This is a genomic window from Helicobacter labacensis (assembly GCF_003660285.1).
Taxonomy (GTDB): Bacteria; Campylobacterota; Campylobacteria; order Campylobacterales; family Helicobacteraceae; genus Helicobacter; species Helicobacter labacensis.
On the sequence record NZ_QXQQ01000001.1, the window covers coordinates 57,048 to 172,390 of the forward strand.

Sequence of the window (115,343 nt, forward strand, 5' to 3'; positions counted from 1 at the left end):
TGGGGTTGCTTAGCGTAACCACAAAACGCGCTCCCATCATAAGCGATCACCATTTTAAAGCGGCGCATCAATAAAAACGCACCACCACGCGCCTATAGAGCGCATACGCCCCGACAAACCACACAATGGGCAAGGTGATTGTGCCCACCAAAGGCGCATCTTGACTCACCACATGCATGCTTAAAAAATACAACCCTACAGCCACCAACACATAGACATAAGAGAGATTTTTAGCATAACGCGGGTTAGCAACCCCAAACAAGGGGATGAGAAATAAGCTAGCTAAAGGAAAGAGCGCGACTAAGATGGCTTGGGTGAAACGCCTTTGTTGGTTTTGATCCGGATGCGCCCCAAAGGCTTTTTTCCAATAGCCTATGTAATCATGCCCATGCAAGTAAGCCGAGTTGGAACGGCTAGAAAATACCGGCCTGTTCTTTAAGATGAGCTCTTTAAAATGCACTTTGCGCACTTGATCTTTAGTGGCAAAATAGGCGTTACCATGGTCTAATTCCAATTCAAATAGCCCCTGTTGGTTACGGATTCGCCCCTCTTTAGCGATGATAAAACTCTCCGTTACCAAACTCTTGTGCGAAAAAAGCACCAAATCGCTAAAGACTCCATTGTGGCTTTTACCCACATACACTAGCCAATCTCCTAGCTTTTGCCCAAATTCCCCCGCTTGGATATTCACATCCACGCGCTCTTTTTTATCCCGCAAGAAAGAGTAATAAGCGCTCTTGGAAGCCGGGACCAAAATGAGAGAAAACACCAATAAGATCGCGCTCACCACCACGCACAGGGGCAATAAGGCTTTCACCAACTCCTTAGGGGCGATTCCTAGGGAAAAGAACACCAGCAATTCGTGATCGTAAGAGAGTCTAGCCAGCCCGATCACGCATGCGCTAAAAAAAAGTGATGGGGATGATGAAAAAGATCGTCCCGGGCAAGAGATACAAATAGAGTTGCAAGAGATCCAACGCGCTGAGTTTCACCACCAAAGTTACCGTGGCGATACTAATGAGCATCACAATTGAAGCGATGAAAAAGAGCACCAGAAAGAAAGAAAAGAAAACTTGGGCTATGGCGTTGAGCATATAGCCTTTAGCAACGCGCACCGCTCACACCCCTCGCTTAACCCCATTGACAATAGGGACAAACAGACAGCTATCTAACACACTTTGCACTTCCAAACGCCCCTTTTGTTTGACAAAACGCGTGATTCTTTGGCTTTGCTCCTCCCCTATGGGCGCGATCAAAATCCCACCCTCCTCTAGTTGATCCACCAACGCGCTAGGGATACTAGACGCGCACGCTGAAAGGAGAATGCGATCATAGGGGGCATAATCCTGCCAACCTGCCTGCCCGTCTCCTAATTTGGTGTGGATATTGGTTACCTTGAGTTTTCTAAAACGCTCTTTTGCCTCAAGCAAGAGTTTTTCAATGCGCTCAATGGTAAATACCCGCCTAAACAGTTTGGAGAGCACCATAGCCTGATACCCACTCCCACAGCCAATCTCTAGCACGCTATCCACTTGGTAGGGCTGTAAAAATTGCGTCATCTTAGCCACGGTTAAAGGAGAGCTGATGAACTGATCTGCGCCCATGGGCAAGGCATCTAGGCTATAGGCAAGTTGTTTAGAGGGCACGAACTCCTCGCGCGGGATCGCACAAATAGCCTGCTTGATCCTCTCCTCTAGGGGGAAGTGTTTGGCAATGGCCGCACACATGTGGGCGTTTTGGATGCGGTGCATCAAAACCCTTCAAAATTCAACGCGCCTTTAGCGTAATTACTCACCCGCCCCTCAAAGAAGTTCGATCTCTGATCGTTGAAGCTGGCAAACTGATCCACCCATCTAATGGGGTGTTTGGTATGGTAAAGTTTGGGTAAACCCACGGCGTGCAAACGCGTGTCCGCCAAATACTCTATATAGGCGCGCAAATTGGTGGGGTTTAAGTCTAAAATCTCATCTTGGGTGATGATGCGCCCCCATGCACTTTCTAATTCCACGGCTTGCGCGAACATGGCGCGCACTTCCTCAATGAGATCGGGAGTGAAGAGGTCTTTTCTCTCTTTTTTTAGGGTGTTGATCATATTTTGAAAAAGGGCAAGATGGGTTACCTCATCGCGTTGGATAAAGCGAATCATCTGGGCGGATCCAAGCATCTTCCCGCTTCTAGCCAGCGCGTAGAAAAAACTAAACCCGCTGTAAAAGTAAATGCCCTCTAAGATCTGGTTAGCAAACAACGCCTTGAGCAAATTGCGCTCTGTTTGTTCACAGGACAAATCCATATACACTTGCGCCACACAATCGTTTTTGTTTTTCAAGACCTCATCGGTGCGCCACATCTCATAAATCTCATCGCTATTAGCGCTAATACTCTCCACCATCACCGCATAGCTATGGCTGTGCAAGGCTTCTTCATAGGCTTGGCGCACCAAGCAGAGGTTGATTTCAGGGCTGGTGATAAAGGGGTTAATATTGTCAATCAAGTTATTAGTCTGCAAACTATCCATGAAAATGAGCTGGGCTAAGGCGCGGTCATAACCGATTTTTTCTTGCGTGCTGAGTTTGAGGTAGTGGGTTTTGTCCCCGTGCATGCTCACTTCTTCGGGAAACCAAGTGTTGTGTAACATGGTCTTCCACACCTTGTGCGCCCATTGGTATTTGATCTGGTTGAGATCGAACATGCCCGTAGGGTTGCCCCCAAAAATGCTACGATCTTGGGCTAGCTCTACAGATTGGGGGTTGTAAATTTTCTTGCGTCCAAGAGAAATGGGCGTGTCTTTATGCATGTATCCACCTTAAGAGATGTTGATGATTCCCACTATACCCCATGCAAACTTATTATTGGGTTATTGGGTGAAGATGTGCTAGCATACACACATGGAAAAACTCAAAAAAATTCTCGGATTAGCCCTGCCCTCTGCAAGCAATAATTTTTTAGAAATCTTTGTGATGGCGATCTCCATTGTTTTTATGGGAAAACTCTCAGATAGCCACATTGTAGCGATGGGGGTGGGTTTGCAATACATCCTCTTGTTCTACGCGCTCAATTCGATCTTTTTCATTGGCACGAACGCGGTGTTAAGCCGCCTAGTAGGCGCGCAGGATTTAGAAAGCGTGGCGTTGGGTTATTCTAGCATCTTGTTAGGGGCAAGTGTGCTCTGCGTGTTAGCGTGCGCGCTAGGTTTTGGAGGGATTGGTCTCTTTGTGGGCTGGATGGGTTTGAGTGCCCAAGCCAGCGCGCTAGCTAGGCAGTACCTAGAAGTTTTCATTTTTGCGATGCCGGCCATTTTTCTTAAAAATGTGATGGTAGCCGCTTTGGCTAGTCTCTCTGATACTCTCACCCCCCTGTTTATTAAAACCCTGATGAGTGGGGTGTGTTTGCTACTCAACCAAGCATTGATTTTTGGAGATTGGGGGTTTGTGCGCTTAGACATCGCAGGGGCGGCATGGGCTAATGTGATCGTGGCGTTTTTGGAATTGGGGATTTTATTTGGGGTGATCGCGTGTAAAAACACCCCCTTGAAATTCCGCTGGAAATTCGATTGGAAATTTTTCAAGCGCACTTGGCATGTGGGTTGGCCCTCTGGCTTTGAAAGGCTACTGAGTTTATTTTCTATGGCATTAGTGTCCAAATTTGTCGCTAGCTACGGGGATGCGATCTTGGCAGGCATGCAGGTGGGTTTGCGCGTAGAAACCTTTAGCTTCATGCCCGGGCTAGGCTTTACCATCGCGTGCATGGTGTTAGTGGGACAGAATCTAGGGGCTAACCAAGTCCAAATGGCACAAGAGTATATCCGCACCACCCTTAAAGTCGCCGGCTCTTTGCTGGGACTTTTGGGGGTGTTGATGGTGATCTTTGCTAAACCCTTTGCTTCCATTTTCACCCACAATGCCGATGTGGTGCGTGTGGCTTCGTGGTATTTAGGCGCTGTGGGAATCTCCCAAGTGCCCTTGATCTTCTTGTTCGTGCTAGATGGGGCGTTTCGGGGTGCTGGGATGGCTAAAGTTTCGCTCTACATCAACACCGGGAGTTTGTGGAGTTTGCGCATTATCCCTATGTATCTCTCACTCAAGGCGGGCTTGGATGTCAGGTGGCTCTTTGCCATTATCTGTGTAGAAACCTATGTGCGCGCGGGGGTGTTCTTTTGGGCTTACAAACAGGGTTGGTGGAAAAAACCCGGGCGCTTTGTGCCCTAGACCAATAGAGCTTCTTTTTTAGCCAATAGCAAATCGCTAGTTAGCATGTCCAAAATGAGATCATCAACCCCAAATTGGCGTTTCCAACCTAATTCGCGCTCAATCTTGCTAGAATCGCCTAGCAATAAATCCACCTCTGTAGGTCTAAAATAGCGTGGATCCACACGCAACACAATTTGATTAGGGCTTAAAGGGTGGGTAAAATCCACAAGAGGGCTGGGTTTGAGATCCACCACCACACCCACCTCATCTAAACCCTGACCTTGAAATGCCACAATCACGCCCACTTTTTCAAAGCAAGCCCGTGCAAAATCCCGGATACTCATTGTCTGCCCGCTAGCCACCACATAATCTGTAGGGCTGTCATGCTGTAACATCAAATGCATCGCCACGACATAATCTTTGGCATGCCCATAGTCGCGCTTAGCGTCCAAATTCCCCAAATACAAGCAATCTTGCAAACCATAGAGCATGCGCGCAACCGCCATGGTGATCTTACGGGTTACAAAGGTTTCTCCGCGCACGGGGCTTTCATGGTTAAATAAAATCCCATTGAGCGCAAAAAACCCATAAGCCTCGCGGTAATTTTTGGTGATGTAGTAGGCATAGAGTTTAGCCACGCCATAAGGGCTTCGCGGGTTAAAGGGGGTGTTTTCATTTTGGGGGGTTTGCAACACCTCCCCATAGAGTTCGGAGGTGCTGGCTTGATAAAAACGCGTGTCTTTAAGACCTAGCAAGCGCATCGCTTCTAATATACGCAAAGTCCCCAGCGCATCCACATTAGCCGTGTATTCAGGCATCTCAAAAGAAACCTGCACATGGCTTTGGGCGGCTAAGTTGTAAATTTCATTAGGCTTGATCTTAGCAATCAGGGCGATCATGTTAGAAGAGTCGGTTAAATCCCCATAGTGCAAGAAAAAATGCGCATGGTTGCTATGCACATCCTCGTAAATGGCATCGATTCGGGCGGTGTTAAACGAAGAACTGCGCCTTTTGATCCCATGCACTTCATAGCCCAAATCCAACAAATAGCGCGCTAAATAACTCCCATCTTGACCGGTAATCCCAGTGATCAAGGCAACTTTTTTCATTTTCTTCCTTTAGGGGCGTTGGTAATCATCTTCTAAGCGTTCGATGTCATTTTCATCGCACAGCCCGCATTGCACTTCTAGAATCTTTAAAGGGTGGTCAGTGGCGTTACCCAATCTATGCAATTGCCCCTGTTTGATAAAAATACTCTCATTGGCTCGCACGCTCAAATTCTCTTGTTCTAACACCACGCTAGCCACCCCCTCCACCACGACCCAATGCTCACTGCGGTGTTGGTGGCGTTGCAAACTCAAGCGTTTGTGCGGGGTGATCTCTAAGAGTTTGACCTTAAAGCTAGGGTGCTCTAAAAGCACTTCAAAACTCCCCCAAGGGCGGTATTCTACCGGATAAATTTGCAACAACTCTGGGTTGCGCTGTTGGATTTGCTGGAGAAAATCCTTGAGTTGATCTAAATGGTTGTTTTTGGCGATGAGGAGCGCGTCTTTAGTGTCCACCACCACGCACTCTTGAACGCCTAGCAAGCCCACTAATTTGTGTGGCGCGCTAAAGACATAGTTTTGCGTGGATTCAAGACTCTCTAGCGCGCCTTGGTGGCAGACATTGCCCTCTTCATCTGCACTTAAACTCTGCTTCAAGCTCAAAAAATGCCCCACATCGCGCCACGCGCCCTCAAAGGGCACAAGGGCTAGATTTTGGGATTTTTGCCACAGGCATATGTCCACACTCCCTTCTAGCAATGCCTCCATGCCATCACACTTGAGCAGATTAGGCAGGCGTTTGGCTTGTTTATAGACTTCTTGGCAGGCTTGCAACATGGCAGGGGCGTGCAGGGCGCACTCTTGTAGAAACGCCCCCGCCTTGAACACAAACATGCCACTATTGATGAAAAACTCTCTATCTACTTGGGCTTGCAATTGGGCAATTTGCGCCCCGCTGGGCTTTTCCACAAAGCCTACAATCTCTCCAGAGCGCGCGCACTCAATGAGACCGTATTCACTGCTGGGCGCGCTAGCAATCCCAAATAGCACCATTTTGCCCTGTTTGGCTAGGGGTAAGGCTTGCGCAAGCGCGTTTTGCAAAGCACTGTGATCCATGAGGTGATCCGTGGGGCTAATGCAGAGGATCTCCTCAGGAGCGCATGCTAGGCTGGCTAAAATGAGCGCGTTCATAGTGTTCTTAGGCGCGCTTTCTAGCAAAAAGCGGGCATGCGATTCCAAATGCGCTTGGCTGACCTCTTCTAGGGCATGGAAGTAATGCGCTTGGTTACACACGATTAAAAAGCGCGATTGGGGGCTAGCTAGGCGTTGCAAAGCCAGCCCAAATAGACTCTGGTTGTGGTAAAGCTTAAGGAATTGTTTGGGGAACGCGCTACGGCTCAAAGGCCATAAGCGTTTCCCACTTCCCCCACTCAAGATCACATGCACCATAATATTCTCCTAAGCGATCGCAATTTTAAGATTATTATGCTACAATACACCGCCTTAAAAATTTGACATAGGAGTTTTCCAATGGATTTAAAGTTTATCTTGGATCACATGAACGCTAACCATGTGCAGGATATGAAAGGTTTGCTTGCCAAATTTGGTCAAATCAAGGACGCGATCGATGTGCGCTTGAAAAACGCCACCACCGAATGCATTGAGATCGCCTACAGACTCAAAGACAAAGCAGAGGAGCAAGTGCAAAAAATTGACTACCCCGCTAAGGTGGCTAAGATTGAGGACATTAAAAACGCCATTATTGAGCTGTGTAAATCTGTCCCCCAGACTACAGACTTAGAGAAAGTGCGCGCGGATTTAGAGGCGTTTAGAGAGAGCGTTAGTAGCGTGTGTGTGGCTAGCCTCAACCCCCACAATGAAGTGGTGTGTTCTTATAGTGCCCTGCTCTCTTGCCAAGAAGGCGATCACACCCAGTTTTACATTTATGTGAGCGAAGTGGCTGAGCATTTCAGCAGTCTTAAAGCCCATCCTGAGAATGTAGAAATCATGTTCTTAGAAGATGAAGCCAGCGCGAAGTCCCCCATTTTGCGCAAACGCCTACGCTATAAAACCCGTGTGCACTTCGTAGAAAGGGGTGCGGAGTTTGACAGAGTGTATGACAATTTTCTAGCTAGGCATGGCAAAGGTCGTGGTTTAGAAACCATCCGCCACATGCAAGATTTCCACCTCATCAAGCTTGAGTTTGTGCGCGGGCGCTTTGTGAAAGGTTTTGGTCAAGCCTATGACATCGATGCGCATGGCAGGATCACCTATGTGGGCGCGCAAGGCAATCCCCACACGATGGATAAGACTCCCCACGCCCACTCTGCTCACCCTCACGCAAGCCATCCCCACGCCCACGCCCACTCTTAATTCTTCATGGCGCGTGCCTCCCGCTTAAGGGGGCGCGCTAGAGGTCCTTGTAATGTTGGTGTTTTTTGCGTGTGTGATCATCGCTACATTGATCTACACGCTCTTGCGCGAACGCCTATCCCCCATGGTCGCTTTGACTCTTGTGCCCTTAGTGGGCTTGCTTGGTTTTTGGGGAGTGAGTGGGCTTGTTGGGGCTAAAGTTGTCCCTAGTAATTACGCCTATCTCTTGCAGGATTCTTATATCCAACGCTTTTTAAACCAAGTTACCCCCGCACCCCTGCCCAGCGATGCGCTTGGGCACTTTAAGCGCGCAGCCACCCAAGCCCTCAAACTCAAGACAAAAAACCCGCAACTCAACGCCACACAAATTACCCAAGCTTACCAAGCCGGTCTAAAAACCCTGCAAATCCAAGCCCCCTTTGAACCCGCCTTACAAGCGATGTTGCAAACCCATTCCATTGTCCATAGTTTGCAAGATCACGCCCAAGTTTTGGTTGCGTATTTTAGACAGGGGGTGGGCAAGGTCTTTAATATCGCGCTCATGTTCCTCTTTGCTATTCTCTTTTTTGGGATTCTCAATGATGTCGGGCTATTTAACCCCTTGATCAAGGGCATCATCGCGCTCTCTAAAGGGAATAGCATCGCCATTTGTGTAGGCACTTGTGTGATCGCCACACTCGCGCACTTGGATGGCTCGGGAGCGAGCACTTTTTTAGTGGTGATCCCCCCTCTCTTGCCCATTTACAAACGCCTCAATCTCAACCCCTATCTTTTGATGTTGTTGGTGGCGATGAGCGCGGGTTTGGCTAATCTCTTGCCTTGGGGAGGACCTTTGGGGCGTGTAGCAAGTGTCTTAGGGGTAGAAACGAGCGCGCTGTATTCCTCTTTAGTGCCCTTGCAAGCCATCGGGCTAGTTTGCGCGCTGCTTTTGGCGGTGATCTTGGGCTGGAGAGAACAGAGGCGTTTGAGAAACACGCCTCCCCAAAACCCAGAAGACACCCCCAGTGTAGACTTAGGCGCAACAAGGCACTTTTTAGCTAATTTAGGCGTGGCGTTGTTGGCGTTGTTAGCCGTTGTGTGTAAAATTTTACCCCCCGAACTCTGCTTTTTGATCGCGCTTTGCGTGGTCTTGCTCGTCAATTACCCCAACCCCAAAGCGCGCATGGAGAAAATCAAGCAGTGCGCTCCGGAGGCGATTTCTATGGTCTTGATCTTGCTGAGTGCGGGGATGTATATTGGGATTTTGAGCGGGTCGGGCATGTTGCAAGCCATTGCTAAACACTTAACCGACTATTTGCCCGCGTCTATCTTACCCCATTTGTATTGGATTATTGCCGCCTTGGGCGTGCCTTTTAAGTTAATACTAGACACCAATAGTTATTATTTTACCCTTTACCCCATTGTAGCGCACCTAGCGGCTTTGCATGGTGCACAAGCCCAAAGCGTGGGGTATGCCATGCTTGTGGGCGCGACTTTGGGCACTTTTATCTCTCCCTTTTCTCCCGCACTTTGGCTAGGTCTAGGGCTTGCCAAACTCTCTATGGGCAAACACATCGCCTATAGCTTCCTTTGGCTTTGGGGACTATCCTTGCTCCTGCTGGGGGTGGCTAAATTACTAGGACTCTTTTAACTCTCTTAAACTTGGCTTTATCTGAAGCGCGTTAGAATATCCCCCTGCCTTTCATCAATCCACACACGCCCCGCCTTAAAGTGATCGCATAGGGGGCGTGGAGGCAAACTTTAAGGAGTAAAGAATGATCACCATGAAAGATTTATTAGAATGTGGGGTGCATTTTGGGCACCAGACAAGGCGTTGGAATCCCAAAACCGCGCGCTTTATCTTTGGGGTGCGCAAGAACATCCATATTATAGACCTGCAAAAAACCTTGCGTTACTTCCGCTACACCTATAATGTGGTGCGCGATGCCAGCGCAGAGGGCAAAACAATCATGTTTGTGGGCACTAAAAAGCAAGCCAGCGATGCGCTCAAAGAATACGCGATGCAGGTCAATGTGCCCTATGTGAATTACCGCTGGCTAGGGGGCATGCTCACCAATTTTAGCACTATTAGAAAATCTGTGCGCAAGCTAGAAATCATGGAAGACATGGAAACTAGCGGGCAGATCGACTTGCTCACCAAAAAAGAAAAGCTAATGATCTTGCGCAAGAAAGAGAAACTTGAAAAGTATCTAGGCGGAGTGCGCCATATGAAACAAATGCCAGACATGATGTTTGTGGTGGATGTGGTGAAAGAAAAAATCGCGGTGGCAGAAGCGCGCCGTTTGGGTATCCCCATTGTCGCCCCCCTAGATACTAATTGCGATCCGGATTTGGTGGATTACCCTATCCCGGGCAATGACGATGCGATTCGCTCCATTCGCCTCTTTTGTAAGGAAATGGCAGAGGCGATCACGGAGGGGCGCGAATTGGTGGGCAGACCTCAAGAAAACCTTGAAGAGGTTGAACATGTGAGCGCGCAGGAACACCAAGAGGTGTTAGAAGAAGTGTATCAAGAAGGAGAACAAAATGAGTCAAATTAGTGCCGCGCAAGTCAAGCAATTACGCGAGATCACAGACGCGCCCATGATGGATTGCAAAAAGGCATTGGTAGAATGCGCGGGGGATTTAGAAAAAGCGATCGAACATCTGCGCCAAAAGGGCTTGAGTAAAGCGGTGAAAAAAGCCGATCGCATAGCTGGTGAGGGTGTGATCGCCTTGAGCGTGGATAATACGCAGGCTATTATGCTAGAGATCAATAGCGAAACGGACTTTGTGGCTAAAAACGATCACTTTAAGGCGTTGGTGGCTCAGAGTTTGGAGGTGGCTAAAAGTCATAGTGTAGAGAGTGTAGAGGCACTCTATCAAGCCAAGATAGAGGGGCAAAGCTATGAGAGTTACCTACACGGCGCGATCGCTAAGATTGGGGAAAATATTGTCGTGAGGCGTTTAGCCCACGAAAGTGCAAAGGAAAATGAAGTGCTAAATGGCTATTTGCACGCCAACCACCGCGTGGGCGCGATCGTTAAAATCGCCCACACCAACCCTGCCAATACTGATAAGCTCAGAGAATTAGCCCGCCAAATTGCTATGCATGCCGCAGCGATGAAACCCGTTGTGCTCGATCACCATGCCTTTAGCCCCGAGTTTATCGCCCAAGAAAAATTAGCCCTAGTGGCTGAATTGGAAAAGGAAAATGAAGAGGCTAAACGCTTGGGCAAGCCTCTTAAACATATCCCCACTTTTGTAAGCCACGCTGAATTAACCCAAGAGGTGCTAAACCAACAAGAGCAAGCCTATAAACAAGAGCTTAAAAGTCAGGGCAAGCCCGAAAAAATCTTTGATAAGATCATTCCGGGCAAGATGGAACGATTCATTGCTGATAACACCCTTTTAGATCAACGCTTGACTTTACTAGGGCAGTTTTTTGTGATGGATGATAAAAAGACCATCGCGCAGGTGCTGCAAGAAAAGGGAGCAGAGCTACAAGACACTTTGAGCATTAGCGCGTTTGTGCGCTTTGAAGTGGGCGAGGGCATTGAGAAAAAACAAGAGGATTTTGCAGCCGAAGTGGCGGCACAAATTAGCTAATGGATCGCTATCTTTTCACCTCTGAGTCGGTTACAGAGGGGCACCCGGATAAAATGGCAGATCAGATCAGCGATGCCATTTTAGATTACATTATTGAGCGCGACCCGCACGCGCGCGTGGCGTGTGAAACTCTGCTAGCTAATGGGTTTTGCGTGATCACTGGCGAGCTTAAAACCCGCGTCTATGCCCCCATGCAAGAGATCGCGCGCGGAGTGGTGCGCGATATTGGCTATACCGACGCGCTCTATGGCTTTGATTACCGCAGTGCGGCTGTGCTTAATGGCATTGGCGAGCAAAGCCCAGACATTAATCAGGGCGTGGATCGCGCTGATGGCGAGGTGGGGGCAGGCGATCAGGGCTTGATGTTTGGTTATGCCTGCGATGAAACCCCCTCTTATATGCCCCTAGCCATTTACTTAGCCCATGCGATCACGCGCGCACTAGCCCAAGCTAGAAAGAGCGCGATCTTGCCTTTTTTACGCCCTGATGGCAAGGCACAAGTTACCATCCAATATGAGGGGCATAAGCCTGTAGGGATCAACACCATTGTGGTTTCTACCCAGCACTCCCCTGAGATCGATCAAAAACGCCTGCGTGAAGCCGTGATTGAGGAGATTGTCTATAAGGTGTTGCCTAAAGAGTTTCTCAATGACAATATCACCTACCACATCAACCCCACCGGCAAATTTGTGATTGGCGGACCACAGGGGGATGCGGGTTTGACGGGGCGCAAAATTATCGTAGATACTTATGGGGGGAGTTGTCCGCATGGGGGCGGGGCATTTAGTGGCAAGGACCCCTCAAAGGTGGATCGCAGCGCAGCCTACATGGCGCGCTACATCGCTAAAAACTTGGTGGCGAGCAAGGTATGCCTTAGAGCCACAGTGCAACTAGCTTATGCCATTGGGATTATCGATCCTGTATCGGTGTATATCAACACCCACAACACCAGCAAGCACAGCCCAGAAGCTCTAGAAGCTTGCGTGCGTGCTCTTTTCAAGCTCACACCCAAGGGGATCATGCAAAGCCTAGACTTATTGCGTCCCATTTATCGCCAGACCGCCACTTATGGGCATTTTGGGCGCGAGGGCTTTAGCTGGGAAAACACAGACAAAGCAGAAGCGATTGTGGAGTATTTTAAAGCCAAGTCTTAAATCGCCCAGTGGGCTAACCCCACTCCCACCCCAATATTAACCCCCATACCCACCAGCAATAAAGGGTAGGTGCGCTTGATGATCTCTAGGGGCGCAACTTTGGCAAAGCCGGCTAGGGCTAAAATCCCTCCAGCAATAGGCGAGCTAGCCCGCCCCAAACAAGAGGCGATCTCTAGGGGTAAGACCAAATGGATGGGTTCTATGCCCATTTTAGTGGCAATATCAGAACCAAGCCGTCCAAAGGCATTAAATGCAGCAATCCCACTCCCCATAATCACCGCAAAACCATAGACGATAAAACCCAAAAGTGCCATAAGGAGTATTAAACCCCCCAAGCCTTGCAATGCCCCTAAACTTTGGGCTAAAATTCCAATCCCTCCTAAACTCTTTAGCCCGGTAGCAAAGACGCTAGCTGCAATGATGATGCTCACTACACTGACAAAAATATCCCCCATCGCGCGCAAAATCGCCCCCATGCCCTCTCCTAGTTTTCTAGCATCCTTGTGGCGCACAAACTCCACCCCAAAGACAAAGGCGATGCTCATAAAATTCGCGCTCACTACATCTAATTTTACCCCCGCAAAATACGCCCCAAAGAGCAAAACCACGGGCAACCACGGGAATAAGACATAGAAATTAGGGCAGGGAGGGTTAGAAATCTCTAGGATTTGGGCTTGCTCACAAAGCTGGTTGCGCGCCAAATCGCGCCTATCTACCCACGCGAAGTAAAAGGGGATCAAGATAGCCATCACAAGCGTGTAAGCCAACACCACCCAAAGCTGGTAATGCAAAAACAGCCCGACAATATTTTCTTTCTGCCCCACCATGTCTGCCATGTTGATGGTGTTGCCATCTTTGGGTCCATAATCTAGGGCGATCAAAGAGAGCACACACACCGCGCTAATGGGGCGGATTTTAAGCGCAAGCAACACCGGATAAATGCAGGCAAGTAGCAAGAGCAAAAGCCCAGTATAACTTGAGATCACAATTTTTAAACCCATCCCCACGACAAAAGTCCCGCTTAAGACTAAATATTTATTGCGGATTTTGCCCAGTGGGCGGTTACTCAAATACGCCAGTTTTGCCGAGGCGTGGATGTGTTTCATGTAGGCAGCAAAACCGGCAACACTCATAATAATGAGCCCCACCCCGCTTAATTGGGTTTTAAAAGTGGTGGCGATGAAGGCAAAGGCGTTTAAAAGCACTTGGGCAAAATTGTGCGCGGGCGGGCTTTTGGGGATGGGAGCGCCCGTAAGATAAAAACCCATAATCACCAAGATCAACCCCGCGCACAAGAATACAAAAATGGGATGGTAGCCCTTGAGAATATAATAAAAGGTGATCCCTACGGCTAGCACACTTAAAATGAGCATACCCTACTCTCCTTCAACGCGATTTAGGCGTGCTTACTAGAAAAGCGCGCGTGGCACTTAAGATAATCAAAAACACGCCCAACCCAAAGAGCGCGCCACAAACCCCTAGAGCATAGCTTAAATTTTGCCCTGAAAACACCGCAATGAGCATGTTGTTAAGATGGTAAAAAGGCGAAGAAGTGATGAAAATTTGACTCCAACTAGGCAGGCTTTGCAAGGGCACAAAGACATTAGAGGACATGATGATGTAGAGGTTTAACACATTGGAGATGGCAACAGCTCCAGGTGTTGCTGAAGTGTTTGACAACCAATAGAGCCAAGCTAGAACAAAACACCCCCGCCAAGCCCAGTGCCAACAAGCCCAAGAAAAATAACTCTACCTTCAAAAGGGGCAAAATCCCCAACACGCCAAAACTCCCCACAATAAAGAGCGCGCTAAAGCCTAACACGATGCCTAAGCGTGATAAGATAATTGCCAACGCGATCTCTAAATAGCTTGCCGGTGTTGCCATATAAAAGAGGAGTGCCTTAAACGCCCTAGAATCACACAAGGCTTGGGCTATCCCAAAAATAACCGTGGAGATGAGGGTGAGCATCACTAACCCGATGGTGCTAGCAAAGCGGTAAGTGGGCGAATAGGTATGCTCAAAAACCCCAATTAAAAAGGCTAACATCAAAATGGGGTAGGCAAGAGTCCAAAAAAGGGCAACCCGGTTAGTGATATAGGATTTAAACTCCAAGATAAAGATCGCATAAATACGGCGCATGTTTGTCCTTTAAGCTCCCCAGTGATTCAAAGCCAAAAGCAAATCCTGCGCCTTTGTGGGGCGCAAATTAAGCCCCATGCGCTTGTGTGATAGGGGCTCTAGTTCTAGGCACTCTTTTAAAGCTGTGTTGCCAAAGAATACAGCGTGCTGGGTGTCTAGGCGCATTGTTAGTAGGTATTTATCTTTGAGAGTTTGTGCAATACTCTCACACTCGGCTTCATTTTCATAGCAAACTTCTAAAGCCAGATCGCCTAATAATGCCTCAATCACTTCAGCCAAAGAGCCATGCTGGATCACTTGCCCTTGATGCAAGCACAAAACCCGCGCACAACTCTCTAACACACTCGCGTTATGTGTGGCAACTAGAGTTGTCCTTGAATCTTGATTGCGCGCGCTAATGCTCTCTGCCACGCGCTGGGTGGTGGGCTCATCTAAACTCGATTCGGGCTCATCTAAAATCAAGAGATCGGGGTGATGCCCCAAACTCAAATCTAACTTCAAGCGTTGTTTTTGCCCATCTGACAGGCTATCATAGAGTTTAGTAGGCGAAAGCCCAATAATGCGCCTAGGAGAGTGGATTTACCCGCCCCATTGCTCCCAATAAGGGCTGTGCTGGTGTGTTGCGTGAAACTCAAATTCTCTACCCTCAATGGGTGCAGAGGTTTTAGGGTGTTAGAACCACAATAAGACAAACTATGAAGGACAAGTTGCACTCTAGACCCTTTTTAAACGAGTTTAACACATTTAGGCTTTGATCAGTGCCAACGCGGGGTATCTTTAGACTTATAAAACATTTAGGCTTACACGCTATAATCCGCGATTGATTTTTAGAATTAAGATTAAATTTTGGAGTTGGTCCATGGAAGAAATTGTGGTGGCATTAGTGGGGCAACCCAATGTGGGCAAGAGCTCGCTCATCAATGCGATCAGTGGGGCGCATTTAAAAGTGGGCAATTTTGCCGGGGTTACAGTGGAAAAAACCCAAGTGAGCACAACCTATAACAACACCAAAATCACCATCGTGGATTTGCCCGGTATTTATGCCCTCAATGATTTCACCCTTGAAGAGAAAGTCAGCCGGCAGTTTTTAGAGAACGAACGCTTTGATTTGATCTTAAATGTGCTAGATTGCACCAATTTAGAGCGCAATTTGAATCTAAGCACCCAACTCCTCCACACGCCCCACAAGGTGATCATGGCGCTCAATATGTGGGATGAAGCCCAAAAAGAGGGGTTGCACATTGATGTAGACACGCTTTCTAAAAATCTAGGCGTGCCATGTATCCCCACTTCTGCGCACGCGCATTTCAATGTCAATTTACTCTTAGATCGCCTCATCAACCTGCACCGCAACGCCCAAACTTCTAAGGCTTCCACCCCTCTATCTAAAGAGGAAACCTTTGAGTTTTGCCACAAATTAGCCAGTAAGGTAACGCGCCACACACCAAACGCGCCCGGATACACCCAACGCATCGATCGCTATTTAATGCACCCCATTTATGGCGTTCCCATTTTCTTGGCGTTCATGTTTGTGGTCTTCTTTTTGAGTTTCTTGGTGGGGGGCACCTTGCAGGGCTATGTGGACGATGGATTCGCGTTGTTAAGCGACACGATTAAGGCGCACGCACCAAGTGCCCAAATTGGCTCGCTTTTGGGCGATGGAATCATTGGAGGGGTGGGGGCGGTGCTTTCATTTCTGCCCTTAATCGTGGTGTTATATTTGGGGATTTCTCTGCTAGAAGCCACCGGGTATATGAGTCGAGTGGCGTTCTTGCTCGATGGGATTTTTCATAAATTTGGTTTGCATGGCAAGAGTTTTATCCCCTTAATTACGGGTTTTGGCTGCTCAGTGCCCGCTTATATGGCAACCCGCACCTTGCAAAACCAACATGAAAGACTCATTACCCTTTTTGTGATCGGCTTTATGAGCTGTAGCGCGCGTTTGCCTATTTATGTGCTCTTTGTGGGGGCGTTTTTTCCGGATAAATACGCTAGCTTAGTGCTCTTTTTGATCTATGTCTTGGGCGCGCTTGTCGCACTCTTAATGGCAAAATTCTTAAAACTTAGCGTCTTTAAAGGGCAAGAAGAGTCCTTTGTGATGGAGATGCCCAAATACCGCATGCCCAGCCCCAAAGTGATTTGGTATAGCATTTACACAAAATCGCTCTCTTATCTCAAAAAAGCGGGCACTTATATTTTAGCCGGCGCGATTTTTATTTGGTTTGCCTCTGCCTACCCTAGAGATAGTAAAACCCTAGAGAGCTACCAAGCCCAACAAGCCCGCATTGAAGCTAGCCAATTAGACGACACAGCCAAACAAACAGCCCTAGCTAGCCTAGAGGAGAAAAAACAGCAAGACATCTTAGAAAATAGCTTTGTGGGGCGTGTGGGGCGTAGCATTGATGGCTTGTTTAAGCCCATGGATTTTGATTGGCGGCTCTCTATTTCTCTAGTTACGGGCTTTATGGCTAAGGAGGTGGTGGTCTCCACTTTGGGCGTGCTCTACTCTCTAGGAGACACTAGCCAAGAGTCTAAATCGTTTCGCAACGCGCTCAAAAACCATGTGAGCGTGCCCTCTGCTATCGCCTTTATTGTCTTTGTGATGTTTTACATCCCTTGTTTTGCTGCCACAATTACCTTTGGGAGAGAGGCAGGGGGGATTAAATTTGTGCTCTATCTCTTTGTCTTTACAACGGCAGTGGCTTACTTCTTCTCTTGCATTGCCTATTATGCAACTAAAATATGCCTTCACCTCTTTTAGGTGGGTCTCTCTTGACCTATAGCATGTTGCTAGAAACCATTAAATTACCCAACGCGCAGGTGAAATTATTTCTCTTTGATTATGCTAGCGATGAATGCGCGCACGCGATCAAAATCATCACCTGTTTAAGTGGAAACGAGTTTAAAAGCCTTGCAAAAGTTTTTGAAAAAGCCTACAAACATGAACAAGTGCCCAACCCACTCCCACCAACACCAAACAAAGCCAAAAGGCTAAAAAACTAACACTATAAAGCGCGATAACACTCGCCCCCACATAGCACAACATCCCCCACACCACCAAGCGCATAGGGTTAGTTTTTTCACCAACAAAGCTAAGAACAAGCTAGGCGCATACATCGCCACAATCTGTTAGTTTTAGAGGTTTTATGTGCGCCTTAAATCTCCACATGTTAGATGTATCAGTGTATTTTGCATGATTGAGAGCATAGAGGCGTGAGAGTATTTTTATCCTTGTTTTACTTTGTCTATGTGCTCATAGCGCTCACGCCTGCAGGAATCATTTTTTACTTGCACAACGCGACTTTTACGCTCTTAAAATTTGCCTCTGTTTTGCTAGGGGGGCTTGTTTGCGTTCTGTTGTCTTGGCTTTACATGCGCCTTGTTGAAAAACATATCCTGCCCTCCGATGAAATGCGCGCTGTGGAGATGGTGGAAGTGGCCGAACCTAAATACATTCCCGTTTATATTGCCTTTTTTGTGATTGCGGTCAGTTTGGAGAATTGCCTAATATTTATCGTGGTGTTTGCGCTCATTTATCTTTTAATCCTCAAGGGCAAATTTTCCTATTTTAACCCCTATCTTTTGTTTTTTGGCTACCACTTTTATGAAATATCCATTGACCCCAACAAGCTACAAGGGCAAGGCACTTATGCAAAGTTTAAGGTATTTTTAATCTCAAAAAGAAAGCTTAAAACGACCATGCAATATAAAGAATTAATTAGACTCAATGACTTTGTCTTTTTAGATAAAGAAAAGGAGTGATGTGTGCTCTATTGTCAGATACAAGGGAAAGTCTATTGTGTCAGTAACCAGTCTTTAGAGGGGATATGGGATTTTAAAGCCGCTGAAACCTCTTTAAAGAGATGTTAACTTTGATCTATCTCATCGCTTTAGGCGGAGCAGACAACCAAGCCAAAACCCACATACGAGGCAACCTTAACCAACAACCACCAAAAGCGCATCGGCATTATCACCGCTTTGATCCCCTCATTGGCTACCCTAAAGCTTAAAGACCTTGAGTGCGCTAGATTATAGGACTCTAAAGCAGGATTAAGAAATAAGGTAGCCATAGCATAGAAAGACGCTACGCCCCCTATGCTTGCCCCAAACTAAAGCAAACTTCAGTGGAGATTATGGCGTGCCCGCGCCTCTTAAGCCTCATTTTATGCCCTTTTGGAAGAGGTCTGGATAAAAAAAGATAAAAATCCCCACAATCACCACCCCAAGCCCAACCATCTTAGATAGCCCGATCGTTTTTTGCGCTAACCCAAATGCCCCTAGGGAATCTAAAAACAACCCCATACACAACTGCCCCACGAGCAAAAAGACAATCATGGGTGCTAATCCTATTTTAGGCGCGCTGATGATTGTAGTGAATACCACAAAAGCCCCCAAGATTCCGCCTATGTATTTCCACCATTCTTGATGCGCTAAGAGTTTCAGGGTTTCGCCTTGGAGCTGGTGCAGCACACGGGCTAAGATCAAAAGACACAAGGTCCCCACAAAAAACGAGAAAAACGCGGCAAAGACGCGCACGCCTCCCATATCTCTAGCCAATGCGGCGTTGATAGGGGCTTGTAAGGCAAGAGCCATGCCCGCTAAGAGTGCAAAAAGATAGAACATCCTGTCTCCTTAAGAGTTTTTTCTCATATTTTACAGCCATCACTTGATCGCCCATTACCCAAAAGCTTACAAGATCACACAACATTATATCTTGGATTTGGATCATAAAAGCATGCTTATGCCCAATGCCTAGCACCACAACAAGATTTTTAAATCCCTAAAATGCCAAATCGCCTAAAACTTTCGTGTTAAAACGCCCGTCGCAACGCGTGTGCCATAATTCCAAAAATTCCTCTATTGTTAAAACGCAAACCCTAAACCCTTACACTTGTGCTACAATGCCCCCATGAAATCCTTACCGGCTATGCACACTCTTTTAAACGCCCCTTGTTTTGCTCAAGGCTATGATCGATCGATCTTAAAAACTCTAGCTAATGAATTACTAGAAGAGTGCCGACAAAATCAGCGCGCTTATGAAAACTTAACCCAATGGTGTGATGCGCTCCAAGCGCGCTATTACGCGCTTTTAGCCCCCCCCCTTAAAAAAGTCTATAACGCTACGGGGGTGTTGCTCTCCACTAATTTAGGGCGCGCGCCTTTGGAGAGTGGCGCGCTCAGGGAGTTAGAAATTTTAAGCTCTTATGTGGATTTAGAGGTGGATTTAGAGAGTGCTAGGCGTTTTGAGCGCGCTTTTCAGGCACAAAATCTTTTAAAGGCAATTTTCAACGCCCCGGACGCACTCATTCTCAATAACAACGCGAGCGCGTTGGTGTTGGTGGCTAGCGCATTTGCTCCTAAGTCTAAGCGCAAACAAACCTTGCTCTCTTATGGGCAGTTGGTAGAAATTGGGGGAGGTTTTAGAGCCCATGAACTCTTAGAGAGTGTAACTCATCTTAAACTGGTGGGCAGCACCAATAAAACTTATTTGCGCGATTATAAGAATGCTTGTAGCAATGCTAGCGCGCTAATTGCTAGCGTGCATTGGAGTAATTTTTCTATGCAGGGCTTTGTGGCGAGTGTGCCCTCTAAATCTCTTTTTAATCTAGCCCAAGAAAGGGGTTTGATCTTTTATGAGGACTTGGGGAGTGTGCAAGGCGTGCAGGAGACTAGAAAAGCCCTTAAAAGCGCGCATCTTTTGAGCTTTAGCGCGGATAAATTATTAGGGAGCGTGCAAGCCGGGATTGTGCTAGGAGAGAGAGAATATATAGAAATCTTGCGCGCCCATCCGCTTTATCGCGCCTTTAGGGTGGATAAGATCACGCTCTTTTTACTCACTAAGAGTTTGCAGGGCTATTTACAAGATCAAAAAACCCCCTTGCAAACTTTCTTAGAGCAGGATAAGGACGCATTGCTCAATAAAGCTTTAAAACTCCACCGCGCTTTAAGCCAAATAGCAGGGCTAAAAGCCTTTGTGATCCCCACACACGCGCGCGTGGGTGGGGGCGTGCAGATGCAGGATTTAGAGAGTTTTGGGGTGCAACTACAAGCTAGCATGGATGGCAAAGCCCTTTATCACGCCCTTTATAAAAGGGGCGTGGCTGGAGTGGTGCGCTCTGATTGCGTGGTGCTAGATGTCTGCGCGCTGTTTGAAAAGGATATACCCGCGCTGGTGTGTTGCGTGCAAGAAGTGTTAGAGATATAACTCTCCATAATCCCATAGATTCACCAAGGCTTTAGTGCCAGTGCCCGCGCCTAGTGTGGTGGTATTGCCGGTCTATGTGTGCGCTCAGAGTCTGCAAGGTTTTAGAACAAGCCCACATTTACCTTAGCGCGTTTAAAGTGCATTAAAATAGGCTAAAACGAAAGGGCGCGGTGATGGAAAGAAAAGTCAAGGTGGCGGCGGTGCAGTTTTCTCCTCGATCTTATGAGAGGGAAACAAACCTCAAACACGCGTTGAATCTGGCACAAAAAGCCCTCTCTAGTGGGGCTAAGATCGTGTTATTGCCCGAGCTATTTGACAGTGGCTATTGCGTGGAGGATCGCGATTTAGAATTTGGGCTTGATCTTAGCGATCCCACACAACCCACTTTGGAAGGTTTAAAAGCTCTGGCTAAGGAGTATAAAGCCTACCTCATTGCTGGCAGTATCGAGCAAGAGGGAGGCGCGCTGTTTAATAGCATTTACATCGTGGGGGAAAAGGGGGTGGTGGGGAAGTACCAAAAGGTCTATCTGTGGGGCGATGAAAAACAGAGGTTTTCTAGGGGGCAGGAGTATCGCGTGTTTGAGTTGCCCTTAGGGGATTTTAGCCTCAAAGTGGGGTTGCAGATTTGCTATGAGGTGGGTTTTAGTGAGGGGAGTAGGTTTTTAGCCCTACAGGGGGCTGAACTCCTGTGTTTTTGCGCGGCGTTTTCTAAGATACGCAGTTACGCGTGGGATTTGGGGGGGCAGGCAAGAGCCTTAGAAAATGGGGTCTTTGTTTTGGCGGCTAATCGTTGTGGGAGTGAGATTTCTAAGATCAGCCATAAAGAGCTCACCTTTTGTGGGCACTCTAAGATTGTCAATCCTAAGGGGGAGATTGTGGAGCAATTAGGCGATCAAGAGGGCGTGCTGGTGGGCGTGCTGGATTTGGGCGAAATCACAGCCCAAAGGCAGAACATCCCCTATTTGAGGGATTTGGACTTGGCATTGAATCAAAAAACCTTGAAACACCTTGTGGATTTATCTTAAAAGGAGCAAAAGATGGCAAAAGAGATTTTTGTGGCTTATGGTGTAGACATTGACGCGGTGGCTGGCTGGATTGGGAGCTATGGGGGTGAGGACTCCCCTGATGACATTTCAAGGGGGATTTTTGCGGGCGAAGTGGGGGTTCCTAGGCTCTTAAATCTATTTAAAAAATACCACATCCCTGCCACTTGGTTTATCCCCGGGCACTCTATTGAAACCTTCCCTGATCAAGTTAAGATGATCGTAGAGGCCGGGCATGAGATTGGCTTGCATGGCTACTCGCATGAAAACCCTATCGCGATGACTCCCAAACAAGAAGAAGATGTCTTGCTTAAAACCATTGGGCTGATTAAAAATCTGACTGGGCAAAACCCTACCGGTTATGTCGCGCCGTGGTGGGAGTTTTCTAGCGTAACTAATGAACTGCTTTTAAAGCATGGCGTGAAATACGATCACTCTTTGATGCACCGCGATTTCACGCCCTATTATGTGCGCGTGGGGGATTCGTGGACTAAGATCGATTATAGCCTAGAGGCAAAGGATTGGATGAAGCCCTTGGTGCGTGGCACAGAAACTGATTTGGTAGAAATCCCGGGGAGTTGGTATTTGGACGATTTACCTCCCATGATGTTTATCAAAAAAGCCCCCAATAGCTTTGGTTTCATCCCACCCCGCCATATTGAAGAACTGTGGTTAGAACAATTTGACTGGGTTTACCACGAAATGGATTATGCGGTCTTTTGCATGACCATCCATCCGGATGTGAGCGGTCGCCCCCAAGTGTTGCGCATGCATGAGCGCATTATCCAATACATTAACCGCCATAAGGGCGTGCATTGGGTCAACTTCAACACCATTGCCGATGATTTCATGCGCCGTTGTCCTAGAAAAAAATAATGTGTGTGCTGTGTGCGGATTTGAACACCACCTTGCATTGGAGCGATGTGGGTGCTCCTATGGGAGCTAACTTAGTGGTGGGGGCTTTGCAGGGGGAGCGCGTGCGCGCACGGATACAAAAACTCAAGGTGGCAAACAAAATTTTAAAATTCTATGGTTTGAAACTGCGCGTGTGGGGGAGTCAATTTCTCTTAGAGGATCAAAAGGGGCACCAAGAGCTCGTCAGAGATTTGGGCGATCTGTGCTACAAAGCCCAAGCTTTAAGCCCCAAACCCCTAGACATTTTAGACCCTAAATTGCTAGATTTCTTAAGCCGTGGCTAAGATCCCTGTTAGCATTCTGACGGGTTTTTTAGGCAGTGGCAAGACCACACTTTTAGCCCAAATATTGGAGCGTTGTGCCAATCGGGCGATCGCGGTGGTGGTGAACGAATGCGGGCAAGTGGGTTTGGATACACAGGTTTTAGCCCACCTGCGCTATGTCCCAGAGAAAATGCGTCTGTTGCAGGGGGGGTGCGTGTGTTGCGCCTACCGCCAAGATTTGATCGATTCGCTAAAAGCGTTGATTTCTGATGGTTGTATAGATCATGTGGTGGTTGAAACAAGCGGAATTGCTAACCCCGCGCCCATTCTCTTTAGTCTCTTGCACGATGTGTTTTTAAGCCAGCATTTTATTCCCCACAATGTGATCACCTGCTTAGACGGGGTGCATGGTTTCTCACATCTCAAGGACAATGTAGAAGCGCAACACCAGATCGCTATCTCTAATGTGGTGGTGATCACCAAAACAGACTTACAAGATTCATTTGCTAAACTTAGCACTTTGGTCGCTAGCACCAACCCCACCGCTACGCTTTATGATAAAGCGCGCATAGATGTCGCGTGTTTGCTCCAAGAAAGCCCTACTAGCCCTATCTGTGCTACTCCCCCTCAGCACACACACCAATATTTTAGAACCCTATGTTTGGAGTTTGAAGAGCGCATAGACTGGAGTGCTTTTAGCTTGTGGCTGAGTTTCTTGCTTTATCAATACGGGGATCGCATTTTGCGCACTAAGGGCATTATTAGAACAGAGCAGGCTTGCATTGCGCTCAATGGCGTGCAACATATTATCTATCCCCCCACCCATTTAAGCCCCACCCAAGAGCGCCTATCCCAATTAGTCTTTATCCTCAAGGACTTAGACCCCCAAGCTATTCATACCTCTTTAAAAACCCTCTTTAGGGCTTTAGGCGTGGCGTTCAACCCCCGCCACAGCGTAACCTGAACTCAAGCAAACGCCTACTTCGCAGGCATTTCTACTCGTGAGCGCCTTCAGATTTTTCTTTGTGTTCTTCGCTTTTGTGCTCCTCAGCCTTAGCAGGAGCCTTGCTAGCTTTGTGTTCTTCGCCCTTAGAAGCCCCCTGCGCCCCGTGTTTCATACCCTCATGCCCGTGTTTTTCGCCATGTTCTTGACCATGTTTGCTGGCATGCTTTTTGCCATGTTTGCGTGAGCAGAGCAATTCGCGTTGTTTACCCTTACACACTTCCACATCTAAGCCCATACTCATTAGCTCTTTGGGATCGTGGTCTTTTTTCTTCTCTTCTAGGGCTTCTGCTACCTCTTTACGCAAGGCTGCAAAATCTTTTGCGCTCATCTTCGCCAAGTTGGCTTTGTAAGTCTTATGCACCTGCACTTTGAAATTCATCTTGGCTTTGCCTTTTTTCTCTTTAAGGCGTTTGTAAACCTCCTCTTGGTAGTCCAGCACCTCTTCGCCACTGTGCAAAGTGCCTGCCAATTTAATGAAATCCTTATCGCTCAAGCTAGAATAATCCTCCGCATGAGCTACGCCTAATGCCAACGCTCCCATCATAACAATGCCTAGAAAACGACGCATAAATTCCCTTTCCTAAAAAGTTTAATGTAAAGACACATCATTTTATCTTGTTTTTATTGAAATTGAGCTTAATATTTGAATAGGAATAAAATTTTAGACGGATTTTGTAAATAATGGTACCAAAAGTCGGACTCGAACCGACACGGAGTCGCCTCCACCAGATTTTGAGTCTAGCGTGTCTACCAATTCCACCATTTTGGCACAAATGCTACGCGTTCGTGGTGCACTGGGCGAGAGTCGAACTCGCACGAGTTGCCTCACCACCCCCTCAAGATGGCGTGTCTACCAATTCCACCACCAGTGCAAAACCCCCCCTTGAAACTTAAGCTAAGAACGGGTTGCTATAGACCGCGATAATGGCAAACACCAGAGTGTAGATAACTTGCGCTTCGATCATTGCCATCGCAATAAACATCGTGGTGAGAAGTTTGCCTCCCACTCCCGGGTTGCGTGCCGTGCCTGTAATGGCTGCAGCAGCGGCATTTCCCATCCCAATGGCTCCCCCGCAAGCAGCTACCCCTAAGCCCACAACCGCTCCCACGATGGAGTAGGATTTAATCATGTCCAGCCCGTTTACCTCTGCTCCAAAAGCTAGCCCAACCATACCTAAACACAAAAGCGCAAGAAACCTCATGGACAACTCCCGTTCTGAAAAATGTTGCTAGGCGCAAAACTCGATTATGGCATTTCCAAACTTAATTTTCAAGCCAAAATGACATCGATCTTGCCACTCTCATGGATGGCGCTAATTTGGCATTGTAGGCGTGTGTTCTGTGCAAAGGAATCGACGCGCAAACCGTGTTTTTGCAAACAAGACTTGTGTAAGAGCGCATCGCCTCCTCTGGGCAGGCGCACAAACACCCCAAAATCCGCGATTTTTTTAACTTCCACCTCCAACATCTCGTGCAAAAAATAGGGCTGTGTCTGGGTGAGTTCTAAAATATAAGCTTTGGCTTCTTTGGCATTTTGGGCGTGTTTGCTAGTGATCTGCACCGCTCCGCTGGATTTGTCTAAATCTATGGCTACCCCAAAGCGTTCGATGATCTCCCTGATGATCTTACCCCCCGTCCCAATGATGGTGGCGATCTTTTTGGGGGGCACGAAAAAACTCTCTAAAGCGGGCAGGGCTTGGGGATTTAACACGATTTTCTCTCGAGCCTCCTGCATGATCGCTAGAATATATTCTCTAGCTTGCTTGGCTTGGCTTAAAATACCCTCAAAGAGTTCTAATTTAAGCCCTTGAGTCTTGGTGTCCATTTGCATGGCAAGCACCCCTAACGCGCTCCCTGCGATCTTAAAATCCATATCCCCTTGCATGTCCTCTAACGCGCTGATGTCGCTCAAAATGGCATGGCGATCCCCTTGCACCACCAAGCCCATCGCCACCCCTGCGATCAAGGCGCGCACCTTCACCCCGCTAGCGCACAGGGCTAAAGACCCCCCACACACACTTGCCATAGAACTCGAGCCATTGGATTCTAAGATCTCAGACACAAGGCGGATGGTTTGGGGGGTTTCTAGGATTGATCCTTGTAAAGCGCGTTTAGCCAAATGCCCATGTCCGAGCTCACGCCGGCTAGGTGCGCTCAAAGGCGCGCTCTCCCCCACACTGAAGGGCAAGAAATTGTAATCAAACATGAAGGTTTCTTTTAGGGGGGTTTTACAGTCCAAACTCTCCTGTGTTCTAGCGTCATTACTCCCGCCTAAAGTGCACACCACTAGGGCTTGGGTGTGCCCGCGGGTAAAAAGCGTGGAAGCATGGCAGTGTGGCAATAGATTGGTTTCTATACTAATAGGGCGCACCTGAGTTAAACTACGCCCATCTAGGCGCGTTTTTGTGTTGAGAATTTGGGAGCGGATAGCTTGGTGGATATAGTGTTTAAGCGCGCGTTGGACGCGCTCTAGGGCGTAGAAATGCCCGTGTTCTTGTAAAGCGTTTGCCACATACTGGGCTAGATTCAAAAAATCCGCCTCCCTCTCGCTCTTAGCCATTTGCGCCATCACTTCTAAGACTTGGGTGTGGAAGTGTTGTTGAATCAAGGCTTCTAGGGGGACATCTGGGCTTTGGGGCGAAGGGGGCGCAAAACTAGGGGGGTTTTTATGGGGGGTGAAATCGCGTTCAAATTGCGCGCTGGTGTGCTCGATATGCTCTTGGGCGCGCCCTAATAGAGTTAATAACTCTGCTTCTGCTATGTCCTCTAGCGCGCACATCTCTACCATGAGCAGAGCCTCTTTAGTGCCCGAAACATAGAGATCTAAACTGCTTTGTTGTAATTGCGCAACGCTGGGGTTAATGACAATCTCACCGGTGATCTTGGCGATACGCACCGCGCTGACATTTTGATCCACTCCGATATTGGCTAAATAAAGCGCGTTAGCGGCTGCGTGCAGGGCGCACACCTGTAAATCGCTTTGCTGATCATGGCTTAGGACTAAGATCGTGATTTGTATGGGGTGGGCATAGTGTTGGGGGAATAGGGGGCGTAAACTACGATCGATGAGGCGCGAAGTTAAGGTTTCAAACTCGCTAAGTTTACCCTCGCGCTTGGTAAAACCCCCCGGGATACGCCCAATAGCATAGGCGCGTTGGCTAAATTGCACGCTTAGGGGTAAAAAATCCCCTTCTATAGGGGTTTTATCCACCATCACGCTGGCTAATAGCACGCAACCCTGATAGCTATACCAAAGCGCGCTGGTGGCTTGTTTGGCTACATAATGGAGTTGGTAGGTTTCGCCATTGCTTTGAATTGTCATAGTGCTCCTTAAGTGGGTTTCATAGAAGAATCAAAAATACGCTCGATCTGGGCTAAATCTAGCTCAAGGGGGCGTTTGTAATAATGCGCGATGCTCACAAAGTGTTCAGGATGGTAGACGCTCACCACCCCATCGCAAATGCGATTCAAACTCTCTTCTACAGATTTAGGCACAATGGGGGTTAACACCATAATGCTCTTGGCACGCTTTTCCATGCAGGTTTGGATAGCTAGCCCGGCGGTTACCCCCGTTTCGATGCCCTGATCCACAATGAAGACATTTTTGTGCGCGAGGGGCTTGAGCATATTGCCCTTGCGGAATTTATAAATTTTAGAGAGAATCTCCTCTTCATAAATGCGCTTGGCTTCCCCATAGACATAGTCCAAACTGATCTCAAAGCTTTGAATCAAATTCTCATGCATGACAATCCCCATGCTCTCACTCACCAAAGCGATCTCACACTCCCGATTCAAAGGCGCGTAAATCGAACCGCTGAAGAGGAAATCCAAATCGGTGTGTAGTTTCAAGGCGAGCGCGTAAGCAAATTGCAAGCCCTTGAGGCTGGTGGCTAGCATGATGGCGTTGTGGGTGTTAAGATGGCGCACTAGCACTTCGTTCATGAGTTTATGCAAAGCGTCTTGGTGGTCTTCAAAGAGAATCGGGCTCATTGTTTCAACTGGCGGTAGGTGATATTGGTTTTGGTGATGGGCGAGAAGTCCAACTCCAATTTGATGTAATTGTTTTCGTAGATTCTAAGGGGGTCATTGGGGTTGCTAGTCAATACAGGGCGGCGGCGATTCACAAACATCAAGCCGATCCCAAAACAACGCACTTTTTTAAAAATCCCAATATCCCAGTTCAACACGACATTGTGCGCGATGTCATAACCTATGGAGCTAGTTAGAGAGAACCATCTGAAATCGTTGCTAAAGCCGGCCTTGAGGTAGTTAGAATTGTTTTCTACAATCTTGTTGATCCCATTGTCGTTAAAGTTGGATTTAAGGTAGTAGGAAACATTGGCATTGAGGAATTTGTAATTGTAGTTGGCGTTGATAGATACCTCATCTAGGCTGTGGTAATACCAAGAGTAAAAGAGCGTGCCATAAATATTGAGTCCCTTGAGAGGAGAAAAACCCAGCTTGGTTTCCATAGGCATGCGCAAAAAAGACACCTTATCGGTGAAATCCAAGGATTGGGAGATGCGCCAGTAAAACAACTCCTCTCCATTGATTCCATAGAGGTATTGGGTGAGATTCAAATTCAGTTGTTTGTTAGGGGGATTGCGTTCGATGATGGCTGAAGGATTCCACACTGAATCGTAAATCTGCCCGCGGTAGTCATAATCGCTCAAGGTATTAGAAGTGAAATCGTTGCGCGCTTGCGCGCTGAGGACATACATTTGGTTGTTAAACAAGCCGTCTGCAAAGCTGTAGTAAGTGCCTTGTAACACGGCTTCTAATTGCACGGTGTGCAGAAGTTTATTGTATTCGCGAGCTAGATCGCTGTTTAAATATAGGGCGTAGGCACTAGAAAAGTAGTTCCCATAAGCCCTAGAAACCCCTTGAATATCGGGCACATAGCTGTTTTTCGTGTTCATGATCGCCACATTACTCAGATTGACACTATTCCACAAGCCCACAGAGAGGTATTTTTAAAGAGGGAAAATTGCACCCCTAGGGGGACTTTGATGGTGTTTTGCACATAACCATAGCCCACTTGGCGCACAATGTCATGGAATTGGTAATCTAGCGAATAGAGTAAGTGCTTCCAGCCTAGTGGGGCTAGGTATTTGTGGTATTGCAAGCTGGGCAGGGATTGGAAAGTGCGATCGTTATTGATTTTATTGAGATTGAGGAAGTATTTCAAATTAAAGCCATAGTAATGGTTATTGGTTTGGATATAGTAATTACCCCGGGACATATGGGTGGCATCGGTGATGCGTTTGTTGACTTTTTCAAAGCGCACATAGTCTAAGTCGTTCATGTAAAGAAAATCCAAATAATAGGCGTTATCTAAATTGTTTTTCAACCCAAAGTATTTTTGGAACGCCTGTCTGCTAGCGCTCTGGGTTTCAAAGCCAAAGACATTTTGGTTACGCAAATCATAGCGTTTCGTGTAGCTATTGTAGTTGCGGAAATAACGCATGTTGAAGACAAACTTGTCTTGATGGGCGTTGATCATCCTAAATTCAAAATTGAGCCCCAAGCCTCTTTTAGAGCGGATTTGGGGGGCTAGAGTCATGTCCCATGAATCCCTAGGGGCGATGTAAATGGGTTGTAAATAAATAAAACCGGCCAAATTAGAAGTGCCAAACTCTGGGTAGAGTAGCCCACTAGATCGCTTGGTGCTTGTAGAAGTGAAGGCGTAGGGGAGGTAGAGAACCGGGATATTGCCCAGATAGATTTTGGAGTTAAAGAGTGAGAGGTGGGATTTATCGGCGTTAAAACGCCCTGAGCTGGCGTTGACATGCCAGATGGGATTGTCAATGCTGCACCCAGAGGCGGTGAGGTTTTTGATGTAATACTGGTTTTGCTTGGCATGCGCGATGTCCGCGCTAATCCACATCCCGCTCACACTGTCTTGCACATAAAAGGGGAAGATGAGCTCGTATTTCTCGTTCATCTGCACTTTGATGTGTTCGGCGCGCACCAAGAGTCCCTCCCCACGGTAAATTTTGACATGCCCATCTAAAATCGCGATCTTCTTTTGGGTGTCATAAGAGACGCGATCGGCTAGAATATAGACATCGTAATTGAGCAAGATCGCATGCCCGGTGGCAGTTACGATATTATCTTTAGCGTCCACGCGATCAGCCAAGAGTTCAAAAATCTTATGGTTTTTTTTGTCAAATTTCTGCACAGCGACTTGTTGCTGTTTAGCCTGCGCGCCCACCACAAATAACCACCCTAAAAGGAATAACCACCAGCGCATTCATTTAGTCATGATAACCAAAGTCTGGGCGTGTCTGTCGTGAAACACGCGCTGGAATCTATCTCTAGCCAAGTAGATCAAGGGGCATAACAAGGCGAGTTCTTTGAGTGCGCAACGCTTGAGTCGTTGGGTCCACGGGGGGTTATCCAAGGTCTTCAAACTCACCACGCGCAAGTGGAAGACGATCTTGCCAACACTCACCCCAAAACCCCCCATGCCCAAGTGTTCGTAAAGCAAGTGCAAGAGTGTATACAACAAAAAGTAACGCAAAATCCCATGGGCGTGTAAGACAAAACCCAAACCTAAAGTATCCAACCAGTGCGTGTTGAAATCCCATGCCACCAGTCCCACTAACAACACATCCACACCATAAGCCCCCACCCTGCACCACCACGGGGGCAAGACAAGGCGTTCTTTGTAAAGCACTTCTTCTAATTTATACGACTCCAAATCCACAATCCGGTTTAGTGTCCAATGTCTTCTCTAAATTGCATGCCCTCAAACTGCACCTTACCCACCAATTCGTAGGCGTGCTCTCTGGCTTCATGCAAGGATTTGCCCATGCCTATACACACCCCCACACGCCCCCCAGACACCATGAACACCCCATTTTCCTGCGCGATCCCCCCCAAGTCCACATGCCCTTTTTTCTCATCAATGGGATCAATATACACACTCTGCCCCCCTGAAATTTTATAAGGGTAATCCTTGGAAGCTAAGACCACGCCCAAGCAATGCTGGGGGTGCAATTCTAATTGCAAATCTAGCAGTTTGTCTTCTAAGGTCGCCAAACACAGATCTAGTAAGGGGGTTTTGAGTAAGGGCAATAGCACCCCACACTCCGGGTCCCCAAAGCGCACATTACACTCTAACAAATAGGGCTGCAAGCCCTCTGGGGTTTGCACCACCATCACACCCGCATACAACACCCCAATAAAGGGTTTATTCTGCTCTACCATCGCCTTTAAAATGGGCTCGATGATCTGGGTGGCAATCTGGTGTTGCAGGGCGTGGTTACACAAACTAGAGGGCGCAAACGCCCCCATTCCCCCAGTATTAGGACCATCGCCAGAGAGTTGTTTGTAAGATTGGGAGGGGGGTAGTAGGAGGTAGTTTTGGTGGTGGGCTAAAGCGCAAATGGAGAGTTCAAAGCCGGGCAGAAACTGCTCTAAGAGCACTTTTTCTTGCTGTTTGTCTGTAAAGAGGTGTTCTAACGCTTGCAGGGCTTGCTTTTCATCTTGGGCGATGATCACCCCCTTGCCCTGACACAGCCCATCGGCTTTGATCACAATGGGGTAGGTGCCCAGCTGCGCGCAGGCTTGTTGGTAACTAGAAGCTAACACATAGGGCGCAGTGGGGATGCCATAGGCTTGGGCTAATTCTTTGGTAAAGCTCTTGGAGCTCTCTAGCAAGCTAGCTTGTTGGCTAGGTCCAAAAACTTTAATCTGCGCGTGCGCTAGGGCATCGCTCAAGCCCTCCACTAAGGGATTTTCTGGTCCAATCACCACCAAATCCACCTTTTTATCCAAGGCGAAATCCACAAGCTGGGCGTGATCTAGGTAGGGAACATTAATCCCAATGCTCTGTGTCCCCCCATTGCCCGGGCAAAAATAAATGTCGCCCACGCGCGCGTCTTCTCTAAATTTGCGCCCTAGCGCATATTCTCTAGCCCCACTCCCCACGATCAAAATACTTTTTTTCATTTAAACCCTATAAGTTCACCCAAACGAGCGTTACTATGTTGCGTAGTTCAGTAGAGCTACGGATTGGCTAGGAGGGCTTTTTTAGGTGGCAGATCCAGCAAGGAAATACCAAATCACACAAAAGCCACTACAACTAGCCTTGCTAGTGTGTATAAAAGAACTTACCAAAAGTAGAAACACGCATCGTCCAGGCTAAATTTGGCATGCCATTATACTTGAATTTAACTTAGATGGTAATAGTCATCGTGCTAAAGTGGGTGTAAAACACCTGCACCCCAGCTTGAGAAGCCAATTTCACATGCTTTTTTTGGGTGTGATCGATGCGCACTTTCAGGGCTTGCGCGCTGGAGTGGGCGTGGGTGAGTTTGGCTAACAAAACGCAAGCCTTGTGTAGCACCTCTTTGGAGGGGGTATTGGGGTGGGAGAAAATCACCATGTGCGCCCCGGGTTGGTCTTTGGCATGCGCCCAGATGTCGCGCGCGCGCGCCATTTTGAGGATTTCGCGATTCTCCTGCTGGTTGCGCCCAATGAGCACGCGCACCCCCTCAATGTCAAAACTCTCTAAATGCGTGGTCTTGGGGCTATGGCGGGTGGGTTTGGCGCGCATGGGGGCTAAATCTTCCAAGCGCGCGCTAGGCAAGAGGGCTAATTTAGCCTGCAAAAAGGCGATTTTAGATTGGAGATTCTCCACTTGCAAGATAATGTGCTGGGCTCTTTGCTGGTTTTTCTTCGCCATTTTGAATAGCTTATTAGCCGCATCGCTTAGGGTGCGCGCTTGGGGGGGGAGCTTGATGACTTGATCTTCTAGGGTGATACTTGGCGCGTAGATGAGCTTAGAGTCTAGATGGTGCAAGTGGGCTAGAATCAAGCTCGCGTGCGCGCGTTGCGTTGCGCTTTCTTGCAAGAGAGTGGGCGCGCTAGGCAGACGCTCTAAACGCGCTTGTAAAAGCTCTAATCTCTTGAGCCAGCCTTTTTTGAGGCTTTCTTTTTGCCCGGCTAGGCTTTGGGCTTGCGCACGCGCGCGCAAATTTGCCAGCGCGTCCAGCAAGGCACTTGGTGGCATCTCTTGCAAGGGGGGGCGCGCAAAGGGGGGTTTGAGCAAGGGGGCTAAGATTTGGGCTTTCAACACAGGGCGGTAGCTCTGCTGTGCGCCCACAAAACGCAGGGCTTCTAACACGCGCCCTTGCGCGTCTAATAAAATGGCGTTGCTGTGCCTGCCGGTAAATTCTAGTTGCAAAGAAGCTTGGGTTTTCTTGTAACTATGCGCGCACTCTAGCACAATCTTTAAAATACGATCCTCATTTTCTAAAAACGCGTCCACAAGCCTAGCGTTGGAGGCGTGCTTTTCTAGGGCGAGGTTGAAAGGGGTTTTAGGGTAGATCGCGTGTCTGTGCTGATCGACATAGATATAACTCTGGGATTTATCCATGCAAGCTTTAAAGCAATACTCCGGGGTGTCTAGAGTGATGTAGTGCGCATGGGCGCGGATGGTGATCTTGCTTTGGGTTTTTAACAATAAGGCAATGTGGTATAAGAGCGCGTAACTAATCATAATTGAGCTTCATCTTGGCATAGGCTAGAGCCTCTTGCCCCAAATTAGCGTCCACCATGCGCGCGATCTCTAGCACCTGTTCGTCCTTGCTGAGTAATTTAATAGAGGCTTGTTGGGCGTGTTGGTAGACTAGAAAATGCCGATTAGCCAGACCGGGCAGGTGGGGGGCGTGTGAGATGGCGATCACTTGGTGGTGCGCGCTTAATTCCTTGAGGATTTGGGCGACACACGCGCTCTCTTGCCCACTCAAATTCGCGTCTAACTCGTCCACCAAGAGGGTTTTATGGGGGGTTTGTTGTTGCTTAGCTTGCAAGGCTAGCAAAGCTAAGCTCAAGCGGTTGCTCTCCCCCGCGCTCCAATGCGCGCTCCTGCCAAGGAGTAAACGCACACTCTCTAAGCCCTGCGCACACAAGGGAGTAGGCTCTAGGGATAAGTGGGGGGGGTTGAGCAAAAGGGGTGTGGTGTAACTCTCTAGCATGCTCTGCACCGCGCTTAGGTGGATTTGGCGTTCTTTGCTAAGTTGTGAGCCTAGTTGCATGCACGCGTGTTCGCACTCTTGCACGCGTGTTTGCGCGCTTTTGAGGTGTTGATCGTGCGCGCAGTAGCGTTGGTAATCTTGGCGCAAGCTTTGCTGTTTGGCGCGCGCGAGCGCCTCACTCCCGTATTTGCGCACAAGACTCCCTAACTTTCCCATCGCATCTAGCAGGGCTTCCATGTCCATGTGCTCTAATTCCTCTAGGGCGCACATTTCATTCAAAAGCCATCCTTTAGCTTCTTGTAAATGCTCTTGCAACGCGTCTTTAAAGGGGGCGTTGGTGCAAGAAAGCGCTCTATAAATGTGGTGTTCCCCCTCTAAGACACCCAAACCCTGCTTAATAGCCGCGCGACTCTTTTGGCAGTTTTTGTGTTGGTTTTTGAGATTCTCAAGGCGCGCATACGCCCCGTCCTCTAAGAGCACACCCTCAAACTTAGCCAACTCAAAACGCGCCATCTCTTTGAGGACTTCTAAAGAGTCCGCCTCTTGTTCTAGCTTGTCTAATTGCGCACGCGCGTGGGTGTAGCGTTTATAGCTTTGCTGGAAGGCTTGGAGGAGGGTGGGGTCTATAAAACTATCTAAGATCTCTAAGAAGAGTTGTGGGTTAAGAGGGCGGGCGTGGGAGGAGATATAGAGTAAGTGGGGGGCTAAATAGCTCTGCAAGGCTTTTTTGCTAATAGGCGCGCCATCGCGCATGCAACGGGCGCGTTTGTGCTTGTGGATTTGAATCACTGTGGGGGTGTTAGCCAGTTGCCAACGCGCTTGCAAAAAGCGCGCGCGCATGGGGGCTAGCCCTACGCTGGCTAAAATGCACCCTAGTAATACACTCTTCCCACTCCCACTCGCCCCGCTGATCACATTCAAATGCGCGCTCAAGCGCAAATCTGCCTGCTCAAACACCACCCCCTGCTCGATACGCACTTCTTCTATCATGAGGGCATGCTACCAAGTTTAAGCATAGGGTCCCCCCCAAGAGAATTTTTCGCGCAACACTTGGAAGTAATTGCGCTCTAAGGGCTGGAGCAAGGTCGCTTGGGGGATAGCCTGTTGGATTTTGAGTTCTTGATCGGGGCGCATGAGGTGGTGGCTTTGCCCATCTAGCACGATTAAGCAAGTTTTTTGGGTTTGCACGCTTAATTGGGCGTGCGCGCCCAAGATCAAGGGTCTTTGGGTGAGAGAATGCGGGGCGATGGGGGTGAGTAAAATATTTTGGCACAAGGGGTGCACCACGCTTCCTCCTACACTGATATTATACGCGCTAGAACCAAGAGGGGTGGCTACAATCAAGCCATCCACTTGGTAAACATTGGCTAAAACCCCCTCTACAAAGAGGCGCAACTCTAAAATCCCATAGACATCTTTTTTAGTGATGACCAGATCGTTGGCGCATACAAAGGGGTGATCTTGGTTGTCTAACCATGCCTCTAGCATCAAATGCTTTTCTACACGATATACCCCCGCTTTGAGCGCGCGCAAAAAATCCGCTACGCCAGCCAAATTTGTGGCACTCAAAAAGCCCAAATTCCCCACATGCACCCCAAAACAAGCCGATCCGCTGCGCAAAGCCCCCAAAAGCGTGCCATCTCCCCCCAGACACAATAATACCCCCCCAGGTTCAGGAGAGAAGTCATAGCCCATCCCCACAGCGCGTAAGGCTTCCTCTAGCGCGCGCAAGGACTCCGGGGGGGTTAAGGGCTTGAGAATCACATGCACGCGTTCGATAGGGGGGTTTGGGGGTGGGTTCAACGACTAACTTTCTAAGGGATAACAAGCCCCAAGGGACAACCCTCGAGGCTTTAAGGAGGGGGGATTGCATACTAGCGCATGTAATCTTAAAATTAACTTAGAAGGCATAGCGCATCCCCACATTGCCCGTGATATTGATGTCTTGGTAGTCTAGCCCAAAGCGCGCCCCAATACCGGCGTTGATATAGAGGGATTTCCACAAGCGCACCTCCCCGCCCATGGTCAAGCCCGCAAAGGTGTTGTAGAGATCGCCCTTGCGGTAACTCAAGGTGTCATTGCCAATAAAGCGCACCAATTTATCCCCCATGGAGCTCACAAAGAGATCGCGCCCGATATCCGCGATCACGAAATAATAGGAGTTTTTGCCAAAGTAATGCCGACTTTCTAGAGCTAGATTGAGGGTGAGCACGGATTTTTTATTAGGATCGGCATTAGCCCTAAAGCGGTCGTAATAGGGGTTATCCATTGTGCCTTGTAAGCCGGTCATACCAATGTAGTAGTAGCGCAAGGCGATTTGGGGTTTGAGCACCACGCTTTTATTTTTGAAAAAGAAGTCATAGCCATAGTTTGCGCCTACATTGGTCGTCCAAGTGTTGTAGTTATAGCGTTGGTTGACAATGGAGAGAATAGAGTCTGTGGCATTGATATAGTTCTTATTATACCCCCAAGTTTCATTGGCACTCAAGGTGATCTCACTGTTCTTGGCAAAGATACGGCTATAAAGCCCCACATTGACATTATTGCTACTAGCGTTGGTGATATTGCCATGGAAACCGCTGTAGCCATAGGCTACATACCCGCCCACGATTGCACCCTTCACAAAGCGATCGTAACCTACATTGATTCCGTAGAGTGTGCCCGTGCCCCCAGCCACAAAGCTAGCTCCCCCCACGCCCTGCATCCAAAGATTGTTTTTGATCTTGTCGCGCTGGGAGTAGGCTAGGATCACATCCATCGCGTTAGGCACGGCGCTAGCAAAGCGTTCGCCCTTGATATTCTCTAAGAAGTCATGGAAGGTGGGCACGCTGGCTGTGAAATTAGAGAGCTTGGCTAGGCGACTCATCTGCTGGGTGTAGGTGTTGATTTGCAAAATATCCGTGGAGTTGTTTTTGAGCGAGGGGCTAGCGATCAAGTCGATGCTATTGGCGATGTCCTTAGCTATTTTAACAAGGGTTTGGGGAGAATTGTTCTCTAGGTAATAGGGCGCAAAGAGGGGGGTATTCTTAGTCTCCACTAACAAGGCGTTCAACCATTGCATGACATTGGGTCCGCCAGCTTGGTAGACATTATCCACGCTAGTTTGTCCTTGGATTTGCTGGATATACTCTTGGATCGTGGGAATCACGATATTGGGCTGTTTGCCCACGCCCACTTGGATATTATTATAGGCGATTGAGGAGGTGATAGTCTGCCCTTGGGCATCTTGGAAACTCACGCTCAAGCCTTTATCCGCGATCTTAACCGCTTGACCATTGTAGAGCAAGCCCGTGCCCTGCGCGTTGAGTTGCATGTGCTTGTTATTGATGTCTAGCTGGGTGTAGAGACTCAAATAGTCCTTCCAGCTATTGGGGTTAAAGGGCTGGTTGTAGAGATTGTAGTCGATCCACTTGGCATTAATCAAGGTGTAGGCTTGGTTGCTAGCTTGGGTGTTGAGGGCTAGAATGGGCGTGTTGGCTGTGGGTGTGAGGGTGGCGATGCCTTTTACATTAATAAAGGGCGCGCTAGGGCTTTGCGTGCTGGCATTAAAGACCATGCTCCCAGCGGAGTTAAAACTTCCCCCCACATCAATGCCATTGGGATTCGTGGTTAAAGTCGCGCCTGAATAGAGGGTAAAATCTTGGGCGATGCTCACCGCGCTATTAGAATTGTTGTTGAGTGCGTGCTGGATACTCAAATTATTAGCCAAGAGCTGGGCGCTAGGGGAGAGATCGATTGTGCCTAGTAAGGTGCTCCCTGTTACTTTAGAGAGGTCTACCACCCCGCCCTTAGCTTGGATCGTGCCCAAATAAGCAAAATCCTGCGCGTTCACGCTGATCCCCTCGTATTGGTTATTGGTGGTGAGCGTGCCCTGCTTGACATAGACATTGTTGAATTGGGCGTTGATGTCAAGCCCATTGGTGGCGTTGAGTGTGCTCACCTCAATATTAGAAGTGTTGTTAGAAAAGAAATTGAGCGTGCCTGTGTAATTGGTGAAGTTGATGCCATTGGTGCCACTAAAGATGATGTTCTTGCCGGCCACAAAACTCAACGCCCCCCCTGTGGCGTTGCTAAAATTGCTATTGTTCACCACAACATTTTGGTTAGCCAAAAAGCTAAAATAACCCTTTTCCCACAACCAACTCAAACCCTTGGGGGCTAGCAGATTGCCCAAGCCCACTTTTTGCAAAGCCTGCTGTAAAGAGGGGGAGAGCACACTCCCCAAGCCCTTAGACCATAACCCCCCCAAGCCCTTATCTTGCATCAAGGCGTTAGCTAGGGCTTGGAGATCCTTTTGCTGGCTTAGGGTGTTGATTAAATCCGGTCCCAAGAGCTGGTTTAAGAGCTTGCTAGTGGTGTTGGCTAACATCTTGCTCAAGGCGGGGGGGGGGTTGAGCGCATCTTGGATCACCATGTTCATCATGGTGCTCAAAATTTGGGGTCCTAGCCAAGACACGCCTGTATTGATCAAATCCTTGTATGCAAAGACATTTTTCAAAATTTGCCCGAAAGTGGTTTCGTTTAAGAATTTTTCTAAACCAGTGAGTCCCTGGGGCGAACTGGCTTGCGAAAGGGCTTGATCCAAACTAACCGGAGAGAATTGGTCCATGAAACTCCAAAGAGTTTTATCTCCATACCAAGTATCAATGAAGTTCTCCACATTATTTATACCGATTGTTTTAACGATGCCACCTATTATATTACCCTTAGCGGCTTCAATCTGTTTAACTAATTCCTTATCAATTTCTTCGCGCGTTGTAGGACTCAAGTTACTGATAAGTCCATTTTGACCAAAGACATCGCTCACCGTCTTGGAATTGACAATGTCTTTAATAACAGTGGTGAATCCGGGCAACTCCATGATAGCCTGCATGTCCTGCGCGTTCAATAAATCCCCCAAGGGCTCATTGGCGATACTAGGGGGCAATAACCCCCCCAAGCCCTGAATGCTAGAGGGGATGAGCGTTTTGCCTTGGGCTTTCTGGTAGATGATATTGCCTAAGGTCTGCCCTAAGCCCGCTTGGGCTAAGATCTTTTCTAAGCCCGCCTGCCCCAAGAGTGGGAAGATTTGGTCTGTGCCCTGCGCGCTGATGGTCGCGTCATTGAGGGTTAAGTTAGTTGCGCTATTAAAGCTCACAGACGCGCTCCCCCCACTCTGCCAAGCGTTCCCACTCCCCACAGTGCCCGTGATGTAAATCTCTTTGGCGTTGAAATGCGCCTCAATATAGCCCAAGTCTACCGAAGTCCCCTCTAAGAGTTGCCCCAAATTCTTAGAGCGCAAGTCTTGGCAACTTGAAGACCCACTACAAGGATCAGCATACCCATTCCCCCCAAACCACACCACGCTACTACTTTGGGTTTTGCCCACCTGCGTGCCCCCCACCACTAAAGTGCCATTGGCAAAACTCTGGTTGATCTGGCTAGAGAGCCCTCCGATGAGATTTAAGAGTTCTTGCTTTTGGGTGGGGTCTAGAGTGATGTGGGCGTTTTCTAGGGCTTGGAGCACCTTAGTGGGGTCGTTTAGATTATCTAGCACCCCGTTTTTTAAGAGCTGTTCCAACTGGGGCCATAAACTAGAAGCCAAGCTATATAAACTGCCTAAATTGGCTTGTGTGATAGCCGGGTTGTAGATGTAAAGGGGGTCTAGGGGCTGGTTGTAGGGACCATAGGTGCCCGGGATTTGGGGTTGTAGGGGCTGGGTCATCGAAGTAGCCGGGGGGATGAACACCCCTTTTAAATTGCTATCCAAAAAGAAAGTCCCGGTGCGGTTGTCGCTGTAATCATACTGTGTGCCTGAGACATTTTGTTTGGACTCTTTATAGTAGTAGAGCTCAGGCGCGATATTGTAAAGCGAGGTGGCGACTGGGTTGGGGTTTTGTGAGATTGTAACGACTAATTTACCCCCCTGTATGCTCTCTGTGATGAGTTGCGCGCCATTGAGGGGGTTAGCAAAACTCCAGCTATCTTGGGAGGTGTTATAGGTGGCACTACTAATTTTCATGCCATAGAAGTCGATTTTTTGGTAGCCATCCGCCCCGCTGATCCCCTTGATCCCCCCTGAAGTGTTGAGAATGTCATAGACCTTAGGGGTTTGGAAGGCGAGCTTAGTAAAGAGGTCTACATTGGAGATATTGAGCAAGCCCGTGTTGCCCACATTAAACGCCCCCTTGACGCTCATAAAGGGGCTGGAGAAATTGGGGGTAAGGATTCCCTTGAGGGTCAAACTCCCGGTGAGATTAAAGGGTCCAAAATTAAGCGCGCTATTACCTGTGCTATATAAAGTGCTCGCGCCCGTGCTGGTGGTTTCCCCCGCGTTTAGCGTGCTCTGCCCCATCAAGGCAATGTCAGCCCCATTGAGATTGAGGGTTTGCGCGTTAATTTGGCTACCCCCCGAGAGATTGACATTCACCCCACTATTGAGCGTGGTCGTGCCTTGCATGGTGGCTTGTGCCTGCTGTGTGAGCACCAAGCTAGAGCTACCGCTAAAAGTCGCGTCTTTGGCAAAGCTAGTCTGCGCGCCCTGCCCGTTGATCCCTAGTTTAGCCTCCCCGCTAAAGGTGGTATCGCCCTTGAAATTCACCTGACTGCCGCTATTCACACTCACAGCGGTGTTGTCTGCAAGGGACATGGTGTTATCAAAAGCAGCTTGACTGCCATTGATCAAGCTCAAATAAGCGGCATCGCTAAAATTGGTGCTACCCCCAAATAAAGCGGTGCTTTGATCCAAATTGACAACCGCGCTATCCCCTACATTGGTAGTCCCTTTAAAATTAATCTGGCTTTGGTGAGTCAAGCTTACATTCGTGTTGTCATTGAGATTAGTTACACCATTGAAGTAGGCTTTGCTGTTTTCTACATTTAAGGTTGTGCTACCCCCCAAAGTGGCTGTGCTGTTGAAATTTACATCGCTGCTTTGGCTCAAATAAAAACGGCTGTTGTCCGTTGAAGTCAAGCTATTATTGGCTACAAGATTACTCCCAATTAAGCGAACAGAGCTAGTTCCTGACATCGTGGTTGGACCATTGAACTCATTGACTCCTGTGCTGGGCGCAACAGCGGAGTCTATTTCCGTGTTCTCAAGCGCGATAGAAGCACCACTTAGCTTATAGTATCCCCCACTTAAAATACTGCCACTAAGCGATAAAGCATTGGTCGCTGCAAGGCTAACAGAAGTTGCCGTGCCTTGCACGGTGCTATTGTCAAAATCAATAGCGTTACCCTTAAAACTAAAAGTTCCCCCTGTCTGGTCTATGAAATTAGAATTTTGGACATTCATGGCTTGTCCGGCAACCCAAGAGGTATGAGAGTGTTGCGTGCCCGCTTGTAGATTTTGGTAATTGAGTCCATCTAAAGTAATATTCTTGGTAGCGTTGAATGTAACACTAGCTCCCCCGCCATCTTTAAAGGTATTGCCAGTTTGGAAGGTGTTAGTCATATAGATGTTGGCAGCACTAAAACTATCCGTGATATAGCCCACAAGACCGCCATTAATACCCATTCCCCCAAGGCGGATCACCCCGCCTGTAGCAGCCTGCATGGCATTATTGCCAATGACTAAAACCCCCTCTCCTTTAATGTCGATATTAATGCCATTGTTAGTGCCTGCATAGGTGTTTAACAAATTGCCATTGGGATTCCAGTAAGGGGCGGCGTAGTTTTTCAAATTGGGATCAATGAAGGCGATTCCATTATTTACATTAAAAGTCGTCTGTGCAGGGTGGCTTGCACAATAACCAGTTAGATTAGTGTTGCCCATGCAATACACAGAAGACCAAATGTCCGTAGGCATGAGAATAGGGTTTAAGACGACCTTATTACCAGTGAAATCCACCTTGATCTTGAGAATATCATACCCATCTACCATGTCTTCTAATGCCACTTGTCCATTATTGTTTACGGCTGTGAGTTTCATCCCATTAAACTCTAAAAACTGCGCGATCTGTGTGCCCTCTATCTTTTTACCCCCAGATGTGATCTCGCTGTCAAATAAAGTGTAGTTTTGATTAGAGTTTAAAATCTGGTTGATATTGATGATCGCGCCCGGGCTAAGATTGATCGTCCCTTTAAGAGATGCAAAGGGAGAAAGACTTGTGCTATCGGTGCTAATCGTAGTTACCCCACTAAAAGTCGTGGTGGTTTGGGGTGCGCTCTTAGGGTTAAAGTTATACCAAGTAGACCCATCCCATGTCGTGTTGTTAAAATTTAAAGCGTTGGCTGTAAAGGTGCTTTGGGCTTGTCCCGTAGTCCCAAAAGTCGTGTCGCTGAAACTTGCGCTATTGGCATTGACATTAATCTGTTTAGCGTCGCTAATTTGGGTGTTGCTCACGCTAAGATCACCATTAGCAGAGCTCAAACTCACGCTATTATCCTGCCCACTAAAGCTGGTGTTGCTAAGGGTTATTCCATTCTCTGCGCTCAGACTCGTTGAGCCATAGGCGTTGTCAAATTGCGTGCCGGTGGCTTGTAAGCTTTGAGTCGCGCTAAGGGCAATGCTAGAGTGGTATCCGTTGAAACTGCTATTAGTAAGGGTGGTGTTTTTGGCACTGAGATTAAAAGTCCCCCATGTATTGTCTGTAAAATTGCTATTGGTAACATTCATATCGTTACCAGCCTTGAAAGTGGCACTAGACCTAGGACCGCTTCCTAGCGCGCGCCCCCCAAGAATGGTTTCCGTGTTATCATAAGTAAGCCCGTCCATTGTGAGATTATTAGAAGCGTCAAAACTCATCACCCCCTTACCCGAACCGCTAGCGACCCCGGTTTTAAAGGTGTTGGTAAGATAAATGTCAGGTGCTTTGAAAGTCCCCCAAATAGGACCTATACTCCCATTAGGAATCCAAATAGTCCCACCCGTAGCTACATTGGGCGTGTCGTTACCAATCACTAAAGTCCCTTGATTGCTCCCGGTAACATTTACATTAAAGGATCGCCCTCCTGCCCAACTAGTCCAAGTGCTAAGAGTGCCTTTACCCGGATCGACATAGGCGATCCCTCCATTACCCACATTGACATCTTGGTTGCCAAGATTATAAATTTTGTCCCACACATTCTGGGGCGCGGGTGTTGTGGCTAACTGGGTGGGTAAAACTAGAGCCATCATAGGCTGGGGCGCGCGGGCGATACCAAATTTAGCCGGACCCCAAAGCGCGTTGCGCGCGGCTTGCTGGCTCAAGGGGATCGCGCTGTATTGCAACTGAGGGCTAGGGGGTGTTGTTGTAATGGGGCTTACAAGCGCGCCCTTGGGCGTGAGCGACCCCCCCCCCATATTGTGCGATCCATCTACAGCCTTGAGGGGTCCCCCAGCCAATAAGGCTCCAGCCAATAAGGCTCCGGCTTTAGAGGTTTTTTTAAGGGGGGCTAGGGGGAGAAGGGGGAGTTTACGCGCAGGAGCCACTCTAGGGGATTCAAAGACACGCGGGCTAAAGGCGTAAAGCTGGGCGCGCTGGGCTTGGTTGGCTTTAATGTGCCTAGCTAGCGCATGGCTGAATTTGAGGCTAAGAGGATGCACTTTTTTCATCAAAACCCCTTTTTTGCATCTAACCCTCCATTATACTACAAAAAACACTAACAAGAGGAAAGCAAGGCGCGATCCATGCCATTGCCAAACTTTAAAAAAAGCGTGTAAAATAGCCAAAAAAGCGGGGGTTTTATGTTGAACACGCACCGGGTGTTGCAAGCCCAGATCGCGCTGTTTACGCCCTATTTACAGGGCGGAATCAGCGAGTTGATCAGCAATTACGAAAAGGAGATTTGGCTTTATAAGAGCGATCATACCCGCCAAAAAATCCTAGAACCTGCTCTTAGCAAAGAGTTTTTAACGCGCTTTTGCGAACAGCTGGCTAGTTACTATGGCTTGCCTTTCAACTCCGCCCACCCCATGCTCAACGCCTCCCTGCCTTTTAGCCGTTGCCGTGTGAGTGCCAATCACTTTAGCATCACCACCACCCAGCAGATCAGCCTGAATATCCGCGTGCCCAGCGCGCACAGTTTTTCCTTGCACAGTTTTAGCTTGGGGGCGCGTTGCGCCTATGGTTATGCGCATTTGCAAGAGTGGGCGCAAAGCGGGCGCAATATCCTCATTAGTGGGGGCACTGCCAGCGGGAAAACTAGCCTGCTCAACGCGCTATTAGCCTGTATCCCCAAGCAAACCCGTTTAGTGAGCGTGGAGGATAGTCAAGAGCTGGATTTAAGCGCGTTTGAAAACGCGGTGGGGTTATTGGTGAGCAAGGCAGAAGAAAATTTGCGCTATGAGGACGCGCTGAACATGGCGGTGCGCATGCGCCCTGATCGCCTCATGGTCGGCGAGATAGACACGCGCAACACGCTCTTATTCTTGCGCTTGGGCAATACCGGGCATAAAGGCATGCTCTCCACCTTGCATGCCAATAGCGTGGATCAAGTGCTAGAAGCCATCGCGCTGAATTTAGAAATGGGAAGCCAAGCGCGCCTGCCCTTAAGCGTGGTGGAACGCTATGCCAAAAGCGCGATCGATGTGGTGATCCAAGTGGCTAAGATTAACAACACCCATGTGATCCAAGAAGTCTTGCTAGCCCAAGACTTGGGCGCAAAACTTGGCTAATCTCTGTAAGCCCTGTTGAATCTGCTCCAAAGAACATGCATAGGACATGCGCACAACATTCTCCATACCAAAAGCCACCCCGGGCACTAAGGCTACCCCCTGATCCCTTAAGAGATTTTGGCAAAACTCTAAGCTGGGGCTTGGGATGTGAATCCACAGATAAAAAGCCCCTTGAGGTTTGAGGCAACTAAGCCCCTTGATCGCGTTGATCCCCTCAAAGGCTATATCGCGGCGTTGCTTAAAGGCTAGGCGCATGCGCTCCACATCCTCATTAGCCACCCCACTAAGCGCGCTCAAAGCCGCGTATTGGGTGATGGAATTGATATTAGAAGTGCTATGGCTTTGCAAAGCGGTCATGTGTTTGAGCAGAGCTTTATCCTTTGTGCCTAGATAGCCTATGCGCCAACCGGTCATGCTAAAGGCTTTAGAAAGCCCATTAATAGTAATGGTGCGCTCCAACATGCCCGGGATCGCCCCAAAGGCGTAAAACGCGCCATCATAAACCAGCTTTTCATAAATCTCATCGCTGAGCACAAAGGCGTTAGAAGTGGCGATCACTTGGGCTAGAGCTTCTAGCTCCTCCTTTGAGTAAACCATGCCCGTAGGATTGGAAGGGCTAGTCAATACAATGATTTTAGTTTGGGGATTGAGCGCACTTTTGAGTTGGGCGGGGGTGATTTTAAAATCGCTTTCTTGACTGGTGGGCAGAAATACCGCTTTAGCCCCGCTATAGCGCACCAATTCCGGGTAAGTAACCCAATAAGGGGCTGGGATCACCACCTCATCCCCGGGGCTTAACAAGGCTTGGAAGACATTAAAGAGGCATTGTTTTGCCCCATTGCTCACCATCACCTCATCAGGGTGGTAATCTAACTGGTTTTCACTCTGGAATTTCGCGCTCACCTTGGCTAAAAGCTCGGGGATACCCTTAACCGGGGTGTATTTGCTATACCCCTTGTTGATAGCTTCAATAGCAGCTTGTTTAACACTCTTGGGCGTGTCAAAATCCGGCTCGCCCGCGCTAAAACTTAAAATATCTTTGCCTTGGCTTTTGAGCTCTTGGGCTAGAGTGGTGATGGCGATGGTTTTAGATTCTTCAATCTGGGTGATTTGGGGGGAATACATCGGCTGTCCTTGTGTTTAAGCTAGCTGGCATGTTAGCATGAAATTTTGCTATAATAGAGTTTATGCGTTGTTTGCCCCCCTTGCTCTTGCTATTGTCTGCGCTGGGCGCCTCCTCTCTTAGCCCGCATAAAAAGCAATACATTGATTTGCTCACAGAGAACGATGGCTACATCAACCCCTACATCGATCGCTACTACACTGCCGGGACGCGCATTGGGTGGGCTAGCAGGGAATATGACTTTAGCCACTCCAAAATGGCTTGGCTGGATTATTTGAGTTTGCAGATCAAAAAACCCAAGATGAGTCGTTTTACCCTCTATCTCACCCAGAGCATGTTCACCCCCACTCTAGAACACCGCGCGCTCACCACCCCGGTAAGGGGCGATCACCTCTATGGGGGCTATTTGCGCGCCCAACTAGGTTTATGGCAAAGAAGCGCGCACACTTTGGAGAGCATCGCCATTTCTATGGGGACAACAGGACCGGGCGCGCTAGCGGGCAAAACCCAAGACTTGATCCACACATGGGGGCATGATCCCAAATTCTTAGGCTGGGCTAGCCAAATCGCCAATGAATTTATCTTTGAGTTCCACTACACATGGTTACAAAAACTCCCCCTGCTTACAACGCGCTTTTTTAGCATGGACATGTTGGCTGGAGTGGGCATGAATCTAGGCAACGCCATCACAGATTTTAAGCTGGGCTCTATGCTACGCTTGGGGTATAATTTAGGCGTGGATTTTGGACCCAATAAGATCAACACGGGTTTTAGTGGGGGGATGCCTATTAGCGATGCGTTTTCGCTCTACATATTCTTTGGGGCTACAGGGAAGTTCCAACCCCTAGATGTCTTTGTGCAGGGCAATAGCCCCACCACAAGGGGGATCACCACTCTGCCCTATTTTCTTTACAACGCTGAAATGGGGATCGCCATTGTCTACAAGGGTTTTAGGTTGTCCTTTAGCGCGATCGATTTGAGCAAGACCTTTAGGGCACAACCGCGCAACCATAATATTGGTAGCATCGAATTGGACATCGCGTTTTGAGACGGTTTTTGCGTGTTTTTCTCATTGTAGGGGCTTTGTTGGCAGTGGCTTTACTAGGCGTGGGCTTGAAATTAAGCCATGACATCAAAAAGACCTTGCAAGAGAGTTTAAACCACCTAGCCCCCCATATCCACACCGCACCCTTTACATGCACGGGCTTTAAGCGCATTAAATGCGTGAGCGCAGGGGTGCAAAAGCCTAGCTTGGGTCCCATTGTGGTGCGTTTAATTGAAGTGAAATCCCATGGTCTGCAATTCCAGTTAGATATAGAACACATCCACAGCGCGCGCACCTACGCCCCCACCAGCGCGCGCTGCAAGATTTATCTTCAGCTCCAAGATCAGGTGCTCAACACACAAAGCCAATGCCAAGCCCCCGGGAATATACACTATACTTTGGGTGCAAAGGCGCGCCTCAAAGACCCTAAAAAGCCCCTCAATCTCAAAGCCCTGTTACAAACCAATGATCTCAAATCCCTGCAAGCGCATGTAGAAACCCTCGATGTGGACTTAAAAAGCAAGGATTTTAAGGCTATCTTACTGCCTCTCTTGCAAGAATCCGGCGATCTCAAAGACCCTAAGGATTATGACAAGGCTCTAGCCCAGATTCAAAAATCTTTTCAGGGTGTGGTAGTTGTGGGCTTGATGGTAGCGGGTTTGCAAGAAGAAGTTATGCACGCCCAAGAGTTGATCAAAGCCTTTAACGCCTTTGCTACCAATAAGAGCGATCATTTTGGCTTTACTCTACACAATAAGGATTCTGCCTTTAAACCCCTAGAAGCCTTCAATAGCCCATGGGAATTTCTCCCCCACTTGAGCCTAAAAGTGCATCCATGAAGCGCATTTTACAGGCATGGCTTTACTCAAAGGCAGGGCTAAAGGCAGCTTTTCACGACGAGCCAGCGTTTAAACAAGTCGTCTTATTAGCCCTTTTGGGGCTTGTGGGGGCGTGTTTTGTGGCGCACAGCTTTAGCCAATTTGCGCTCTTAGTTTTGCCCGGGGTGCTGTGCGTGGTGGTTGAATTACTCAATAGTGCCATTGAAAACGCGGTGGATTTTACTGGCACCCACCAACACCCTCTAGCCAAAAAGGCAAAGGACATGGGCAGTGCCGCCCAGCTTGTCGCGCTTGGCTTTTTTGCGCTCGTGTGGGGGGCTTATTTTGTATTCTAGGAGAAGTTTTGCAACCCAAGATTGAAGATATCCGCATTGAAGAATCCCTAAAAGAGAGTTATTTAGACTACTCCATGAGCGTGATTGTGGGGCGCGCTTTGCCTGATGCTAGAGATGGGCTAAAGCCGGTGCACCGCCGGATTTTATACGCCATGCACGAGCTGGGCTTAGGAGCTAAAGTGCCCTATAAAAAGAGTGCGCGCATTGTGGGGGATGTGATTGGGAAATACCACCCCCATGGAGATAGCGCGGTGTATGAAGCTTTAGTGCGCATGGCTCAGGATTTTTCTATGCGCTTGCCCTTAGTGGATGGGCAGGGCAATTTTGGCTCAATTGATGGGGATAATGCCGCTGCGATGCGCTACACTGAGGCGCGCATGGCAGCCCCTAGTGAGGAACTTTTAAAAGATTTAGATAAAGATACGATTGACTTTGTCTCTAATTATGATAGCACACTCAAAGAACCCGACATTTTGCCCAGCCGTCTGCCTAATTTGCTCATCAATGGCTCTAGTGGAATCGCCGTAGGCATGGCAACTTCCATCCCCCCGCACCGCCCCGATGAAATTATAGACGCGCTCATCTGCGTGCTAGAAAACCCTCAAGCCCAGTTGATAGACCTGATAGACATCGTGCAAGGACCAGATTTCCCCACAGGAGGGGTGGTCTGTGGCAAGGCGGGGATTTTAGAGGCTTACAATACAGGGCGCGGACGCATTAAGGTGCGCGCTAAGAGTCGGGTGGAAAAACACAATAACCGCGAGACTATCATCATTGAGGAGATTCCCTACCAGATCAACAAGGCGCGTTTAGTGGAGCAAATTAGCGATCTAGCGCGTGATAAGGCAGTGGAGGGCATTGCAGAGGTTAGAGATGAATCTGATAGAGAGGGGGTGCGCGTGGTGATCGAGCTGAAAAAAGACGCGTATTCTGAGATTGTGCTCAATCATCTTTACAAATCTAGCAATATGGAGATCACCTTTAGCATTATCTTGCTAGCCATTTACAATAAAGAGCCGCGTATTTTCAATCTCTTAGAGTTGCTTAAACTCTTTTTAGTGCACCGCAAAAGCGTGGTGATTCGGCGCACTATTCACGAATTGCAAAAGGCTAAGGCGCGCGCGCATATCCTAGAGGGGCTAAAGGTCGCTTTGCAACACAGCGAGGCGGTGATCACTTTGATTAAGGGGAGTGCGGACGCGCAGGGGGCTAAGGACATGCTCATGCAAACCCACCATCTAAGCGAGGAGCAAAGTAAAGCGATCTTAGATATGCGCTTGCAACGCCTCACGGGGTTAGAGCAAGAAAAAATCCAACAAGAACACACCCAATTACTAGAAAAGATCGCGCTCTTAGAGGGGATTTTACAAAGTGCAGACAAGCTCAACGCCTTGATCAAAGAGGAGCTTTTGGAGGTCAAAGAGAAGTTCAGCACCCCGCGCAAAACCCAGATTGAGGAGGATTATGAGGGGATTGGCATTGAGGACTTGATCCCCCATGAAGACATGGTCGTAACCATGAGCCATAAGGGCTATGTCAAACGCGTGCCTTTAAAGGTCTATGAGCAACAAAGGCGCGGAGGCAAGGGCAAGATGTCGGGCAACACCCATGAGGACGACTTCATCGAGTCTTTCTTCATCGCTAGCACCCATGATACCATTTTATTCATCACCAACACCGGGCAACTCTATTGGCTCAAGGTGTATAAAATCCCAGAAATGGGGCGGGGTGCAATTGGGCGCGCGCTGGTCAATTTGATAGACTTGCAGCCCGGGGAGAGCATTAAAGCCACTATCCCCACTAAGGATTTTGATGCGGATAAATCTTTGGTATTTTTCACTAAAAATGGGATGGTCAAACGCACCGCATTAAACGCTTTTGGGCGCACGCGTGGTGGGGTGCGCGCCATTGTGCTTGATGAAGATGATTCGCTAGTAACGGCTAAGATCATCGATTCTAGTGTGCAAGAACTCTTTATGGCAAGCTCTAGGGGGATGTGTATTCGCTTTGGCGTGGAGGGTGTGCGCGAAATGGGGCGCGCGGCTAGGGGGGTTAGGGGTATGCGCCTAAGAGAGGGAGATGAGGTCATTGGGGCGGGGGGGGTTAGCTCTGATGAACAGAGATTGCTGAGTGTGAGCTCTAAGGGCATAGGCAAACAAACCCTAGCGGGGGCTTATCGCTATGTGGGGCGGGGTGGGCTAGGCGTGATTGGGATGAAAATCACGCCCAAAACGGGTAATTTGGTGGGGATTGTGAGCGTGGATGAGGGGCAGGATTTGATGTTGCTTACTAAAAGTGGGAAAATGATTCGCATGCCTATGGAGAGTATCCATGAAATGGGACGCTATGCCAGCGGAGTGAAGTTAGTGAATGTGCAAAGCGATGAGGTGGTCTATGCGAGCACCTGCCCTAAAGAAGAGAGTGAGTAAAGCTTTTCTCTTGCTGTGTTTGGTAGGGCTTTTGCACGCACAAGAGTTTGTGATCTCTTATGCCATGCAGGTGCAAAATGGGATTGCTAAACGCCAAGCCTTTGGGATCGCCCGCGCGCTAAAAACCCATGCTAACAAGACGCATTACACATGTGAAATCCCGGTCCATGAACCCAAACTCCCCCCCAAACAAGAGCCTTTTTTGCTAGATATTTTGTTGAAAAGTTACCAAGATGAGGTGGTGGATTGTCTGTATCAAGGCGAAGTGCGCATTGAAAGCAGTGGCTTTAATACAAATTCTCAAAACCAAAACCACGCCACTTTACGCATGGTCGCCCCCGCTAATGTGCGCTTGGAGGGGGGGTTATTGGTGTTAGAAGTTTATCAAAGGAGATAGCATGAAAATTGCCATTGTAGAAGATGACATCAACATGCGCAAAAGTTTAGAACTCTTTTTTAGCGATCAGGAGGATTTGGAGGTGGTCGCCTTTAAAAGCCCCAAAGACGCGCTCAAAGCCCTAGATGAGAGTTTTGAGCTCATCATTACCGATATTAACATGCCCCAAATGGACGGGCTGGAGTTTTTACGCAAATTAGAGGGGCGTTATGAAGCCATTGTGATCACAGGCAATGCCACGCTCAACAAAGCCATCGAATCCATTCGCTTGGGGGTCAAAGACTTTTTTCAAAAGCCCTTTAAGCCTGAATTGCTCTTAGAGTCCATTTATCGTAGTAAAAAGGTGTTAGAGTTTCACAAAGTCCATCCGGTCAATAAGGCGTGTAAAAAAGAGTTTTTCATCGCCACTTCACCAGCCCTAGAGGAGGTACAAAAACAAGCCCTCAAGGCGGCAGCCACGGATGCGAGCGTGTTTTTACAAGGTCCTAGTGGGGTGGGTAAGGAAGTTTTTGCCCACTTTATCCATGAGCACTCTAAGCGCAAGGGAGCACCCTTTGTGGCGATTAACATGGCAGCTATCCCGGAGCATTTGCTAGAATCCGAGCTTTTTGGCTATGAAAAGGGGGCATTCACGGACGCTACGAGTGCTAAGGCGGGCTTGTTTGAGAGCGCGCACAAGGGGAGTGTGTTTTTAGATGAAATTAGCGAAATGCCCTTGAAATTGCAAAGCAAACTTTTAAGGGCGATCCAAGAAAAGGAGATCGTAAGACTTGGTAGCCACAAACCTATTAAAATTGATGTGCGCTTCATCGCCGCGACCAATACCAATATCCAAGAAAAAATCCAAGCCAAAGAGTTTAGAGAGGATTTATTTTTTAGATTACACACCATCCCGCTTAAAATCCCCCCCCTAAGAGAGCGCAAGGAGGAGATTTTACCTTTAGCGCAGTGGAAATTACAAGAAGTGCTGTGCGCCTATGATTTGGGGGCAAAGAGTTTTAGCGATCAAGCCAAAGAGTGCATGCTCAATTACACATGGCATGGGAATATTAGGGAACTACTTTCTGTGGTAGAGCGCGCGGCGATTTTGAGCGAGGGGGCGCAAATTAGTGAAAAAGATTTATTTTTAGAGAGAAGTTAGCTTTTCTGTGTTAAGTTTGAATCTTTTTAAGGAGTGTAATATGGAGTCTGTCATTTTAAACAACCAAGTGAAAATGCCACTTTTAGGGCTTGGGGTGTTTCAAATCCCAGATAGTGAGTGTGAAAAGGTGGTGTTGGAGGCGATAGAAATGGGTTATCGCCTGTTTGACACCGCACAGATGTATGGCAATGAGGCAGGGCTAGGGCGTGCGCTCAAAAAAACTAGCGTGCCAAGAGAGGAGCTCTTCATCACCACTAAGGTGTGGTTTAGCAACGCCGGGGAGCAAAAAGCTAAAGCCTCTGTAGAAAAATCGCTAGCTAAAATGCAGTTAGATCATTTGGATTTAGTCTTAGTGCATCAGCCTTTTAATGATTATTATGGCACTTATCGTGCCCTAGAAACCCTACACAAAGAGGGCAAAATCCGCGCTATTGGGGTGAGCAATTTTTACCCCGATCGCTTGGCAGATTTGATCGCTTTTAATGAAATCCCTCCAGCTATCAATCAAATTGAGATCAATCCCTTTTTTCAAAGACACCCAGAGCAAGAGTTTATGCAAAAACACCAAGTCCAGCCCCAAGCGTGGTCGCCCTTTGCGCAGGGCAAAAGCGGCATTTTTAAACACCCCATTTTGCAACAAATCGCCAAAAAACACCACAAAACCCCCGCGCAAGTGATTTTAAGATGGCTACTTCAGCGCCAAATCTCTGTGGTGTTTAAATCCGCCAAAAAAGAGCGCATTGTAGAAAATGGGCAAATTTTTGACTTTCGCCTAGATAGCGAGGATTTAGCCCAAATCGCCACTATAGATACAAGGCAGAGCGTGTTTTTTGACCACAGAGAACCCAAGGGGCTAGAATATTTAAGGACCATCCCTTTTAATTCTTAAGAAAGGACCATATGATTTATCACAACGCTTTAGAACTCATCGGGCACACACCCGTTTTAAAAACCAACCACCTGCTAGAAGACAAAGACGCGGCATTGTATGTCAAGCTAGAGAAGTTTAACCCGGGCGGAAGTGTCAAAGATCGTGCCGCTTTAGGGATGATCGAGCAGGCAGAAAAGGACGGGCGACTGACTAAGGGGATGACTATTGTTGAGCCCACCAGTGGCAATACCGGGATCGCCCTAGCTTTAATGGGGCTACTCAAGGGCTATAAGGTGATCATTGTGATGCCAGAAACTATGAGCGTGGAGCGCAGAGAGTTAATTAAGGCTTATGGGGCGGAGTTGATTTTAACTGAGGGGGCTAAGGGCACTAAGGGGGCGATTGATAAAGCCTTAGAGCTAGGGCAACAAGAGGGGTATTTTATCCCCCAACAATTTGAAAATCCGGCAAACCCCCAAAAACACTACGACACAACCGCGCAGGAGATTTTAAAGGATTTACCCCATGTAGATGCGCTCGTGTTGGGTGTGGGCACGGGGGGCACGATTGCAGGCGTGGGGCGCAAATTCAAAGAACAAAACCACCCGGCTAAAATCATCGCTATAGAACCCGCCCAGTCGCCCATTTTGAGCGGGGGCACGCACAGCCCGCACAAGATTCAAGGCATTGGGGTGGGCTTTGTGCCGGGCAATTATGATAAAAGCGTGGTGGATGGGGTGATTGCCGTAGATGAAAAAGATGCCGCCCAAATGGCAAAACTCTTTGGAGAAAAAGAGGGGATTTTAGTGGGCATCTCTTCGGGGGCAGCCATTTTTGCCGGGGTGCAGGTGGCTAGAGAACTAGGCAAGGGCAAGTCTGTGCTAGCTCTTGCCCCAGATGGGGGAGAAAAATACATCTCCACCGGACTCTATGATGATGGATCTAAACTATAGCTTAGAGCGCGCGTTGCAACAGGACCCGGCTGCGCGCAATAAATGGGAGGTGTTGTTGCTCTATCCGGGGATTCACGCTCTGCTTGCCCACCGCCTAGCCCACGCCCTGCACAAGCGCCGGCTTTACTTCATCGCGCGCGCGCTTTCACAGCTGATGCGCTTTCTTACCGGGATAGAAATCCACCCGGGGGCAAAGATTGGGCGCGGGCTTTTCATTGACCATGGCATGGGTGTGGTGATTGGAGAAACCACAGAAATTGGCGATGATGTTACCATTTATCACGGGGTAACTCTAGGGGGCACGGGCAAACTCAAGGGCAAGCGCCACCCCACTTTAGGCAACCGGGTGGTGGTGGGGGCGGGGGCAAAGGTCTTGGGGGCTATTAGCATTGGAGATGATGTTAAAATCGGGGCGAATGCGGTGGTGGTCTCAGATTTGCCCAGCGGGGCTACTGCGGTGGGCACAAAGGCTAAGACGATTGTAAAGGAGTAAGTTGGCAGAGGCATTAACCCAATTTGTGCGTTGCGCGGGTTGAGCGGCTAAGGTGGGTCTGGAGGATCTCAAACAAATTACAGCCAAGCTCAAACAACCCCGTTTAGAAGGCGTGCTTTTAGATTTTAGCGATGGCGATGATTGTGGGGCGATCAAGGTGGGGGATTCTACACTTGTACAAAGCGTGGATGTGATCACCCCGGTGGTGGATGACCCCTACACTTACGGGCAGATTGCCACCGCGAATGCGCTCAGCGACATTTTTGCTAAGGGGGCGCGGGCACTGAGTGCACTAAGTGTCTTGGCGTGGGATCAAGAACATGTCAGTGTAGAAAGCGTGCGCGCGATCATGCAAGGGGCGTTAGACAAACTCAATGAGTGTTCCTGCGCGCTTTTGGGCGGGCATAGCTTGAGCGATGTGGAGCAAAAATTTGGGCTGAGTGTTACCGGGGTGGTGCAAAAGCATCTATGGCGCAATAATGGCGCACAAGTGGGGGATGCGATCCTTTTAACCAAGCCTTTGGGCAGTGGGATCATCACCACCGCTTTAAAGCGCAAAGTTTTAAAAGAAGCCCCCCAAGCAATCGCTAGCATGGTGGCTTTGAATCTTAAAGCCATGCAGGTTTTGCAAGATTTTAGCGTGCATGCCTGCACAGATGTAACAGGTTTTGGGCTTGTGGGGCATTTGTGCGAAATGCTAAACCCTGCCATCTCCATAGAGATCAACACAGGTACAATCCCCCTTTTAGAGGGGGCTTTAGAGCTAGCCAAGCAGGGGGTGTATCCGGGGGGGAGTGTGGGCAATAAGCAAGCCCTGCAGGCAGGCGTGCGTAGCCAGAGCAAACTCCCTGATATTCTCTTTTATGATGCGCAAACTTCTGGGGGATTGTTGGTGGCTTTGGGGGAGAAAGAGGCGCAAACTTGTCTAAGGGCTTTGAGGGATTTGGGCATTGAGGCGTGTGCAATCGGGGCGTGTGTCTCCAAGCACGCTTTTAAAATCGAGCTTTTTTAATCCCAATCGGAGGGGGATTTGCCCTCTTTGATTTTTTGGATTTTCACTTCATAACGCCTAATAGAGGTTAAGGTATTATTGTAAGTGCGCCGAAACTTTTCAAAGGATTCGCGAATCTGGTGCATGGGGATTTTGTGGCGTTTAGAAAAGGCGCGCAAACGCAAATACACCTCATTGAGGGGTTGGTAGGCTTGACAGCGATTGACAAAAAATTGGTGGCGGGTGGCGATGTCTTTGCAACCATAGAGATTGCGTTTGCTTTCCTTGAGATAGATCGCATACATGGTTTCTTGTTGCCAATATTCTTGTTTGAGTTTATTAAATTCCTGCTGGGGGTCTGAACTTTTTTTGGTTTTCATGGCTTGCCCTGTTTATAAAATTTAGTCTTATTTTTAATAAAAAATGATTTAAAACCCCCTTAATAAGAATATTAAAAGAGTATTATTCTTGTGATTAAAAATAATTTGGCAAGAAACTAAGCGGGATTGCCCTCTATCACCACCTCTTGTTGGATGTAAGAGATGGCTTTGAGGCGGGTTTTGCCAAGTTGTCGCTTAGAAACCACTTCAAAGATTTTGTCAAAGTTGTAACGGCGGTGGTTGTAGGCGATGATGGTAATACAATCCCCCTCTTGTAAGAAATTCTCTTGGGCGAAGGGCATGTAGGGGGTCGCCCCGATGGTGATAATGCACTTGGGAGTCAAATGTTGGGATCGCAACACTTCTTGCAAATCCTCTAAACTCCCGGTGTCCTTTTGGGTGTTGAGAATCTCCACAATCCAGCCCAATAGCTTGTCATAGAAGTATTCGTATTTGACGAGCTTAGAGTTTTCCCCATAGACATGGGTAGTGCCATCGCGTGTCAAAAAGGACGCGATGGAATAGTCATTACACACCCCCCCATAGACAAAGCGATCGATGAGCAATTTTTCGCCCATGCCCTTAGAGCCCTTAGAGAAATTCTTTTTTTCAGAAAGTCTCTTGGTGTCTAAATTACGCACAGAAGTGTCGTTAAAAGCCATGAAATGGCTAGGCACTATCTTCTCTACAAAACCCTCTTTGTTGTAGATAATTTCACACTCTAGCGCGATCTCCGGTTCGGCTTGCACATGCAAGTTTGCCATTTCTGCAGGCAGAATAATGCGGTGGTTGTCAATGCAATAACGCCCCAAATACCCGCTATCATGGGGGAGATAAAAGGGGAAAAGCCCTTTTGGCGCGTCTTTTTCAATGTGTTTCATATTGATAAAAGTGTGGCTCTCACCTGCTTGTTCTAAATGTCTAGCAAAATTGCCCACCACCCCTAAACCGATAAATTTCTCCATCTCTAGCTCCTCAAAAGATGCCATTATACACCCTCTCAACCCATGAAAAGATATTTTTGTGCCTCTTGTCTATGCAAAGGGTTTAGATGCAAGAGCGCATCGCCCACCTGCACGCGATAAAGGGCATTAAGTTGGCTTTTGCCATAGCCTAGCACAATGCGCGCGCACAAATTTTTTTCTTGTTCGCTGGCACTCTTTTCAACCAGCCCTAAGGGTCCCTTGCAATCGAGCAACTCGATGCGATCCATGAGAGGGTGCTTAATGTCCAACTTGGCATTTTCTAGTTCATTGCGCGCCACCACGCAGCGCGCCCCCCCCACCACCATGTAACGCCCCACTTTCACAAGCACATTGTCTTGCACCACCATTTGTTGTTGGGTATTTTGGCGGTGGGCTTGCAAGTCTTTGAGCTTAGCACTCACGCTAGTGTCTGTAAGCAAGCACCCTCCGCTGGGGTTTTCATAATACTCTAGCCCCAGCTCTTTAATCTTGGCTAACTGGCGCACCCGGCTACGCCCCTGCACATCCCAGAGTTTAGCGCGATCTAACCAACCTTGCTTCTCCATAAAACTAGGTTCTAGCAGTTGCGCGCTCATAGGTCTTAATAAAAGCTGATCTAAAAATTGGGGCTTACTGGGGTTATTGCCACTGCGATCCAAAATGCCATCAAAACACTTTTCAGCCCCAAAGGCGCGCACGAGTTTTTGCACCTGCCCTAGTGCCTCCTTGCGCTGGCTTTTGGGGCGCTGCCCTAACACCTCCCCACTGATTACAAAATCCGCCTGCAACTCTAGGAGTTTGTAAAAAGCCTGTCTAAACATATTGGCATGGCAGTCAATGCAGGGGTTGAAGTATTTGCCATAGCCGTATTTAGGCTTAAAAAGCACCTCATCAAAAAATTGCTCTTGAATATCACAAAAGAGGATTTGCGCCCCCACCTGTGCGCTGGCTTTCTCTAGGTATTCTCTCTTGTCCTTATTGCCCCCAAAGCCGATATTAAAATGCAAAGCGGTAACTTCAATCCCTTGAGAAGCAACTAGGTGCATAGACAATAAACTATCCAATCCCCCACTAAATAAGGCTAAGGCTTTCATAGTATTCTCCTTTTTGTTGTTCTAATTGCAAGGCTTTAGCGCGCAAATCCACAAGGATTTCTAAGCGTTCTTGAGGACTTAGGTGTTTGTGTAAAGTGTTGATCTGGCGTTGTTGGGCTTGCAAGCGCGCTAGCAAAAAGGCGATCAACTCACTTTTAAACCCATTGGCGCGCACAGGCAAACTAGCGTCCAAGCGAATCAAGACCAGTTTAGGGTGATCGTAATTGCCCGCTAATAACGCGCTCAACGCGCTAGCTAGATTCTCAAATAAAGACACCTCTAAAAAAGGACGCGCACGCTCTAGCAAGGACGCGTCTTCTAAGAGGTATTTGAGCAATAGGGCTTCTTGTGTGGCATGGGGGGGAGTAGCCCATTGGGGGGGGAGTTTGAAAGAAGTCTGTTTGTGTGCGCGCAAGCGCACCAATGCAACAGGGACTTCTAAGAGATGGGCGATCATCTCTTGGTAATGCTCTTGCAAGAGTAGGGGCAGGGCGTGTAAAAACCCTAGCACCTCTTGTAGAGTTTGCTCTTTGGCTATGGGATCGCTTGTTTCTACACATAGAGCGCGCAAGACATGTTCGACAAAGGGTATGGGTTTAGTGAAGATCGTCTCTAACATGGCGCGCTTGCCCTGGACTATCATTTCTGCAGGGTCTAGCCCCTCTTCAAAAAACACCACCCCCCCGCGTTTACTAGCCAACATTCTAGCCCCCTTCAGCGCAGCTGCTCTGCCCGCCTCGTCTGCGTCATAGCCCAAGATGATATCTGGATTAAAACGCTCTAGCAGGGGCATATGTTGCTGGGTTAATGCTGTGCCCAAAGTGGCGACTGCTGTGTTAAATCCGGCTTGGTGGAGCAAGATCACATCTAAATACCCCTCTGTTAAAATGAGTTTTTGGTTTTTGGCGATGTGGGTGCGCGCTTGAAAATAGCCATAGAGCAATTTAGATTTATTAAAGAGGCGGCTTTGAGGGGAGTTGATGTATTTAGCCATTTGGGAGCTATCTTGCAACACCCGCCCCCCAAAGCCCACAATCTTGCCATTGGGGTTGTGGATGGGGAAAATCAGGCGGTTGGCAAAGCGGGCGTAAATTCTCCCGTGTTCGTCCTGCCCTAAAACTCCCAAGTCTAAAAGGGCTTGTTGGTCTAATCTGCGCTGTTTAATAAACTCTAACACGCTTGGACCTGCACAAAAACCCAAGCGAAACTCTTGCACGCTTTTAGCAAGCACGCCCCGGCTGGCTAAATAATCTTGTGCTTCTTTGTTGCGCTCTAATAAACTCTGGTAACAGCGTGTCATCTCCTCTAAGAGGTCTAACTCTTGGGGGGGTTGGGGTTGGGCGGTGGTGTATTCTAGGGCGATGGAAAACATGCGCGCGAGTTTCTGGGTCGCCTCTACAAAGTCCAGTTTTTCATACTCCATCACAAAGGTGATGGCATTGCCAGACTTGCCACACCCAAAGCACTTAAAACTATTGCGCGTGGGGTTGAGGGTGAAACTGGGGGTCTTTTCGTCATGGAAAGGGCAAATGGCGACATAGAGGCTACCGGCTTTTTTGAGCTCTAAATAGCCCTGCACCACCTCTACAATGTCAGCGACTTGTTTGAGTCGCTCTAAAGACTCTTGGGTAATCATGCACGCATAGTAGCCAAGATGGGCTTATTTGTCAAAAAAGATTATTGATAGTATATTGCATAGATAATATTAGTCTAACACTATCAAGTATATTAAGTAAAATAGCTTAGTTTTAAAATAAGCCTTGACTTACCCAAAATTTTTGCTATTATTTGGCACTTAAATTTTTAAGTGCTAATTTTTAGGACTAAGGAGACGACATGTTTAAGCCATTAGGTGAGAGAGTGCTAGTTGAAAGACTAGAGGAAGAAAAGAAAACCGCTTCTGGGATTATTATCCCTGACAATGCCAAAGAAAAACCCCAAATGGGCGTGGTTAAAGCGGTCAGCCATAAAATCAGCGAAGGGTGCAAATGCCTCAAAGAGGGCGATGTAGTGGCTTTTGGCAAATACAAAGGCACAGAAATCGTTTTAGATGGCAAAGAATTTATGGTTTTAGAGCTTGAGGATGTGCTAGGCGTGGTGGATTCTTGCTGCCATGGGCATGAGCACGGGCATAAAAAAGGCGATCACAAACACGAGGGCGACTGCTGTCATAGCCACTAAGCTAGACTTTGGGGGCGTTTAGCGCGCCCCTCCCATTCATACAACAAAAAAAAGGACAAACAATGGCAACTAAGGAAATCAAATTTTCAGACAACGCACGCAATAAACTTTTTGAAGGCGTGAAACAACTCAATGACGCGGTTAAGGTTACAATGGGTCCAAGAGGGCGTAATGTGCTCATTCAAAAAAGCTATGGCGCGCCCAGTATTACCAAAGATGGCGTGAGCGTGGCTAAAGAAATCGAGCTAGCCTGTCCTGTAGCCAACATGGGCGCACAACTGGTTAAAGAAGTGGCTAGCAAAACTGCCGATGCCGCTGGGGATGGCACCACCACCGCCACCGTTTTAGCTTACAGCATTTTCAAAGAGGGCTTGCGCAACATCACCGCTGGGGCTAACCCTATTGAAGTCAAAAGAGGCATGGATAAAGCTAGCGAAGCCATTATTGCCGAGCTTAAAAAAGCTAGTAAAAAAGTAGGTGGCAAAGAGGAAATCACCCAAGTGGCGACCATTTCGGCTAACTCCGATGAAAAAATCGGAAAACTCATTGCCGATGCGATGGAAAAAGTGGGCAAAGATGGCGTGATCACCGTTGAGGAAGCAAAAGGAATTGAGGACGAGCTAGATGTGGTTGAGGGCATGCAATTTGATCGTGGCTACCTCTCTCCCTATTTTGTAACTAACGCGGAGAAAATGACCACCCAGCTAGAAAACGCCTACATTTTACTCACAGATAAAAAAATCTCTAGCATGAAAGACATTTTACCCTTGCTTGAGCGCACCATGAAAGAGGGCAAACCTCTATTGATCATCGCTGAGGACATTGAAGGCGAAGCACTCACTACTCTAGTGGTGAATAAGCTTAGGGGCGTGCTCAATGTCGCAGCAGTCAAAGCTCCCGGTTTTGGCGATCGCCGTAAAGAAATGCTCAAAGACATCGCTATTCTCACCGGCGGACAAGTGATCTCTGAAGAGCTAGGTAAAACCTTAGAAAATGCCGATGTGAGCGATTTGGGCGTGGCGGCTAGAATTGTGATTGATAAAGACAACACCACTATCGTAGATGGCAAAGGCAAAGCCCATGATGTCAAAGATCGCATCGCCCAAATTAAAACCCAAATCGAATCCACCACTAGCGATTACGATAAGGAGAAACTCCAAGAACGCTTGGCAAAACTTAGCGGTGGCGTAGCCGTGATCAAAGTGGGCGCAGCCTCTGAAGTGGAAATGAAAGAAAAGAAAGATCGCGTAGATGATGCGCTCTCTGCCACAAAAGCCGCTGTTGAGGAAGGCATTGTGATCGGTGGGGGTGCGGCTTTGATTCGTGCGGCTCAAAAAGTGCATTTAGAATTGCATGAGGATGAAAAAGTGGGCTATGAGATCATCAAACGCGCCATTAAAGCCCCACTCGCTCAAATTGCAGCTAATGCGGGCTATGATCGCGGCGTGGTGGTCAATGAGGTGGAAAAACACAAAGAAGCCCATTATGGCTTTAATGCGAGCAATGGCGAATATGTGGATATGTTTAAGGCGGGCATTATTGACCCTCTCAAAGTGGCGCGCATCGCTTTGCAAAATGCGGTGTCTGTCTCTAGCTTGCTTTTAACCACTGAAGCCACTGTGCATGAAGTCAAAGAAGATAAACCTGCTCCAGCTATGCCTGATATGGGTGGCATGGGCGGTATGGGTGGCATGGGCGGTATGATGTAGTTTCGCCTTTGTCTTTGGAGGGGGTTCAAGGAGGGGTTTGCTATGTATTCAGCTAAAAAATCTCGTTTTCTGGAGAGTTTGCGATCGCAAAGACTGCGCTACAAACGCTATACTAAAAGCCCTCTGCGTTATGGTGGAGGCAAGTCCTTAGCGGTAGGCTTTATCTTAGAGTATATCCCCACACATTTAAAAAGAGTCATTAGCCCCTTTATGGGTGGGGGGAGTGTGGAGATCGCCTGCGCGCTAGAGTTGGGGCTAGAGGTGTTAGCCTTTGACATTTTTGATATTTTGGTGAATTTTTGGCAGGTGCTCTTAAAAGATAAGGAGCGTCTTTATGAAGCCTTGCTTGCGCTAAAGCCCACGCAAGAAATTTACAACACCATTAAGGCAGAACTCAAGGCACATTATCAAAAAGAGTGCGTGTTAGATCCGCTCACTTTGGCACGGGATTATTACTTTAATTTTAACTTGAGCTATGGACCGGGATTTTTAGGCTGGATGAGCAAGATTTATACCGATGAAAAACGCTACCATAGCACCCTAGCTAAGTTAAAAAACTTTGATGCCCCCACTTTAAGCGTGCGATGCGCTCCCTTTCAAGAGGTGCTTTTAGCCTACCCTAATGATTTTGCCTACCTAGACCCGCCCTATTTTTTAGAGGGCGACTCCAAGATGTTTAAGGGGATTTACCCCATGCGCAACTTCCCCATCCACCATAACGGCTTTGCCCATGAGCAATTAGCCCAAATGCTTAAAAACCGCCCGGGGCCTTTTATTTTGAGCTATAACGATTGCGCCTTTGTAAGAGAGGCGTATCAAGATTTTCATATCATTGAATTGGCGTGGCAATACACAATGGGGCAGGGCGAAACACGGATGGGTAAAAACCGCCTTGAGCGGGGCGATGTGGGGTATGTGAAAAAATCCCATGAGCTTTTAATCATTAAAGAGTGAGGCATATTTCAAAAGTGAAAACAACCTTTAAAATCGCCGATTAGAATTTGTGCCAAACAACACAAGGCTTAATTTCAACTATCTTAAAGATTTGCGCGATGAAAACAACAATCCCCTACCCCAAAGCATTTTGAGCAAAAATGTCGCCCCGATGTATTTAATTGTCGTGAATGGAGTCATTAAAAAAAATCGGGGGTTCTCAAGCACAAGGGGGGATTAAAAACACCCTAGAAATTTATAGAGATGGGGGTGTGAAAGGGAGAGCTAGCATCCGCAGTTTTGGGATTTGGTATTTTCTTTACCATACTATCTTAGCGGGTAAAAAGATAGAATTTTACATGATTTACCAAGATAATTTTAAAACTGATGTGAAGGGTTTATTTGGTTTGCATGCCGTGAGCGTCTTTGGCTACAAATTTTTAGAAAATGCGTGTTTATTGGATTATCAACAAATGATGGGAGGTTACCCCGAGTGGAATATCCAAGAGCAGGGCAAAGATTGGCCCAGTGAGGCTAAGAACACCCATGCCCGCCTTTTACAAAACGCCCAACTAAGAGAAAAGAAAGTTAAAAGAGGGGTGGTTGCAAGCCCTAAGAGGGACGATTCAGATGGGCAATCTTAAAACTCCTGCGGTGTTGCTTGATAAACCCGTATTTAGCGATGGCTAAACCCTGTTTTCAAGCTTGAAAGGAGGATTAAAGGGGCATGTGTGTTTCCTCTCTTTGCTCTCTAATTCCCCTTTTATCAAAGTTTGCATTAATGAAATTATGCTTTAATACTCTGTTTAGATCATGAATATGGAGCTAGCGGTGGGAACAAGTAGCGTGGTAGAGCATCCTTACTTTGGGGTGTTTGTTCTCTTGGTCTTTAGCTTTGTGGTGTTTAATTGGACTTTAAAAATCCAACGCTACCTCAGCCGTGCGATGGCGCAACGCAAGAACGAAAAGCTCAAACTGGCTGCTTATGAGTGCGGACCCCTAGCCCTCAAGCAACAAAATCGCGTTAGCCACCAGTTTTATGTGATGGCGATGCTCTTCATCCTCTTTGATGTGGAGATCGTTTTTATGTTCCCTTGGGCGTTAGATTTTAAAGACTTAGGGTTATTTGGCTTTATGGAGATGTTGAGCTTTATCGCCTTGCTAGGGATTGGCTTTGTCTACGCCTTAAAGAGAGGAGCATTAGAATGGCACAGCATGCAGTGAATTATCTCAAAAACAACGGGCTTCCTATCGCGCTCACCACCTTAGATCACTTGCTTAACTGGGGACGCAGTAATTCGCTCTGGCCCCTTACCTATGGGCTAGCTTGCTGTGCGATTGAGATGATGGCTACGGGGGGCTCGCGCTTTGATTTTGATCGCTTTGGCACTATTTTTAGAGCCTCACCTAGACAATCTGATGTGATGATCATCGCGGGCACTCTCACTAAAAAGCACGCCGAATTCACCCGCCGTCTTTACGATCAAATGCCCGAACCCAAATGGGTGATCTCTATGGGTTCGTGTGCGAACACGGGGGGGATGTTTAATACCTATGCTACCGTGCAGGGCGTGGATCGCATCATTCCGGTAGATATTTATTTGCCCGGTTGTGCGCCCCGCCCTGAAACTTTGCAATACGCCTTGATGGTCTTGCAGGATAAAATCCGCCGCACTAAGGCGATCAAAACCGATCCACGCAAAAGCCTAGCAAGGATCACCCATGGTTAGAAGACAACGCCCTAATGCCAATGTGCAAAAACAAGTGCATTATTCCGATCGTTTCCATGTGGTTAGATCCACACCCAAAACCCCCGTCGTGGGCACACCCTATGAGGTCATCTACAACCACCTTAACTATGAACACCAGATTTTAGAAAGCTATATTGAGCTTAATTGTGCGGTCTTTTGGGTGCAAAAGCAGGATTTAGTAAGCGTTGCGCAGGTGCTTAAAAAAGTGGGCTATAGCACTTTAAGCGAAATGAGTGCCATTGACTTTTTAGAACAGCGCGATCAATTCGAACTCTTTTATCAATTTGCCTCTTACCTACCTAACTTTGCAGACAAAAGACGCGTGCGTGTCAAATGCACTTTGGGCGCACAAGAGAGAGTAGAATCCTTAAGCCACCTCTTTAAGTCTGCGCAGTGGAGCGAGCGCGAGGCTTATGACATGTTTGGGATTGTCTTTGAAAACCACCCTCATTTACGCCGTATTTTGATGCCAGAAGACTGGGTGGGGCATCCTTTGTTAAAATCCTATCCGCTTAAGGGGGATGAACATGCCGCGTGGTATGAAGTGGATAAGATTTTTGGCAAGGAATACCGCGAGATTATCGGACCCGAGCAACGCGATAGCGCGCGCGTAGATGAGAAAGATACTTTCAATTTCTCGAAAGTAGGGCACGAACAAGCCAAGGGCTTGAGCCTTGAGGATAACCCGGGTAAGCACGCCTTCCAAAAATCCTTATTTGTCAAAGACTTACACACCAACGAGCCCACAGAACTCAAAGAGCGACCCTAATGGCACAGATTTTTACAAAGCTCAAACCCCAGTTTGAAAATGTGCTTTTCGAGCAAGATGGCAATAAAATGGTGGTTAATTTTGGTCCCCAACACCCCTCCTCGCATGGGCAGCTACGCCTGATCTTAGAGTTGGACGGGGAGAAGATCACCAAAGCCACGCCTGAAATCGGCTACTTGCACCGTGGGTGTGAAAAGTTGGGCGAAAACATGACCTATAATGAGTACATGCCCACCACAGACCGCCTAGATTACACCTCTTCTACAAGCAATAACTACGCCTATGCCTACGCAGTGGAGAAACTCATCGGGCTAGAAATCCCTAGACGCGCGCAGGTGATTCGCACCATGCTCTTAGAGCTCAACCGCGTGATCTCCCATGTTTTTTTCCTCAGCGTGCATGCCCTAGATGTGGGCGCGATGTCGGTGTTTCTCTATTGTTTTAAAACGCGTGAATACGGATTAGACTTAATGGAGGATTATTGTGGGGCACGGCTCACACACAACGCTATCCGTATCGGGGGCGTTCCTCTAGATTTGCCCCCTAACTGGTGTGAGAGTTTGCAGGGCTTTATTAAAGAGGTGCGTGCCACCCACAAGCTCATCAGCGGACTACTAGATAGTAACCGCATTTGGCGCGCGCGCTTGGAGAATGTGGGCACTCTCACCCAAGAGATGGCAAAATCATGGGGGGCAAGTGGGATCATGTTGCGCGCCACGGGGATCGCTTATGATGTGCGCAAAGAAGAACCCTATGAACTCTACCCCGAGTTGGATTTTGATATCCCCGTGGGTTCTAATGGAGATTCTTACGATCGTTACTTGCTCTACATGTATGAAATCGAGCAATCCTTAAGGATTTTAGAACAGCTCATCCCCATGTATGCGCCCACAGACACGCCCATCATGGCTAAAGCCCCTGATTATATCAGCGCACCCAAAGAGGACATCATGACTCAAACTACGCCTTGATGCAGCACTTTGTGCTGGTAACTCAGGGCATGCGCCCCCCCAAAGGCGAGGTCTATGCGCCCACTGAATCGCCCAAGGGCGAACTGGGCTTTTTTATCCACTCTGAAGGGCAACCCTATGCCTACCGCTTAAAAATCCGCGCCCCGAGTTTCTTTCATATTGGATCGTTGCAAGATGTGCTTGTGGGGCAGTATCTCGCAGACGCTGTTACGATCATTGGATCGAGTAATGCCGTCTTTGGGGAGGTGGATCGATGAGGCGTTTTGATCTGCGCCATTTAAGAGATGAGCCCAACCAAGCGGTGTTAAAACGCTTGGGAGAAATTTTAGATAGCAGTGTGAGCGCGGGCGAAGTGGTGATTTTCATGGTAGAGGTGGTGGATTTTGACTTGGTGGAGCAGAGCGCGGAGTTTGTCAAGGCGAGGGGGGATACCTTGATGAATTCCTTGCGTTTTAATCGTGTGGATTGGACCTTAGTGGTCAAAAAGGGGGCTTAATGGTCTTTAATATTGATGGACAAGAGATCGAGTTTCAAGAGGGGCAAACAATCCTAGAAGCCGCTAGAAGTGCGGGGGTGTATATCCCTGCCATTTGCTACTTGAGCGGGTGTTCTCCCACTGTGGCGTGTAAGATGTGCATGGTGGAGGTGGATGGCAAACGCGTTTATGGCTGTAACACCAAAGCTAAACCCAATACGCAGGTTATGACCAACACTAAAGAGATCGCAGCTGAGCGCAAGATGATCATGCAAACCTATGATGTCAACCATCCGCTAGAGTGTGGGGTGTGCGATAAAAGCGGGGAGTGCGAATTGCAGGATATGACCATGCGCATGCAAGTGGAAACCCAGCCCTTTGCTGTGCGCGACAATTTGAAACCCTTTGCCTTTTGGGCACAGGCTTCTTACGATCCTAATTTGTGCATCATGTGCGAGCGTTGTGTAACCACATGTAGTGATAATATCGGGGATAGCAATTTAAAGGCGATCAAAGCAGACTTGTACGCCCCCGATAAATTCAAAACCAGCATGCCCAAAGACCCTTTTAGTGTGTGGAGTCGCAAGCAAAAGGGGATGATCGGTTTTGTGGGCGATACCCCTTGTTTTGATTGTGGGGAGTGCATCGCCGTGTGCCCTGTGGGCGCGATCGTCTATAAGGATTTTAGCTATAGTGCCAATGCTTGGGAGCTCAAACACATCGACTCCACTTGTATGCATTGTGCAGCCGGGTGTTTGATTGACTATGAGGTGCGCCATTTTGACACTTTGGGCGATGATCTCAAAATCTTCCGTGTGGGCAATGACTTTTATCATAATCCCATCTGCGGTGCGGGGCGTTTTGCCTTTGATGTGCATTCCAGCCCTAAGGGGAGCGCGCATATACAGCAAGCCGTGCAAAAACTCCAAGAGGCTAAGGTGGTGCATATCAGCGGAGATGTGAGCAATGAAGAGGCTTATTTGCTAGAGCATTTGCGCGCTAAACTGGGCTTTAAACTTGTTAATGAAGAGGTGCGCGCGTTTCAAAACTTTTTAAATGCCTTCCAACCTAGTAGCTTTGCAGATTTAGCCGACATCAAGCAGGCTAATCTCATTGTAACTTTGGGTTCTAAAATCCGCACAGAAAACCCTTTAATCAAATACGCCATCGCTAACGCGCTCAAGGTCAATAAGGGCAGTGCGCTTATCTACGCCCACCCCATCGCTGATAAGGCGATCAATGAGATCTGCCGTGCAGTCCTACCCCTCACCCACGCCCCCCAAGCTGAAGAGATTGTGCTAGGCGCGTTTTTGCACGCCCTAGGGTTAGAACACCCCAGCTTACAACCTCTCTTAGAATCCCAAAGTGAGGGCGAAAAACCCTACTACACCATGCTAGAATCCATCGGGTTAGCTCAAGGTGATTTTGAGAAGATGCAAGCCTTGATCGCCAAAGCCTCTAAAATCGTGCTCATTGCCGGACAAGAACTCTACACCCACCCACGCGCTTCTAATATCGCCTTGCTATTAAAAGAACTCTCCACGCGTTGCCAAGTGATTTTAGTGCCCCCTAGCACGAACGCCTTAGGCATCGCTTCTATTTGTACTTTGGACGCGCCCACAATGGAGTCTCCTAGTGTGGGTGTGCGCACTCAAGGGGATTACACCCTAGATTGCGACAACAAAGGCGCGCATAAAGTAGATTTCATTCTGCCCAGTTTTAACCAACTAGAGGCGAGTATCACTAATTTTGAAGGGCGTTTATTGCCCATTAGACCCGCCTTGCGCTTTGAAGGTTTTGATCTAAGCGACATCGCCCAGCATTTTGGCTGTGTGGGGGAGAGTTTAATAGATTACACCCATTTACTCCCCCAAGAGAAGGGCTATAAACCCATTATTTACGATCATCTTAAAAACTTCTATAGCAATGATAAATCTAACCAGCGAGGCTACAAACTAGACACGCCCCACTACGCCACCCCCACCCCTCCCTCCGCTACGCCCATTCAAGCGATCTTGCCTAGCGAGTTTAATGCCTATTGTAAATACCCCGAGACCCAGTTTGGCACGCCCACTTTGCAGAGCACTAATTTACAGCTCAAGGCGGGGGTCTATGTTTCCCCAGCACACCTAGAAAAGCTAGGGCTAAAGGAGGGGGTTTGCGTGTGCTTGAAAAAAGGCGATTTGAGTTTAAGCGGGGCTATCTATGTGGATCACAGCCTAGAGCAAGAAGTGTTCATGGTAAGCCCCAATTTAGACACGCAGGGCATTTTCGCCCAAGGACTTTTTAGCACCCTAGTATTGGAGCGCACATGAGTGCTGAGATCCTAGAGACCTGTATTAAAATTTTAGTGGTGGTGTTGGTGTTTGCGGGCTTGGGCGCGTTTGCGACCTATTTAGAGCGCAAGGTGTTAGCCATTTTCCAACGCCGTTTGGGTCCTACCTATGTGGGACCCTTTGGACTCTTGCAAGTGATCGCCGATGCGATCAAACTCTTTTGTAAAGAGGATGTAATCCCTCAGCACGCTAACCGCCTTATCTTTGCAGTCGCGCCCGTGATCGCAATGGTGAGTGCCTTTGTCTCTATGGCACCCATTCCCTTTTTTGGGGATTTTACCCTCTTTGGATACACCATTAGACCCATTATCTCAGACATCAATGTCGGTTTGCTCTTCTTTTTAGCTGTGGGTGCAGCAGGGATTTATGCGCCCTTGCTAGCTGGGCTAGCGTCTAATAGCAAGTATTCTTTGATTGGATCAGCGCGTGCAGCAATTCAGTTGTTGAGCTTTGAAGTGGTGAGCACGCTCACCATTTTAGCCCCGATCATGGTAGTAGGCTCGCTCTCTTTGATTGAAATCAACAACTACCAAGCCGGGGGGGTCTTGCATTGGCTGGTGTTTAAACAACCCCTAGCCTTTTTCTTGTTTTTAGTGGCTAGTTATGCCGAGCTCAACCGCACCCCCTTTGATCTGCTTGAACACGAGGCTGAGATCGTGGCTGGATTTTGCACGGAGTATAGCGGGTTAAGATGGGGGATGTTTTTCTTAGCTGAATACGCCCACCTCTTTGCCTTTTGCTTTGTGATCTCTTTGATTTTCTTTGGAGGCTATAATCCCTTGTGGATTATTCCGGGTGGCATAGCGATCTTGCTCAAGGTCTGTTTCTTTGTGTTCTTAGCGATGTGGGCGCGCGCCACCTTCCCGCATGTGCGCCCCGATCAACTCATGCGCTTGTGCTGGAAAATCATGTTACCCCTCTCGTTGGTCAATATTTTGATCACCGGGCTTGTCATCTTAATCTAAGGAGAAAGCATGGCGCAACAACGCTATAAATGGATCGCGCAGGAACAAAAACCCACCACTGCCCCCCAAAAATTCTTAGGCACGCTCAAATCTACTTTTGGACTGGACCTTTTTAAGGGTTTGGGCTTGACGATTAAAGAGTTCTTTAGCAAAGATGTAACCATCCACTACCCTATGGAAGTGTTGCCTTTAAGTCCGCGCTACCGTGCTGTGCACCACTTGCAAAGACTCCTAGAATCGGGTTCTGAACGCTGTATTGGGTGTGGGTTGTGCGAAAAGATTTGCACGAGTAATTGTATTAGAATCATCACGCACAAGGGTGCGGACGAGCGCAAACATATTGACAGCTACACGATCAATCTAGGGCGTTGCATTTATTGCGGGCTGTGCGCGGAGGTGTGCCCCGAACTAGCCATTGTGATGGGGCAACGCTTTGAAAATAGCAGTGTGCAACGCTCCCAGTTTGGAGGCAAGGCAGAGTTTTTAACCGATGTGCAAAGCGCACAAGATCACAGCCATGTAGAATTTGCTGGCTTTGGTGCGCCCAGTGTAGACGCACACACACGCTTACAACAAACCCCCCTAGATTATGCCAGCCAAGAGGAACAAGCCAGCCAAGAGGAAAAAAAAGATGTTTGATACCATTGCCTTTTACTTCTTTGCGATCCTCACTTTGGGCATGGCTTTGGTGGTGATCACCACAAAGAATATCTTGTATGCGATGAGTGCGCTGGCTGTGGCAATGGTCTTCATTGCGGCGTTTTTCTTTTTGTTAGATGCAGAGTTTTTAGGCGTGGTGCAGATTATTGTCTATGTGGGCGCGGTGATCGTGATGTATGCCTTTGGGATGATGTTTTTCAACGCTTCAGAGGAGGTTGTGGAGCGCGCGCATGCGCCTAAAGTCGTGGTATTTTTAGGGGCGTGTATGGCGGTGGTGTTGGTGTTGATCTTGGGTGCGCCCTTTGTGGGGCAATACGCCTCTTTGCTCAAAGACGCGCTGAATAATGCGCCTAGCGAGGTTTCTAATACAAAATTGGTCGGCTATGCCCTCTTTACTAAATACTTACTCGCCTTTGAAGTGGGTGGCTTGATGCTCTTGGTGGCGCTGGTAGGAGGCATTGCTACCGCCTTGCGCAAAAGCCATTTTAACCCCCCTCCAAAGGAAAGCGCGTGATTGGGTTACCCCATTATTTGGTCTTTTCTGCCTTGTTGTTTAGTGTAGGCTTGGCTGGGCTATTGCGCCGCAAGAATATTCTCATGCTCTTTTTCTCTACAGAAATCATGCTCAATGCCATCAATGTCGCCTTTGTAGCCATCGGGTATTATTTGCAAGACATTAACGGGCAGATTGTGGCGTTGTTTATGATTGCCATTGCTGCGGGCGAAGTGGCAGTGGGCTTAGGGCTGGTGATCCTCTGGTTTAAAAAGCACAAGAGCTTAGACATTGACACACTAAATCGCATGAAAGGCTAGTATGCTAGATGTCCATTGTGCGCAAATGCTCTTAGTAGCGGTGCTATGTTTGCCCTTGCTGGGCGCGCTCTATGCGGGTTTGCTAGGAGGGTATGCCAAACTCGTGCATGTAGGGATTGTCAATTCTGCACTCTTGGCAGGCGCGTTTGTCAGCGCATTAGTGCTTGCCAAGAGTGTCTTCTTCGATCACGCCACTTATAACGCCTATCTCTTTGATTGGATCGCCGTGGGTGGGTTTAAAGTGGGCTTTTCCTTCATGCTTGATCCTATCAACGCGGTGATGATTGTCGTGGTAACTTTGGTTTCGCTCCTTGTGCATGTGTATTCCATTGGCTACATGCTAGAAGACAAGGGCTATAACCGCTACTTTAGTTATCTCTCTGGCTTCGTGTTTTCCATGCTCTTTTTGGTGCTCAGTGATAACTTTCTAGGACTCTTTGTAGGCTGGGAGGGGGTGGGCTTGTGTTCCTATCTACTCATCGGGTTTTGGTATCATAAGAGCAGTGCCAATAGCGCCTCCATTGAAGCCTTTGTGATGAATCGCATCGCCGATCTGGGCATGCTACTAGGCATTTTATGGCTCTATTGGGCTTTTGGATCGTTGCAATATGAAGTGATCTTTGCCAATATTCAGAGCATAAATTATGGGGTCTTGCTAGGCATAGGCGCGCTGTTGTTTGTGGGCGCGATGGGCAAGAGCGCGCAGTTTCCCTTGCACACATGGCTAGCCAATGCGATGGAGGGACCCACACCCGTATCAGCCTTGATTCACGCCGCGACCATGGTTACAGCCGGGGTGTATTTGTTGGTGCGCGCCCACCCGCTTTATAGTGCCCTGCCCGAACTAGGCTATGCTATTGCGTGCTTGGGGGCGTTTGTCGCGCTCTTTGGAGCCAGCATGGCATTAGTCAATAAAGACCTCAAGCGCATTATCGCCTATTCTACTCTCTCCCAACTAGGTTACATGTTCGTAGCTGCCGGGCTAGGGGCTTATTGGGTGGCACTCTTCCATCTCTTCACCCATGCCTTTTTTAAAGCCCTCTTGTTCTTGGGCGCGGGTAATGTGATGCACGCCATGCATGACGAATTAGACATTAGCAAAATGGGCGGGCTTTACAAACCCTTAAAGTTAAGCGCGATTTTTATGACAATCGCCTCTGTGGCACTATGCGGAATCTACCCTTTGGCAGGCTTTTTCTCTAAGGACAAGATTTTAGAAGTCGCCTTTGGCACGGGACACCATGGACTCTTTTTAGCCTTGCTCATTGGAGCGGTCTTCACCGCCTTTTATAGCTTTAGACTCTTGATGTTGGTCTTTTTTGCCCCCCAAGTGCATAGCATTAAACACCCCCATGAAGCCCCTAAATTTATGCTCGTGGCGATGAGCCCCCTTGTGCTCTTAGCCGTAGTAGCAGGCTTTGTAGAACACCCCTTTTGGCACGCCCTCTCACAAGTCATCCCCCAATCTTTTTTAGACTACCCCGTGCCTACATGGCTGTTGCTCACCCTCACTACAGGGCTGGTCTTGCTCGCTATCATCTATGCGATTAAAAAATACCAACACGGGATTGTCTGCAAGAATAAGGGGCATGGTTTTCTTTACAAACTTCTTTACAACCAATACTACATCCCCCAACTCTACGCTTGGCTGGCGCAAGGCTTTTTGCGCTTGGGCAAATTCTTATGGCGCAAATTAGAAGTGCGCACCCTAGATGTCGCTATCGACGCGCTGGCTAAAATCCCCGCGCTTTTAGCCCAAATTTTAGTGCCCATGCAAAGTGGCAATTTGAGCACGGGCTTAAGGTGGATGGGCTTTGGGGTGGTAGTCATGCTGGTGTTGGCGATTTTGAGTTTCTGGAGATAGCATGGATTATTTGCAACTAATGCCCCCTTCGCATTTGTTAAGTCTGTTGATCTTCTTGCCTATGGTGGCAACCTTACCCCTATTTGGCATGTCCGATCGCCACGCCAAGGGCTATGGCGTTTTAGTGGGCTTTGTAGAATTGTGTTTGACTCTGTGGTTATGGGCACTCTTTGATCCCACACAAGCGGGCATGCAATTTGAAGAAGTGGGTTCTTTGGGCTTTTTAGAGAATTATGGGATTAGCTACCATGTAGGTGTAGATGGGATTTCACTCTTTTTATTGGTGCTCAGCGCATTGGTGATCTTCTTGTGTGTGCTCTATGTGCGCGCACACCAACAAGCCATGATCATTGCGCTTTTATTGCTTGAGGGCATGCTCATGGGGGTATTTAGCGCGCTCAATTTAATCTTTTTTTACTTATTTTGGGAAGTTTCGCTCTTGCCCGTGCTCTATCTGATTGGGCGTTTTGGAGTAGGGGCTAAAATCTATTCAGGGCTTAAATTCTTTCTTTACACTTTTGTCGCTTCCTTATTCATGCTCTTGGGGATTTTGTATTGTGGCTACGCTTACGCGAGCGTCTCTGGGGGCTGGAGTTTTGATCTCTATAGTTTAGCCCAAGTGGTTTTGCCCGAGCATGCGCGCCTTTGGGTCGCTCTAGCCTTCTTCATAGGTATCGCAGTGAAAATCCCTATTTTCCCTTTCCATAGCTGGATGCCCCATGCTTATGGGAACGCACCCATCATAGGTTCTGTCGTCTTAGCTGCCCTGCTCTCTAAAATGGGCACTTACGCCCTCTTGCGCTTTTTTGTGCCCTTTTTTCCCGATTTTATCAGCGCGTTTTTTATCCCCCTATGCGTGCTTGCGCTGTGTATGGTCATTTATGCGGGCTGGTTGGCATGTTCTCAGCACGAGATGAAACGCCTTGTGGCTTATAGCTCCATGTCGCACATGGGGGTTGCCTTAGTGGGGATTTATGCGCTTAATAGCACGGGGGTAGTGGGCGCGATCTTTACGATGATTTCGCATGGACTGGTGAGTAGCGCGCTTTTCTTGCTCATCGGGGTTGTAGTGAGCAGGCAGGGCTCTAGCAAGATTGTTGCCTTTAGGGGGCTAGCCCATTTTATGCCCGTGTATGCAACTTTCTTTATGATCGTGGCTCTAGCTAATGTGGGCTTGCCCTTGACAAGCGCGTTTGTAGGCGAGTTTTTAAGCTTACTGGGCTTTTTTGAGCGCGCGCCCGTGCTCACCTTTGTGGCAGGGATTACCATTATTTTATCGGCTATCTACATGCTCAATCTCTACAGAAAAGTCTTTTTTGGCGCGCCTCCAAAACACCTTCTAGGCGATCTCTCTTGGGGACAAAAGGGGGTTTTGGGTGCGCTCATTATTGCCATTTTATTTTTTGGCATCTACCCCAAACCCTTGTTACATTCCATAGAAGCCAGCGCACAAGCTTTGGTGCAAAGCGCAAACGCGCGCCTATCAGTCTCTCCCTAAGGATAGTTATGGATACTTCTTTGTCTTTGCAAGAACTCAGCCTTCCTAGTGTCTTGCCCATGCTCATTAGCGCGTTGGGGGGGGTGTATGTGCTCTTGCTCAACGCCTTTAAAAAGAACTTTTCGCGCAATCTGAATATCTCTTTGGTGCTTTTATGTTTAGGCTTGGATTTTATCGCCCTCTTTGCGCCCGTGAACACCACCTTTAGTTTCTCCCATCTCCTCGAGATCGATTCTATCTCTTTGCTAGCCCAGAAACTCATTGTGATCGCCAGTTTCTTGCTCATGCTCTTGGTCTGGAGTAAGGAGCGTTTTGAGGAATTCCAAACTCCCGAATTTTACGGACTCTATTTATTCATGGTGGCGGGTTTCCAATTAATGGTTTCTAGCGATCATCTCGTAGTGATTCTCTTAGGGCTTGAAACCGCTTCGCTCCCCATGTGTGTCTTAATGGCGCTCAACCATAAGGATACGGGACTAGAAGCGGGCTTGAAGTATTTCACCATGGGCGTATTAGCTAGTGTGTTTTTTAGCATGGGGGCGATGATCCTCTACCTATTGACCGGCAGTTTAGAACTCTCTAACATGAGCTTTACAGAGAATTTTAGCCCCGTGTTGTTGTGCGCCTTTGCCTGCGTGTTTTTACTAGGGGCGATTGGCTTTAAGGTATCCTTAGTGCCTTTCCACACTTGGATGCCCGATATTTACGAGGGCAATAACCCGGTGTTCACCGCCTTCATCTCTATTGTGCCTAAAATTGCGGGCTTGGTGGTGGCTTGGCGGGTGTTCTCTTTTTTCTTGGCTACGCAAATTGCGTTTTTACAAACCCTCTTTTACGCGCTGGTCGCGCTCACCATTACTATCCCCAATCTCCTAGCCCTCTTGCAAAAGGACGCTAAGCGCATGATGGCTTATAGCTCCATTTCGCACACGGGCTTTGCGCTCGCCTGCGTCTTTAGCGCGAGCCCAGAGGCTATGCTCAATTACTGGCTCTTGTTCTTGCTGACTAATGTCGGGGCATTCACGCTCTTTTGGGGGGTGAGCAGTCGCACTGATAGCACGGCTACGCGCTATGACTACCCTTATGCGCGCTTTAATGGACTCATTAAAACCCAACCCCTATTAGCCTTGTTAGGGGCGATCTTTATGTGCTCTCTAGCCGGGATTCCCCCTTTTTCTATGTTTTGGGGCAAGGTGTTGGTTTTGCAAAGTCTGTTGGTTCAGGGCAATGTTTTTTTATGCGTGGTGATGGTGATCAATAGCGCGATCGCCGCAGTCTATTATTTGCGCTTATTTGTAGCCATGCTCTTTGCTAACCCCCACCCTCAAGAGCATTTAAATGGGGGGTATGGGGTGTATGGCGTGTTAGTGGCGATGGCTTTAGCATGCGTATTTAGCGTTTTTGTGCTCCAAAACTATGCCCTTTAAGCGCGCCTTAGCACTCTTAGCATGCGTGCACGCGCCCTTATTTGCGCTCCAACTCAGCCTCACCCAAGGCAAGGAGGGGAATAAGGATTTTGCTACCCTCACACTCACCCATGATAACCCCTTTGCTTGCACCCAAGCGCGTATCCCTCCAGAGGTGGTAACATGTGTCATCCACTCCATCCCCAAGCCCGGTTTCACCCCCTTAAAAACGCCCTTTTTTGATATCTCCTATGAAATGAAAGATTATGTATTTTATTTGCATATCCGTCCCAAATTCCAGCAACAACTCTTTGCAATCCCCTATGACTATAAACAACACATCCCCATCCAAAAAACCACTGCACGCACCTCAAAGGCATGGCAGGTGGTGGGCTTCCACTACACCATTCCCTTCCTTAGCCCCAAAAAACCCGATGAAGCTGTGCACAAGGGTCTTAATTTCCCCATTGTAATTGAAGACGCGCAAACGCCCTATATCAAAGAATTAGGGGTGGACAACCAACCTTTGCACTACTCTAAGGGCGGGGATTTAGATGGCTATTTGAATGTTAAGAAACTCATCCAAGAACAATCTTACCTCAACGCCCTGAAAGCCATCGGCAGTATTTTTCAAGTTTATCCTGACACCTTATTTAGAAAAGACCTCTATCTCTATGAGCTCATCGCGCTATCTAAACTCCAAAAACGCCCCGATCTCCTGTTGCAAATTGGTGAACGCTGGTTGAAACTCTACCCCTCTGATCCCCAAGTGCCCCATGTGCTCTACTTGATAGGCACAGCCTACATGCAGATCAACTACGCCAGACAAGCCGCCGAACAATTCAAACGCGTGCTAGACGAATACGCCCAAAGCCGTTATGCAGCCCTCTCCTACATGCGCCTAGCCCAACAGGCTGCCAATGAAGGCGATGGCTCTAGCGCGTTAGCAAAGTTTCAAAAAGCCTATAGCCAAGCTAAAGACAAGGAGAGCGCGAGCGAAATCGCCTTCGCTTGGGCGCGCTTTGATTTGGATCACAGCGAAAGCCCCAACGCTGCCTCTTTAATTAATAAAATCTTGCAAGCCAATTTAGATTTTTTTCTCTTGGACTTATCCCAATCCTATGCCATGATTTTAGACCTCAAGGCGCATGCCCTCTTTGAACCCGCCATCAAGATCACCAAACTGCTCGCCAACCAAGACAATGATCCCGTGATTAAAGAAAAAGCCGCTTTTGAGTTAGGGTTGCTCTATGCCAAAAACAAACAACCCAATGAAGCCCACATCGCCAATCTCAACTATTTAGACAATTTCACCAACGCCGCGCACATTAGCACCATCAAGCAAAGAGATCAAGAAATCCTCTTTTTGATGCATGGGAGTTTTGAGGAGAAATTGGCGCGCTATAACCAGATCATCAAGGACTACCCCATAGGTTCTAAAGAGCACCAAAAAGCCCTAGATTACAAGGCGCGCATGCTCTTAGAAGAGCACTACTATAGCCAAGTTTTAGCGATGGCTCCGGATCTGCCCCTAAATTCTGAGCCCATGCAAACCGCGCTATTGCAACTGGGCAAAAGCGCGATCAAGGAAGGGGATTGCAAAAGCGCGGGTTCGTTCTTAGTGCAGGTAACCCCTTTAAACCCTGAGGAATTTGATGAGAAAGATCAACTAGAAGCCTTCGATTGTTTTTATGATGCCAAACTCTACAACCAAGCTGCGATCTTTTCTAAAAACGGCGTAAAACAATCCCAAAGCCCTCAAGATCGCCTTAATTGGCTCTATCGTCAGGGTAGAAACCTCTACGCGTTGAAGAATTATCAAGATTCTCTGCTTGCCTCTAAGGACGCGCTCACTCTAGCCGCTCTGCATAAACGACAAAAATACTACGACATCGCCTTCGTGGTGTTTTTAGACTACATGCACACCAACAACCCCCAAGAAGCTTTTAAAGTCTTCCCTAAACTCCAAGAATGGTTTAAGGGCGATGCGCGCATGCTAGAGGTCTATGGACTCTTATTGCAAAATGAGGAAAAAAGCACCAATAACCCCACCACTCTTGAGCTCTACGCTAAGAACGCGATCGCCTTGCAAAAACAATACCAGAGCGATGCGTTCATGCCCTATGCCCAAGAACAACTCATCAGCGCGCTCATGCGCCAAAACAAACTAGAAGATGCGCTCAAACAAAGCGAGGTGTTGTTAAGCAAGCCCCTAGAGGACAAGGATAAAACCCATGTGCTCTACATGCAAGGGAGTATTTTTAAAGCGCAAAACAAGTTGGACAAAGCACAAAAAGCCTTTGAAGCCTGTGATGCTATTAAAGTTGCTTCAGGTTGGAAAGATTTATGTAGTCAAGCTTTGAATTTACTCAAACCCTAAGGATGAACATGGACTTACAAGCGGACATTTTTAGAGAATACGATATTAGGGGGGTTGTGCGCACCCAACTCACCCCAGAAGTGGTCTTTAACATCGGCGTACATTTGGGAGATTTAATGCGTGATAAACGCGTGGGCGTGGGTTATGACGCGCGCACCCACGCCCAAGAGCTTTTTAACCATCTGTGTAATGGCTTGGCGTATAGCGGGGTAGAAGTCTTTGATCTGGGCATGATTCCCACCCCTGTAGCTTACTTTGCGACCTTTGAGAGTATAGAGGGCGTGCAACTGGCTAATTCCATTATGATCACTGGATCGCATAATCCCCCCGAATACAATGGCTTTAAGATCACCCTAGATCAAAAACCTTTCTATGGAGAAGCAATCCAAGAACTCGCCAAACACATCGCACAAAACCCCCTACCCTATCAAGCTAGCGATCCTACCCCTAGAAAACTCAACGCCATTGGTTTTTACCAACACTACCTTGCCACCGCCTTTAGCCACCTGCAAAACTTCCCCTACACTCTCGCACTAGATTTTGGCAATGGAGTGGGGGGGCTGGGCTTAGAGCCGATCTTGTGTGGGCTAGGAATTCCATTTGAAAGTCTCTATGCTAACCCTGATGGGACTTTTCCTAACCACCACCCCGATCCTAGCGAAGCCAAAAACCTAGAGGATTTAAAAGCACGCATGCAAGCAAAGGGCTTAAAAATCGGGCTTGCCTTTGATGGAGACGCTGATCGTATCGCGCTTTTAACCCCCACATACACCTATGCGGGCGATGAATTAGCGATTTTATTCGCCCAAGATTTGCACGCGCGTGGACTCAAACCCTTTGTGATTGGCGAGGTGAAATGTTCGCAGGTGATGTATGATAGCATTAATGCGATCGGGCAAGCCTTGATGTATAAAACTGGGCATAGTAATTTAAAAGTCAAACTCAAAGAAACTAATGCCCACTTTGCTGCTGAGATGAGCGGGCATCTCTTTTTTAATGATCGCTATTTTGGTTATGACGATGCGATCTACGCGGCTTTGCGTATTTTAGAACTCTTTTTGGTCCATACCCCTGAGCAATTAGAGCGACATGTGCGCGATCTGCCCTATTCGTATAAAACCCCTGAGGAAAAAATCAGTGTGCCTGAAAATGAGAAATTTAAGCTGGTGGCGCAATTACAAGAAACTTTAGAAAAAGGGGATTTGCCCCCTAATTTTCCCCGTGTGCTAGAAGTGATTAACATTGATGGGGTGCGCGCGATCTTTGAACACGGCTTTGGTTTGGTGCGCGCGAGCAACACCACGCCCACACTGGTAACCCGTTTTGAGGGCAAAGATAAGGCATGCGCACAAAGTTACAAGGACGCCCTGCTAGGCTTGCTCGCCCACTTGCGCGCCCATCCTCTCTAGGGTTTCTAGTATAATCTCTTTGGCACGCGTATAAAATTTAGCGATCTGGGCTTGGGGGAGGGAGAGCGCGCTAGAGAGCATGTACATGCAACAATGGCTAAGTGTGCCCTCTAATAAAATGCCCTCTAGGGGGTGTTGCGCGCTCAAGTGCATGCTTAAGGCGTGCAGGCGATCGATGAGGGCATAGAGTTCTCTTTTGGTGTTAATGGGGGTGTTTAACGCTTCTTTAAGAGGGGTTAGTAGAGTGTTAAAGCGCATGGGAAGGGGGATTTCAGGGGCTGGTTGAAAAACCCTTTTGAGGCGTTTAAGGGCTTTGGCTTTAGCGCAGGGAGGGAGTTTAAGCGCGCTAGATCGCATGGGCTGGGTGTGTTCAATATAAGCCCCTCTGGAGAGGTTATAAACTAGGGGAGCGCGTTTTTTAAAGAGCGCGCCCATTTGATTTTTGGAGAGAATAAAAAGCCCATCGGCAAAAACCCGTGCGCTTTGCTCAAAGTTGGGGCGCACTTCTAGGGCATCGCTGGGGATGTGGGCGCACTCCACCCCATAAAAAGAGCCTTGCGCGTGCTTGGCTTGTCCTTCAATATAGCCACAATCCAGCCCGCATAAAATCAAAGTCTTAGAAAACAAGCATGCCAAACTCACCCCGGCATTGCCCACAAAGGGCGCACTATACTCTAGGGCTAAGTCCCCCCACAGATACCCGCTCGCACTCCCCCCGCGCATGAAAAGATAACTCTCTTGGGCTAAACGCACCGCTTTAGGGTTGCACATGTTGGCATAGATCAAGGGGGTTTGATCTAGGGGGGCTTGTTGGAGCACCTCTGCGAGGTAGTCAATGCGCTCGATTTCAATCTGAAAATCTATAGCAATACCGCGCGCTTTCAGGGGTTTTAAAGCCGTGCCACAACTAAAGATGATCATGCGATCTTGATTGGTTTGTATAAAATCTAACAAACCATCTAAACTCGGACCATTGCCCACCACACAGATAGGCACGCTAAAGGGTTTGCAAGTGTGGGGGTTGAGCACTAGGGGGGATTTTTGCAAATTGGCTAAGGTGTTGCTCAAGCCCAACATTTCATCTTCAAAACTCCCCCACCCCCTTAGCGCACTTTTTTTATGGGCGTTGAAACGCTGTTGGGCTAGGGTGCTATCCTGGCTTTCATAGGGCTTAAACTCTAAATGTAAAAAACTATGGGTGATTCTCTTAGCGTGAAAAAGGGATTGTAAAAGCGTATCGGGCATGCGCTTTAAAAAGATGACACACGCTTTAGGGGGAGTCGCCTTAAAGAGTTTGGCATAATCCACAAAAAAGCAACTCACACGCAATAAGTCAATGTGTTCTTCATAGATGTAGAGCGCGTGGAAGAACGCCCCTTCTTCTAACAACAACGCTAAAAATAGCCCTCCGGCTAAACCAAAAAGCGCGCTGGGCGGGTAGAAATTCTTGCCTAAGGACAAGGGAGTGCTTGGATTGCCTAAAGCTAAGAGTTGATCGCACGCGCGCTTGGTCAGAGGTAGATTATCTAAATCCAGCGCGCCCAACTCCACCCCGCTACTTTTAAGTTGCCATTTGGGGTTTTGCAAAATATTTTGTGCCCATTGCCTAGAAATTTCTACCATCTGGTGTTTGCCCCCTTCATAGGGGAAAAACAGCGCGCCATCGTGGATTTGCACGATATTAAAACCCTGCGCGCCAAATAAGAGATTGTAGGTTGTAGGGGGGGGCAAGAGTTGGGTATAAAGCCCGGGTAAATTGTTTTGGAAGAAACTTAGATTGCGCGCAAAGCGTCTTTGCAGGGCATGCTGGCTTAGATCAAGAGCGCTTGTTGTCATGAGGGCTACTCCTTTGGAAAATCTTTGCTGGAGGTCTTGATCCCCATAGCTGGATTATAAGCAATTAGCAATCTTTTATACAAACATGTTGGGGTGTTTAAAACCCTTCATTCTGCCTTTATAGCCATTGGTGTGTCATTTTTGACTCATGCCTTGCTTGTTTCTTGACGGGTTGATCTCTTGTTGCCTAACTTGTGCGGTGCGCAACCCACGCGGCCGGTTGAAAGCGCTTTGTTAGACGCGCAACGCGCTAGGGCGTTTTGCCCACTAGCCCAAATCACCAACATGGGCAAGACTTAGGGAGTGGAGGGGGTTTAGAAGTGCTATTAGAATGGATGCGAAGTTACTGTGCCCACACCCGCCAACAATCCATCTTTAGGGTTTGGGCGATCTCTTGGCTGGGTTTGCGTGCATAAATCGCGCCTTCCATGTTCTGCCCCAAACACTCCGCGATAAAACCATGGCAATTATTCGCGAAGTGCCCAAATACTAAAGACATTTGGGCTTCCTAGGCTGATGTTGCCCGTAGGGAGAGTTTGGTTCTCACTCTATGTCCCTATAGTAGGGATTTTACAGAGTTTGAGCTCCAACGCATTCCCTACAGGTCTCACACATCATATCTCCAAAGGCGTAACTTTGCGCACTCCCTGCGCTAGATACGAATGTATGAGAGCATTATACCACGAATTAGTGGCATTCATCCCACCCGCTAAAGACGAGTGGGATTTCTGCCGAGGAGGCTTAAACAAGTGGTAATCCCTAGCTTGCCCCACTAAGGACAATGCCCCTATGTCAAGATCGCCAACCGTTCTTGTGCCACGACAAGAGACAAAAATGATCTTGCCTTCCGAAAACCCTTGAGAAGTGCATTTTTCAATGCGACTCCCATTGAATTTACCGGTCAAATGCACGATTTGCCCCCCACCTACATAGACTCCCGTGTGCGAAAACGCATCGGCAAGATCATGCCATAACACACTGCCTATTGCTGGTTCGCACACCCCATCGCCTTTCCGATAAACTAGAAAATTTCTAAAAATTCCTCATAAACATCTTGGGCGATCTGTTTGGTTGCTAATAGCATGTCTACGCGTTTGCGGATTGTGGGTGGCAACGCGTCTTTGAGGATCGCCCCGGCTGTGGATAAGACAGATTCCACATCTAACCCCCTCTTGCGCCCCCCTCTAGGGCATTTTTTGGCATAACTCCTCCTTGTTTAAAACTTAACTGCGTAAAATAGGGCGTATTTTTCATAGCGTTTGCACTGGTTGCTAGAACCCCCCCGACCCACTCGCGTCCACACCTAAATTTAATTGCGCCAATCTATGTAAAAACCCTTTGGCAAAAAAGTTTGACAAGCCCTTATTCACACCAATCTGGGTGTGAAAATCCATTTGTTCGCGACTGACTTCCTCAAAAGTCTTTTCCATTCCGTAATGGTTCTTGAAAGACGCGTTTTCCTTAACTTTCCCATTCCTCAAAAAGGTGTCCACAAGTTCAGCCACGCCTACTTTTTCTAGGGCTTGGTGGCTGATCCCTCTTTGATCCAACCAATCTTGCAATTCTTTAGGGGTGCATTGGTCCCCAAAATCACCAGATTCACGCGTGAATGTGGATTGTTGCTGTGTTCTAGTTTTTTTTGTGTTTTGCGATTCTTCTTCCATGCTACTCCCAGCCACAATAGCCGTGAAACCACCCTTCCCGCGTGTTTCCTCTGCCATCTCTTGAAATTCTTCTTGACTCCTGCTCACTTTAAAACCAAAGTTCTTTTTGCCCATTTTGCTAAAGAGCATGCCCAAGAAATTCGCCAAATCAAAGCTTGCATCTCTTTTGGGAAAAGTTTTTTAGCCTCTTCAAATTCCTGCGCCTAAGTTTTGTCCAGTAAAATCACTTTTTTCATTTTTGTTCTTTCCTTTTCAATGTGGTTAATGTGTTTAGCAAGTCTCTTAAGCACGCCCAGCATTTGTATAGCGGGCATGATAACCATTTGAGTTTTCTAGGGATTTTTGCGCCCTCAAAGCCCAATGCTTGCGCGCTTAGAGCAATCGCGTCCAAGTTTTCCTTGTTATCGTAGATAAAAATGGCGTAACACCCGCCCGATGCGATCTAACTTAGGGTGTTTTAAATACGCCAAACCCCTGCCCCCACACCATAAACAGCCTCTTTTTCAAGTTTGGTCTTGAGAGCGTCAAGAGGGTTTGGTTGATGAACTCTAGAGCTCGTGTTTGATCCTCTCCCTCCAATATTTTGCCATCTTGCACCACTACGAGTTTTTGCTCTGTATCTTGCATATAGGCATAGACACTCATGAAATCCCTAAAAATCTTTCAATCTCTATATAGGGCTATCCTTGAGTTCAAAGACACGCACAAGGGCTAAAGCTTGCAAGTCTTGGATAATGCGCTTGTGATCGCTGGAGCTAGGCACATAGCCGTATTGATCGCTGAGGCTATGCGTGCCGAGGGCAAACACCTTTTGTGCGCCTAAATCGCCTGCCATTTTTGTGTAGACTCCAATGTGGGTCTTGATGTCTGTGGCAGTCTTTGGTTCTTTGAGATATGCCACCGCACTAAACACATAAACAAGGACGCGTTCTTCATAGTCTGCGCTCTTTGTTTTGACAAAATCATTATTGAGGCTATGGCTACTCCCCGTGCAATCTAACAGCCCAAAATTTCTCCCTTTGTATAATTCAAGGTTGGTAGTCGCCTTATGATCACTGCCCTTAAAACTATGATCAATTAAGACATGGCGCAACTCTGTTTTACCCGCACCACTCAAACCATAGAGCAGGTAGAGCTTTTTCTTGGCGATGGGGGCGGTGGGTCTTTGAGGGGATCGTCCTTATCAAAATATTCTTTGTAAATCCACACCGCTCCAATGGCAAGACCGCCAATAATCCATGGCCAAGGCATTTTAAATTTCTTTCTGTGAAATAAAAGCGCATACGCGCGCTAAGAGGGGGGTTAGATTAATCTTTTCTTTGAGGGGGGGGGGAAATGAGATCAACATCGCAACTCCTTTGTGTGGCATTCTAACACAATCCTCTAAAGTTTTACGATCTGTGCGCCTGAGCCACCCAAGTTATAGGGTGCGTCCTCAAAGGCGATCACCTTAGGGTGTTTTTTAAGCCACTCTCTTAGGGCTTGGCGTAAAATCCCCTTGCCCTTGCCATGCACAATTAAGACCTCTTCAAAGCCGGCTAAAAGCGCGTTGGCTAAGAAGTCTTGGGCTTGCTGCAAGGCTTCTAACACCTCTAGGGCGCGCACATCTAAGCGCATGGAGGCTTGCGCTGTGGGCTTGCGCTCTAGCTTGACTTGGGGGGGGGCTTTTGGGGGGGGGTGGCTAAGGTGAGTTCTTGGGCATTAATTTTGATTTTTAAGCCATTGTCTAGAGCCACTAAACAAGTGTCTTTATTGAGGCTAATGATCGTGCCTAGCTGGTTTTTATAGCGCACGCATGCCCCCTGAGTGAGCGCGGGGGGGGTGGAGGGGGAGGGGGATTTACAAGGCGCGATCAAAGCTGTTTTGATCGCTTGGATTTGCTGGTGGGCATGGCTTTTATTTTGGGTGCGCTCAAATTCCTTAAGCGCATCTTGCAAGCCTCTTAGGGCTTGCTGGTAGCTTTTCTCTAGCGCGCTTTGTTTGGCTTGCTGGGCTTGGGTTTGGGCTTTAATTTGTTCTAGTTGTGCTTGGACTTGTTGGTGATGGGTTTTTTTAGCCTCTTCAAGCTGGATGCGTTGCTCTCTTAGCTCTTGTTCTAGCGCGCTGGTGCGCTCAATCAAGGCGTTTAAATTCTCCTGCTCTGCCCCATACAGCGCGCGGGCTTGCTCAATGAGTTCTAAGGGCACACCATAACGCAACGCGCTTTCAAAGGCGTAGCTCTTGCCAATGAGACCGGGGCTAAAGGTGTAGGTGGGGAGTTGGGCTTGGGGGTCAAAGTGCGCGGCTAGCAACTGCACGGCGTGGTTTTTGGCTAAGAGCAAGGCTAAATGCTTGTGGTGGGTGGTAACCACGATCTTAGCCCCCTGTGCCATTAATTTTTCTAATAGCACCTTGTAAAGACAACTCGCCTCTGAGGCATCCGTGCCTAGCTCGATCTCATCCACGCCTAGCAAGAGGTTAGGCGTGCTTAGGGCGCGCTGGAAGTCTAGCATGCGCCCAGCAAAGGTAGAGATGTCATTTTGGCTATTTTGGGGATCGTTGATAATGGCTTGGATATTTTCAATGTAGGGGATGGCTGAGGTAGAAGCATGGATTTTAAGGGGCAAAAAATGTTTGGCTAGAAACACCGCGCTTAAAATGGATTTGAGCAACATCGTTTTACCCCCCGTATTGACCCCGGTAACCAGCAAGAGAGATCGATCAAAGCGCAAAGAAATGGGCTTGGGGTTGTTGAGATTGGGGTGTGCAAAGTGGCTTAAGGCAAAATCCCCCCTGTCATTGGGCTTGATAAAACTCAAATTAGCACTTTTGGCAAATTGCACCCGTGCGATCAAGTGATCCAAATAGTCAAACTCGTGGTTGATAAAGCGCAAGAATAAAAAATGGGGGCGCAACAGTCCGCTCCAATGCGCACAAATGCGCGCTAGATTTTCCTCGATCTGGTTTTGCACCTCTTGGATTTTACGACTCAAATCGCGCGCTTCTAGGGGTTCAATGTAAAAATACCCCATGTGGGATCGCAAAATCACCTGCCCCTTGAGTGCCACACTAAAACCGGGCTTAACCAATAAGCTTTCTATGCCATTGACAAAATGCACCTGCCGATCTACAAGATAGGGCTGTAGATTTGACTTGCTCAAAATCTGGTTAAAGAGTTTTCTTTGTTGGGCTTGTAAGCGCGCTAGACTCTCTAAGAGTGCATCTAAATCGGGGTAAAACCCGCTTTTAAGCGCAGGGGTGTCTTGCATGTGTGTGCTTAATTCTAGCAGGGTTTGGGGGAAGTGGATATTCTCTAGGTAGGCGTGTAAGTGTGGGTGTTGCTTGGGGTTAGCTAGGGCTTTGAGGTAGGCAAAATAGCGCGTGATCTGCACAAAGGCAAATAGGGTATCTAAACGCCATATCCCCCCTTTTTTGAAAGCCTTGAGCGCGTCTTTAAGGCAGGTGAGTGCTGGGGGGGGAGTGCAATCTAGGTGTTCTAATTCTTGCAAATGCTCCCAAATGTTAGGGGGTGTGCGACTGAGGGCAAAGTCTTTAGGGCGGGCTAGAAACGCGTTAAAATGCTCGATAAAGCGTGTTAAATCTAATTGGGCAATTAGGGCACTCAAGGGGTTTGTTTCTGGCAGGATTGTAAGTCTATTAAAGTGTCTTTCATGGGACCATTAGGTTTGCCCAAAAAGCTCAAGGTGCCGGTCACTAAATTGAAGTTTTTATTATCCACGCTGATATGGTTTTGGCATACTAGGGTTTCTCCGCGCAAAAACGCGCGCTGTAAATCCACTTGGGCTTGGTTGGCGCGATCTTGTTTGTAGGTGTAAAAACCCACTAACCCTCCCAAGAGCAATAACACCCCCGCGCTGACAAGCTTTTGTTGCAAGCGCCATAAGCCAAAGTCCTTTAAGAGAATCCACAGCAAGATCAGCACTAAAATTAAGACGATCCACGCGCCCATTAAACCTCCCCTCTTAGCTGGGTGGTGATGTCTCCCGCGCCAAAGCCCACCACCAACCCGCGTTGCAAGGTGCGAATCTTGACCTCTTGCACGAAGAGCTCTAAACCTTGTGGCGTGCGCCACACGCGATCGATAAAGGTGGGTTGTAGATGCTCAAAAAGCGTGTGCATGTCAATGTCTTGATGGGGTTCACCCGCTTTATAAACGGGCAAAATATAGAGTTCTTGGATAATGGGGTGCTCAAAACAACGCTGGAAAGCTTGCAAATTGTCCAATAATCTTGAATACTTATGGGGTTGCCAAATGATGGTGCTAGAAGACACGCCCTTTAGCTGGGCGTAGGTTTGCAGGGCTTGCAAGGTGGCGCAAATCTCTGTAGGGTGGTGGGCATAATCGTCAATCACAACCAACGCGTCTTTTTGCAAAATATCAAAGCGTTTTTTAATGCCCTTGAATTGGGCTAAATTAGCCCGCAAGGTTTCTAGGGGCAATTCGTCCAAAGCAGCCAAGATCGCTAGCGCGGCATTGCTAGCCGTGTGCGCACCCAGCCCCCAAACTTCAAAAAAGCCGTAATCTCTCAATTTAAAACGCGTGTAGGGTTCTTCCCCCCTTAAAAAGTAAGATACTTGGCTGATGTCTTTTTGCGGGTTTAAACGCTGTGCCTCTATCTCTAAACCCTGTAAGAAGGGATCTTGGGTGTTGATAACGCGTTTTTGCCCCATTGTTAAAAAATCTCTATAGGCTTGATAAAAGGCATCTAAATTGTAGTCATAGCCCTCTAAATGCTCCACCTCAGCGTTGGTAACAATGGAACAATAGGGATTGGAATGCAAGAAACTTTGATCGGATTCATCGGCTTCAAAGACAAGGCTAGGGCTATTGCTTTCGCGCACATTCGAGCCAAAATCCTTGCTGGTCGCCCCGATGATCGCCCCAAAGTGGGGCAATAACGCGCTGAGCATCGCGCTGGTGCTACTCTTGCCATGCGCCCCACACACGCTAAACACCCGCTTATCCCCTAGAATGTATTCTAACGCCCGCTTGCGTGAGAGAATCACGCAATTTTTCTCCATCGCCGCGACAATTTCTACATTGTCCACCTTGATGATCGCAGAGTGGATCACCACTTCTTGATCGCTAAGCGCGCTAGGATCATGGGGGATGGTGATGGGAATGCCCAAGCGTTGCAAATAGTCCGTGATAGGGCTTTGCACTAAGTCTGAACCGCTCACCTGCGCGCCTTGGGCTTTAAGGTATTTGGCTAGTCCTGAAATGCCAATCCCCCCAATGCCAATGAAGTGAATCTTATAGGTGTGGATGGGGCGATCTAGCATGCCACACTCTTTAGATAAGTTTGGTGGGTGGCTTTGAGCGTTTTTAAGATGTCCTGCATAGCCTCATAGACTAAAGCCACGCGCACAAAATGCTGGGTGTGGGGGCTATTCAAAGGGCTTAAAAAATCCCCGGGTAAGACTTTAATCCCGGTGTGGGTGTAGAGATAACGCGCAAACTCCTGTCCTTTGTGCACCTCCCACCACACATAAAAGCTCGTGGGCGCGACATGCACATCTAGAATCTCTTGAGCTAGTGCTAAATTCGTGGCGTAGAGCTGGCGAATCGCCTCTTGGGCTTTGAAATCTAGCCACCCTACCGCGCTGGCATGTTGTAAGGGCAGGGGGATCGCACACCCGCTATAACTCCTAAAAACTTGGTAAGCCTGCAAGACTTGAGAATCCCCAGCGATGTAACCGCTCCTAAGCCCGGGTGCGCTCAAGGTTTTAGACAAAGAATTGATGGCAAGCACATTTTTAAAATTCTGGTTGCCCGCTTGTAAACAGGCTTGCAAGATAGAGGGGGGGGGGGTGGCGCTGTAAATATTGCTGTAACACTCATCATTGACAAGCATGAAATTGTGATCCAGCGCTCTTTTCACCCAATTTGTCAATTCCTCTAAACTCAAGGCGCGCCCTGTGGGATTATTAGGGGAGTTTAAGATCACTAGATGGGGGCGAGATTTGGGGTCTAATTGGGGTGTGAAGTGGTTAGCAGGATTTAGGGGCATGAAGAGAATCTGGGCTTTAGCCACCTGCGCGCTACCTAAATAGACTTGATAGAGGGGATCGGGTAGGGCGATGCTAGGCTGGGCTTTGCCATGTAGGTAGAAAATAGGAAAACTAAAGAGGGCTTCTTTAGAACCTAGGGTGGGTAGAATCTGCGCGGGAGTTAAGCGCACCCCAAAACGCTTGGAGACAAAGTCTATTTGGGCTTGTTTTAAAAAAGCCTCTCCCCCACTTTTAGGGTAAAAACGCAAGGTGGAAGTGTGCTCCTTGAGGGCGTTTTGGGTAGCAAGGGGGGTGGGAAATTGGGGTTCGCCAATGCTAAGATCGATGCTAGCAAAGGGGGGGTTAATGCCCTGTAATAGCGCGCTCAAGCGTTCAAAGGGATAGGGCGCAAACATACAAATCCTTTTAAGGGGTGTTTTCTTGGATCATGTGGTTAGAGTTAGGCATTTGGGCTTTGGGGTAGGGAGAGGGTTTGGCTTTGTAAAAGGGTGCGGCTTTGTAACCACAACCCAGACACAAACATGCTAAAATGCCAATATGAAACACTCTTGCGATGTGCTTAAATCTGTTTTGCAAAACAATCCCTCATTAAAACCCTTGGAAATGCGCCTCAAGCTCCACCAATTAAAGCGCTTTTTACCTCTCAGCATTCGAGAATCTCTATCCAGCATTATAATCAAAAACTCTAAACTCTTGCTTGTTTTTAGCCACCCTAGCGCGCACACCTATTTTTGCAAACATGCGCAAGAATTTAGCCAGACTCTGCTAAGAGAGGTGAAACATTTGGGCTTAGAAATCCCGCCCCAGCTCACCATTAGAGCCTATGTTTCCCCAACAGCTAGAGCCAGATTTAAGCCTAAGCCCCCCAAACTCTACTATCTAGAGTGCGCCAAGGGGACTTTTGACAACCATGCTCAAGACCCCCAACTCAGAGCCATCTTTGAGCGTATCCGTGCGTGTATCCAAGCCCATGCAAATTCTTGAAAATTTGCCTGAGAGTTGCGGGGTTTACCTCTATTTGGATCGCGCAAGCCAAATCCTCTACATCGGCAAGGCAAAGAATCTCAAAAAGCGCGTTCTGAGTTATTTTCGCATGCAGGCAGGGCGCGCCACCCCCAACCCCAAGAACAGCGCGCGCGTGCGCGATATGGTTACCAAGATCGCTTCCATTGAATGGCAAATAACTTCTAGCGAACACGAAGCCTTGCTTTTAGAGGATCGCTTGATCAAGCAACACCAACCCCGCTACAATATCTTACTCAAGGACGCAAAAACTTACCCCTATATCTGTTTGGACATGGCTTTGCCCTACCCGATCTTGCACCTGCAACGCCAGCCCAAAGAACACCTACGCTGTTTTGGACCCTTTAGCTGTGGGGCTAAAGAGATTTTAGAAAGTGTACTAGAGAGAATCCCTCTAGCCCAAAGCCTCTCTTGTGTGCGCGCCAAACGCGCCTGTGTCTTTTACCAACTCCAACGCTGCAAAGCCCCCTGCGAACACAAAATCAGCCCTCAAGATTACGCGCGTCTGGTGCAAGAAGCCCTAAATCTTTTAGAAAATTTGCCCTTATTGGGCGCGTTGCTCAAAGAGCGTATGCGCGTTTTAGCCCAACAGGAACGCTTTGAAGAGGCAGCACTCTATCGCGATCGCCTAGCCAAAATCCAAGAACTCTTGGAGCGCTTGCAAGACTCCACCCCCATGCGCGCCTTGCAAACTCTCTTGGGTTTGGATGCGCCTTTAGAGCGCGTTGAAATCTTTGATGTGAGCCACCACGCCCAAAGCCATTGCGTGGGTGCGATGGTGGTCTTTGAGGGGGGTAAGTGGCTTAAAAGCGCGTATCGACGCTATATTCTTAGTGCTAAGGACGAATACGCCCAGATGCAAGAACTCTTACAAAGGCGCGCCAAACGGCTTAATCGCCCTGCGGATCTGTGGCTACTAGATGGGGGCAGAGCCCAAGTGCGCCTAGCCCAAGAGATTTTAGCGCGCGCACAGGTGTCCATTAGCGTGCTAGGGATCGCTAAAGCCAAAAGCGCGGGGAGAACACGGCGATCCATGGGCGATGTACCCGATGTGCTTTACACTGTGGATCGCACCTTGCGCTTAAAAGCCAATGATCCCTGTTTACAATGCGTGCAACGCTTGCGCGATGAGGCGCACCGCTACGCCCTAGCTTTCCACCGCCACAGAACACTAGCCCAAATTGTGTAATAAGCCAAATTTGGTTAGAATCGCGAAATTTTTCCATCATAGGGGTAATCATGGAGCATAAGGACGATTCGATCATCAGGTTTTCTGTGTCATTGCAACAGAATTTGCTAGACGAATTAGACAACCGCATCATCAAAAATGGCTATTCTTCTCGATCGGAGTTGGTGCGCGATATGATCCGCGAGAAATTAGTGGAGGACAATTGGTCCAATGAAGAGAATTTAGAACATACCAAAGATGGGCTGACCGTGGCGGTGCTGGTGATTATCTACGATCACCACCAACGCGAACTCAACCAAAAGATCATCGACATCCAACATGAAAGCCACATTAGTATCATGTGCACCACCCATGTGCACCTCAACCCCAACAACTGCCTAGAAACCATCATTTTGAAGGGCAAACCCTCTGAGATCATGCATTTACACCTAGAGATCGGGGGGCTCAAGGGCGTGAAATTCTCCAAACTCACCAAGGCTTCTAGTTTTGGACAAAACACCTAGAGTCGCCCTATATGGGGGAAGTTTTGATCCCCCCCACATCGCCCATTTAGCCGTGATCTACCAAGCCCTAGAGAGCCTACCCATCGATGCCCTCATTGTCCTAGTGGCTTACCAAAACCCTTTCAAGGGCGCGCCCTGTTTTAGCGCGTCCCAGCGCTATGCGTGGATGCAAAGTCTTTTAAAGGGGCTAGCTAGAGTGCAGGTGAGCGATTTTGAAATCCTTGCCAAGCGCCCCGTGCCTAGTGTAGAGAGCGTGTTGCATTTCTACCATAGTCTAAAACCTAGCAAGTTTTACTTCATTGTGGGCGCAGACAATATGGTGCATTTGCCCCAATGGGAGGGCTACGCCCTTATGCGCGCGCTGGTGGAATTTGTGGTAGTGCAAAGACAGGGTTATAGCCCAACCCCCCCCCACCCTTGTATCTACATGCCCTTGCCCCAGATCACCCACCGTATTTCCTCTAGCCAAATTAGATCACTATTAGCCCAACACCAAATCCCCCCCCACCTTCCCCCCACTCTGCAAATGGGGGTGGTAGAGAGTTTTAAGGAAGCCCATGCCCGATCCTAGAATCGCCCGTATCGTAGAATTGCTAGAAGATAAAAAAGCCCTAGACATCGTGGTTTTTGATTTGAGTAGCCAAGACTATGTTACCCAAAAGGTCGTCATCGCCACAGCGCTAGCGGGCAAGCACGCTCTAGCTCTTTTGGATCATCTTAAAACCACTCTCAAGCCTTTGGGTGAACAATTTTATGCTATTGATGCGCATAATGAAGAGTGGATCGTCATAGACTTGGGGGACATGATGGTGCATTTATTCACCCAAGAAATCCGCGTGCGTTTCGATTTGGAAGGCTTTTTACGCACTTATAAAAACCCCTAATGCCTCTTCTCATCGCCATTTTGGGCGCGAGCGCGAGTGGAAAAAGCGCGCTGGCTTTAGAGCTTGCCTGTGAACTAGGCGCGGAGGTTCTCTGTTTAGATTCACTAAGCGTCTACAAGGATTTCAACATCGCTTCAGCCAAGCCCAGCCCCCAAGACTTAGCCCGAGTCAAGCACTACGCCATCAATGTGCTAGAGATTTGGCAAGCCTGCCATGCCCCCCTCTTTTTACAAGAACTGCAAAGAGCCCTAGCCCAGAGTCGAGCACCGGTGTTACTCTTGGTGGGAGGGAGTGGCTTTTATCTCAAGGCGATCTTGGAGGGTTTAAGCCCCCAGCCTCCTATTAGCCCAAGTGTGCGCGCCCAAGTGGCTAACTTCCCCAAGCCTTATGAAACCCTTCAGAGCCTTGACCCCCTTTATGCGCAACAAATCCACCCTAAGGACACCTACCGCGTCCAAAGAGCCTTAGAAATTTTTCTAGCCACCAACACCCCCCCTAGTCTTTATTTTAAAGCCCACCCTAAAATCCCCTTTAAACTCCCCATTAAACTTTACGCGTTGTGCTTGCCCAAGGATATTTTGCACACTAGGATTGCCACGCGCACCAAGCGCATGCTAGATCAAGGACTCATCGCCGAAGTGCAGGGTTTAGCCCATAAATACGGCAACACCCACCAACCCTTTAAAGCCATAGGTCCTAAAGAGTGCTTGGCTTATTTAAACGGGCAATACAACGCCAAGCAACTCCAGCAAGCTATCACCATCCATACCCAGCAATTAGCCAAACGCCAAAACACTTTCAACAAAACCCAATTCAAAGACATCACCCACCTGGAAGCCCCCGCCCTCTACAAAGAGATTTTAGAGTATATTAGGAGTCACACCTGAGCGCATAGCGTGAGCGCGCGTAACACAACCGCTGTATAGTAGACTTTGATCTTTGCTAGCGCTCCAACTCAATGGGACATCTCAGTTTGGATTTCACGATCTAGGGCTTGGGTGAAAAGCGCGCTATAGGGTTTATCTTGGGGGAGCTTTGCTTTAAAGCCCACTAAAATATTCAAATAATGTTCTTTGGGCAGTTCTCCCTTCGTGAGTATGTATTTAAGATAGAGCCAATAGGTGTTGAGCACATCGCCCTGACAATAGTTATCGATGCGCTCCAAGCGATCACCCTCTTGATTGTAGTAGATTTCATGCACTCTGCTCCCACTCAAGCCAAATTTACCCGGTAAGCCCGCCATAGCGCACACCCCATCTAAACTCAGCCGTGTTTGCGTGCTAAATTGTGAGAGGCTATCTAGGAGATCCACATGGAAAGACTCGCTGTAACGGGAGCGGTAATGATTCCACTTGTCTTTTTGCGCGTAAAAAGCGCGCGCGTCTAAATTGTAGGCGAGGGCTTTGAGCATCAACACGGGCAAGTCAAAATTACGCCCATTAAAACTCACTAACATGGGTTCTCTATGGTTGAAAAATTCCAAAAAGTCGCTTACAAGATATTTTTCATCCTCATGCCCGGCTTGTCTGCCGAAATTACCCACCTTAATAAAATGACTCTGCGCATCAGCTAGCACACTGGCAATAGAGATCACCTTGTGCCAATGCAGGGGTAAGAACTCAGTGCCACTCTTGGCTTTTTGCATTTCAAAGGCTTTAGCGCAAAGCTCTAAAGGACTGAGTGTCCACTCAGGGTCCAATTCATGGCTAATGCGTTCAATATCTGGCACGGTCTCAATATCTAAGACACAAAGCATACACACCCTTTTAAGTCAGCTTATATTAAAATGTGCATTTTAGGACTTTTAGGCTTAAAGGATATGCATGGTTGTAACGCGTTTTGCCCCCTCTCCCACCGGGCATTTGCACATTGGGGGTTTGAGGACGGCTCTGTTTAATTATCTCTACGCTAGAGGATCGGGAGGAAAATTTTATCTGCGCATTGAGGACACGGATTTAGCGCGCAATAGTCAAGAAGCTACAGAGGCGATTTTACAAGCCTTTGAATGGGTGGGGCTAGATTTTGATGGGGAGATTCTTTATCAATCCCAACGCTTAAAGTTGTATCAAAACTATATCCAACAACTCTTAGAGGCAAGCAAGGCGTATTACTGTTACATGAGCAAGGAGGAGTTAGAGGCGTTAAGGGAGAGTCAAAGAGCACAGGGACAAACTCCCCGCTATGATCGCCGTTATAGGGATTTTACAGGCACGCCCCCACGAGGGGTTAGCCCTGTGGTGCGCCTGAAAGCCCCTTTGCAAGGAGAAATCGCCTTTACAGATGGGGTAAAAGGCGTGGTGGTGGTGCAGGCTAGAGAATTAGACGACTTTATCATCGCGCGCGCAGATGGCACGCCCACTTATAATTTTGTAGTGAGCATTGATGACGCATTGATGGGAATCAGCGATATTATTCGCGGAGACGATCACTTGAGCAACACGCCTAAACAAATCCTTATCTACCAAGCCTTAGGGTTTAAATTGCCCAATTTTTACCATGTCCCCATGATTTTAAACGAGCAGGGGCGCAAATTGAGTAAGCGCGATGGGGCGATGGGGGTGATGGATTACAAGGCTTTGGGCTATCTTAAAGAGGCTTTGCTGAATTTCTTAGCGCGCTTGGGTTGGAGTTATGGCGATCAAGAGATTTTCACTCTAGCAGAATTGCTAAAGCTCTTTGATGCCAAAGATTTAAATAGCGCGCCTAGCTGTTTTAGCCCCCACAAATTAGACTGGCTCAACGCCCACTATCTCAAAGCCACCTCTAATACCCAATTAGAAATGCTTTTAAGAGATTTTGATTTACCCCCCGCCTTTGATCATCTTAACGCGCCCCAAAAGGATATGCTATTGAGCGCGCTCAAAGAGCGTTGCACGACTCTTAAAAGCCTAAGTGTGGGCATGCATGAGGTGCTAAGCCCCCCTGCTAGCTATGATTCTATTAAAAATCCACAAGCCAAAGCCCTGCTGGAAGCTTTTATGCACGCGCTAAAAAACACACGCCTAGATAACTTAGAGAATACCCAAACCCTCTTGCACGCCTTTTTAGAGTCGCACGCGCTCAAACCCGGGGCATTCATGCCCGCCTTGCGTGTAGCACTCTTGGGCAAGAAGGGAGGGATCGATCTCAAACAAGCCTTATTTGTGTTAGGCGATCAAGCTCTAGAACGCCTGCAAACTTTCTTAGCGCGCGCCTAGTGGCGGTGGCTACGCACAAAATCCACTAACTCTCTGGTGTCAATCGAGAGGGTTACAAATTGCTGGAAAGTGGTGTACCATTTGCCCCCCGTGCCATTCAAGCTATGCCCATCGCCCCCACCCATGAAGTTAAAGAACGCGTCCGCACGCAAGCTCATAAATTTGTTCTTATAGACATAGTAGAGCGCGAGGCGTTGGAAATTAGGGGCGTGGTACCAAGGCAACCCGGTGTAGAGCGCGCGCCCATAGGTAGCATAAAATTTCATTTGGGGCTTGTCTGAAAAATAATACTTCTCATAGAAACCAAAGCCCTTGTATTGGACTACAAAGTCAAATTGCCCCCCAAAGCTGTTATACCACTGGCTAGGTCCACACTTCACCCCAGAGCGCACACAATAATGCTCTTGTTCGGACATCGTGCCAAAGGCAAAAGAGATTTTATCCATGTAGGGCATGAGGCGTTTGAGATCGGTTTTGATATAACCATAGTAGTAGATGCGATCGAGCACTGTGGGGTTAGCATATTTGCCCGGCACACCCCCCTGAGGTTCCCCGCTAAAATAGGGGTAACCATTGGGCCACAAGGGGGTATCATCGTGCGCATTCATGTAGGAATTGCCCCCAAAGGGGTATTTATCGCCCATGCTATAGGGGCTGGTGTTGTGGAAGGCTACAATCCTGCCCCCAAAGCCCAAATACCCCTTTAAAAAAGACCACTCGGTAGAACCAAAGTAGAGCATTTGATTCATATTGTAGTTCTTCTTAGCCGGACCATTGTTCCAGTTGCGCCCCCCATACCAGTCTATGATGAACTCCGCCCAGCCATTCCAAGCGCGGTTAGGATTGTAGGCGGGCTTGTATTGCAACATCGCCCCTCTGGCAGTAGGGTCTTTAAACCAAAAGAGTTTTTTAAAGGCAGCAAGCGGGTAAGAAGAAATGGAGTAAGTTCTAGGGATGATGCCCACATAGGCTCTAAAATCCTTCCACGCCCCATTATAATACATCGTAACCCCCCAAGAGTAGGGAAAATAGCTGTAGTGCGTGTGCAGGTTTTGGATAAACCAGCCCCCAAACATTAAAGATTGGTTTTTATCAAACTGAATCCCAATTTCGGGCATGATTCGATTCTTCATGTTCACTAGGCTATTCCAGTAGGGATTCTCTTTGCCGGCCAAATTGTAGGTAAAGCTGACGAATTTGAGATCGTAGGCAAAGCTAGCCGCCTGCCCTCCTGTTAGCATCGCTCCCCACAGCACCACGCCATATGGCAAAACCTTTAGTGCCTCTAAACCTTTCATAGCACACCTCAAGTTCATAATTCATTTAAAATAGAATCAATATTTTACAATAATAATAATAAAATAAATCTTAATACACTTTATAGGACTATTGAATCCATGTATACCACTATACTATCTAATCTATGTGTAACGCGTTTCTATAAGTGTCCTCTTAGTCTTTGCGCTCAAGGGTTATGGTATAAATCCTTTAAGACAATAAAAGGAAGTGCTATGACATCTAGCCCATTGCCCCCCCAAACCAAGCCAGAGTATATTTTACTGGGCACTTGTGGGCATGTTGACCATGGCAAAAGCGCGCTTATCAAGGCGTTGAGTGGGTTTGATGGGGACACTAGCGCGCAGGAGAAACAAAAGGGCATGACGATTGATTTGAGCTTTTGTAGCGTGCAAAGCCCCCAACGCACTCTGGGTTTTGTGGATGTGCCCGGACACCACAGTTTGCTTAACACGATGATCTCTGGGAGTTTTGCTTTAGACATGGCTTTGCTTGTCATAGATGCTAACGAGGGGATCAAGGCACAGACTTTAGAGCATGTCCTCATCTGTTCTCTTTTGCAAATCCCTTGCTTGGTGGTGCTCACTAAAGTGGATAAATGCACACACACCCAGAGCTTAGAACAAGAGATTTGGCACACCCTGCAACGCCACCAAGTGCGCTGTGTTGCGCTTTTCAAGTGTAGTATTTACGACCCCTCTAGTATAGAAGCCCTGAAACGCTTTTTACTCCAGCACCCCTTTAGCAAAAAAACCCCCCAAAACGCTCTGAAAGACCTATTTAGACTCTATATCGATCGCGTGTTTGTAGTGCAGGGTAGGGGGGTGGTGGTGAGTGGGACTTTATTGGGCGCGCCGGTGAAAGTGGGCGATCATCTCATCGTGTTGCCTTTGCAAAAGGGAGTGCGGGTGAAAACCCTGCACCAGCATGGCCAAGAAGTGGCGCAGGCGGGCATACACGAGCGCGTAGCCTTGCACTTGGGCGGGATCAAAGCCCAAGAGCTCAAAACGGGCATGCTCTTGAGCCATAAGGGGGTGTTGCGCGCCTTCCACATTTTGGATGCCAAACTGTTAACCCCCCCAGATGCCCCTCCGCTCAAGCACAACCAAATTGTGGGTGTGCAATTAGGCACTCTGCGCGCCCAAGCCAAAGTTCTCTTATTAACCCCCCCCTTTGTTACCCTTATTGTGGATCAAAAGCTCTTTGCATGCTATGGGGAGCGCGCGATCTTGAGTTGTCAGGGGCGTGTGTGGGGTGGGGCTTTGATCTTAAACCCCATTGCCGATCCACTCAAAAAACACCTCAAGCACGCTTTACTCTGTGCCCTAGAAGCCCAAGACTTCTCCCAAGCCTTCGCGCTTTTAAGCCAAGCGCACCAAAAGGGCTTTGGGCTCTTTTGTAGCGTGCAACGCTTTGCTCTTAGCCATGCCCTAGCCCTAGAAATCGCCAAACAAGTCCCCAACACCATTGTGGATACCCAAGAGATGGTGATTTACCCCACTAGCGCGCTATCTAGCCTAGTGCGATCCCTCAAAGCCACTTACGCGCGCAATCCGCACGCCTTATTGAGTGTCAAGGGGGTTTGTGCCAAGCACAGCCATGTCAGCGCGCACCTAGCCACTTTAGCCTTCCTTGCCTTAGAACAACAGCACTTCTTAAGCCACGCCCGTGGGTTGTGGATGCGCCAAGGGGTTAAATTAGAGCAACTCCAAGATAATTTGAAAGCCCAACTTTACAGTTGTATCCAAAATGGGGGCTTTGCTCCCCAAGCTCCCTACAATCTCTACGATGCCCTAGATGTGGATCGTCAAGCTGGTGATGACGCGCTCAAAGCCCTCTGCTACGCCCAAAAGGTCGTGCGTTTGTGCCATAATGTCTTTGTGGATAAGCAAGTTTTAGAGCGCGCTGTTTTGTTGATGCAAACCCTCTTAAAGCAACATGGGTATTTAGACATCGCGCTTTTAAAAACCCATGTAAACTTGTCGCGCAAGTTTTTGATCGCCTATTTGGAGCATTTTGACACCTTGGGGATGAGCACTAATTGCCATGGCAGACGCCAAGCCAAGCCTTAGGGCAGCCACTTTTCTATAGGGTGCAATACCTGTGTCCCAAAATCGCTTTTGATCTCCACACGCAAGGGGTCATCACAAAAGACTTCGTAGCGCATTTTCTCATGCAATAAGAGGGTGTAGCTAGGTAAAATGGGCAAGAGCGCGCACCGGTCTGCATTCAGACTAATGTGGTTGATACGCACCCTCTCTACTAGGGCTTCAATCTCTAGCACCCGCTTAAAGCGTTTAGCTCCATAAGCACGCGTCCAAGTCAAATAGGGGAGCTCTTGGGTGTAGAGAGTAGTGCTTAGGGGGAGGGGAGGGGGTTTTTTTTGCAAGAGTTCTTCGCCCGTAGGCAGGGCTTGCGCGCCCAACACCAGCAAGCCCACTAATAAGAATCTAAACACGACTATTCTCCCTCAAGACCTCTATCCAAAATGGAGTGGAGTTTTTCAATATTTTGGGGGGCGGTGGAGAAAAAGATTTCCACGCGGTTATTGCGCATGCGATTCTCCACGCTATCATTGGGGGCGATGGGATTGTTTTTGCCATAGGAGGTAAAAGAGAGTTTTTGGGGGTTGATCCCATCTTCAATCAAAGCGCGCATTACCTTAGAAGCGCGGCTAGCGGCTAATTCATAATGATCTTTAAAGCGCACTCTGGGGGGGATAGGGGTGTTATCGGTATAGCCACGCACATTAATTTGCACTTGGGCGGGCAGGGCGCGGATGATGCTAGCGATTCGCACAATGTATTCGCGCATACTAGCGTTGATAGTGTCGCTATAGGGATTGGTAAAAATCAAGCTGGAGGGGAGTTTGAGAATCGCCCCCTGATCGGTTTGCTCTAGCACACTCCCCTCTCCTACTTTTGTGATCGTGGCTTGTGAGCGCACAAGTTGTTCGCTAGCACTGCGCTCTTGGGTTACATCGTTTTGCAAATCCCCGGGAGCGGGGGGGATGGGGATGACAGGCTGCACCGCATCGGGGACGGGAGCGTAGTCAAAGATTTTAATAAATTCTTTTTTGAGCGCCTTGACTTTAGCCTTATTGACTACCGAGATCGCATAGAGGGCGATAAAAAGGGCGAGTAAGAGGGAGAGAAAGTCCGCGTAAGGCACTGCCCAGCGTTCCCCAGCCGGGCATTCTACCTTTTTGCCTTTTTTCTTTGCCATTATTCAAACATGGATTTTTTGGGCTCACCCGGGGCGATGTAGTTGAGTAACTTCATCTCCAAATCCCTAGGGTTGTCCCCATTGGCAATCCCAATCACGCCTTCTAAAATCACGATCTTTTCCTTGAGAATATCCTTAGACTTGTTTTTAAGCTTGTTGCCAAAAGGACCAAAGAGCGCATAAGAGCACATGATCCCTGTTACTGTGGCTGTAAAAGCCCCTGCGATCCCCAGGGCCATCTCTTGGGGGTTGTCTAACTTCTGCAAGGCTAACATCAAGCCCAAAACCGCTCCCACAAGCCCAAAGGTGGGCGCGCTCTCCCCAGCTGTGATCCAATAGTGGGCTGCCCCATGGTAATACTCCTCTAACTCCTCAATCGCCACTTCTAGACTCTCTTGCACGGATTTAATGTCCTTACCATCCACAATCATGGAAAACCCATTGCGCGCAAAATCGTCTTCAATTTGGGCGACTTTAGATTCTAGGGACAACACCCCATCTTTACGCGCCATTGTGGATAATTCTACAATGCTTTTGATGGTTTCTTGCAAGTTGATCTTGGGGTTGAGAAACACAATCTTGATCTCTTTATAAGCCGCTTTGACATGGTGGGCATGGGTCCCCACCATCGCCGCGCACAGAGTCGTGGGGATGATGATGATGAGAGAACTCAAATGCACCACATGCACCGGGTTACCCCCCTCTAAAATATCGCCCACGCTGATCGCGACAATAGCAAAGATCACACCAAGCACAGAGGTTAAATCCATAAATGCCCTTTCTTATTGCTTTACTGGGGGTAGTCGCTTAAGCGCGTGATCCCTTGATCGCCACACACACGGCACTGCGGGTTTTTCTTCACGCCCACGCGTCTAAAAACCATTCCCTTTGTATCCACCCCTAGCAAGGTGTCTGTGAGTAAGGGGAAACCCAAGAAATATTTGATCGCCTCAGCCGCTTGGATACAGCCCAACAAGCCGGGCAACACCCCAAAAAGCCCGGCTTTAAAGACAGGATTGAGGGCAGGGTCTGGGGGGGTGTCAAACACACACGCAAAACACGCGCTTTTTTTAGGCAAGACCGTCATGGTCTGTCCACGGTGTTTTAGCACACCGGCATGGCTGTAGGGTTTGTTCTCCAACACGCACGCGTCATTAATGAGGAATTTACTGGCAAAATTATCGGTCGCATCAATGATAAAGCTATAATCTTTGATGATCTCTAGGGCGTTGCTGGCATCTAACTTAGTGAAATAGGTGTCTACGCGCACTTCTGGATTGAGGGCTAACATCTTGCGCTGGGCAGACTTGACTTTAGAGGCGTTGATTTCATCGGTGGTGTGGATGATCTGGCGTTGCAAATTGCTAAGTTCAATGATGTCAAAATCCAACACCCCAATACGCCCCACACCTGCGCCAGCCAAATACATCAGATTGGGCGATCCTAGCCCTCCCGCGCCAATGACTAAAACGCTCGCACTCAAGAGTTTTTCTTGCCCGGCCTCTCCCACATCTTCAAGCATCAAATGACGCTCGTAGCGCTCTCTTTGCGCGTCATCTAACATGCGTATCCTTCCATAAAAAATTAGAGATGGGCAATCCACGCCTTCATATGGGGTTGTTCTTCTTTAAGTGTCGTGGGTTGTCCGTGTCCGGGATAGAGGGGTTTATCACAAGGGCTTTCAAGATTTTCAAAGCGAATCAGGGAGTCTTTCATGTCTGCGCAATTGGAGTAGGGAAAATCGTAACGACCGATACTGCGGTGGAAAATAAAATCTCCGCTGAAAAACACGCCCTCCATCTCCACCATGCAACACCCCGGGGTGTGTCCGGGGAAATGCCAATAGGTGATGGGGATATTGGCGACCTCAAAGGTGGTGCGCGCCCTCTGACATGCCACGGGGCAAATCTGCTCTGCTAAACAGGGAGTGAGCCCTAGAGAAAAGCAATCGGTAGTGAGCATGAAAACATCATCCTTGGGAGCGAACAAGGGCACATGGGGCCAAACTGTTTTGAGCGCGTGCGCGTCCCAAATGTGATCGTAATGCCCATGCGTGATGAGAATTGCCAAGGGTTTTTTAGCGTTCTCAAGCACCCAAGCGCACGCCCCCATACCCGGATCCACGATAAAATCCCCCTGCTCTAGGGACGCGATATAACAATTCGTCTGGGTGTTCCCAAAAGCCTGCACCTTGATTTGCATCACAATCCTTTGCTACCATTCTAGCAGATTTTTACTAAAGCTACCAAAGCTACCTAAGTGAGGATACAAACCTCTTCTTGCAATAAAATCCCAAACGCTTTAAAAACCCTCTCTTTGGCAAGCGCGATCAACTCTAAGGCTTCCTCAAAATGCGCCCCCCCTAGATTGATTAAGAAATTGGCATGCGCGCTAGAAAAGCCCACGCGCCCCAAGTTAAACCCCCTAAGCCCCACAGCCTCTAACAATCTGCCGGCAAAATCCCCGGGCGGGTTTTTAAAGCAGCTCCCAAAGCTGGGTTTTTTAGGGTGGCAGGCGCGCATGCGTTTGCATTCTTGAAAAATACTCTCTCTAAATCCATGTTTTTTTTGCAAGCGCGCCCCAAAGACCACCCCCTCAAACGCGCTAAAGCGATAAGATAGCCCCAAAGCTTGGGAGTCTAACCATGCCCCATTGATATTAGCCTGCAAAACAACACCGCTCATCTGGTAAGCCTTCATGCCTGCATTCATCTTAAGCAATCCGCCCACGCTCCCAGGCAGAGCACCCAAAAACTCTAGCCCCCCTAAGTTATGATCCCTAAAATATTTAAAGAGTGTTTGCGCGCTGGTTTTTGCCCCCACTTCTACAAAACTCCCCCTATCTTCTATGTAGTCAAAACAGCGATCCAAAATTGCTAAATTTTGTGCGTGAGGGGAAACTAAGAGATTATTAGCCAAACCCACCATCTGTACCGCATAATCCCCACGCTGGCGCAATAAAGCCACCTCAACCCTGCCTCCGATCTTCACGCTGGAGTATTTAGAAAAATCCAAGATCACAACGCCCTTTCTAGAATTTTAAGCTCTTAAGACCTCTCATTATAGCAAGTTTAAGATAAGCTGTGCTACAGTCAGCGAGCATGGCTTATTGGCTATGAATTCCTACATAAAGGACATCTATGAGACAGTTGTGCGCCAACGCGCTAGAACCCCCCTTCAATATTCTTAATAAAGGATTGAAATGAAAAAAATACCATATGAAAAGACTCAGCGTATTTGTGAACTCAGACAACAAGGTTTGACTCAGGCCAAAATCGCCCGGCATGAGGATGTGGGAGTCTCCCAAGCCACAGTGTCTAAGCACCTTGCAGAACAGGCATATCTTAAAGAGATCCAAAGTAAGGACGAAGAGCTTAGGACTACTAAAAAAGAGCTTAGGACTACTAAAAAAGAGCTTAGGGTTGCTAAAGTTGAAATTGTCGGGTTGAAGGCCACTATTTCTCTTATCGAGTCCGATTTACAGCTTGTTAAGTCCAAAATTGAGGAGCTCGAATCTGAAGAATAGGTGGCTACGCGGTTTCTTGCTCCAAATCTCCTCCACCTGCGGAGGATTTTCGGACTTGTGTCTACTTTTTGCCTCTTAAGAAGCGATCTTGGGGATGAGCTTAAATAGCATGCTAGCGTAGTCTAAAAGCATGTTGAGCATCCAAGGCATGGTTAGGATAATCACGGCGATCACGGCGAGGATTTTGGGCACAAAGGATAGAGTCATTTCGTTAATCTGGGTGGTGGCTTGGAATATACTCACCAAGAGCCCCACCACCAAGCCCACCAAGAGCACAGGCAAGGAGATCATCAAGGTGATCTTATAGGTTTCAATGGCAAGCTTCATCAATTGGGCTTCCACAAACACCCCCCTACATAAATTCTTGCAGACAATTAGCCCGTTGCATCCACGCGCACAAATCCTTCCACTCTTGGGCTTTTAGCATGTCTTTGGTGCGTTGCATTTCTGCAATGAAGAGTTCCAAGGCTTCTAGCAAATGGGTTTGGTTTTGTCTAAAAATGTCTTCCCACATCTGCGGAGCGCTCTTAGAGAGTCTACTCATATCCCTAAACCCTCCAGCAGCCAAAGAGAGGATATTTTGTGGGCTTTCTTGGGCTAACACCACATTAGCTAGGGCATAACTAATAGCATGGGGTAAGTGGCTCACAAAGGCGACATGCCGATCGTGATCTTGCGCGCTCATTTTCACCATCTGCATGCCTAATGCGCTAAAAACTTCTTTGGCGCGTTGCAAGTGGGTTACCCCACTTTGTTCACAATCCACCAAGATCACGATCTTGTGTTTATACAGACCTTTCAAAGCGGCTTTGGGTCCATGAAACTCTGTCCCACACATCGGGTGGCTAACCACCACTTGGGGGCGCAAAGCACTAGGGATTGCGCGCACAATTTGTTCTTTAGCCCCACCTAACTCAATGATGGTGCTGGTGGGCGTGCTTGACAAGTGGGTTAAGATGTGGATAATCCCCTCCACAGGAGTCGCCAAGATGAGCAAGTCGCATGTTTGTATTTGGCTAAACTCTACACATTCCTCAACCAACCCCAAACTCAAAGCCATTTGGGCGTGCAAGACATTGCGATCAAAACCCACCAGACTTTTGATGCCCAGTTGCGCGCGCACCTCCTGCAAGGCTAAACCCATAGACCCCCCCATTAACCCCAAGCCCACAATACCTACACGCATTAGGGCACCAAAGCTATTTCTAGCACATCTTCAATATGGCGCACGGCTTTGATCTCCATATTCTCTTGCACCTCTGCAGGGATGTCTTTTAGATCTCTGTGGTAGTTTTTCTCAGGGATCAAGGCGGTTTTGATCCCCGCCTTGTAGCTGGCGATCAATTTTTCTTTCAGCCCTCCAATGGGCAAAACCCGCCCGCTCAAAGTGAGCTCGCCCGTCATCGCCACATCGCAACGCACTCTCCTATCGCATAAAATAGAAGCGATGCTAGTAGCCATCGTGATCCCAGCACTGGGACCATCTTTGGGAGTTGCCCCTTCGGGCACATGCAAGTGGATGTCATAGAGCTGGTAAATCTTGCCCTCTTTGGGCTTTTTCTTTTTGGGGACCAACACTTCTTCATCAAGGCGCGATTTCACCACCGAGTGCGCGATGTAAGCCGATTCCTTCATCACCTCGCCCAAGCTCCCCGTGAGTTTTAAATTTCCCTTGCCTTTGAGTTTGATCGCTTCAATTTTAAGCACATCTCCGCCCACACTTGTCCATGCCAAACCATTGACAATCCCTATAGCGTCCTCTTGATCGATAGGGTCGATCTCAAAGACGATCTTGTCTAAAAATTCGGGGACATTGTCTGTTGTGATATGGATTTTGCGCTGTCTTCTAGATTTGGGTGCTTCTTTTAAGGCTTTTTCCTCACTGCTGTGTAAAATTTTCTTGGCGCACTTGCGCATGATACTTGCTAGTGCACGCCTCAAGCTACGCACCCCCGCCTCACGGGTGTATTTTTCAATGATGAGTTTGATCGCCTCTGGGGTGAATAACACTTCTGTGGGTTTGAGCGCGTGCTTTTTGAGCTCTTGAGGGATCAAGTAATTGCGCGCGATCTGCTCTTTTTCTTGGGGGGTGTAACTGGAAACGGCGATAAATTCCATGCGATCCCTTAAAGGGGGGGGGATCGTGGTGGTGTCATTGGCGGTGGCAATGAAAATCACTTGGGAGAGGTCGATGTTAAAATTGGTGTAGTAATCCCTAAAACTGGTGTTTTGCTCAGGGTCTAAAATCTCTAAAAGCGCGCTGGCTGGATCGCCACGCATGCTTTTATCCACCTTGTCGATCTCATCTAACACCATCACGCAATCCATCTTCTTAGCTTCAATCAAGCCCTGCACAATGCGCCCGGGCATAGAACCTAAATAAGTGCGCCGGTGCCCCCGTAATTCATTGACATCTTCTAGCCCACCCAAGGCGATGCGAATCAAGGGGCGTTTGATAGCTTTGGCGATGGAATTAGCTAGACTGGTCTTACCCACCCCCGGAGGACCATAGAAGCACAAAATCGTGCCCTTAGTCTCCTTACTCTCCGTCTGGCGTAAGCGCAAGAGCTCCATCGTGGCGAAGTATTCTACAATGCGTTCTTTGGGTTTTTCTAGGCTGTAGTGATCGGCATTTAGCTGTTTTTCTACATCTTTGATAGAGAGTTTTTTTTGGCTGTATTGCCCAAAAGGGATGTCTAACACCCACTCAATGTAATTTTGCAAAATCCCCACATCGGAGCTATCTTGGTGGATACGACTCAAGCGTTCGATCTGTTTTTTGATCTCTTTGTGGACTTCCTTAGTGATGAAGGGTTCGATCGCGCTGAGTTTTTGGGTGTATTCTTGGATCTCTTCATCACGCTGTTTGTCCACACCCAATTCTTTTTGGATTTGCTTGAGTTGCTCTTTGAGGAAGTATTCCTTATTCACCTGCTCCATTTTGCTATGCACTTTACTCTTGATCTCTTTTTGTAGTTTTTGGGTTTTGATCTCCTCCATCACCAAATCAATGAGGTCTAAGAGTCTCTCTTCGGTGTTGTCGTTAGCAAAGAGTTTATAAGATTGATCTTTTTTAAGGCGCAGGGCGGAGGCGATTAAATCCACAATGCGATTGGGATCGCTATTGTCCTCAATGGCACGCAAGAGATCGGGAGGGAAGAATTGGCTGACATTAGCCAAATTGCCCACCTTCTCCTTGAGGATTTCTAAAATCGCGTTGGTTTTGTCGTGATCGTAGTCTTTATAGGTGATCACATCTACCATCGCCTCTAGGGGGTCATGGGATTGCAAACTCAAAATGCGCCCCTTGCAAATCCCCTGAAAGAGAATCTTCATGCGGTTATCAGGCAGGATCACCTTACGCACAATACTCCCAATGACTCCCACATCGTAAAATTTCTCTTCTAAAGCCTTATCACCGGGGGTGTTCTTAGCGCAACCCACGAAAATGAGATCGTTTTTATCTTGAGTAGCCTTGTTGGCTGCCTTGATATTGGCTTCGCTATTGATGAAAAGAGGGGCGATCATGAATGGATACATGAATGCCTCTTCTTCTACAATCACTGGCACTACACTTGGAAATTTCTCTGTCATATCAACCCTTACCAATTGAATATCGCCACATACCAAGGCATATAAGACTTCTTAGGATGCGTTTCTTTTTCTAGGACTTCGTCCACGCGCTCCAAATAACGCTTCACCCCTTCTTTTTGGTGGCGTTTTTTATAGACATTGGCGATCGCGCGGTTGAGCTCGTTTTGTCCTAAAATGAATTTGACCTGCATATACTCCACCTGATTGATAAAACGGCTATTGGGGTATTTGTCCACGAAGTCATTGAGCATGCCAATGGTGTTAGACATAAATTCTTGATCCTTGCTGTGGTTTTTGAAAGAATAATAGCGCGCTTGGAGTTTGAGGTATTTGAGGTAGTCAATATTGCTCTCATTGCCAAAGCGTTTGATGTATTCATCAAAGTAGTATTCTGCCAAAATAAATTCTTTTTTCTTCAAATGGGCTTGCCCCAGCGCGATCATCGCCACGGGCACTAGGGGCGAATTGATGTGTTCGCTTTGCAAAGAGGAGTAGTAATTGTCCGCGGTTTCCAAATTCATAAACAAAATTTCGCGCAAAATCCCCTGATACCAAAAGATCGCGGGGCGGTTGTAGATGGCATCCTTGCCCTTTTTGGCACAGCCCAACCACAACACCGCACACGCCAACGAAAGCCACAACACGCGCATGTCATTCCTTTGTCCTAAAGCCCTATTATATCAAAAATCCCCCGTTAGAATTGATTTTTAGAGTGGATTGTAGTAAAATCGGGGCTTTACACCATGTGCTAAGGGCGGGAATGTTATTTAGTGTCAAATCCCCCATTTTGGGGTTTGAGCAAGTTTCTAGAATGGAGCTAGAGAAGATTGATGAGATTTTCATGCGCCTGCGCAACGCCGATGACATCGCCCCAACTTTCACTTTAGTCAATCCCTTTGCCCTGCGCGCTTATGAATTTGATATTCCCATGGGTTTGCAAGTTTTACTGAATTTAGACAGCGCGCGCAATATTCTCATCGCCAATATCATGGTGATTCAAACCCCCCTGCAAGAATCCACAATCAATTTCCTAGCCCCCTTAGTCTTTAACTTTGATCACCAACTTATGGCCCAAGTGGTGTTAGATAGCGCCAAATACCCCCATTACCACATTTCTGAAAAGATCGCTAGTTTTTACCACGCCCCAAAAGAACAGGTTAAACCTGAGGAATGTCCATGAAAACACGCCTGCTTGTGGTGGGTTATGGGCGTATGGCGCAAGCCATGTTGCGAGGTTTTGCCACCCACGCGCCCAAGCTAGAGTCCTTTTGTATCCAAATTACCGGGCGCGATCCCAAGAAAATCCGCCCCTTTGTGCAAGATTTGCCTCTTGAAGTGGCGATCTTACCCCCCACTCCCACTTTAGACATTGAAGATGCCATCGTGCTTTTAGCCATGAAACCCTATGGTTTGGAGAGTTTTAAATACAGTGGCATGGCTTCTTTGGTGCTCAGTGTGTTAGCCGGGGTGAGTGTGGGTAAGCTAGCTGGGCACATAAAAAGCCAAGCCTACGCGCGTTGTATGCCCAACATCGCTGCAAGTTATGCCCTCTCTTCTACAAGCCTATATGCCCCCTGCGCTACCCCCGCTAGAGATCGCGCCCGCGCGCTTTTGGAGTGCTTGGGGGGGGTGGTGGAAGTGTCTAGCGAAGCACTCATTGACGCGTCCTTAGCTACCAATGGGAGCGCGTTAGCCTTTTTGAGTATGGTGGCGCAGGGTCTAGTAGGCGCGGGGGTGCGTGAGGGTTTGGGTTACGATCAAGCCTTCGAATTGGTCACGCAGAGTTTCAATGGCTTTGCTAGACTACTAAGGGAGAACACCCCCCAAGAGATTATCAACGCCATTTGCACCCCGGGGGAGCCACCATTGAGGGCTTAAGTGTGCTGGAACAAAGGGCTTTTAAGGGGATTATCATGCGCGCATGCCACGCTGTAGTCAAAAAAGGGCGCACTAAATCAAGCTAAAAGAGAGAGGACATGGAACATAGATTATTCACTTTTGCCGGGTTACTCAGCACGGATCACAATTTCATCATCGGGTTTTACACCATTGTGTGCGCGTTAGCCACTCTCATAATTGGCAAAATCGCCACTAGCAGGTTGCAGATGGTGCCCTTTGGGCTGCAAAACATTTATGAAGCCACCATTGAGGGGATTTTGCATGTGGCTAAAGATGTGATCGGGGAAGATTTAGCCCGCAAGTATTTCCCCCTAGCAGGCACGATCGCCCTTTTTGTCTTTTATTGCAACATGATAGGCATCATTCCCGGATTTGAAGCCCCTACGGCTAATTGGAGTTTTACGCTGGTGCTCGCCCTCATTGTCTTTTTTTACTACCACTTTGAGGGGATTCGCGCCCAAGGGCTTATCAAATACTTTAGCCACTTTCTAGGTCCAGTCAAGTGGCTCATCCCTATTATGTTGCCCGTAGAGATCGTTTCGCATCTCTCTAGGATCATCTCGCTCTCTTTTCGTCTCTTTGGCAATATCAAGGGCGATGACATGTTTTTGCTTATCATGCTTTTATTGGTCCCATGGGTGATCCCCATTGCCCCCTTCATGGTGTTGTTTTTCATGGGGATTTTGCAAGCCTTTGTGTTTATGATCTTAACCTATGTCTATTTGGCCGGAGCCCTTATCGTGGATGAAGATCACTAAATGAAAAAAGCAACTCTAATCGCCCTATTGGATTTTTTTGCCGGGTTATTCGTGGGGATCGCGTTGGTGTGCGGGGGTTTGTGCCTGTTTGTCTTTAAAGAAGCGGAGTTGGTGGTGTCTATCTTTTTTGCGCTCTTTGTCTTTGGGTTATTTAGCTTTTTTGCCCTGTTGGCTAAATCTATGGGGGCATTGCTCAAAGACAGCACGCGTGAGCGCATTTGAATCTACAATCCTACTTCATCACCCCCCCTTATTTTGGCGCGTTGACTCCGCGCGATTTTAGAAGTGCCCTTTTCAAAGTCTTGCGCACACACCGCCCCACGCACGCGTGCTTTAGGGTGGATCAAACTAAGCACACCCTACTAAGTTGCTTTGTGTCTACATGCCAAGAGTTTGGGGTGAGTAGCTATGTGAATTTAGCCCACTTGTGCGCCAGCATAGAAACAGCCTTGGGTTTTGGTTTTATAGGCGTGCATGCCAAGGCGAACGCGTTATTGGCTCTAAAGCACATCCCCGCCCATCTGCACAGTTTTTACAGCGCGCACAGTGTCTTGGAAGTGCAAGAAGCCCTAGAACAAGGCGCACACTTGGTAACTCTTAGCCCCATTTTCCCCACTCCTAACAAACCCCCCGCTTTGGGCTTGGAGTATTTGGATCGCCTAAGCCCTACACAAAAGCAACGCGTTTTTGCGCTTGGGGGGATTACCCACAGTGCCCAGCTCCCTTTATTAGCCCACAAAGGGATCAAGGGTTTTGCGGGCATACGCTTTTTTGAATCCAGCTAAATAGTAACACCCCTTTATCTGCCTCCCAGCTAAAAACCCCTTGCTGTAATCCAACATGTTATACTCCATTAAAATGTTCTAGGAGTTGCTAGATGGAGTGGCACCAGATTTACGCCCCCTTGGGGGGCAATATTTGGTTGAGCGCGTTGGTGGCGCTCTTACCCATTGTCTTGTTTTTTGCCTCTTTGATTGTCTTTAAGCTCAAGGGGCACACCGCTGCGTTTTTAAGTGTGGTGCTCTCGGCTGTGATCGCGCTTTTTGTGTATAAAATGCCCTTTGTGATGGTGGGGGCTAGCTTTGTCTATGGCTTTTTATATGGGCTTTGGCCCATTGCGTGGATCATCATCGCTGCCATTTTCCTCTATAAACTCTCTGTTAAATCCGGCTATTTTGAGATTCTCAAAGAAAGTGTGCAATCTATTACCCCCGATCACCGCATTTTAGTGATCCTCATTGGGTTTTGCTTTGGCTCATTTTTAGAAGGGGCGATTGGCTTTGGCGGGCCGGTGGCGATCACCGCGGCTATTTTGGTGGGCTTAGGTCTTAATCCCCTCTATGCGGCTGGGTTGTGCTTGATTGCCAACACCGCCCCGGTGGCTTTTGGGGCGGTGGGTATTCCCATCACCGCCATGGCCGGGGCTGTGGGCGTGAGCGCACTAGCCATTAGTGCGATGGCAGGTAAAATCTTATTTTTTGTGAGTTTGCTTGTGCCTTTTTTCATCGTGTTTTTAATGGATGGGGTGCGTGGGATCAAAGAAACTTTTCCAGCCGTGTTTGTGGCTGCCTTTAGTTTTGCCCTTGCGCAATATCTAAGCTCTAACTATCTAGGTCCAGAACTCCCCGGGATTCTCTCAGCGATTGTTTCGCTCGTAGCGACTGCTGTATTTTTGCGTTTTTGGCAACCCAAACACATTTTTAGGAGCGATGGCAAGGAGGTTACGCACACGCAGCAAAAACACCACATCTGTAAGGTTTTTGTGGCATGGGCGCCCTTTATTATCCTCATTATCACCATTGTCATTTGGACTCAGCCTTGGTTTAAAGCCCTCTTTGCTAAGGGTGGGGCGTTGGCTTTTTCTAATTTTTACTTTGAATTTGAAAGCATTAGCCAAAAGATTTTAAAAAGCGCGCCCTTTGTGATCGAGGGCAAGAGCGCGACTAGCCCGGTGATCTTTAAATTGCCCTTGATTAACACCGTGGGGACCTCTATTTTAGTGGCGGCTCTGGTGAGTATTTTCGTTTTGCGTCTGAAAGTGAGCGATGCGGTGCATGTTTTTGGGGACACGCTTAAAGAAATGCGCTTTCCTATTTTGACAATCGGTTTGGTGCTCTCTTTTGCCTACATCTCCAATTACAGCGGAATCTCAGCGACAATGGCACTCGCGCTCACCCACACGGGTAAAGCCTTTACTTTCTTTTCGCCCATCATTGGCTGGGTGGGCGTGTTTTTAACTGGGAGTGATACAAGCTCTAATCTGCTCTTTGGCTCACTCCAACAGCTCACGGCTAATAATCTTAAAATCCCTGAGGTGCTCACCCTCACGGCTAACACTGTGGGAGGCACTTTAGGCAAGATGATCAGCCCTCAAAGTATCGCTATTGCATGCGCGGCAGTAGGGTTAGCGGGCAAAGAATCCGATCTCTTTAAATTCACGGTGAAATATTCTGTGATCTTTGTGATCTTGATGGGGGTGGCTATCACCATTATTGCCTATGGCTTCCCCCAGATTGTGCCCAATGCCTAAAGCCAAAACCCTAGACTTTTAACAAGAGGCTTAGGGGTTTTGCGCTAGAATGGAGGCTTTAAAAAAGAGTGAAAGGTTGTCGTGGATTACTACGAAGTCTTGGGCGTGGATAAAAAAGCGGATAAAGAAACACTCAAAAAAGCTTATAAGAAACTCGCCCTAAAATACCATCCCGATCGCAACATGGGCGATCAGGAAGCCGAAGAGAAATTCAAGGAGATCAATGAGGCTTATGGCGTGCTAGGGGACGATCAAAAACGCCAAATCTACGATCGCTACGGCAAGGAGGGGTTGCAAGGGCGCGGGGGGGCGGGCTTTAGTGATTTGAGCGATATTTTTTCTAGTTTCTTTGGGGAGGATTCGATCTTTGGGAGCGTCTTTGGCAAACAAGAGAGCCGTTCTAAAATCCCCAAAGACGCGCTGATCTCCTTGGAATTGAGTTTTAAAGAAGCCGTCTTTGGGTGTCAAAAATCTATCAAAAATGTTTACAAGACTCTATGTCAAGATTGCGCAGGGAGTGGGGCTAAAGAGGGCAAACTTAGCACTTGTGGGCTGTGTAAAGGGAGGGGGCAAACTTACACGCAACAGGGCTTTATGACTTTGGCTAGTCCTTGTCCTAGATGTCAGGGCAGGGGGCAGGTTGCTACAGAACAATGCGCGCCCTGCAAGGGGGAGGGTTTTGTCATCGCGCATGAAGAATTTAGCTTAGAAGTGCCTGAGGGCATTGACGGGGGGCAGAGAATCCGCGTGGGGGGGCGGGGGAATGAATACAAAAAGGGAGTGCGGGGGGATTTGTATTTGGAAGCGGTAGTGGGGGCGGACGAACATTTCGTGCGTGAAGGCTTGCATGTTTTTATTGAAGTGCCCGTTTTTTTCACTTCCATTCCTCTGGGGAGCACGATTATGGTGCCAGCCCTCAAGCAGGAATTAGAGCTTAAAATCCCCCCCAACACCCCCAATCGCGCCCAATTTGTGTTTAAAAACCAGGGAGTGAAAGATGTCAATAGCACTAGACATGGGGATTTGATCGCTGTGATTAAGATCGTTTACCCGGAACGCTTGGAGGAGAAACAAAGAGAATTATTACTCAAATTACACGAGAGTTTTGGCTACCAGAGCGAACCCTATAAAAATGTCTTTGGGGTGTGTTATGACAAAGTCAAGCAATGGTGGCAGGATTTAGTGAAAAAATAGCAAGGAGTTTTATGGAAAATACACAAAAGGCGACACTAGCCATTTTCGTGGATTGGGAAAATTTGCGTATTGAGTTAGAGAGTATCCAGCGCTACCACAAGGAGTTTGGCGAGCAATTTTTTCGCTTCAACGATCAGGGGCATTTGCGCGCGTTTTTTGCGGCGTTTATGGAAGAGGATGAAGAGTTGATGGAGGATAAAATTTTTTTATATGTTTCTACTCCTCTCAAGGAGTGGGAGGGGCAGATTTTAGATCATAGCCAAGATGGTTACAAGCTAGAGAGCTATAAACAACAAAACCCTGAAGAGTATAAGCAGGCTAGGCGCAAATCCGATATCACTAAGATTTTCAACCAAGAGATGCGCCTGTCTGGCTTTTTTGAAGTGCGCCAAGTGAAACTCAAGGTGGAGTTTGAAGAGCGCAATAGCCCAGAGTATGTAAAGGAGATTGGTAAAGATGTCAAAGTCCCCAAGATCAAGCCTCGTTTAAAGCAAAAGCAGGCTGACACCTATTTGACCGCCGATGTGGTGCGTGTGAGTTGTAAAGAACTGGCTGATCGCATTTTACTCTTCAGTAAGGATACAGACATGGTGCCCCCTTTGGAATACGCTAAAGAGGAGGGGCGTAAGGTTTTTGTCGCCCATATCACCGAGAGTGGTTACTTCGTCCCCAATGCGCTCAAGGAAATAACGGGAAATGCGGGCGTGCGCCAAAGAAATATCAAAGAAATCTTAAGCAAAATTCCCAAAGGGCTCTCCAAACCGCCTATAGAAAAGCCCAACCGTCCTACCCCCCCTTTCAACGCCCCCCCCTTAAATGGCGTTCTCAAACACCCCTAGAAATTATGCACCCAGTTGAAGAAGATGCTCATCTGGGTTTTATACACAAGGGTTTCAGAAAACCCGCTGATTGTGCCTTTAAAGTAGGTGTTATCAATGACCGGGAAACGCATACCAATTTCAAAACCCTCTGTGCCGATGTTAGTGCGCAAACCGATGTTAATAGGTAATTGGAAAAAAGTGTTGTCTAAGCGCGCGCTACCTCCAGAAGCCTTAATATTATCCGTCAAAGTAACCCACCCATTAGAACCCTGCACTAACCATGAGCTCCCTGCAAGGATGAGCCCGGCAAAAAGACCGGAGGTGAAATCACCGCTTTGACTCTCATAGAAATTCCATAGTACATCTATCCCCGCGCCATAGATAAAATTATTCAACGCCCCGTTTAAACGGCTATTGCCATGCTGGTAGCTAAAATATTCATAATAACGCAAGCCAAAACGCCGTTTAGCCCCAAAGAAATGCTTGAAGCCAAATTGGATATCCACCCCATACATGTTGCTATCTTGACTAC

At 48.1% G+C, this 115,343-nt stretch carries 106 protein-coding genes, 2 tRNA genes and 7 pseudogenes (2 of these 115 cut by a window edge); 62 read left to right on the forward strand and 53 right to left on the reverse strand.

Features of this window, described 5'->3' with window-relative positions; all coding sequences use genetic code 11:
• The 4 genes and pseudogenes from truA to EAO33_RS00310 all read right to left on the reverse strand — a co-directional run.
• Positions 1–68, reverse strand: the beginning of a protein-coding gene (gene truA, locus EAO33_RS00295) for a tRNA pseudouridine(38-40) synthase TruA (protein WP_120943851.1). The gene continues 655 nt to the left of window position 1, outside the view; 68 of the gene's 723 nt are visible here — the first part of the coding sequence; its start codon is at positions 66–68; its stop codon lies off the left edge, out of view.
• A pseudogene (locus EAO33_RS00300) lies at positions 68–1,094 on the reverse strand (LptF/LptG family permease). Before EAO33_RS00300 ends, truA begins: the two are co-directional and overlap by 1 nt.
• 24 nt (positions 1,095–1,118) lie before the next feature.
• Positions 1,119–1,751: a protein-L-isoaspartate(D-aspartate) O-methyltransferase gene (locus tag EAO33_RS00305; protein ID WP_120943854.1), complete on the reverse strand. Its 633-nt coding sequence runs from the start codon at positions 1,749–1,751 to the stop codon at positions 1,119–1,121.
• Positions 1,751–2,776: a ribonucleotide-diphosphate reductase subunit beta gene (locus tag EAO33_RS00310; RefSeq protein ID WP_162982155.1), complete on the reverse strand. Its 1,026-nt coding sequence runs from the start codon at positions 2,774–2,776 to the stop codon at positions 1,751–1,753. Before EAO33_RS00310 ends, EAO33_RS00305 begins: the two co-directional genes overlap by 1 nt.
• Before the next feature lie 109 nt (positions 2,777–2,885).
• On the opposite strand from EAO33_RS00310, the gene EAO33_RS00315 reads away from it, so the two are divergent.
• On the forward strand, positions 2,886–4,205 hold the full coding sequence (locus EAO33_RS00315; RefSeq protein ID WP_120943859.1) for an MATE family efflux transporter: 1,320 nt from the start codon (positions 2,886–2,888) through the stop codon (positions 4,203–4,205).
• On the opposite strand, the gene gmd is transcribed toward EAO33_RS00315, so the two are convergent.
• Together gmd and EAO33_RS00325 are read right to left on the reverse strand one after the other, a co-directional pair.
• Positions 4,202–5,296, reverse strand: a complete 1,095-nt coding sequence (gene gmd, locus EAO33_RS00320) for a GDP-mannose 4,6-dehydratase (RefSeq protein WP_120943862.1) — start codon at positions 5,294–5,296, stop codon at positions 4,202–4,204. The two genes, EAO33_RS00315 and gmd, sit on opposite strands and share 4 nt — an antisense overlap.
• Before the next feature lie 9 nt (positions 5,297–5,305).
• Entirely contained in the window at positions 5,306–6,682 is a 1,377-nt protein-coding gene (locus EAO33_RS00325) for a sugar phosphate nucleotidyltransferase (RefSeq protein ID WP_120943875.1), read from the reverse strand.
• An 81-nt stretch (positions 6,683–6,763) separates the two neighbouring features.
• Between EAO33_RS00325 and EAO33_RS00330 the strand changes: the two genes are divergently transcribed.
• From EAO33_RS00330 to metK, 5 genes are all read left to right on the forward strand, one after another.
• Positions 6,764–7,606: a HugZ family heme oxygenase gene (locus tag EAO33_RS00330; RefSeq protein WP_120943878.1), complete on the forward strand. Its 843-nt coding sequence runs from the start codon at positions 6,764–6,766 to the stop codon at positions 7,604–7,606.
• Between the two features lie 52 nt (positions 7,607–7,658).
• Positions 7,659–9,236, forward strand: coding sequence for an SLC13 family permease (locus EAO33_RS00335; protein WP_235852877.1), 1,578 nt, complete (start codon positions 7,659–7,661; stop codon positions 9,234–9,236).
• 124 nt (positions 9,237–9,360) lie between these two features.
• On the forward strand, positions 9,361–10,146 hold the full coding sequence (gene rpsB, locus EAO33_RS00340; RefSeq protein ID WP_120943881.1) for a 30S ribosomal protein S2: 786 nt from the start codon (positions 9,361–9,363) through the stop codon (positions 10,144–10,146).
• Positions 10,133–11,194 (forward strand): translation elongation factor Ts, encoded by a 1,062-nt coding sequence (gene tsf / locus EAO33_RS00345; RefSeq protein WP_120943884.1) that lies wholly within the window; start codon positions 10,133–10,135, stop codon positions 11,192–11,194. The genes rpsB and tsf overlap by 14 nt, the downstream gene beginning before the upstream one ends.
• Positions 11,194–12,348, forward strand: coding sequence for a methionine adenosyltransferase (gene metK / locus EAO33_RS00350; protein WP_120943887.1), 1,155 nt, complete (start codon positions 11,194–11,196; stop codon positions 12,346–12,348). Before tsf ends, metK begins: the two co-directional genes overlap by 1 nt.
• Here metK and dcuC read toward each other — a convergent pair.
• The 4 genes and pseudogenes from dcuC to EAO33_RS09270 form a co-directional block, all read right to left on the reverse strand.
• The gene (gene dcuC / locus EAO33_RS00355; protein WP_120943890.1) at positions 12,345–13,721 is read right to left on the reverse strand and encodes a C4-dicarboxylate transporter DcuC; all 1,377 of its coding nucleotides are present in this window, start codon (positions 13,719–13,721) and stop codon (positions 12,345–12,347) included. The genes metK and dcuC overlap by 4 nt on opposite strands.
• A 13-nt stretch (positions 13,722–13,734) precedes the next feature.
• Positions 13,735–13,983, reverse strand: a complete 249-nt coding sequence (locus tag EAO33_RS00360) for a multidrug ABC transporter permease (protein ID WP_120943893.1) — start codon at positions 13,981–13,983, stop codon at positions 13,735–13,737.
• Positions 13,952–14,488: an ABC transporter permease gene (locus EAO33_RS00365; RefSeq protein ID WP_120943896.1), complete on the reverse strand. Its 537-nt coding sequence runs from the start codon at positions 14,486–14,488 to the stop codon at positions 13,952–13,954. The genes EAO33_RS00360 and EAO33_RS00365 overlap by 32 nt, the downstream gene beginning before the upstream one ends.
• 354 nt (positions 14,489–14,842) lie before the next feature.
• Positions 14,843–15,180 (reverse strand): annotated as a pseudogene (locus EAO33_RS09270) (ATP-binding cassette domain-containing protein); the annotation flags it as partial.
• Between the two features lie 167 nt (positions 15,181–15,347).
• Here EAO33_RS09270 and feoB point away from each other — a divergent pair.
• The 4 genes from feoB to EAO33_RS09280 all read left to right on the forward strand — a co-directional run bounded on the left by feoB (position 15,348) and on the right by EAO33_RS09280 (position 18,498).
• A complete protein-coding gene (gene feoB, locus EAO33_RS00375; protein ID WP_162982149.1) occupies positions 15,348–17,249 on the forward strand; it encodes a ferrous iron transport protein B in 1,902 nt (633 codons plus the stop codon).
• Positions 17,250–17,260: 11 nt separating this feature from the next.
• Positions 17,261–17,491: a hypothetical protein gene (locus EAO33_RS09275; RefSeq protein ID WP_235852879.1), complete on the forward strand. Its 231-nt coding sequence runs from the start codon at positions 17,261–17,263 to the stop codon at positions 17,489–17,491.
• A 210-nt stretch (positions 17,492–17,701) separates the two neighbouring features.
• The gene (locus EAO33_RS00385) at positions 17,702–18,250 is read left to right on the forward strand and encodes a hypothetical protein (protein WP_162982150.1); all 549 of its coding nucleotides are present in this window, start codon (positions 17,702–17,704) and stop codon (positions 18,248–18,250) included.
• Positions 18,251–18,351: 101 nt separating this feature from the next.
• Positions 18,352–18,498 (forward strand): hypothetical protein, encoded by a 147-nt coding sequence (locus EAO33_RS09280; RefSeq protein WP_235852881.1) that lies wholly within the window; start codon positions 18,352–18,354, stop codon positions 18,496–18,498.
• A gap of 148 nt (positions 18,499–18,646) precedes the next feature.
• Here EAO33_RS09280 and EAO33_RS00395 read toward each other — a convergent pair whose 3' ends face one another.
• Positions 18,647–19,111, reverse strand: a complete 465-nt coding sequence (locus EAO33_RS00395) for a DMT family transporter (RefSeq protein ID WP_120943904.1) — start codon at positions 19,109–19,111, stop codon at positions 18,647–18,649.
• Between the two features lie 286 nt (positions 19,112–19,397).
• On the opposite strand from EAO33_RS00395, the gene selA reads away from it, so the two are divergent.
• The 5 genes from selA to EAO33_RS00420 all read left to right on the forward strand — a co-directional run bounded on the left by selA (position 19,398) and on the right by EAO33_RS00420 (position 23,878).
• Entirely contained in the window at positions 19,398–20,693 is a 1,296-nt protein-coding gene (selA, locus tag EAO33_RS00400) for an L-seryl-tRNA(Sec) selenium transferase (protein WP_120944117.1), read from the forward strand.
• Positions 20,694–20,866: 173 nt separating this feature from the next.
• Positions 20,867–21,718, forward strand: a complete 852-nt coding sequence (locus tag EAO33_RS00405; RefSeq protein ID WP_120943906.1) for a carbon-nitrogen hydrolase family protein — start codon at positions 20,867–20,869, stop codon at positions 21,716–21,718.
• A 12-nt stretch (positions 21,719–21,730) separates the two neighbouring features.
• Positions 21,731–22,612, forward strand: a complete 882-nt coding sequence (locus EAO33_RS00410; RefSeq protein WP_104752264.1) for a polysaccharide deacetylase family protein — start codon at positions 21,731–21,733, stop codon at positions 22,610–22,612.
• Positions 22,612–22,935, forward strand: coding sequence for a hypothetical protein (locus EAO33_RS00415; RefSeq protein WP_120943908.1), 324 nt, complete (start codon positions 22,612–22,614; stop codon positions 22,933–22,935). Before EAO33_RS00410 ends, EAO33_RS00415 begins: the two co-directional genes overlap by 1 nt.
• Positions 22,928–23,878 (forward strand): CobW family GTP-binding protein, encoded by a 951-nt coding sequence (locus tag EAO33_RS00420; protein WP_120943910.1) that lies wholly within the window; start codon positions 22,928–22,930, stop codon positions 23,876–23,878. Before EAO33_RS00415 ends, EAO33_RS00420 begins: the two co-directional genes overlap by 8 nt.
• Before the next feature lie 31 nt (positions 23,879–23,909).
• Here EAO33_RS00420 and EAO33_RS00425 read toward each other — a convergent pair whose 3' ends face one another.
• The 13 genes and pseudogenes from EAO33_RS00425 to EAO33_RS00485 all read right to left on the reverse strand — a co-directional run bounded on the left by EAO33_RS00425 (position 23,910) and on the right by EAO33_RS00485 (position 43,423).
• Positions 23,910–24,488 (reverse strand): DUF1104 domain-containing protein, encoded by a 579-nt coding sequence (locus EAO33_RS00425; RefSeq protein WP_120943912.1) that lies wholly within the window; start codon positions 24,486–24,488, stop codon positions 23,910–23,912.
• A 114-nt stretch (positions 24,489–24,602) separates the two neighbouring features.
• Positions 24,603–24,689 (reverse strand) — tRNA-Leu (locus EAO33_RS00430).
• A gap of 18 nt (positions 24,690–24,707) precedes the next feature.
• Positions 24,708–24,792, reverse strand: a tRNA-Leu gene (locus tag EAO33_RS00435).
• Between the two features lie 18 nt (positions 24,793–24,810).
• A complete protein-coding gene (locus EAO33_RS00440) occupies positions 24,811–25,122 on the reverse strand; it encodes a F0F1 ATP synthase subunit C (RefSeq protein WP_120943915.1) in 312 nt (103 codons plus the stop codon).
• A 68-nt stretch (positions 25,123–25,190) separates the two neighbouring features.
• Entirely contained in the window at positions 25,191–27,242 is a 2,052-nt protein-coding gene (locus EAO33_RS00445; RefSeq protein WP_120943917.1) for a polyribonucleotide nucleotidyltransferase, read from the reverse strand.
• An 8-nt stretch (positions 27,243–27,250) separates the two neighbouring features.
• Entirely contained in the window at positions 27,251–27,910 is a 660-nt protein-coding gene (locus EAO33_RS00450) for a phosphoribosyltransferase (RefSeq protein WP_120943919.1), read from the reverse strand.
• Positions 27,907–30,173: pseudogene (locus EAO33_RS00455) on the reverse strand (LPS-assembly protein LptD). Before EAO33_RS00455 ends, EAO33_RS00450 begins: the two are co-directional and overlap by 4 nt.
• A complete protein-coding gene (locus tag EAO33_RS00460) occupies positions 30,174–30,629 on the reverse strand; it encodes an RDD family protein (RefSeq protein WP_235852889.1) in 456 nt (151 codons plus the stop codon).
• An 8-nt stretch (positions 30,630–30,637) separates the two neighbouring features.
• The gene (gene purD / locus EAO33_RS00465; protein ID WP_120943921.1) at positions 30,638–31,876 is read right to left on the reverse strand and encodes a phosphoribosylamine--glycine ligase; all 1,239 of its coding nucleotides are present in this window, start codon (positions 31,874–31,876) and stop codon (positions 30,638–30,640) included.
• A gap of 226 nt (positions 31,877–32,102) precedes the next feature.
• A complete protein-coding gene (locus EAO33_RS00470; protein ID WP_120943923.1) occupies positions 32,103–33,428 on the reverse strand; it encodes an NFACT family protein in 1,326 nt (441 codons plus the stop codon).
• Entirely contained in the window at positions 33,421–34,896 is a 1,476-nt protein-coding gene (locus EAO33_RS00475) for a DNA repair protein RecN (protein WP_120943925.1), read from the reverse strand. The genes EAO33_RS00470 and EAO33_RS00475 overlap by 8 nt, the downstream gene beginning before the upstream one ends.
• Before the next feature lie 18 nt (positions 34,897–34,914).
• Complete coding sequence (locus EAO33_RS00480; RefSeq protein WP_235852898.1) at positions 34,915–35,709, reverse strand: NAD(+)/NADH kinase; 795 nt, start codon at positions 35,707–35,709, stop codon at positions 34,915–34,917.
• A 97-nt stretch (positions 35,710–35,806) separates the two neighbouring features.
• The gene (locus EAO33_RS00485) at positions 35,807–43,423 is read right to left on the reverse strand and encodes a vacuolating cytotoxin domain-containing protein (RefSeq protein ID WP_120943927.1); all 7,617 of its coding nucleotides are present in this window, start codon (positions 43,421–43,423) and stop codon (positions 35,807–35,809) included.
• 132 nt (positions 43,424–43,555) lie between these two features.
• On the opposite strand from EAO33_RS00485, the gene EAO33_RS00490 reads away from it, so the two are divergent.
• Positions 43,556–44,485, forward strand: coding sequence for an ATPase, T2SS/T4P/T4SS family (locus tag EAO33_RS00490; RefSeq protein ID WP_120943930.1), 930 nt, complete (start codon positions 43,556–43,558; stop codon positions 44,483–44,485).
• Here the strand turns inward: EAO33_RS00490 and EAO33_RS00495 are convergent.
• Entirely contained in the window at positions 44,453–45,610 is a 1,158-nt protein-coding gene (locus EAO33_RS00495; RefSeq protein ID WP_120943931.1) for a pyridoxal phosphate-dependent aminotransferase, read from the reverse strand. The genes EAO33_RS00490 and EAO33_RS00495 overlap by 33 nt on opposite strands.
• 62 nt (positions 45,611–45,672) lie before the next feature.
• On the opposite strand from EAO33_RS00495, the gene EAO33_RS00500 reads away from it, so the two are divergent.
• From EAO33_RS00500 to selD, 10 genes are read left to right on the forward strand one after another with little or no spacing between them, the layout of a single operon-like run.
• Positions 45,673–46,656, forward strand: coding sequence for a lipid A deacylase LpxR family protein (locus tag EAO33_RS00500; RefSeq protein WP_120943933.1), 984 nt, complete (start codon positions 45,673–45,675; stop codon positions 46,654–46,656).
• 44 nt (positions 46,657–46,700) lie between these two features.
• Positions 46,701–47,492, forward strand: coding sequence for a hypothetical protein (locus EAO33_RS00505; RefSeq protein WP_235852965.1), 792 nt, complete (start codon positions 46,701–46,703; stop codon positions 47,490–47,492).
• Positions 47,489–47,827 (forward strand): diacylglycerol kinase, encoded by a 339-nt coding sequence (locus EAO33_RS00510; RefSeq protein ID WP_120943935.1) that lies wholly within the window; start codon positions 47,489–47,491, stop codon positions 47,825–47,827. Before EAO33_RS00505 ends, EAO33_RS00510 begins: the two co-directional genes overlap by 4 nt.
• An 8-nt stretch (positions 47,828–47,835) precedes the next feature.
• Positions 47,836–50,256: a DNA gyrase subunit A gene (gene gyrA, locus EAO33_RS00515; RefSeq protein WP_205589467.1), complete on the forward strand. Its 2,421-nt coding sequence runs from the start codon at positions 47,836–47,838 to the stop codon at positions 50,254–50,256.
• On the forward strand, positions 50,249–50,653 hold the full coding sequence (locus tag EAO33_RS00520; RefSeq protein ID WP_235852901.1) for a hypothetical protein: 405 nt from the start codon (positions 50,249–50,251) through the stop codon (positions 50,651–50,653). Before gyrA ends, EAO33_RS00520 begins: the two co-directional genes overlap by 8 nt.
• A gap of 1 nt (position 50,654) precedes the next feature.
• Positions 50,655–51,794, forward strand: a complete 1,140-nt coding sequence (locus EAO33_RS00525; protein WP_120943939.1) for a sigma-54-dependent transcriptional regulator — start codon at positions 50,655–50,657, stop codon at positions 51,792–51,794.
• Between the two features lie 40 nt (positions 51,795–51,834).
• Positions 51,835–52,683, forward strand: coding sequence for an aldo/keto reductase (locus EAO33_RS00530; RefSeq protein ID WP_120943941.1), 849 nt, complete (start codon positions 51,835–51,837; stop codon positions 52,681–52,683).
• An 11-nt stretch (positions 52,684–52,694) separates the two neighbouring features.
• On the forward strand, positions 52,695–53,618 hold the full coding sequence (gene cysK / locus EAO33_RS00535; RefSeq protein ID WP_120943943.1) for a cysteine synthase A: 924 nt from the start codon (positions 52,695–52,697) through the stop codon (positions 53,616–53,618).
• Positions 53,599–54,111 (forward strand): serine O-acetyltransferase, encoded by a 513-nt coding sequence (gene cysE, locus EAO33_RS00540; protein WP_120944128.1) that lies wholly within the window; start codon positions 53,599–53,601, stop codon positions 54,109–54,111. Before cysK ends, cysE begins: the two co-directional genes overlap by 20 nt.
• Positions 54,112–54,163: 52 nt before the next feature.
• Complete coding sequence (selD, locus tag EAO33_RS00545) at positions 54,164–55,123, forward strand: selenide, water dikinase SelD (protein WP_120943945.1); 960 nt, start codon at positions 54,164–54,166, stop codon at positions 55,121–55,123.
• On the opposite strand, the gene EAO33_RS00550 is transcribed toward selD, so the two are convergent.
• The 4 genes from EAO33_RS00550 to dnaG form a co-directional block, all read right to left on the reverse strand.
• The gene (locus EAO33_RS00550; RefSeq protein ID WP_120943947.1) at positions 55,120–55,482 is read right to left on the reverse strand and encodes a serine protease; all 363 of its coding nucleotides are present in this window, start codon (positions 55,480–55,482) and stop codon (positions 55,120–55,122) included. The genes selD and EAO33_RS00550 overlap by 4 nt on opposite strands.
• A 116-nt stretch (positions 55,483–55,598) precedes the next feature.
• Positions 55,599–56,447, reverse strand: a complete 849-nt coding sequence (locus EAO33_RS00555) for a DUF5718 family protein (RefSeq protein WP_120944130.1) — start codon at positions 56,445–56,447, stop codon at positions 55,599–55,601.
• A gap of 35 nt (positions 56,448–56,482) precedes the next feature.
• On the reverse strand, positions 56,483–57,541 hold the full coding sequence (locus tag EAO33_RS00560) for a 7-cyano-7-deazaguanine synthase (RefSeq protein WP_120943949.1): 1,059 nt from the start codon (positions 57,539–57,541) through the stop codon (positions 56,483–56,485).
• Positions 57,519–59,177 carry a DNA primase gene (gene dnaG / locus EAO33_RS00565; protein ID WP_120943951.1) on the reverse strand — a complete coding sequence of 553 codons (1,659 nt, stop codon included), beginning with the start codon at positions 59,175–59,177 and terminating at the stop codon, positions 57,519–57,521. Before dnaG ends, EAO33_RS00560 begins: the two co-directional genes overlap by 23 nt.
• Before the next feature lie 200 nt (positions 59,178–59,377).
• Between dnaG and groES the strand changes: the two genes are divergently transcribed.
• The 19 genes and pseudogenes from groES to EAO33_RS00655 all read left to right on the forward strand — a co-directional run bounded on the left by groES (position 59,378) and on the right by EAO33_RS00655 (position 79,661).
• Positions 59,378–59,722, forward strand: a complete 345-nt coding sequence (gene groES / locus EAO33_RS00570) for a co-chaperone GroES (protein WP_120943953.1) — start codon at positions 59,378–59,380, stop codon at positions 59,720–59,722.
• A gap of 62 nt (positions 59,723–59,784) precedes the next feature.
• Positions 59,785–61,431 carry a chaperonin GroEL gene (gene groL / locus EAO33_RS00575; protein ID WP_120943955.1) on the forward strand — a complete coding sequence of 549 codons (1,647 nt, stop codon included), beginning with the start codon at positions 59,785–59,787 and terminating at the stop codon, positions 61,429–61,431.
• Positions 61,432–61,473: 42 nt separating this feature from the next.
• Positions 61,474–62,385: a DNA adenine methylase gene (locus EAO33_RS00580; RefSeq protein WP_120943957.1), complete on the forward strand. Its 912-nt coding sequence runs from the start codon at positions 61,474–61,476 to the stop codon at positions 62,383–62,385.
• A pseudogene (locus tag EAO33_RS00585) lies at positions 62,382–63,008 on the forward strand (GIY-YIG nuclease family protein). Before EAO33_RS00580 ends, EAO33_RS00585 begins: the two are co-directional and overlap by 4 nt.
• Positions 63,009–63,183: 175 nt before the next feature.
• Complete coding sequence (locus EAO33_RS00590; RefSeq protein ID WP_120943959.1) at positions 63,184–63,588, forward strand: NAD(P)H-quinone oxidoreductase subunit 3; 405 nt, start codon at positions 63,184–63,186, stop codon at positions 63,586–63,588.
• Positions 63,570–64,094, forward strand: coding sequence for a NuoB/complex I 20 kDa subunit family protein (locus tag EAO33_RS00595; RefSeq protein ID WP_120943961.1), 525 nt, complete (start codon positions 63,570–63,572; stop codon positions 64,092–64,094). The genes EAO33_RS00590 and EAO33_RS00595 overlap by 19 nt, the downstream gene beginning before the upstream one ends.
• The gene (locus EAO33_RS00600) at positions 64,087–64,884 is read left to right on the forward strand and encodes an NADH-quinone oxidoreductase subunit C (protein WP_120943963.1); all 798 of its coding nucleotides are present in this window, start codon (positions 64,087–64,089) and stop codon (positions 64,882–64,884) included. The genes EAO33_RS00595 and EAO33_RS00600 overlap by 8 nt, the downstream gene beginning before the upstream one ends.
• Positions 64,884–66,112 (forward strand): annotated as a pseudogene (gene nuoD, locus EAO33_RS00605) (NADH dehydrogenase (quinone) subunit D). Before EAO33_RS00600 ends, nuoD begins: the two are co-directional and overlap by 1 nt.
• Positions 66,109–66,351 (forward strand): NADH-ubiquinone oxidoreductase subunit E family protein, encoded by a 243-nt coding sequence (locus tag EAO33_RS00610; RefSeq protein ID WP_104752033.1) that lies wholly within the window; start codon positions 66,109–66,111, stop codon positions 66,349–66,351. Before nuoD ends, EAO33_RS00610 begins: the two are co-directional and overlap by 4 nt.
• Positions 66,351–68,645, forward strand: a complete 2,295-nt coding sequence (locus EAO33_RS00615) for an NADH-quinone oxidoreductase subunit G (protein WP_120943965.1) — start codon at positions 66,351–66,353, stop codon at positions 68,643–68,645. Before EAO33_RS00610 ends, EAO33_RS00615 begins: the two co-directional genes overlap by 1 nt.
• Complete coding sequence (gene nuoH, locus EAO33_RS00620; protein WP_120943967.1) at positions 68,642–69,631, forward strand: NADH-quinone oxidoreductase subunit NuoH; 990 nt, start codon at positions 68,642–68,644, stop codon at positions 69,629–69,631. Before EAO33_RS00615 ends, nuoH begins: the two co-directional genes overlap by 4 nt.
• Positions 69,632–69,640: 9 nt before the next feature.
• Positions 69,641–70,270 (forward strand): NADH-quinone oxidoreductase subunit NuoI, encoded by a 630-nt coding sequence (nuoI, locus tag EAO33_RS00625; RefSeq protein ID WP_120943969.1) that lies wholly within the window; start codon positions 69,641–69,643, stop codon positions 70,268–70,270.
• Positions 70,263–70,805 (forward strand): NADH-quinone oxidoreductase subunit J, encoded by a 543-nt coding sequence (locus tag EAO33_RS00630; RefSeq protein ID WP_120943971.1) that lies wholly within the window; start codon positions 70,263–70,265, stop codon positions 70,803–70,805. The genes nuoI and EAO33_RS00630 overlap by 8 nt, the downstream gene beginning before the upstream one ends.
• Positions 70,802–71,104 (forward strand): NADH-quinone oxidoreductase subunit NuoK, encoded by a 303-nt coding sequence (nuoK, locus tag EAO33_RS00635; protein WP_120943973.1) that lies wholly within the window; start codon positions 70,802–70,804, stop codon positions 71,102–71,104. The genes EAO33_RS00630 and nuoK overlap by 4 nt, the downstream gene beginning before the upstream one ends.
• Position 71,105: 1 nt before the next feature.
• A complete protein-coding gene (gene nuoL, locus EAO33_RS00640) occupies positions 71,106–72,968 on the forward strand; it encodes an NADH-quinone oxidoreductase subunit L (RefSeq protein ID WP_120943975.1) in 1,863 nt (620 codons plus the stop codon).
• Between the two features lies 1 nt (position 72,969).
• On the forward strand, positions 72,970–74,466 hold the full coding sequence (locus EAO33_RS08950) for a complex I subunit 4 family protein (RefSeq protein ID WP_205589468.1): 1,497 nt from the start codon (positions 72,970–72,972) through the stop codon (positions 74,464–74,466).
• Between the two features lie 8 nt (positions 74,467–74,474).
• Positions 74,475–75,893, forward strand: coding sequence for an NADH-quinone oxidoreductase subunit NuoN (gene nuoN / locus EAO33_RS08955; RefSeq protein WP_162982151.1), 1,419 nt, complete (start codon positions 74,475–74,477; stop codon positions 75,891–75,893).
• The gene (locus tag EAO33_RS00650) at positions 75,868–78,252 is read left to right on the forward strand and encodes a DUF7494 domain-containing protein (RefSeq protein ID WP_235852910.1); all 2,385 of its coding nucleotides are present in this window, start codon (positions 75,868–75,870) and stop codon (positions 78,250–78,252) included. Before nuoN ends, EAO33_RS00650 begins: the two co-directional genes overlap by 26 nt.
• 8 nt (positions 78,253–78,260) lie before the next feature.
• The gene (locus tag EAO33_RS00655; protein WP_120943979.1) at positions 78,261–79,661 is read left to right on the forward strand and encodes a phosphomannomutase/phosphoglucomutase; all 1,401 of its coding nucleotides are present in this window, start codon (positions 78,261–78,263) and stop codon (positions 79,659–79,661) included.
• Here the strand turns inward: EAO33_RS00655 and EAO33_RS00660 are convergent.
• From EAO33_RS00660 to EAO33_RS08965, 11 genes and pseudogenes are all read right to left on the reverse strand, one after another.
• Complete coding sequence (locus EAO33_RS00660) at positions 79,623–81,497, reverse strand: 6-hydroxymethylpterin diphosphokinase MptE-like protein (RefSeq protein WP_120943981.1); 1,875 nt, start codon at positions 81,495–81,497, stop codon at positions 79,623–79,625. The genes EAO33_RS00655 and EAO33_RS00660 overlap by 39 nt on opposite strands.
• A 343-nt stretch (positions 81,498–81,840) precedes the next feature.
• Complete coding sequence (locus EAO33_RS08960) at positions 81,841–81,996, reverse strand: hypothetical protein (protein ID WP_162982141.1); 156 nt, start codon at positions 81,994–81,996, stop codon at positions 81,841–81,843.
• A 115-nt stretch (positions 81,997–82,111) separates the two neighbouring features.
• Positions 82,112–82,498, reverse strand: a complete 387-nt coding sequence (locus EAO33_RS00665; protein ID WP_235852912.1) for a hypothetical protein — start codon at positions 82,496–82,498, stop codon at positions 82,112–82,114.
• A gap of 20 nt (positions 82,499–82,518) precedes the next feature.
• The gene (locus tag EAO33_RS09285; protein WP_235852941.1) at positions 82,519–82,656 is read right to left on the reverse strand and encodes a hypothetical protein; all 138 of its coding nucleotides are present in this window, start codon (positions 82,654–82,656) and stop codon (positions 82,519–82,521) included.
• Between the two features lie 112 nt (positions 82,657–82,768).
• Complete coding sequence (locus EAO33_RS00670; protein WP_120943983.1) at positions 82,769–83,308, reverse strand: hypothetical protein; 540 nt, start codon at positions 83,306–83,308, stop codon at positions 82,769–82,771.
• 523 nt (positions 83,309–83,831) lie between these two features.
• Positions 83,832–84,254, reverse strand: a complete 423-nt coding sequence (locus EAO33_RS00680) for a hypothetical protein (RefSeq protein WP_162982152.1) — start codon at positions 84,252–84,254, stop codon at positions 83,832–83,834.
• Positions 84,255–84,544: 290 nt separating this feature from the next.
• A pseudogene (locus EAO33_RS00685) lies at positions 84,545–86,766 on the reverse strand (endonuclease MutS2).
• On the reverse strand, positions 86,763–87,110 hold the full coding sequence (locus EAO33_RS00690) for a hypothetical protein (RefSeq protein ID WP_120943989.1): 348 nt from the start codon (positions 87,108–87,110) through the stop codon (positions 86,763–86,765). Before EAO33_RS00690 ends, EAO33_RS00685 begins: the two are co-directional and overlap by 4 nt.
• Positions 87,110–88,444, reverse strand: a complete 1,335-nt coding sequence (gene murC / locus EAO33_RS00695) for a UDP-N-acetylmuramate--L-alanine ligase (protein WP_120943991.1) — start codon at positions 88,442–88,444, stop codon at positions 87,110–87,112. Before murC ends, EAO33_RS00690 begins: the two co-directional genes overlap by 1 nt.
• Positions 88,438–89,568: a succinyldiaminopimelate transaminase gene (locus tag EAO33_RS00700; protein WP_120943993.1), complete on the reverse strand. Its 1,131-nt coding sequence runs from the start codon at positions 89,566–89,568 to the stop codon at positions 88,438–88,440. The genes murC and EAO33_RS00700 overlap by 7 nt, the downstream gene beginning before the upstream one ends.
• 10 nt (positions 89,569–89,578) lie before the next feature.
• Positions 89,579–89,749, reverse strand: a complete 171-nt coding sequence (locus tag EAO33_RS08965; protein WP_162982142.1) for a hypothetical protein — start codon at positions 89,747–89,749, stop codon at positions 89,579–89,581.
• A 27-nt stretch (positions 89,750–89,776) separates the two neighbouring features.
• On the opposite strand from EAO33_RS08965, the gene EAO33_RS00705 reads away from it, so the two are divergent.
• The 6 genes from EAO33_RS00705 to miaA are packed head-to-tail and all read left to right on the forward strand — an operon-like array spanning position 89,777 to position 93,659.
• The gene (locus EAO33_RS00705) at positions 89,777–90,157 is read left to right on the forward strand and encodes a hypothetical protein (RefSeq protein ID WP_235852947.1); all 381 of its coding nucleotides are present in this window, start codon (positions 89,777–89,779) and stop codon (positions 90,155–90,157) included.
• Positions 90,126–91,385 (forward strand): GIY-YIG nuclease family protein, encoded by a 1,260-nt coding sequence (locus tag EAO33_RS00710; protein ID WP_235852956.1) that lies wholly within the window; start codon positions 90,126–90,128, stop codon positions 91,383–91,385. Before EAO33_RS00705 ends, EAO33_RS00710 begins: the two co-directional genes overlap by 32 nt.
• Before the next feature lie 50 nt (positions 91,386–91,435).
• Positions 91,436–91,888 carry a nickel-responsive transcriptional regulator NikR gene (gene nikR / locus EAO33_RS00715; protein WP_120943999.1) on the forward strand — a complete coding sequence of 151 codons (453 nt, stop codon included), beginning with the start codon at positions 91,436–91,438 and terminating at the stop codon, positions 91,886–91,888.
• Positions 91,872–92,459: a nicotinate (nicotinamide) nucleotide adenylyltransferase gene (gene nadD, locus EAO33_RS00720; protein WP_120944001.1), complete on the forward strand. Its 588-nt coding sequence runs from the start codon at positions 91,872–91,874 to the stop codon at positions 92,457–92,459. The genes nikR and nadD overlap by 17 nt, the downstream gene beginning before the upstream one ends.
• On the forward strand, positions 92,446–92,772 hold the full coding sequence (gene rsfS / locus EAO33_RS00725) for a ribosome silencing factor (RefSeq protein ID WP_120944003.1): 327 nt from the start codon (positions 92,446–92,448) through the stop codon (positions 92,770–92,772). Before nadD ends, rsfS begins: the two co-directional genes overlap by 14 nt.
• Complete coding sequence (gene miaA, locus EAO33_RS00730) at positions 92,772–93,659, forward strand: tRNA (adenosine(37)-N6)-dimethylallyltransferase MiaA (RefSeq protein ID WP_120944004.1); 888 nt, start codon at positions 92,772–92,774, stop codon at positions 93,657–93,659. The genes rsfS and miaA overlap by 1 nt, the downstream gene beginning before the upstream one ends.
• Positions 93,660–93,727: 68 nt before the next feature.
• Here the strand turns inward: miaA and EAO33_RS00735 are convergent, their stop codons facing one another.
• Positions 93,728–94,528 (reverse strand): 3'-5' exonuclease, encoded by an 801-nt coding sequence (locus tag EAO33_RS00735; protein ID WP_120944007.1) that lies wholly within the window; start codon positions 94,526–94,528, stop codon positions 93,728–93,730.
• 61 nt (positions 94,529–94,589) lie between these two features.
• Here EAO33_RS00735 and gltX point away from each other — a divergent pair, with 61 nt between their 5' ends.
• The gene (gene gltX, locus EAO33_RS00740) at positions 94,590–95,969 is read left to right on the forward strand and encodes a glutamate--tRNA ligase (RefSeq protein ID WP_162982158.1); all 1,380 of its coding nucleotides are present in this window, start codon (positions 94,590–94,592) and stop codon (positions 95,967–95,969) included.
• On the opposite strand, the gene EAO33_RS00745 is transcribed toward gltX, so the two are convergent.
• Positions 95,966–97,210 (reverse strand): hypothetical protein, encoded by a 1,245-nt coding sequence (locus EAO33_RS00745; RefSeq protein ID WP_235852969.1) that lies wholly within the window; start codon positions 97,208–97,210, stop codon positions 95,966–95,968. The two genes, gltX and EAO33_RS00745, sit on opposite strands and share 4 nt — an antisense overlap.
• A 270-nt stretch (positions 97,211–97,480) precedes the next feature.
• On the opposite strand from EAO33_RS00745, the gene selB reads away from it, so the two are divergent.
• Positions 97,481–99,337 carry a selenocysteine-specific translation elongation factor gene (gene selB, locus EAO33_RS00750; protein ID WP_120944013.1) on the forward strand — a complete coding sequence of 619 codons (1,857 nt, stop codon included), beginning with the start codon at positions 97,481–97,483 and terminating at the stop codon, positions 99,335–99,337.
• On the opposite strand, the gene EAO33_RS00755 is transcribed toward selB, so the two are convergent.
• Genes EAO33_RS00755 through EAO33_RS00780 form a run of 6 tightly spaced genes read right to left on the reverse strand, consistent with a single transcriptional unit; the run spans position 99,334 to position 103,510 of the window.
• Positions 99,334–99,723 carry a hypothetical protein gene (locus EAO33_RS00755; protein ID WP_235852957.1) on the reverse strand — a complete coding sequence of 130 codons (390 nt, stop codon included), beginning with the start codon at positions 99,721–99,723 and terminating at the stop codon, positions 99,334–99,336. The two genes, selB and EAO33_RS00755, sit on opposite strands and share 4 nt — an antisense overlap.
• A 2-nt stretch (positions 99,724–99,725) precedes the next feature.
• A complete protein-coding gene (gene motB / locus EAO33_RS00760) occupies positions 99,726–100,490 on the reverse strand; it encodes a flagellar motor protein MotB (protein ID WP_120944015.1) in 765 nt (254 codons plus the stop codon).
• Positions 100,490–101,260, reverse strand: a complete 771-nt coding sequence (gene motA / locus EAO33_RS00765) for a flagellar motor stator protein MotA (protein WP_120944017.1) — start codon at positions 101,258–101,260, stop codon at positions 100,490–100,492. Before motA ends, motB begins: the two co-directional genes overlap by 1 nt.
• A gap of 20 nt (positions 101,261–101,280) precedes the next feature.
• Positions 101,281–102,054, reverse strand: coding sequence for a HesA/MoeB/ThiF family protein (locus tag EAO33_RS00770; protein WP_120944019.1), 774 nt, complete (start codon positions 102,052–102,054; stop codon positions 101,281–101,283).
• A gap of 20 nt (positions 102,055–102,074) precedes the next feature.
• Positions 102,075–102,692: an MBL fold metallo-hydrolase gene (locus tag EAO33_RS00775; protein WP_120944021.1), complete on the reverse strand. Its 618-nt coding sequence runs from the start codon at positions 102,690–102,692 to the stop codon at positions 102,075–102,077.
• 53 nt (positions 102,693–102,745) lie between these two features.
• Positions 102,746–103,510 (reverse strand): UDP-N-acetylmuramate dehydrogenase, encoded by a 765-nt coding sequence (locus EAO33_RS00780; RefSeq protein ID WP_120944023.1) that lies wholly within the window; start codon positions 103,508–103,510, stop codon positions 102,746–102,748.
• A gap of 181 nt (positions 103,511–103,691) precedes the next feature.
• Here EAO33_RS00780 and EAO33_RS00785 point away from each other — a divergent pair, with 181 nt between their 5' ends.
• Positions 103,692–104,015: a hypothetical protein gene (locus EAO33_RS00785; protein ID WP_120944025.1), complete on the forward strand. Its 324-nt coding sequence runs from the start codon at positions 103,692–103,694 to the stop codon at positions 104,013–104,015.
• A 75-nt stretch (positions 104,016–104,090) separates the two neighbouring features.
• Here EAO33_RS00785 and fliQ read toward each other — a convergent pair whose 3' ends face one another.
• From fliQ to bamD, 4 genes are read right to left on the reverse strand one after another with little or no spacing between them, the layout of a single operon-like run.
• Positions 104,091–104,357 carry a flagellar biosynthesis protein FliQ gene (gene fliQ / locus EAO33_RS00790; RefSeq protein WP_120944134.1) on the reverse strand — a complete coding sequence of 89 codons (267 nt, stop codon included), beginning with the start codon at positions 104,355–104,357 and terminating at the stop codon, positions 104,091–104,093.
• A gap of 10 nt (positions 104,358–104,367) precedes the next feature.
• On the reverse strand, positions 104,368–105,201 hold the full coding sequence (locus EAO33_RS00795; protein ID WP_120944027.1) for a prephenate dehydrogenase: 834 nt from the start codon (positions 105,199–105,201) through the stop codon (positions 104,368–104,370).
• Positions 105,201–107,609 (reverse strand): endopeptidase La, encoded by a 2,409-nt coding sequence (gene lon / locus EAO33_RS00800; RefSeq protein WP_205589469.1) that lies wholly within the window; start codon positions 107,607–107,609, stop codon positions 105,201–105,203. The genes EAO33_RS00795 and lon overlap by 1 nt, the downstream gene beginning before the upstream one ends.
• A gap of 8 nt (positions 107,610–107,617) precedes the next feature.
• Positions 107,618–108,259: an outer membrane protein assembly factor BamD gene (gene bamD / locus EAO33_RS00805; protein ID WP_120944031.1), complete on the reverse strand. Its 642-nt coding sequence runs from the start codon at positions 108,257–108,259 to the stop codon at positions 107,618–107,620.
• A gap of 110 nt (positions 108,260–108,369) precedes the next feature.
• Between bamD and fliW the strand changes: the two genes are divergently transcribed.
• From fliW to EAO33_RS00845, 8 genes and pseudogenes are all read left to right on the forward strand, one after another.
• Positions 108,370–108,789, forward strand: a complete 420-nt coding sequence (gene fliW / locus EAO33_RS00810; protein ID WP_120944033.1) for a flagellar assembly protein FliW — start codon at positions 108,370–108,372, stop codon at positions 108,787–108,789.
• A 44-nt stretch (positions 108,790–108,833) separates the two neighbouring features.
• Positions 108,834–109,573 (forward strand): annotated as a pseudogene (locus EAO33_RS00815) (pyrroline-5-carboxylate reductase dimerization domain-containing protein).
• Between the two features lie 12 nt (positions 109,574–109,585).
• On the forward strand, positions 109,586–110,266 hold the full coding sequence (locus tag EAO33_RS00820) for a F0F1 ATP synthase subunit A (RefSeq protein ID WP_120944034.1): 681 nt from the start codon (positions 109,586–109,588) through the stop codon (positions 110,264–110,266).
• The gene (locus tag EAO33_RS00825; protein WP_120944036.1) at positions 110,267–110,488 is read left to right on the forward strand and encodes a hypothetical protein; all 222 of its coding nucleotides are present in this window, start codon (positions 110,267–110,269) and stop codon (positions 110,486–110,488) included.
• Positions 110,485–111,051, forward strand: coding sequence for a thiamine phosphate synthase (locus EAO33_RS00830; RefSeq protein WP_120944038.1), 567 nt, complete (start codon positions 110,485–110,487; stop codon positions 111,049–111,051). The genes EAO33_RS00825 and EAO33_RS00830 overlap by 4 nt, the downstream gene beginning before the upstream one ends.
• 92 nt (positions 111,052–111,143) lie before the next feature.
• Complete coding sequence (locus EAO33_RS00835; RefSeq protein ID WP_120944040.1) at positions 111,144–112,796, forward strand: L-lactate permease; 1,653 nt, start codon at positions 111,144–111,146, stop codon at positions 112,794–112,796.
• Between the two features lie 81 nt (positions 112,797–112,877).
• Positions 112,878–113,990 (forward strand): molecular chaperone DnaJ, encoded by a 1,113-nt coding sequence (dnaJ, locus tag EAO33_RS00840; protein ID WP_120944042.1) that lies wholly within the window; start codon positions 112,878–112,880, stop codon positions 113,988–113,990.
• A gap of 11 nt (positions 113,991–114,001) precedes the next feature.
• Complete coding sequence (locus EAO33_RS00845) at positions 114,002–114,829, forward strand: NYN domain-containing protein (protein WP_162982153.1); 828 nt, start codon at positions 114,002–114,004, stop codon at positions 114,827–114,829.
• Here EAO33_RS00845 and EAO33_RS00850 read toward each other — a convergent pair.
• On the reverse strand, positions 114,826–115,343 hold the 3' portion of the coding sequence (locus tag EAO33_RS00850; protein WP_120944046.1) for an outer membrane protein. 883 nt of this gene lie beyond the right edge of the window; only the last 518 of its 1,401 coding nucleotides appear in the window; its start codon lies beyond the right edge, outside the window; it ends in the stop codon at positions 114,826–114,828. The genes EAO33_RS00845 and EAO33_RS00850 overlap by 4 nt on opposite strands.

Excerpts from the sequence above, each read along its gene's own strand:
- murC (WP_120943991.1), bottom strand. The coding sequence starts at position 88,444 with ATGCTAGATCGCCCCATCCACACCTATAAGATTCACTTCATTGGCATT.
- nikR (WP_120943999.1), top strand. The coding sequence starts at position 91,436 with ATGGAGCATAAGGACGATTCGATCATCAGGTTTTCTGTGTCATTGCAA.
- EAO33_RS00615 (WP_120943965.1), top strand. The coding sequence starts at position 66,351 with ATGGTCTTTAATATTGATGGACAAGAGATCGAGTTTCAAGAGGGGCAA.
- EAO33_RS00630 (WP_120943971.1), top strand. The coding sequence starts at position 70,263 with ATGTTTGATACCATTGCCTTTTACTTCTTTGCGATCCTCACTTTGGGC.
- EAO33_RS00425 (WP_120943912.1), bottom strand. The coding sequence starts at position 24,488 with ATGCGTCGTTTTCTAGGCATTGTTATGATGGGAGCGTTGGCATTAGGC.
- EAO33_RS00825 (WP_120944036.1), top strand. The coding sequence starts at position 110,267 with ATGAAAAAAGCAACTCTAATCGCCCTATTGGATTTTTTTGCCGGGTTA.
- EAO33_RS00775 (WP_120944021.1), bottom strand. The coding sequence starts at position 102,692 with ATGCAAATCAAGGTGCAGGCTTTTGGGAACACCCAGACGAATTGTTAT.
- EAO33_RS00785 (WP_120944025.1), top strand. The coding sequence starts at position 103,692 with ATGAAAAAAATACCATATGAAAAGACTCAGCGTATTTGTGAACTCAGA.
- fliW (WP_120944033.1), top strand. The coding sequence starts at position 108,370 with ATGTTATTTAGTGTCAAATCCCCCATTTTGGGGTTTGAGCAAGTTTCT.
- EAO33_RS00500 (WP_120943933.1), top strand. The coding sequence starts at position 45,673 with ATGCGTTGTTTGCCCCCCTTGCTCTTGCTATTGTCTGCGCTGGGCGCC.
- EAO33_RS00610 (WP_104752033.1), top strand. The coding sequence starts at position 66,109 with ATGAGGCGTTTTGATCTGCGCCATTTAAGAGATGAGCCCAACCAAGCG.
- EAO33_RS00315 (WP_120943859.1), top strand. The coding sequence starts at position 2,886 with ATGGAAAAACTCAAAAAAATTCTCGGATTAGCCCTGCCCTCTGCAAGC.
- bamD (WP_120944031.1), bottom strand. The coding sequence starts at position 108,259 with ATGCGCGTGTTGTGGCTTTCGTTGGCGTGTGCGGTGTTGTGGTTGGGC.
- cysE (WP_120944128.1), top strand. The coding sequence starts at position 53,599 with ATGATGGATCTAAACTATAGCTTAGAGCGCGCGTTGCAACAGGACCCG.
- EAO33_RS00745 (WP_235852969.1), bottom strand. The coding sequence starts at position 97,210 with ATGCTAACAGGAGGGCAGGCGGCTAGCTTTGCCTACGATCTCAAATTC.
- dcuC (WP_120943890.1), bottom strand. The coding sequence starts at position 13,721 with ATGCTCATTTTAAGTGTGCTAGCCGTAGGGATCACCTTTTATTATATT.
- EAO33_RS00450 (WP_120943919.1), bottom strand. The coding sequence starts at position 27,910 with ATGAGCCCGATTCTCTTTGAAGACCACCAAGACGCTTTGCATAAACTC.
- EAO33_RS00415 (WP_120943908.1), top strand. The coding sequence starts at position 22,612 with ATGTGTGTGCTGTGTGCGGATTTGAACACCACCTTGCATTGGAGCGAT.
- EAO33_RS00405 (WP_120943906.1), top strand. The coding sequence starts at position 20,867 with ATGGAAAGAAAAGTCAAGGTGGCGGCGGTGCAGTTTTCTCCTCGATCT.
- EAO33_RS00845 (WP_162982153.1), top strand. The coding sequence starts at position 114,002 with ATGGAAAATACACAAAAGGCGACACTAGCCATTTTCGTGGATTGGGAA.
- cysK (WP_120943943.1), top strand. The coding sequence starts at position 52,695 with ATGATTTATCACAACGCTTTAGAACTCATCGGGCACACACCCGTTTTA.
- EAO33_RS00600 (WP_120943963.1), top strand. The coding sequence starts at position 64,087 with ATGGTTAGAAGACAACGCCCTAATGCCAATGTGCAAAAACAAGTGCAT.
- motA (WP_120944017.1), bottom strand. The coding sequence starts at position 101,260 with ATGGATTTAACCTCTGTGCTTGGTGTGATCTTTGCTATTGTCGCGATC.
- EAO33_RS00305 (WP_120943854.1), bottom strand. The coding sequence starts at position 1,751 with ATGCACCGCATCCAAAACGCCCACATGTGTGCGGCCATTGCCAAACAC.
- EAO33_RS00365 (WP_120943896.1), bottom strand. The coding sequence starts at position 14,488 with ATGCGCCGTATTTATGCGATCTTTATCTTGGAGTTTAAATCCTATATC.
- EAO33_RS00410 (WP_104752264.1), top strand. The coding sequence starts at position 21,731 with ATGGCAAAAGAGATTTTTGTGGCTTATGGTGTAGACATTGACGCGGTG.
- EAO33_RS00555 (WP_120944130.1), bottom strand. The coding sequence starts at position 56,447 with ATGGAGAAATTTATCGGTTTAGGGGTGGTGGGCAATTTTGCTAGACAT.
- tsf (WP_120943884.1), top strand. The coding sequence starts at position 10,133 with ATGAGTCAAATTAGTGCCGCGCAAGTCAAGCAATTACGCGAGATCACA.
- EAO33_RS00530 (WP_120943941.1), top strand. The coding sequence starts at position 51,835 with ATGGAGTCTGTCATTTTAAACAACCAAGTGAAAATGCCACTTTTAGGG.
- EAO33_RS00445 (WP_120943917.1), bottom strand. The coding sequence starts at position 27,242 with ATGACAATTCAAAGCAATGGCGAAACCTACCAACTCCATTATGTAGCC.
- EAO33_RS00485 (WP_120943927.1), bottom strand. The coding sequence starts at position 43,423 with ATGAAAAAAGTGCATCCTCTTAGCCTCAAATTCAGCCATGCGCTAGCT.
- EAO33_RS08960 (WP_162982141.1), bottom strand. The coding sequence starts at position 81,996 with ATGTCTTTAGTATTTGGGCACTTCGCGAATAATTGCCATGGTTTTATC.
- motB (WP_120944015.1), bottom strand. The coding sequence starts at position 100,490 with ATGGCAAAGAAAAAAGGCAAAAAGGTAGAATGCCCGGCTGGGGAACGC.
- miaA (WP_120944004.1), top strand. The coding sequence starts at position 92,772 with ATGCCTCTTCTCATCGCCATTTTGGGCGCGAGCGCGAGTGGAAAAAGC.
- EAO33_RS00820 (WP_120944034.1), top strand. The coding sequence starts at position 109,586 with ATGGAACATAGATTATTCACTTTTGCCGGGTTACTCAGCACGGATCAC.
- EAO33_RS00335 (WP_235852877.1), top strand. The coding sequence starts at position 7,659 with ATGTTGGTGTTTTTTGCGTGTGTGATCATCGCTACATTGATCTACACG.
- rsfS (WP_120944003.1), top strand. The coding sequence starts at position 92,446 with ATGCCCGATCCTAGAATCGCCCGTATCGTAGAATTGCTAGAAGATAAA.
- EAO33_RS00525 (WP_120943939.1), top strand. The coding sequence starts at position 50,655 with ATGAAAATTGCCATTGTAGAAGATGACATCAACATGCGCAAAAGTTTA.
- feoB (WP_162982149.1), top strand. The coding sequence starts at position 15,348 with ATGGAAGAAATTGTGGTGGCATTAGTGGGGCAACCCAATGTGGGCAAG.
- selB (WP_120944013.1), top strand. The coding sequence starts at position 97,481 with ATGACATCTAGCCCATTGCCCCCCCAAACCAAGCCAGAGTATATTTTA.
- EAO33_RS09280 (WP_235852881.1), top strand. The coding sequence starts at position 18,352 with ATGTTAACTTTGATCTATCTCATCGCTTTAGGCGGAGCAGACAACCAA.
- lon (WP_205589469.1), bottom strand. The coding sequence starts at position 107,609 with ATGACAGAGAAATTTCCAAGTGTAGTGCCAGTGATTGTAGAAGAAGAG.
- EAO33_RS00735 (WP_120944007.1), bottom strand. The coding sequence starts at position 94,528 with ATGCTTTGTGTCTTAGATATTGAGACCGTGCCAGATATTGAACGCATT.
- EAO33_RS00395 (WP_120943904.1), bottom strand. The coding sequence starts at position 19,111 with ATGTTCTATCTTTTTGCACTCTTAGCGGGCATGGCTCTTGCCTTACAA.
- nuoH (WP_120943967.1), top strand. The coding sequence starts at position 68,642 with ATGAGTGCTGAGATCCTAGAGACCTGTATTAAAATTTTAGTGGTGGTG.
- EAO33_RS00495 (WP_120943931.1), bottom strand. The coding sequence starts at position 45,610 with ATGTATTCCCCCCAAATCACCCAGATTGAAGAATCTAAAACCATCGCC.
- EAO33_RS00550 (WP_120943947.1), bottom strand. The coding sequence starts at position 55,482 with ATGAAAACCAAAAAAAGTTCAGACCCCCAGCAGGAATTTAATAAACTC.
- EAO33_RS00595 (WP_120943961.1), top strand. The coding sequence starts at position 63,570 with ATGGCACAGCATGCAGTGAATTATCTCAAAAACAACGGGCTTCCTATC.
- EAO33_RS00835 (WP_120944040.1), top strand. The coding sequence starts at position 111,144 with ATGGAGTGGCACCAGATTTACGCCCCCTTGGGGGGCAATATTTGGTTG.
- selA (WP_120944117.1), top strand. The coding sequence starts at position 19,398 with ATGAAATCCTTACCGGCTATGCACACTCTTTTAAACGCCCCTTGTTTT.
- EAO33_RS00590 (WP_120943959.1), top strand. The coding sequence starts at position 63,184 with ATGGAGCTAGCGGTGGGAACAAGTAGCGTGGTAGAGCATCCTTACTTT.
- EAO33_RS00325 (WP_120943875.1), bottom strand. The coding sequence starts at position 6,682 with ATGGTGCATGTGATCTTGAGTGGGGGAAGTGGGAAACGCTTATGGCCT.
- EAO33_RS00660 (WP_120943981.1), bottom strand. The coding sequence starts at position 81,497 with ATGACAACAAGCGCTCTTGATCTAAGCCAGCATGCCCTGCAAAGACGC.
- EAO33_RS00700 (WP_120943993.1), bottom strand. The coding sequence starts at position 89,568 with ATGTTTGCGCCCTATCCCTTTGAACGCTTGAGCGCGCTATTACAGGGC.
- EAO33_RS00475 (WP_120943925.1), bottom strand. The coding sequence starts at position 34,896 with ATGATAGAAGAAGTGCGTATCGAGCAGGGGGTGGTGTTTGAGCAGGCA.
- dnaG (WP_120943951.1), bottom strand. The coding sequence starts at position 59,177 with ATGATTACCCAAGAGTCTTTAGAGCGACTCAAACAAGTCGCTGACATT.
- EAO33_RS00705 (WP_235852947.1), top strand. The coding sequence starts at position 89,777 with ATGCGCCTCAAGCTCCACCAATTAAAGCGCTTTTTACCTCTCAGCATT.
- EAO33_RS00580 (WP_120943957.1), top strand. The coding sequence starts at position 61,474 with ATGTATTCAGCTAAAAAATCTCGTTTTCTGGAGAGTTTGCGATCGCAA.
- EAO33_RS00655 (WP_120943979.1), top strand. The coding sequence starts at position 78,261 with ATGGACTTACAAGCGGACATTTTTAGAGAATACGATATTAGGGGGGTT.
- groES (WP_120943953.1), top strand. The coding sequence starts at position 59,378 with ATGTTTAAGCCATTAGGTGAGAGAGTGCTAGTTGAAAGACTAGAGGAA.
- EAO33_RS00560 (WP_120943949.1), bottom strand. The coding sequence starts at position 57,541 with ATGAAAGCCTTAGCCTTATTTAGTGGGGGATTGGATAGTTTATTGTCT.
- groL (WP_120943955.1), top strand. The coding sequence starts at position 59,785 with ATGGCAACTAAGGAAATCAAATTTTCAGACAACGCACGCAATAAACTT.
- EAO33_RS00440 (WP_120943915.1), bottom strand. The coding sequence starts at position 25,122 with ATGAGGTTTCTTGCGCTTTTGTGTTTAGGTATGGTTGGGCTAGCTTTT.
- nuoL (WP_120943975.1), top strand. The coding sequence starts at position 71,106 with ATGCTAGATGTCCATTGTGCGCAAATGCTCTTAGTAGCGGTGCTATGT.
- EAO33_RS08950 (WP_205589468.1), top strand. The coding sequence starts at position 72,970 with ATGGATTATTTGCAACTAATGCCCCCTTCGCATTTGTTAAGTCTGTTG.
- EAO33_RS00490 (WP_120943930.1), top strand. The coding sequence starts at position 43,556 with ATGTTGAACACGCACCGGGTGTTGCAAGCCCAGATCGCGCTGTTTACG.
- EAO33_RS00510 (WP_120943935.1), top strand. The coding sequence starts at position 47,489 with ATGAAGCGCATTTTACAGGCATGGCTTTACTCAAAGGCAGGGCTAAAG.
- EAO33_RS00770 (WP_120944019.1), bottom strand. The coding sequence starts at position 102,054 with ATGTTAGATGACGCGCAAAGAGAGCGCTACGAGCGTCATTTGATGCTT.
- gmd (WP_120943862.1), bottom strand. The coding sequence starts at position 5,296 with ATGAAAAAAGTTGCCTTGATCACTGGGATTACCGGTCAAGATGGGAGT.
- EAO33_RS00690 (WP_120943989.1), bottom strand. The coding sequence starts at position 87,110 with ATGGGCGCGTGGATCGTCTTAATTTTAGTGCTGATCTTGCTGTGGATT.
- EAO33_RS00470 (WP_120943923.1), bottom strand. The coding sequence starts at position 33,428 with ATGATTAGTTACGCGCTCTTATACCACATTGCCTTATTGTTAAAAACC.
- EAO33_RS00795 (WP_120944027.1), bottom strand. The coding sequence starts at position 105,201 with ATGCGTGTAGGTATTGTGGGCTTGGGGTTAATGGGGGGGTCTATGGGT.
- nuoN (WP_162982151.1), top strand. The coding sequence starts at position 74,475 with ATGGATACTTCTTTGTCTTTGCAAGAACTCAGCCTTCCTAGTGTCTTG.
- EAO33_RS00330 (WP_120943878.1), top strand. The coding sequence starts at position 6,764 with ATGGATTTAAAGTTTATCTTGGATCACATGAACGCTAACCATGTGCAG.
- nuoI (WP_120943969.1), top strand. The coding sequence starts at position 69,641 with ATGGCGCAACAACGCTATAAATGGATCGCGCAGGAACAAAAACCCACC.
- purD (WP_120943921.1), bottom strand. The coding sequence starts at position 31,876 with ATGAAAAAAAGTATTTTGATCGTGGGGAGTGGGGCTAGAGAATATGCG.
- metK (WP_120943887.1), top strand. The coding sequence starts at position 11,194 with ATGGATCGCTATCTTTTCACCTCTGAGTCGGTTACAGAGGGGCACCCG.
- rpsB (WP_120943881.1), top strand. The coding sequence starts at position 9,361 with ATGATCACCATGAAAGATTTATTAGAATGTGGGGTGCATTTTGGGCAC.